Origin of the sequence: Streptomyces viridochromogenes DSM 40736 (assembly GCF_000158955.1) — a bacterium.
GTDB classification, from domain to species: Bacteria; Actinomycetota; Actinomycetes; order Streptomycetales; family Streptomycetaceae; genus Streptomyces; species Streptomyces venetus.
Genome location: NZ_GG657757.1, coordinates 6,255,705 through 6,346,165, shown reverse-complemented (window position 1 = coordinate 6,346,165; position 90,461 = coordinate 6,255,705). Strand labels below are relative to the sequence as shown.

Genomic DNA, 90,461 nt, shown 5'->3' with positions numbered 1-90,461 from the left:
GATGCCGATGGCCGGTGACGCACCGACCCCGGGCCGGCTCCCCTGGTGGCGACGGTTCGGCCCCTTCGGCAGCAAGGAGGCGCCCTGGGCGGGCGACCGCCCGGCGCTGCGCCGCGCCTTCGACCGCGTCCTGTCCTGGCTGACCGCCGCGATCGTCCTGACCCTGCTGATCGTCCTGGCGTTCAACATCCCCAAGGGCGTCCAGGCCACCCGCGACCACTTCGCCAAGCGCGCCCCGGTCTCCCCGGACCGCTACACGTCCTCCCGCCACTACCCCGGCCACAAGCCGGACCTGGCGTTCGACAAGCTCAACGACACCTGGTGGGGCCCGGGCGTGGCCGAGTCGGGCCAGGGCCAGTGGATAGAGGCCCGCTTCGACCAGCCGGCCCGCCTGCTGGACCTGATCATCACGCCGGGCATCTCCACCCGCGCCGAGGACCTGCGCAAGTCGGCGCTCCCGCACCGTGTCACGGCCACCATCACGGGCGCCGACGGCAAGACGACCACTCGTCAGCTCACCCTCGACCAGGGCGCCGGCCCGCAGCGCCGTGCCTTCCGCGTGGGCGAGGTGTCCGCCGTCCGCTTCACCATCGACTCGGCCTACGGCACCTCGGCGAAGAAGCAGGTGTCCATCGCCGAGATCGAGTTCTTCGGCCCGTCGAGCGCGAACAGCGGCTGAGCGCATCCCCGGAACAACACCGCGGCCCCGGACGGAGACCGACCGTCCGGGGCCGCGAGCAGTCCGCGCGGGCGCTTACGCGTCCAGCGACGTCATCACGTGCTTGATCCGCGTGTAGTCGTCGAAGCCGTAGCCCGAGAGGTCCTTGCCGTAGCCGGACTTCTTGAAGCCGCCGTGCGGCATCTCGGCGACCAGGGGGATGTGCGTGTTGATCCAGACACAGCCGAAGTCGAGCTTCTTGGACATCCGCATGGCCCGGCCGTGGTCCTTGGTCCACACGGAGGACGCGAGGGCGTACTCGACGCCGTTGGCCCACTCCACCGCCTGGTCCTCGTCCGTGAAGGACTGCACGGTGATGACCGGGCCGAAGACCTCCTTCTGGATGATCTCGTCGTCCTGCTTCAGACCCGAGACGACGGTCGGCGCGTAGAAGTAGCCCTTGTCGCCGACCCGCTTGCCGCCGGTCTCCACGCGCGCGTGCGCGGGCAGGCTGTTGATGAAGCCCTCGACCTGCGCGAGCTGGTTGGGGTTGTTGAGGGGCCCGAACAGCACGTCCTCGTCGTCCGGCTGCCCCGTCTTCGTCTCGGACGCGGCCTTCGCCAGCGCGGAGACGAACTCGTCGTGGATGGACTCGTGGACGAGCACGCGCGTGGCGGCCGTACAGTCCTGCCCGGCGTTGAAGTAGCCCGCGACGGAGATGTCCTCGACGGCCTTGGCGATGTCGGTGTCCTCGAAGACCACGACCGGCGCCTTGCCGCCGAGCTCCAGGTGGACACGCTTGACGTCCTTGGCGGCGGACTCGGCGACCTGGATGCCGGCCCGCACGGAGCCGGTGATGGAGGCCATCGCCGGGGTGTCGTGCTCGACCATCAGACGGCCGGTCTCGCGGTCGCCGCAGATGACGTTGAAGACGCCCTTGGGGACGATCGAGCCGATGATCTCTGCGATGAGGACCGTCGAGGCCGGGGTGGTGTCGGACGGCTTCAGCACGACGGTGTTGCCCGCCGCGAGCGCCGGGGCGAACTTCCACACGGCCATCATCATCGGGTAGTTCCACGGCGCGACCTGCGCGCAGACGCCGACCGGCTCACGGCGGACGATGGAGGTCAGGCCCTCCATGTACTCGCCGGCCGAACGGCCTTCCAGCATCCGCGCGGCGCCCGCGAAGAAGCGGATCTGGTCCACCATCGGCGGGATCTCCTCGGAGCGGGTCAGCCCGATGGGCTTGCCCGTGTTCTCCACCTCGGCCGCGATCAGCTCCTCGGCGCGCTCCTCGAAGGCGTCCGCGATCTTCAGCAGGGCCTTCTGACGCTCGGCGGGCGTGGTGTCGCGCCAGCCGGGAAAGGCCTCGGCGGCCGCCGCCATCGCGGCGTCCACGTCCGCCTGCCCGGACAGCGGAGCGGTCGCGTACGCCTCACCCGTCGCGGGATTGACCACCTCGGTGGTCCGTCCGTCGGCGGCGTCCCGGAACTCACCGCCGATGTAGTTGCGCAGACGACGAAGCTCGGTGCTCACTGCCGGCCCTCCAGTTCGGATGTCCAGTACTTGAGACACCCACCCTAGTCGGCGGGACCACGTTTTCAACACCCCCTCCCCCGTCGTACATGCGGAATCCGCAGTTGCAGGGGATGCAAACAACGGATTTCATCGATCACACCTTGCGGAAGTATCGAGACCTCGTGCACAGTGACCCCGTGGCCAGTCGAAGCGCAGACCAGAGGGACTCCCGCGAGTCCAGGAACGGCGGTCCCCAGCTGGACGCCGTCTCCCTCGCCATCATCGAACAGCTCCAGGAGGACGGCCGCCGGCCGTACGCCGCGATCGGCAAGGCCGTCGGCCTCTCCGAGGCGGCCGTGCGCCAGCGCGTCCAGAAGCTGCTCGACCAGGGCGTGATGCAGATCGTCGCCGTCACGGACCCGCTCACCGTGGGCTTCCGCAGACAGGCGATGGTCGGCGTCAACGTCGAGGGCGACGTGGAGTCGGTGGCGGACGCTCTGACGGCCATGTCCGAATGCGAGTACGTGGTGATGACCGCAGGCTCCTTCGACCTGATGGTGGAGATCGTCTGCGAGGACGACGACCACCTCCTGGACGTCATCAACAAACGCATCCGGGCCGTCCCCGGAGTGCGCTCCACCGAGAGCTTCGTCTACCTGAAGCTCAAGAAGCAGACCTACATGTGGGGAACCCGATAACCGTGAGGACCCGATAGCCGTGAGCAAGGACCTCTCCCAGACCGCGTACGACCACCTGTGGATGCACTTCACACGCATGTCGTCGTACGAGAAGGCCCCCGTCCCCACCATCGTCCGGGGCGAGGGCACGTACATCTACGACGACCAGGGCAAGCGCTACCTCGACGGTCTCGCCGGCCTGTTCGTGGTGCAGGCCGGTCACGGCCGGGTCGAGCTCGCCGAGACCGCCTTCAAGCAGGCGCAGGAGCTGGCGTTCTTCCCGGTGTGGTCCTACGCCCACCCCAAGGCCGTCGAGCTGGCCGAGCGCCTCGCGCACCACGCCCCGGGCGACCTGAACAAGGTCTTCTTCACCACCGGCGGCGGCGAGGCCGTCGAGACCGCCTGGAAGCTCGCCAAGCAGTACTTCAAGCTGGTCGGCAAGCCCGCCAAGCACAAGGTCATCTCCCGCGCGGTCGCCTACCACGGCACCCCCCAGGGCGCCCTGTCGATCACCGGCCTGCCGGGCCTGAAGGCCCCCTTCGAGCCGCTGGTCCCGGGCGCGCACAAGGTCCCGAACACCAACATCTACCGCGCCCCGCTCTTCGGTGACGACCCCGAGGCCTTCGGCCGCTGGGCCGCCGACCAGATCGAGCAGCAGATCCTCTTCGAGGGCCCGGACACCGTCGCCGCGGTCTTCCTGGAGCCGGTGCAGAACGCCGGCGGCTGCTTCCCGCCCCCGCCCGGCTACTTCCAGCGGGTCCGCGAGATCTGCGACCGGCACGACGTGCTGCTCGTCTCCGACGAGGTCATCTGCGCCTTCGGCCGGCTGGGCACGATCTTCGCCTGCGACAAGTTCGACTACGTCCCGGACATGATCACCTGCGCGAAGGGCATGACCTCGGGCTACTCCCCGATCGGCGCGTGCATCGTCTCCGACCGCCTCGCCGAGCCGTTCTACAAGGGCGACAACACCTTCCTGCACGGCTACACCTTCGGCGGCCACCCGGTCTCCGCGGCCGTGGGTCTCGCCAACCTCGACCTGTTCGAGCGCGAGAACCTCACCCAGCACGTCCTGGACAACGAGGGCGCGTTCCGCTCCACGCTGGAGAAGCTCCACGACCTGCCGATCGTCGGCGACGTCCGCGGCAACGGCTTCTTCTACGGCATCGAGCTGGTCAAGGACAAGACGACCAAGGAGTCCTTCGACGCGGACGAGACCGAGCGGATCCTGTACGGCTTCCTCTCCAAGAAGCTGTACGAGAACGGCCTGTACTGCCGTGCCGACGACCGCGGCGACCCGGTCGTCCAGCTCGCCCCGCCGCTGATCTCCGACCAGTCGACGTTCGACGAGATCGAGCAGATCCTGCGCGCCACGCTCTCGGAGGCGTGGACGAAGCTCTGACCGCCGTCGCTCCGATCGTCTGCATGGATGATCAACACCAGCCCCGGTGCCGCCCGTTCGAGTGAGAAACGGCGGCCCGGGGCCGCGTGCTGTCCGGCGTCCCGCCGCCTTCTGCCTAGCGTGCCAAGTGACTGATCGGCCCTGCCTTCGTTCCCCCGGACGGGGGAATACACGGGAACTACGGATCTGAACCGAGGTGTACGCACATGGAGGCCCCGCCGGACAACGACGTGCTCTGGGCACGCGCGCTGCACTTCCAGCACGAGGACGGCTCCCCCGCGCTCAGCGGTGTCTCGCTCGGCGTCCGGGAGGCCGAGATCCTCGCCGTCAGCGGCGCGCGCGGCAGCGGCAAGACGACCCTGCTGCGGTGCCTCTGCGGCCTGCTGCCCGTCCGGCGGGGCGAGGTCTGGTTCAACAGCGTGCCCGTGCACACCATGGGCCCCCTCACCCGGGAGCGCCTGCGCCGCGACCGCTTCGGCTGGATCGACCCGGCCCCCACGCTGGTCCCGGAGCTCAACGCCTGGGAGAACACCGCCCTGCCGCTGATGCTGCGCGGCACCAGCCGGCGCCGTGCCAAGAAGGCGGCCCTGGAGTGGCTGGAGCGCCTGGACATCGGCGAGAGCGCCCGCAAGCGACCGCACCAGCTGGTGCAGGCCGAGCGGCAGCGCGTGTGCATCGCCCGCGCCCTCGCCCCCGCCCCGTCGGTCCTGTTCGCCGACGAGCCGACGGCACCCCTGCACCGCGCCGACCGCGCCCACGTGCTGCGCACCCTCACCACGGCGGCCCGTTCCCACGGCATCACGGTCGTCCTGGCCACCCACGACCCGGAGACCGCGGCGCTCGCCGACCGCACGCTGTCCCTGATCGACGGGCGGTGCGTCCAGACGGTGCACCTGCCCCCGGTCCCCGAGACCGCCGAGCCGAAAGGCCGGGCGGCGTGCTCGCTCTCCGTCTGACCCGCGACGCCCACCCCGCCGTCCAACTGCGCCGTCTCCTGGTCACGGCCGCCTCGGCGGGCACGGCGTTCCTGCTGCTCTGCGCCCTGGGCTACGCCATGGGCCACCCCGGCTCCCCGGGCAGCGGCCTGCTGCGCCTGGCCTGGTGCGCCCCTCCGCTGGCCGCCACGGTGTACTTCGCGGTCGCGGTGGCCCGCACCGACCCCGGCACCAAACCCCGCCCCGGCCTCTCCGCGATCGGCCTGGGCCCGCTGCGCCTGATGGCCGTCTCGGCGACGACGACGGCCCTGTCCGGCACGCTGGGCTCGATGCTCGCCCTGCTGTTCTTCCTGCATCTGCGCGGCGACCTGACGGGCATGCCCTTCGACGGCGCCGCCGCCGACTACCTCGCCGCGGGCCGGCCGCTGCCCCTGCCCGGGGCCCTGACCCTGCTCGCGGTCGTGCCCCTGGGCGCGTCGATCGCGGTCGCCCTGACGCTGCGGCCGAGGGAGGCGGGTCCGGCCCCGGCCCCCTCGGGCCCGACGTACGGCCGCTTCGGGGCGTACCGGCGCACCAGCGCGCCCGAGACGTTCGGGACGTACGGCCGCTTCGGACGGCAGATCGTCCGGCCGACGGACAACGGCGGCGGCGAGCCGGCCGGGCCGGCCGGGTCCGAGGGGACGAACGGCGCGCCCGCGTCGGCCCGGACGGGTGAGACCGTCCCGGCGACGGCCACGGCCGTGCGGAGCGCCGGGGCCGCGGTGAGCGTGGCCGACGAGCCCGCCACGCACCGGGAGGCCCCGGACGCCGTGGCACCGGACACCACCGCCCCTCCCGCCGTTTCGGACGCGGCCCTGCTCGACGCCCCCACCGCCGCCCCCTCCGGTCTCCCCTGGGGCATCGCCGTCGTGACCGCGGGTCTCGCGGTGGAGACCTACACGAGCCGCACCGCGCCCACGCCCCCCGACCTCACCTTCTCCGGCGCGGCCCCCGGCGTCCTGCTGGGCTGGGCGCTGGCCGCCGTGGGCCTGGCCCTGGCCGGTCCGGGCCTGACCCACCTGTGCGGGCGGCTTCTCCAGGCGGCCCGCCCCGGCGCCCTCCGCCTGCTGGCCGGCCGGGTCCTCATGGCGGAGGCCACCCGGCTCGGCCGCCCCCTGGGCGTGGTCTGCGCGGTGCTGGCGGCCGCGTACGCCATGGCGTCGCTGCACGGCCGGGACGGACTGTCGCTCGGTCCGCTCACCACCCTCGGCGTGGTCCTCGTGACCGGCTGCACCGTGGCGACACTCCTCACGGCCGCCGTCGAGGCCCGGCAGACGCGCACCGACACCACCGCCGCCCTGGTGCGGCTCGGCGCCCCCGCGACGATGCTGCGCGGCGCCGCCCTCCTGCGCGCGGGCGCGCTGCTCGCCCTGTTCGGTCCGCTCACCCTGACGGTCGCCGAACTGGCGGCGCTGCCCCTGGCGCACTGAGCACCCGTACGAAAAAAGTCCCCGGACGGCGATGAGTTCCGCGCCGGGCCCCGGTCTGTACCCGCGTAACGACACGGACCCGTTGGGAGAGACCTCACATGTACCAGCAGATGATCTTCGTGAACCTGTGCGTCACCGACCTCGACGCCTCCAGGAAGTTCTTCACCGAGCTCGGCTACGCGATCAACGAGCAGTTCAGCGACGCCACCACCGCCTCCGTCGTGATCAGCGAGACCATCGTGGTGATGGTGCACACCGGTGAGAAGTACGCCCAGTTCACGAAGAAGGAGATCGCGGACTCGAAGAGGACCAGCGAGGTGCTGATCGCGCTGAGCGCCGAGAGCCGGGAGAAGGTCGACGAGCTGGTCGAGAAGGCGGTCGCGGCGGGCGGCTCCGTCAGCGGCGAGACCCAGGACCACGGTTTCATGTACGGCCGTGCCTTCGACGACCCGGACGGCCACACCTTCGAGGTCGTGTGGATGGACCCGTCGGCCGTCGAGGGCTGAGGACACCGCGCTCAGAAGGGCCCCTAGCATGGGCGGGTGCAGACGATGCCCGCCCACGCGGCCCACCATGACGACCGTGAGATAGAAACGCTCGAGGAGTTCGACGCGACCGTCTCGGCGCGCGGGACGCTCGCCGGTCACCGCGTGCAGGCCGTCGACCTGACGGACCGTACGCGCGAACTGCTCGGCACGGACACGACGGGCGCGGTCTTCCTCGGCTGCGCGATGCGCGAGGAGGCCGCCGCGAAGGTCCGCGCGGAGGGCGCCCTGGTCTTCCCGCCGGTCCCGGACCTGCCCTTCGACCCGTACCGCGGCCTGGTCTACTCCCCGGACGAACTCTTCACGTCACTGGCCGACGGCTACGAGGCCACACCCGACGCCCGCGCGTACGCCTGGTTCCAGCGGACCAAGGCGGACGGGGACATCTACGCGTCCATGCTGCGCGCGGTCCACGACGACTCCGTCTCGGACGCGCTCGACGAACTCCTCACCGGCGCCCGGGTCGTGGGCGTGATGGGCGGCCACGCGATGGCCCGCGGCACCGAGGAGTACGCGGGGGCCGCACGGCTCGGCCGGGAGCTGGCCCGCGCCGGATTCACCGTCGCGACCGGCGGCGGCCCGGGCGCGATGGAGGCGGCGAACCTCGGCGCGTACGCAGCCCCGTTCGGCGACGAGATGCTCACCGAGTCGCTCGAACTGCTCGCCAAGGCGCCGCACTTCACGCCGTCGATCACCCAGTGGGCGTCCGCCGCCTTCGAGATCCGCGCCCGCTGGCCGCAGGGCGGCCGCTCCGTCGGCATCCCGACCTGGTTCTACGGCCACGAGCCGCCGAACGCGTTCGCCTCGCACATCGCCAAGTACTTCGCCAACGCCACCCGTGAGGACGGCCTGCTGGCCCGGTCCACCGCGGGCGTGGTGTTCCTGCCGGGCGCCGCCGGGACCGTGCAGGAGATCTTCGACAACGCGACGCCGAACTACTACGAGTCGCGCGGCGAGCCGACGCCGATGGTGCTGGTCGACCGGACGCACTGGACGGAGAGGCTGCCGGCCTGGCCGCTGCTCCGGTCGCTGGCCAGGGAGCGCTCGATGGAGGCGCGGATCGCGCTGGTGGAGCGGATCGAGGAGGCGCCGGAGGCGTTGAAACGTCTCGGCGGTTAATAAGAAGGCAAAGCAAGTGCTTGCAAGCTGCATATGCGTTGACACTACTTATGCAGCGCTTATAGACCTGTGAGCCTCCCGGTAGTGCTGATGCTCAGTCAACACTGCCTCAGCCCCCCGCATTTCACATCCTGTAAAGGACAAACGTGGCAGTTCTGTCCGTATCCCACCGCGCACGTGCCGTGCGCATCCTCGGTGTCGTCTCCGCCTCGGCCGCGCTCGCGCTCGGTGCCTCCGGCACCGCGCTCGCCTGCAACATCAGCGAGTTCTCGGCCGAGGCGAAGTGCGATGGCGACAAGGGCGTCATCACCGTCACCGACGTGGACCCCGCCGGTGTCCCGGCAACGGTCACCGTGTACCTGGAGAACAACGGCGCCGACGTGAAGAAGGTCGGCGAGCAGGTGGTCAAGGGCTCCCGCGAGGGCACCACCATCACCTTCACCGAGAACTGGAAGCCGAGCGCGGAGTACCGCATCCACGTGAAGGCCACTCCGTACGTCGACGAGGACATCAAGGAGAACCTCGTCACCCCGGCCACGGCCTGCAAGAAGGCGGAGGAGCCCCCGGCTTCGACTCCCCCGGCCTCGACTCCCCCGGCCACGCCGACCCCGTCGGCCTCCGCCTCGAAGCCCGCCGAGGAGACGGACACCCCGGCTCCGGAGCCTTCGGAGAGCGAGAGCACCACGCCGGCGGGCAACGCGCCCGGCCCGGCCGGTGACTCCAACCTCGCCGAGACCGGCGCCAACTCCAACACCGGGATCATCGCCGGTGTCGCGGCGGCCCTGGTCGTCGTCGGTGGCGGTGCGGTGTTCTTCGGCATGCGCCGTCGCGGGGCGAACAGCGACAGCTGACGCCTGCGGCACACCATGACGTGGCCCGTCCCCTGTCACAGGGGCCGGGCCACGTCCCGTCTCGTCCGCACGTCCCCGGACGCGGGGCGGTCAGCCCAGCACCGCGATCTCGGCCGCGTCGAACTCCACCCCGACCTCGTCCCCGACATCCGGGGCCACCCGCAGCGCGCACGCCGCCTCCAGACGCGGCGCGTCCTTCGGCTGGAGGTGGACGGAGACATGGGTGCCCTTGAAGGTGCGGGCGGTCACCGTGCAGCGCAGGCCCGCGTCGGCGGGCACCAGGCGTACGCCGGTAGGCCGGACGAGGAGGGTCCGGCCGCCCTGCGGGGCGCCCTCCGGCACCGGCACCTTGCCCCACGGCGTGTCCGCGGCCTCCGCCCCGACCGTCGCCTCGACGACGTTCTCGAAGCCGAGGAACCGGGCCACGAACGCGTCGGCGGGCCGCTGCCACACCTCAAGGGGCGTGCCGGACTGGGCGATCCGTCCGTCGCGCATCACCACGACCCGGTCGGCCAGCGCGAAGGCCTCCCCCTGGTCGTGCGTGACGGCCAGCACGGTCGTGCCCAACCGGCCAAAAAGTTCCTTCAGTTCGACGACCAGCCGCTCCCTGAGCGAGCGGTCGAGCTGGCCCAGCGGCTCGTCCAGCATCAGCAGCCTCGGGCTCGGCGCGAGGGCCCGGGCCAGCGCCACCCGCTGCTGCTCCCCGCCGGACAGCGCCGCGACGGCCCGGCGGTCCGCGCCCGGCAGCCCGACCAGCTCCAGCAACTCCTCTACTCGCTCAGCCTGTTGCCGCTTGTGCGCCCCGTGCATCCGCAACCCGAAGGCGACGTTGCCGCCGACGTCCCGCTGCGGGAACAGCTGGTGGTCCTGGAACATCAGCCCGACGCCCCGCCGGTGCGCGGGCATGCCCGCCTGGTCGCGTCCGTCGAGCACCACGCGCCCGGAGTCCAGTGGCTGCAGCCCGGCCACCGCCCGCAGCAGGGTCGACTTGCCGCTGCCGCTGGGCCCGAGCACGCACACGATCTCGTGCTCGGCGACCTCCAGGTCGACGGCGTCCAGCACGGCCCGCCCGCCGAAACGGACCGTCGCGCCCTCCAGGCTCAGCAGCATCTAGAACTCCCCGGTCCGGTCCGTCCGCAGCTTCTCCAGCACGAGCAGCGCCACGGCGCACACCACCATCAGAATCGTCGAGAGGGCCATCGCCTGGCCGTAGTTCAGCTCACCGGGCCGGCCCAGCAGCCGCGCCACGGCCACCGGCAGCGTCGGCCGGTCCGGCCGCGCGATGAACACCGTCGCCCCGAACTCGCCGAGCGAGACCGCGAAGGCGAACCCGGCCGCGACCAGCAGCGCCCGCCGCACCATCGGCAGGTCCACCTCCCGCCACACCCGCCAAGGCGAGGCCCCCAGCACCGCGGCCGCCTCCCGCAACCGCACGTCCACCGCCCGCAGCACGGGCAGCATGGTCCGCACGACGAACGGCACCCCGACCAGCGCCTGCGCGAGCGGCACCAGGATCCACGACGACCTCAGGTCCAGCGGTGGCTCGTCGAGGGCGATCAGGAACCCGAAGCCGACGGTCACCGCGGACACCCCGAGCGGCAGCATCAGCAGCGCGTCGAAGCCGCGCACGAACCGCCCGGCGTCCCGGCGGGTGAGCGCGACAGCGGCGAGAGCGCCGATCACCACGGCGATGAGGGTGGCGGCGACGGCGTAGGACAGGGAGTTGCCGATCGCCTCGATGGGCGGGACCAGGAACACTCCCCCGTCGTTCCTGGTCAACGCCCGGTAGTAGCCGAAGCCGGCCGCGCCCACGGACCGCTGCACCAGCACGGCGAGCGGCAGCAGAAGCAGCACGAGGACGGTGACCAGCGCCCCGCCCAGCAGCGCCCACTGCCCGGCGCCGCGCGGGCGGCGTGCGGTCACGGAGGCATCCACCAGCCGCAGCGCGGTCTCCCGCCGCCGTACGGTCCAGGCGTGCAGGGCGAGGATCGCGCCCACCGCGACGAACTGGATCAGCGTCAGGACGGCCGCCGTGGACAGGTCGAAGATCTCCGACGTCTGCCGGTAGATCTCCACCTCCAGGGTGGAGAAGGTGGGCCCGCCGAGGATCTGCACGACACCGAAGGAGGTGAAGGTGAACAGGAAGACCATGAGCGCGGCGGCGGCCACGGCGGGAGCCAGCGCCGGGAGCGTGACCCGCCGCCAGGCCTTCAGGGGCGAGGTGCCGAGCATCCGCGCGGCCTCCTCCTGCCGCGGGTCGAGCTGCGCCCAGAGTCCGCCGACGGTCCGTACGACGACCGCGTAGTTGAAGAAGACGTGCGCGAGCAGGATCGCCCACACGGTGGTGTCCAGCCGCACGCCCCACAGCTCGTCGAGCAGCCCGCCCCGCCCGACCAGTGCCAGGAACGCCGTGCCGACGACGACCGTCGGCAGCACGAACGGCACGGTCACGACGGCCCGCAGGACCTGCTTGCCCGGGAAGTCCAGGCGCGCGAAGACGTAGGCGCCGGGAAGTGCGACGAGCAGGGTGAGCGCGGTCGAGACGAGCGCCTGCCAGGTGGTGAACCACAGGACGTGCCGGACGTCGGACTGCGCGAGCACCTCGCCGATCCGCCCGAGCCGCCAGGCCCCGTCGGCCTTCAGACCGCGCGCGACGATCGCGGCGACGGGGTAGGCGAAGAAGACCGCGAAGAACGCGACGGGCACGGCGAGGAGACCGAGCCGCGCGGCGTTCCCGCGTGTCCTGCGTGCTACTTCAGTACGAGTGAGGTCCACGACTTGACCCACTGGTCACGGTTGTCGGCGATCTTCGCCGGGTCCATGGTCTCGGGATCCTTCGCCTGCGGCCCGTACTTCACGAACTCCGGCGGCACCTGGGCGCCCTCGCGCACGGGGTAGACGAACATGTTGAGCGGCATGTCCTCCTGGAACCTCTTGGTGAGCAGGAAGTCGAGGAGCGCCTTGCCGCCCTTGGTGTTCTTCGCGTTGCTGAGCAGCCCGGCGTACTCGACCTGCCGGAAGCAGGTGCCCTCGGCGACGCCGGTCGGCGCGGTGCTCGGCTTCGGGTCCGCGAAGACGACCTCGGCGGGCGGCGAGGAGGCGTACGACACGACGAGCGGCCGGTCGCCCTTGGCCTTCTTCCCGCCGGCCGAGCCGGAGAACTCCTCGTTGTAGGCCTGCTCCCAGCCGTCGACGACCTTCACACCGTTGGCCTTGAGCTTCTTCCAGTAGCCCTCCCAGCCCCCGTCGCCGTACTTCGCGGCGGTGCCGAGCAGGAAGCCGAGGCCGGGCGAGGAGGCGGAGGCGTTCTCGGTCACGAGCAGGTTCTTGTACTGCGGCTTAACCAGGTCGTCGAGGCTCCGCGGCGGGTCCAGCTCGTGATCGGCGAAGTACTTCTTGTCGTAGTTGACGCAGATGTCGCCGGTGTCGACGGGCGTGACCCGGTGCTTGTCCTGGTCGACGCGGTACTCGGCCTTGACCTGGTCGGAGCCCTTCGCCTCGTACGGCTGGAAGAGCCCGTTGTCGAGGGCGCGGGACAGCAGGGTGTTGTCGACGCCGAAGAAGACGTCGCCCTGCGGGTTGTCCTTGGTCAGGATCGCCTTGTTCACGGCCTGCCCGGCGTCGCCGTCCTTCAGGACGTTCACCTTGTAGCCGGACTGCTTCTCGAAGGCCGCGATGACGTCCTTGGACACGGCCCACGAGTCGTGGCTGACGAGGGTCACGGTCTTGGAGTCGCCGGATCCCTGGGAGCCGCCGGACGACCCGCAGGCGGCGAGCGTGCCGGCCATGCCGAGTCCGACGACCACCGCCGTCAGCCGCTTTTTCTTGTTGCTCACTGGATTCCTCCTGGAGGACCAGGAGAAGACGCGGCCCTGCCCGGGACTTCAAGGGGTCCCGGGCAGGGCGCAACAGCTCGAGTGGTGACCGATCTCCCTACCCAGAATGACCTGGGCCAGGTTCGGAGGGTCTGCGGCCGTGTGCCGCACTCTCAGCGCTGTGGCGCTCCCCTGTCGGAATATGCAGGTGTCGGATATGCAGATGTTCTTACGCCGGTCAGACTACCGTTCGGTGGCCGCGAGCTGACCACACGCCCCGTCGATCTCCTGACCCCGGGTGTCCCGGATCGTCACCGGCACACCATGCGCGGCGATGGCCTCCACGAACGCCTTCTCGTCCTCGGGCCGCGAGGCGGTCCACTTGGAGCCAGGCGTCGGGTTCAGCGGGATCAGGTTCACGTGCACGGGCCTGCCCTTGAGCATCCGGCCGAGCCGGTCACCGCGCCAGGCCTGGTCGTTGATGTCCCGGATCAGCGCGTACTCGATGGACAGCCGCCGCCCGGACTTGGCGCTGTACTCGAAACCGGCGTCCAGCACCTCGCGCACCTTCCACCGCGTGTTCACGGGGACGAGGGTGTCGCGCAGCTCGTCGTCGGGGGCGTGCAGCGAGATGGCCAGCCGGCACTTGAAGCCCTCGTCGGCGAACCGGTGGATGGCCGGGACGAGCCCCACCGTCGAGACGGTGATCCCGCGCTGCGAGAGCCCCACTCCGTCGGGCTCGGGGTCGGTCAGCCGCCGGATGGACCCGATGACCCGGTTGTAGTTGGCGAGCGGCTCGCCCATGCCCATGAACACGATGTTGCTGAGCCGCGCCGGACCACCGGGGACCTCACCGTCCCGCAGCGCCCGCATGCCGTCCACGATCTGGTGCACGATCTCGGCGGTGGACAGGTTCCGGTCCAGCCCCGCCTGCCCGGTCGCACAGAACGGGCAGTTCATCCCGCACCCGGCCTGCGAGCTGATGCACATGGTCACCCGGTCCGGGTACCGCATCAGCACCGACTCGACGAGCGTCCCGTCGAAGAGCCGCCACAGCGTCTTGCGCGTGGTGCCCTGGTCGGTCGACAGATGCCGCACGACCGTCATCAGCTCCGGCAGCAAGGCCTCCTGGAGCCGGCCGCGGGCACCGGCCGGGATGTCGGTCCACTGCTCCGGATCGTGCGCGTACCGCGCGAAGTAGTGCTGCGAGAGCTGCTTGGCACGAAACGGCTTCTCCCCGACCGCGGCAACGGCCTCCTTGCGCTCGGCAGGAGTGAGATCGGCGAGATGCCGCGGCGGCTTCTTGGCTCCGCGGGGGGCGACGAATGTGAGTTCTCCGGGCTTAGGCATGGCTCAACCAGTGTGGCAGATCCATTCGGGTGCCCCGGGGCCGGTGCGGTCCGCCCCTCAGCCCGGACTAAAATCGAATGTGTGAACGATTCTCCGCCGTCCCGTCTGGACCTGCTGCTCTTCGCGCGCCGTGTCGTGGTGCAGCAGGCGAGGGCCGCGCTGGCCCAGCTGGACCGGTGGATCACCGATGAGCAGCGCCGGGAGGCGGAGCACCGACGCGGTGAGGACAGGCGTCCGCCCCCGCCCGAGTGGCTGATCGAGCGGGGGCTGGACAAGAGGAACCTGGTCGCCGTGCACACCGGCGACTGCTGGAAGGTGACGAAGAGCGGCAGGTGCGTCGGCGCCTCACGGGCCCAGGCACTCGACGCCCTTCGTCAGCAGGTACCGGCGTGCACGTACTGCCGCCCTGACACGGCACTCGGTTTCCTGGAGTAGAACGCCGGAACCGGCGCCTACTCGCCCGTGTGCTCCAGATGATCCTTGAGGAGCTGCTCGTTGCGCGGCAGTTCCTTGCGGACCTGGGGGCGTACGACGAGCGGCACCAGCATCTTGCCGACGCCGTGGCCCTCGAAGTCGACGTCGATCGTCACACGGGAGCGCCGGCCGTCGTCGAAGGGCTCGACCTCGCCGTGCACCCGGGCCCGGACCGGACCGTCGACACCGCGCATGGCCCAGCTGTGCGGCGGGTCGTACTCGGTGACCTCCATGGTCATCGGCATGACGCGGCGGCCTACGTGCCGGGTGACGCGGACCCGGTTGCCGACGCCGACGGGGCCCTCGTCGAGGCGCTCGGCGGAGACGGCGCTCAGCTGCCACTCCGGCATGTGCCGGGCGTCCATGACGTAGTCGTAGACGTCCTCGGGACGGCGGTCGACATCGATGGTCTCTCGGATGATGGACATGATGACCCCCTTTGCGAGGTACATCTGAATCGTCCCACTTCACTCCCCGGCGCGTCTCCCCGAGACGTCTCCCCTGGACGACAAAGAGCTCCCGCCCGGCCGGACGGGAGCTCGTTGACGAAGCAGGCAGGTTCAGCCGGACCCGACGAAGAGCACGAGGAGCAGCCAGACCACCGGAGCCGTCGGCAGCAACGAGTCCAGCCGGTCCATGATGCCGCCGTGCCCCGGCAGCAGGGTGCCCATGTCCTTGATGCCGAGGTCCCTCTTGATCATGGACTCGCCGAGGTCGCCGAGCGTGGCGCTGACCGCGACCGCGAGGCCGAGCAGCAGGCCCTGCCACCAGGCGCCGTCGTCGATCAGGAACTCCATGCACAGCGCGCCCGCGACCATGGCGAAGGTGACCGCGCCGACCAGGCCCTCGCGGGTCTTGCCGGGGCTGATGCGCGGGGCGAGCTTCGTCCTGCCGAAACGCCATCCGACGGCGTAGGCGCCGGTGTCGCTGACGACCGTCAGGAGCAGGAAGGTGAGCACCCGCTGCGGCCCGTCGTCCGCCGTCAGCATCATCGCCACGAACGTCGCCAGGAACGGCACGTAGAACGCCGCGAAGACGCCCGCCGTGACGTCTCTGAGGTAGTTCTCGGGCGGTTCCGTCATCCGCCACACGAGCACGGCCAGGGCCGTGAGCGCCATGGCGACCCAGGCGCCCTCGGCGCCCCGGACGTACCCCGCGACGACCATGGCGGCACCGCCGAGCGCGAGCGGCACGAGGGGTGCCCGGATGCCCTTGCGTTCGTCGAGCCGCTTGGTCAGCTCCCACAGACCCACCACGACGGCGACCGCGACGACGCCGACGAACACGGCCTTGACGATGAACAGCGACGCGACGATCACCGCGCCGAGCCCGACGCCGACCCCTATCGCGGCGCTGAGATCGCGCCCCGCGCTCTTCTTCTGCGGCTTGGGGGCCGGCTGTGCGGCGTCGGGCATGGGCTCCGGATTCGTCTCGTGTCGGACCGGGGCGCCGCTCAGCCGACCCACGCCCCGGTCGTCATCCTGGTGACCGCCGAACTCGGCTACGTCGGGCACGATGGGCATGGGGCGAGTCTGAGGCGCTTCATGCGCATCGTATGCGGGACCCGCCTGAGCGGCTCCCTGGACGTACGCCTGGCCAGGGCTGTGGACATGCCCGTGGCCGGGCCCTTGGTCGGTGGGCCCCCAGTACCCGGCCTGTGGCGGCGCCCCCCAGGAAGAGTCGTTCATCAGACCTCGAGCAGCTCCGCTTCCTTGTGCTTCAGGAGCTCGTCCACCTGCGTGACGTACTTCGCGGTGGTGTCGTCGAGCTCCTTCTCCGCACGGCGGCCCTCGTCCTCGCCGACCTCGCCGTCCTTGATCAGCTTGTCGATGGCTTCCTTGGCCTTGCGGCGCACGGAGCGGATCGAGATCTTCGCGTCCTCGCCCTTGCCCTTGGCGACCTTGATGTACTCGCGGCGGCGTTCCTCGGTCAGCTCGGGGAACACCACACGGATGATGTTGCCGTCGTTGCTCGGGTTGACGCCCAGGTCGGAGTCGCGGATCGCCTGTTCGATGTTGCGCAGCGCGCTCTTGTCGAAGGGGGTCACCACGGCCATGCGCGGCTCGGGCACCGAGAACGAGGCCAGCTGGTTGATCGGGGTCGGCGCACCGTAGTAGTCGGCCACGATCTTGTTGAACATCGCCGGGTGCGCACGCCCGGTGCGGATCGCGGCGAAGTCCTCCTTGGCGACCACGACGGCCTTCTCCATCTTCTCCTCGGCCTCGAGGAGGGTCTCTTCGATCACCACTTGCTCCTGCGTGTCTTGAGTAGGCCCGGCTGCGGTTCCATGTGGGGCGGCGGCCGGCTGCGTCGCGTCTTCTTCCTGCACGGTTCCCGACCGGCGGGACATTGTCCATCCCCCGGCCCGGCTCCGTCCCGTCCGTCCCCCGGACGGGGTTGTTCTCGGGGACTCAGTCCCGGCTGCCGGGGTCCCCCACCAGCGTGCCGATCTTCTCACCCTTGACGGCACGCGCGATGTTGCCCTCCGCCAGCAGCTCGAAGACCACGATCGGGAGCTTGTTGTCGCGGCACAGCGTCACGGCGGTGGCGTCGGCGACCTTCAGGTCGCGCGTGATGACCTCGCCGTAGCCGAGGTGGTCGAACTTCACCGCGTCCGGGTTGGTCTTCGGGTCGGAGTCGTAGACCCCGTCCACGCCGTTCTTGCCCATCAGCAGCGCCTCGGCGTCGATCTCCAGGGCGCGCTGCGCGGCGGTGGTGTCGGTGGAGAAGTACGGCATGCCCATCCCGGCGCCGAAGATCACCACACGGCCCTTCTCCAGGTGCCGCACGGCCCGCAGCGGGATGTACGGCTCGGCGACCTGGCCCATGGTGATGGCGGTCTGCACCCGGCAGTCCACGCCGACCTTCTCCAGGAAGTCCTGCAGGGCGAGGCAGTTCATGACGGTGCCGAGCATGCCCATGTAGTCGGAGCGGGCCCGGTCCATGCCGCGCTGCTGGAGTTCGGCACCGCGGAAGAAGTTGCCGCCGCCGATGACGACCGCGATCTGCGCGCCGTCGCGCACGACGGCCGCGATCTCACGGGCGATCTTGTGCACCACGTCGGGGTCGACGCCCAGGCCCCCACCGCCGGAGAAAGCCTCTCCGGACAGCTTCAGCAGAAACCGGCCGCGCACTTTGCCGTCGTCGCTCTTCTGGGCCTTGGTGGTCATGGGGGATCCCGCCTCTTTCACGTGTTGCACATACGAAGAAGGCCATTGCCGGTGGGGCGTGGTTCGCATCCCATACGGCAATGGCCTCCTCGTCAGATCTGCTGTCGTCCGCCACCCATGTGACGGCGTACACGGACGACTGCTGCCGACCCTATCGGGGTCGGGCGTCGATCGCGGTACGGACTCAGATGCCGACCTTGATGCGCGCGAAGCGCTTCAGGGTGACACCGGCCTCGTCCAGGACCTTCTGGACGGACTTCTTGTTGTCGAGCGCGTAGGGCTGGCCGAGCAGCGTGGCGTCCTTGAAGAAGCCGTTGAGGCGACCCTCGACGATCTTCGGCAGGGCGGCCTCGGGCTTGCCCTCGGCGCGGGTGGTCTCCTCGGCGACGCGGCGCTCGGACTCGACGACCTCGGCCGGGACGTCCTCCTTGGAGAGGTACTTCGGCGCGAAGGCGGCGATGTGCTGGGCGACGCCCTTGGCGATCTCCGCGTTCGGCTTGTCCAGCTCGACGAGGACACCGATCTGCGGGGGCAGGTCGGGCATCGTGCGGTGCATGTACGCCGTCACGTAGCCGTCGCCGAACTGCGCGAAGCGGTCCAGGACGATCTTCTCGCCGAGGTTGGCGTTGGCCTCGTCCACGAACGCCTGGACGGTCTTGCCGGCCTCGATCTCGGAGGCGAGCAGGGCCTCGATGTCGGCGGGGGCGGTCTTGGCGACGTGCTCGGCGATGGTGTTGGCCACCGCCTGGAACTTGTCACCCTTGGCGACGAAGTCCGTCTCGCACTTCAGCTCGACGATGACACCGGAGGAGTTGTCGTCGGCGATGATCGAGACGACGGCACCGTTCTCGGCGGAGCGGCCCTCGCGCTTGGCGACGCCCTTCTGGCCCTTGATGCGGAGCGCCTCGACGGCCTTCTCGACGTTGCCCTCGGCCTCGTCCAGCGCCTTCTTGCAGTCCATCATGCCGGCGCCCGTGAGCTCACGGAGCTTCTTGACGTCGGCGGCGGTGTAGTTCGCCATGAGTCTGTGAATCTCTCTCGAAGTCTGGAAGATCGAAGATCTGCGGATGCGCTCCATGGAGCCGGGGGGCGCTGTCCATCCGCTGACCTACGGGTGAACGGCGGGAGCGGACTTCATGTCGCGCGCTCCCGCCGTCACCTCGGACTGACGGGTCAGGCCTGCTCGGCCTCGGCGGCCTTCTCGCCCTCGGCCGGCTTCTCGGCCTCGGCCGGCTTCTCGGCCTCAGCCTCGGCGGCGGGGGCGGCCTCGGCGGCCGGAGCAGCCTCGGCGGCCGGCGCGGCCTCAGCGGCGGGGGCAGCCTCGTCGGCCTTCTTCTCGCCCTCGAGCAGGTCGCGCTCCCACTCGGCCAGCGGCTCGCCGGCGGCCTTCTCGCCCTTGCCCTCGGTGGCGACACCGGAGCGGGAGATGAGGCCCTCGGCGACCGCGTCCGCGATCACACGGGTGAGCAGCGTGACGGAGCGGATCGCGTCGTCGTTGCCCGGGATCTTGTAGTCGACCTCGTCGGGGTCGCAGTTGGTGTCGAGGATCGCGACGACCGGAATGTTCAGCTTCCGGGCCTCACCAACGGCGATGTGCTCCTTCTTGGTGTCCACGATCCAGACGGCGCTGGGCACCTTCTGCATCTCGCGGATACCACCGAGGGTCTTCTCCAGCTTGGCCTTCTCGCGCGAGAGCACGAGAAGCTCCTTCTTGGTCAGACCGGACGCGGCGACGTCCTCGAAGTCGATCTGCTCGAGCTCCTTGAGGCGCTGCAGACGCTTGTAGACGGTCGAGAAGTTGGTGAGCATGCCGCCCAGCCAGCGCTGGTTGACGTAGGGCATGCCGACGCGGGTGGCCTGCTCGGCGATGGCCTCCTGCGCCTGCTTCTTCGTGCCGACGAACATGACCGTGCCGCCGTGGGCGACGGTCTCCTTGACGAACTCGTAGGCGCGGTCGATGTACGACAGCGACTGGAGCAGGTCGATGATGTAGATGCCGTTGCGCTCCGTGAAGATGAAGCGCTTCATCTTCGGGTTCCAACGACGGGTCTGGTGACCGAAGTGGACGCCGCTTTCCAGCAGCTCCCGCATCGTGACGACGGCCATGGCCGTATCTCCTTGATTTTCTCGGTTGTGCCGCGGATGCCGGACGGCTTCCGCGCCTGACGCCCACTGCGCGCCGTGCCACGAGGGACCGAGGGGCGCTGATACGGCCCATTGCCGGGGTACGTATCGAGGCGTGCGAAGTCGACCCGGTGACCCGGATCGCCACCAGAATTGTACGGGACCCGCGGGGCACCCGGTGACGCCGTTGTCCACAACCGGTGGATGACCCACAGCCTGGGGCTCTGACGAGCGCTGCTCCGGGACGCTTTCCCCATGCGAGTGAACCGATGTGTCCGCGTGTGTACGCGGCTGATCCTGCTGCTGCTCCTCACGGCGTGGGCCTTGCTGGCCCCACCACCACGGCTGCTCGCGGCGGGCTCCCCCGTCGGAGATGCCGCCGTGCCGGCGGTCGGCCGCGCGTGGCCCGTCGGCTCACGCCCCCCGGTCCTGCGCGGCTGGGAACCCCCGGCGACGGTCTACGGCCGGGGCCACCGAGGCGTGGACCTGGCGGCGGCACCCGGAACGCCGGTGCGGGCCGTGGCCGCGGGCCGGGTCTCCTTCGCGGGCCGGGTGGCCGGCAAGGGAGTGGTCTCGGTGGAACTGACGGGGACCGGCGACCCGCCCCTGCGCACGACCTACGAACCGGTGACGGCGTCGGTGGAACAGGGCGACGAGGTGGACCCGGGCGAACTGATCGGCACGGTGGACCCGACGGGCTCGCACTGCACGGCTACGTGCGTGCACTGGCCGACTGCGCCGCGGCGACACCATCTTGAACCCACTGAATCCTGCCACCGTGGATCCGAGCGAGGACACGTCTCGCTCCTGCCGGTCTTACGGGACCACCTAGCTGCGGGCAGTCGACCGCTGGGGCGGCACGGGTGGGCGCAGCGGCACCCGCACCGCCGGGTTGCACGCCCACCCGCCCCGGGCGCAGACAGGTCTCAGCCCCGCACACCCCCGCAGCACATCCCCACAGCCGCATCCGCAACGACCGCCGGCTCCTCCGCAGCCCCCAGCTCGATCCTCCGCACGGCCGCGTCCACAACCCCCTGCACCAGCATCGCCGCGAGCCGGGGCTGCTCATGCCCCATCTCCCCCAGCGCCTCGACGATCATCGCGACAAGCCCCCCGTGCGCCGCCCGGATCTTCTCCCGCGCCCCCGCGTCCAGCTCACTCGCGGAGATCGCGACCACGGCCCGGTGCCGCCGGTCCCCGACCAGCTCCAGCTGCTGCCGCACATACGCCTCGACCTTGGCCTCGGGCTCCCCGGCCCGCTCCATCGCCGCCGACACGTCCGCCGCCCAGACGGGAAAGTCGACCTCGCACAGCTCCTCGACCACGGCCGCCCTGGACCGGAAGTACTCGTAGACGGAGGATCGCGCGAGGCCCGTCCGCTCGGCGAGGGCCGGGAAGGTCAGCGCCTCCGTACCGCCCTCGGACAACAAGGAACGAGCCGCGTCCAGCAGGGCGGCTCGCTGCATCGACCGGTGCTCGGCCACGGAGGCCGCTCGAATCCTTGGCACGTCAACCACTTTACGGACGCGCCCGGCCCGGCGGGAGTGGCTCCTGCCGACCCGCCGTCATCGGGCCAGGTCAGCGGCCGAAGCTCGCCAGTTTCGCTCTCAGCTGGAGCACCGACTTGGTGTGGATCTGACTGACCCGGCTCTCCGTCACGCCCAGCACGTTGCCGATCTCGGCGAGGGTGAGGCCCTCGTAGTAGTACAGCGTGACCACGGTCTTCTCCCGCTCGGGCAGCGTGTTGATGGCCCGCGCCAGGAGTCTTCGCAGCTCCCGGTCCTCGGCGACCTCCACGGGGTTGTCGGCGGCGGTGTCCTCCAGCGTGTCCATGACGCTCAGGCCGTCGCCGCCCTCGCCCCCGGCGTGCAGCAGCTCCTCCAGGGCCACCACATTGGCCAGCGACAGCTGGCTGAACACGGCGTGGAGCTCCTCCACCCCGATGCCCATCTCGGCGGCGACCTCGCCCTCCGTCGGTGTCCGCCGCAGCCGCGCCTCCAGGGTGGCGTACGCCCTCTCCACGTTCCGCGCCTTCTGCCGCACGGACCGCGGGATCCAGTCCAGCGCCCTGAGCTCGTCGATCATCGCGCCACGGATCCGCGTGATCGCGTACGTCTCGAACTTGATCTCCCGGTCGATGTCGAACTTCTCGATCGCGTCGATCAGCCCGAACACCCCGGACGAGACGAAGTCGGCCTGCTCGACGTTGGACGGCAGGCCCACGCTGACCCGTCCGGCGACGTACTTCACGAGCGGCGAGTAGTGCAGGATCAGCTGCTCCCGCAGCCGCTCGTCGCCCGTCGCCTTGTACGACCGCCACAGCTCGTCGAGCGTCGAGGGAGCGGGCGGCCGCACGCTGCCACCGTCACGGGCGGCTGGGGGGATCGCCGCCCGGTCGGACCCGGAGGTGTGCTGGGGCATTCGTCGCCTTGTGCCGTTCTGCTGCGGAGTGGTGCTGCTGGGGTGGGCTGTCTGTCTGATGTCGAGTTGCCTGTCCGTGTCGGGATCCTCGTGAGCGTAGCGTGACTGCGGTGTCGCGGTGCGCGAAGGGCGGAGGCCGAGGCGGGCGCAGATATGTTCCGGAAGGCCTTCCGCCGGGTTGCCGCGGCCGCTCGGTGTGATCACCGGAGAACCCCAACTGGGCGAATTTCCAAGGGGTGTCGGGGTTCCCCCGGACGGCCGAACGGGTCGGGTCACGGTGGTGCGGCAGCGCCGCGGACCGACGTCATCGCCTGGCGTGTCAACTTCCAGCCGTCGTCGTGTCGTTCGACGTAACCGAGTGCCCGTAGTTCGTACAGCCTCGCGATCGCGTCGTCCTGCGTGGTCTGAGCACCGCGGGCGATCTCGTCCGGGCGGGCCGCCCGCCGGGCCGGCAGCGCGGCGAGCACCTGCCGGGTGGCCGGCTCCAGCAGGTCGCGGGGCAGGACGGGGCCACGCCGGTCGGGAGCCAGCTGTCCGATGTCCCCGACCAGTTCGACGATGTCCGCGGCGTCGGTGACCAGGGTCGCCTCGCCCCGCAGCAGTTCGTGCACGCCGGCGGACAGGCCGCTGGTGACGGGGCCCGGCACACCCATCGTGAGCCGGCCGAGGCGCTGGGCCGCCCGCGCCGTGACCAGGGAACCGCTGCGGTGGGCGGCCTCGACGACCACGGTGCCGCGGGTGAGGGCGGCGATCACCCGGTTCCGCAGGATGAACCTGCTCGGCGTCGGATGGTCCCCGGGAGGCAACTCCCCCACGACAAGCCCCTGGTCGGCGATCCTGGTGATCAGCTGGGCGTGTCCGCGCGGGTAGGGGCGGTCGACGCCGCAGGCGAGGACGGCAACGGTGGCGCCGCCCGCGCCGAGGGCACCGCGGTGCGCGGCGCCGTCGACCCCGTAGGCCCCGCCGGACACCACGACCCAGCCCTGTTCGGCGAGGCCGGTGGCGAGGGTGGCCGCCATGTGGGCCCCGTACTCGGTACAGGCCCGGGCCCCCACGACGGCGACGGACCGCAGCGCCCACATCCGCAGACCGGCCCGCCCCCGCACCCACAGGCCCAGCGGCCGGGCATCCCCGAGATCGTCGAGCTGTCCCGGCCACTCCACCCCGCCGGGGCAGACGAACCGCACCCCGGCGTCCTGGGCGACGGCGAGATCCTCACGCGGCCGCGCCGCCCCGGCCCTGGCCAGCAGCCCGGCCCACCGCTTGCCGCTCACCCCGGGCAGCGGCAGGCCGCGCTCCATCAGCCGCCGGGCCACCTCCCGCACCCCGAACTCACGCACCCACCGCCCGCCGACCTCGTCGCCGGGCTCGATGACACGGGTGAGGAAGACCCGGGCGAGCAGTTCGTCGTCCGGTGGGCCGGTGAGGCTCACGTCAGGGCTCCGATGGCCATGGGGACGCCCCTGGGCACTCCGGTGCGCAGCTGGAGCGCGAGCGCGACGTCCGTCGCGTCGGGCCGGTCGTGGCCGACGAGATCGGCGACGGTCCAGGCCACGCGCAGGACGCGATCGAGGCCGCGGGCGGTCAGGACGCCCCGCTCCAGGCTCCGCTCGGCCTCGTCCATCGCTCCCGACGCGGCGTACCAGCGGCTGCGCAGCTCACGGCCGGGTACCTCGCTGTTGGTGTGCCACGGGGTGCCGGCGAGGCGCTCCGCGGCCCGCTCCCGGGCCGCCCGCACCCGGCCTGCGACCGTCGCGGTGGACTCGCCCCGTGCCCCGCAGGCGGTCAGCTCGGTGCGGGTGACGCGGTCCACCTCGACGCGCAGGTCGACCCGGTCCAGCAGCGGACCGGAGAGCCTGGCCTGGTAGCGGCGGATCGCCGACGGCGGGCACTCGCACAGATCGTCCCGCTGGGAGAAACGGCCACAGGGGCAGGGGTTGGCCGCCAACACCATGAGGAACTTCGACGGGAAGCGTACGACTCCCGCGCTGCGGGCGATCACGACGTGCCCCGCCTCCAGCGGCTGGCGCAGGGCGTCCAGGGCCCGGCTGCTGAACTCGGGCGTCTCGTCCAGGAACAGGACACCCCGATGGGACATCGACACCGCGCCGGGCCGTGCGATGCCCGGGCCGCCGCCGACGAGCGCCTGCATCGTGGCCGAGTGGTGCGGCGCGCAGTAGGGGGCGGCGTCGATCAGGGGCTTGCCCGGGGGCAGCAGGCCCGCCACGGAGTGCACGGCGGTGACCTCCAGGGACTCCTGCCGGCCCAGTCGGGGCAGGATGGCGGGCAGTCGCTCCGCGAGCATCGTCTTGCCGGCGCCGGGAGGCCCTTCCAGGAACAGGTGGTGTCCGCCGGCCGCGGCCACCTCCACCGCCGTGCGCGCGGAGATCTGACCGACGACGTCCTCCAGGTCGTGGCCGTGGTCGTGCTGGGCCGCGCCCACGCTGTGCATGCCGGTGGCCGCGCCCGTGCCCGGCATGCGCAGGCCGGCGAGGAGCGGATCCGGGCGGCCCGGTCCGTCCGCTTCCTCGTCGGGTACGGGTTCGTCGGCCAGGACGGCGATCAGCTGGCGCAGGCTGCGCACGCCCAGCACGGAGACCTCGGGCACGAGGGACGCCTCGGCGGCGGCACTCTCCGGCACCACCACCTGCTCGTACCCCGCGTCAGCCGCCGCCAGCACCGCCGGCAGCACCCCTCGCACCGGCCGCACCCGCCCGTCCAGCCCCAGCTCCCCGATCATCACGATGTCGGCGAGGACCCGTGGGTCGATGCGCTCCGCCGCGCCCAGGACCGCCGCCGCGACGGCCAGGTCGAAGCCGCTGCCCGATTTCGGCACCGAGGCCGGGCTCAGGCCGACCGTGAGTTTCTTCTGGGGCCAGGCCGCGCCCGAGTTGACGACGGCGGCGCGCACCCGGTCCCGGCTCTCCGTGAGGCTCTTGTCGGGCAGTCCCACCAGTGTGAACGCCGCGACGCCCGGTTCGAGGTCGGCCTGCACCTCGACGACCACGCCCTCGACACCGACCAGCGCCACCGAACACGTACGGGCGAATCCCATCAGGCCACCCCTCGCACGTGCTCGACCACGGCCGCGCCGCGGGCCGGCAGCAGGACCCCGACCACGTCGATGCGGACCCCGCCGGGCGGCGCGCCCCCGTGGGTCTGGATCCACCGCTCGGCGAGGTCCCGCAGGCGCTCCGCCTTCCGCGGGGTCACGGCCGCCATGGGATGCCCGAAGGGACCTGCCCTGCGGGTTTTCACCTCGCAGACGACCAGGACGTCCCCGTCCCTGGCCACGATGTCGATCTCACCGGTCCGGCCGGAGCGCCAGTTGCGCTCCAGCACCGTCAGACCGGCCTCGGCCAGCCGCCGTGCGGCCAGGCTCTCGCCGTACTTGCCCATGGCGCTGCGCGCCCGCTGTGCGTTCATGTCGGCACCACCTCCGGCGCCAACGATCACGCACCCGTCCCCACGAAGTGGATCTTGGTGGACGGCTCAGCGATTGTGGATAACCCCGTCACCCACCCGGTCTGCCACCCCGTCACCCACTCGGCAGCTCGAGATCGCTCTTGTTCAGCTCCTCGATGTTCACATCCTTGAACGTGAGGACCCGGACCTGCTTCACGAACCGCGCCGGCCGGTACATGTCCCACACCCAGGCGTCCGCCATGGACACCTCGAAGAACACCTCACCCTGGACCGAGTGCACCTGCATCTCGTAGTCGTTGGTCAGGTAGAAGCGCCGCTCGGTCTCGATCACGTATTTGAACAGACCGACGACATCGCGGTACTCCCGGTAGAGCTTCAGCTCCATCTCGGTCTCGTACTTCTCGAGGTCCTCGGCGCTCATGGCATGTTCCCCTTCAGCCGTGCGATCCCACCATTGTGCGCCAGTACCGTGAGCCCTCAGACGATTTCCGGGTCAAGGATCACGGGCCTGGCCGGGGGACCTTCGTCGAGCAGCGTGCGCAGCAGCCCGGCGAGTCTGGTCGGATACACCGTCTCATGTGCCCGGGTCAGTTCCGGACACGTCCACCAGCGCGCTCCGGCGACACTGCGCCGTTCCAGCTCGGTCAGCCCCGCGGCCTGGATCTCCGTGCGGTCCGTTCGAGCCAGGTAGTACCACTCGTCCTGGTCCCAGCGGCGGCCCGCGAACGGGAACGAGCACATCCGCCGCCACAGCACCGGGCCGAGCTCGACCTCGGTGATGCCCGTCTCCTCGGCGAGTTCCCTCAGTGCGGCTTCTTCACGGGTCTCGTCGCCCTCGACGCCGCCACCGGGGGTGAACCACCAGTCGTCGGCCGGATCGTCGGGCTCGTGCCCGTGCAACAGCAGGATGCGGTCCTGCGGGTCGAGCAGCACCACCCGGGCGACCTTGCGCGGCCCGCCCGTGTGGGTGTCCTCGCCGGGCCCCACGGCCTCAGCGGACACCTGCGGGCTCCGCGCTCGCCCGCCGGGCCCGGGCGGCGCCCGTGCGCTTGGCGATGGGCCCGTAGGCACCCCCGCCGAGGACGAGCACCGCGCCGCCGATCACCAGGGCGATGATCGTCCGCAGCGGTCCGGGCGAGGACAGAGCGCCGAGCGCCTCGAAGCCGGTGGGGCGGGGCAGCATGCCGTTCATGGGATAGACGACGGCGTCCACGCGCGCGTCGACGGCGGAGCGCGCCACCGTGCCGCCTGCGGCGTCGGTCAGATGGGCGGTGGAGTCCAGGGAGCTGCCGCGCTCGTCACCGAGCAGGAACAGCCGGCCCTCGGGAACGGTCACGGTCGGGAAACCGGTGATCTCGGCCGGCTCGCCCTTGGTCAGATAGGGCTCGTCGATCTCCTTGCCGTTGACCTTCAGCTTGCCGTCCTGGCAGCAGGAGACCGTGTCGCCGCCGACGGCGACCACGCGCTTGACCATCGGCGCGTTGGCCCAGGTCGCGTCCTTGAAGACGACGACGTCGCCACGGCGCACCTCGGCGCCGTCGACGCGCTGCGCGAGGATCCGGTCGCCCGCGGCGATCGTCGGGGTCATCGAACCGGTGGGCACGGTGTACGGACGGTAGACCACCGCTCCCCAGGCGAATCCCCCGAGGAACAGCACGAGGCCCAGCGCGACGGCCAGTCCGGACAAGCGCTGTCCGGTCCGGCTGCCCACCGGGCCCGTGTCTGAGCCACCGCTGCGCGGGGCCGTGTGCGTCATGCTCTCGCCACCCATGGGTCCGCACCCTACCCGGGGGTACCGACCAGGGTCAGCCCGCCGGCGGAATCACTGCTTCCTGCGGCGCCACCACACCACCGGCACCACACCGGCGAGCGCGAGCCCCTGCGGCGCCGCCGGCAGACCGGCCGCGGCCGGCTGCGCGTTCAGACCGCTCTGGTCGAAGGTGTCAGGCACCGGCAGGTTGTCCCAGCGGTTGACCGGCCAGGCGATGACGACGGCACGGCCGACGACGTCCTTCACCGGCACCATGCCGTGGTGCGCGTCCGCCTGGTTGTAGCGGGAGTCCCGGGAATTCTGCCGGTGGTCTCCCATGACCCAGATGTAGCCCTTGGGAACCTTTACCTTGAACTGACCGCCTTGGTCGTCGACGCTGCACGGCGTGTTGCCGGCGTAGACGTACGACTTCTCGTCCAGCGCCTTGCCGTTGACCGTCAACGGGCCGGTGTTCTTGCACTCGATCGTGTCGCCGCCGACGCCGATGACGCGCTTGATGAGGTCCTTCTCCTCCGCCGACGGCATGAGGCCGATCCAGCTGAGGAACGTCTGGAGCGCGTTCGGCTCAGTCGTCGGCTCGCCCGCCAGCCAGTTGTCGGGGTCGTGGAAGACGACGACCTCGCCCCGCTCGGGCTCGGAGCCGAACCAGGGGGTGAACTTGTCGACCAGCACACGGTCGCCCTGCTGGAGCGTGTTCTGCATCGAGTCGGAGGGGATGGAGAACGCCTGCACCAGGAAGGTCTTGATCAGCAGCGCGAGCACCAGCGCGATGCCGATCAGGATGGGCAGCTCCTTCCAGAAGGAGCGTGGCTTCTTCGCTGTGCGGGCCGTACCGCCCGGCCCCTGTCCCTCGGCTGTCCTGTGCTCGCCCGTCACCCTGTCGCCCTCGGCTGCCCCGGAGTCATTCCCGGAGGTCACGGCGCTGTCCGCGGCCGGGACGGTGGATTCCGCGGGGCTCCCGCGGTGCTCCTCGCCGTCGTGTCCGGACCGTGCGCCAACCGCCACATCCCCCACGCCAACTCCTCACTCTGTGCCGCCGCCTGCCCCATACGCGGCGCAGGCCCACCACTCCCATAACGAGCGGGAGTTCCGCAGGGGTCGGGAGCTGGATCGTTCCGTTCGAATCGTCGGAAGCAACCCTATGCGACAGCGGGGGCGCAGCGGTCGACCCGGTCCAGTCCGACACGGAGGCGTAGGTCTGTGGTTCGTCGAGCATGTTCCAGTGCCCGAAGGGCCAGGCGATGACCATGGCGCGGCCCACCACCTCGTCCTCGGAGACCGTGCCGCCGTAGTCGCGGTCCTGGTGGGCGCGGGAGTCGGCGGAGTTGTTCCGGTGGTCGCCCATCACCCACAGCCGGCCCTGGGGGACGGTGACCTGGAACGGCGTGTCGGACGGGGCGGCGCCGGGGTACAGGTAGTCCTCGTTCAGCGGGATGCCGTTGACGGTCACGCGCCCTTGGCCGTCGCAGCACTTGACGCGGTCACCGCCGACCCCGACGACCCGCTTGATGAGGTCCTTCTCGTTGTCGGACGGCAGCAGACCGATGAAGGTGAGCCCTTCCTTGACCTGCTTGACGACGACGGGGTCGTCCTTCGGGGTCGTCGTCTGCTCGTCCTGGAGCCAGCCGCCGGGGTCCTTGAAGACGACGACGTCCCCGCGCTGCGGCTTGGAGCCGAACCACGGGGTGAGCTTGTCGACCAGCACGCGGTCGCCGATCTGGATCGTCTGCTCCATGGAGCCGGACGGGATGACGAACGCCTGGACGAGGAACGTCTTCAGCACGAGCGCTATGAGGACGGCGACGCCGACGAGGAGAGGGATCTCCTTGACGGCGCCGCGCCTGCGGCGCCGCTTGACCTTGCGCTGGAGTTTGCGGCGCTCGGCGCGCGTACGGCCGCTGCCGGACGGGCGGAGGTGCGCCGCGCGCCGGTGGGCAGCAGGTTCTCCGCGGCGTTGCTGACGACGCCGCGCGGTTTGCCGCGGTTACCCATGGGCGCCCGCCCTTCCGGCGGCGGGGGCGGGCACGCGCGCGTAGGCGTCGGGGCGGTGCAGGCGGACGGCGTGGCCGGCGGGCCAGACGATCCAGTCGGCCCGGCCGATCACCTCGGCGACCGGCACCATGCCGCCGCCCGGCGAGCCGAGGTGGTCGCGGGAGTCGCTGGACCGGCTGCGATGGTCACCGAGGACGAAGAGGGTGCCGCCGGGCACGACGACGTCGAAGGACACCGTGGACGGGCTGTCGCCGGGGTACAGGAAGCGCGACTCGTCGACCGGCCGGCCGTTCACCTGGATCCTCCCGTCCTTGTCACAGCAGACCACGTGGTCTCCCCCCACGCCTACAACGCGCTTGATGTAGTCCGCGTGCCCGAAGTACCCGGTCCCGTCGAACACGACGATGTCTCCCCGCTGCGGCGCGGCACCGAAACGGTACGCGAACTTATTTACGAGAACCCGGTCTCCGATCCTCAATGCCTTTTCCATGGATCCGCTGGGAATCTGGAACGGCCGCAGCACGAACGTAGTGAGCAAGAGCAGGAACAGCAGGCAGGCCAGCAGCGTCAGAGTGATCCGGCCGCCGGGCAGCCACTCAGCGACACGTGACACCAATGCGAAACGCGACCGTTCCTCCGGCCCTCCGGGGTCCGAGGTCTCCTCGGAGTCGGAAGGGCGGGAGGAGCGGTCGCGCTCCGTCGACTGTTCTTCGGTGTCCATCGGAGCCAGATGCTATCCGGCCCCGACGCGAACCCCGGAGAGCGCTCAGCTCTCGCGCTTTTCCTTGATCTTCGCGGCCTTGCCGCGCAGCTCGCGGAGGTAGTACAGCTTGGCGCGGCGGACGTCACCCTTGGTGACGAGCTCGATCTTCTCCACGATCGGGGTGTGCACCGGGAAGGTGCGCTCGACGCCGACGGAGAAGGAGACCTTGCGGACCGTGAAGGTCTCGCGCACGCCCGAACCCTGGCGACGGATCACGACGCCCTTGAACTGCTGCACACGGGAGCGGTTGCCCTCGATGACGCGGACGTGCACGTTGACCGTGTCGCCCGGGCGGAAGGCGGGGACGTCGCTGCGCAGCGACGCGGAGTCGACGGTGTCGAGCAGGTGAGACATTTCGTCTGCTTTCTTCGCTGATGCCACAGGTCATCAACGGAAACTAGGTGTTCTGGATCAGAGCTGTGCGCGTCGGGACGGGCGTCGTCTCCCCCTGTGGCAGGGGCGCGCGCCGGACGGACGCACAACAGCGACCTATTCTGCCAGGCCCTCGGTCCTGCGCCAAAATCGGCCGTACGGCTCGCCCTCGGGGTCCGGTGCCCAGCCCAGGATGGAGAGCATCTCGCGGTCCTTCTTGTCGAAGGCCTTGGGGTCGCACCGCTCGATCAGGTCGGGCCGGTGCGCCGTCGTGCGCTTCAGGGCCTCGTCACGGCGCCAGCGGGCGATCTTGCCGTGGTGGCCGCTGAGCAGCACCTCGGGGATGTCCCGGCCGCGCCACTCGGGCGGCTTGGTGTAGACGGGGCCTTCCAGGAGGCTCGCCATGGCGCCGGGCGCGAAGGAGTCGTCCCGGTGGGACTCGGCGTTGCCGAGGACGCCCGGCAGCAGCCGTGCCACGGCCTCCGTGACGACCAGGACGGCCGCCTCGCCGCCGGCGAGGACGTAGTCGCCGATGGACACCTCGTAGACCGGCATCCGCGTCGCGTACTCGTCGACGACCCGCCGGTCGATGCCCTCGTAGCGGGCCGGCGTGAAGATCAGCCAGGGGCGCTCGGAGAGGTGGACGGCGAGTTCCTGGGTGAAGGGGCGCCCGCTGGGTGTGGGCACGATCAGGGCGGGTGCCCCGGAGCCCGACTCGTAGCCGTCGGCGAGGACGGAGTCGAGCGCGTCACCCCAGGGCCCGGTCTTCATGACCATGCCGGGGCCGCCGCCGTAGGGCGTGTCGTCGACGGTGTTGTGACGGTCGTAGGTCCAGGAACGCAGGTCGTGCACATGGACGTTCAGCTGCCCACGCGCGCGTGCCTTGCCGACCAGGGAGACGTTCAGCGGTTCCAGGTACTCGGGAAAGATCGTGACGACGTCGAGGCGCATTACGACTCTTCCCGGCTGGACGCGATCTCGGCCCGGTCGTCGATCAGGCCCGGCGGCGGGGTGATGACGGCCTTCTGCTCCTCGAGGTCGATCTCGGCGACGATCTCCTCCACGAAGGGGATCAGCACCTCGCTGCCGTCGGGGCGCTCCACGATGAACAGGTCCTGGGTGGGCAGGTGCGAGATCTCCGTGATGCGCCCGACCTCGGTGCCGTCCGCGGTGACCACGTCGAGGTCGATGAGCTGGTGGTCGTAGTACTCGTCCTCGCCCTCGGGCAGCTCGTCCGGGTCGATCTCGGCGATCAGGAGGGTGTTGCGCAGGGCCTCGGCGCCGGTGCGGTCGCTGACGCCCTCGAAGCGCAGGAGGAGACGGCCGCTGTGCACGCGGCCCGTCTCGATGGTGAGCGGTCCCGTGGCGGCGGGATCCGTGGTGAGTACGGCGCCGGGCGCGAGCCTGAGTTCCGGCTCGTCGGTGCGTACCTCGACGGTGACCTCACCCTTGATGCCATGGGCACGGCCGATCCGTGCGACTACCAGCTGCACGTGTCCAATCTCCTGTCATACGACTGCGGGCCGGGGACGGCCCAGTGGCCCTCCCCGGCCCGAGCCGGTTGCGTTGAAGCGTCAGCGGACGTGGTCCACGTCGACAAGGTCGACGCGGACGCCGCGACCGCCGATGGCGCCCACGACGGTACGCAGGGCGCGCGCGGTGCGGCCGTTGCGGCCGATCACCTTGCCGAGGTCGTCCGGGTGGACCCGGACCTCGAGCACGCGGCCGCGGCGCAGGTTGCGCGAGGCGACCTGCACATCGTCAGGGTTGTCGACGATGCCCTTCACGAGGTGCTCGAGAGCCTCCTCGAGCATGCTCAGGCCTCGGTCGACGCGGACTCGGCGGCCGCCTCGTCCTTCTTCTCAGCCTTCTTCTTCTGGGTGATCGCCTCACCCTTGCCCTCGTCCTCGCCGGCCAGGGCCTCGAACGACGGACGCGCCGCCTTCTCGGCCTGCGTCAGCAGCGGAGCCGGGGCGGGCTCGCCCTTGTACTTCTGCCAGTCGCCGGTCTTCTTGAGGATGGCGAGCACGGGCTCGGTCGGCTGGGCGCCGACACCGAGCCAGTACGCCACGCGATCGGCGTCGACCTCGATCACCGACGGGTTGTACGTCGGGTGGTACTTGCCGATCTCCTCGATGGCCCGGCCGTCACGGCGGGTACGGGAGTCGGCGACGACGATGCGGTAGTGAGGCGAACGGATCTTGCCCAGACGCTTCAGCTTGATCTTGACTGCCACGGGAGTGGGTTCTCCTGGATTTGACGTGGTTGGGCACGGCGAGAGAAGCCGCGTGGGGTTGCGGTACCCGAGTGCCCGATGGACGCGTCAGCCGGAGGAGAGAGGGGTCCTGTGCGGCTGTCGAGTACAGCTAGCCATTGTGCCATACCCTGCGGGCCGCTCTCGGCCGGGGTGCGACCTGCCGTGCGGGCAGGCCGGAGCGGCACCCGACGTGGAGGTGGGGTACGCCGGGTGCGCGGACTCCCGTCCAGACCGGCAGCCACGAGATGCCGGTGCGGACGTCAGCTCGCCACCGCTCCCGCTCCCACCACGTCCGGGATGCGGAACGGCTTGCCGCAGCCGCCGCAGACGATGGGGGCCTGGGCGAGGACCGACGGTACGACGCGGACGTTGCGGCCGCAGTCGCAGACCGCCTTGACGCGCACACCGCCGCCGGAGGAACCGTGGCGGGCCGCCGGGCCCCGGAAGGTGCGGGAGGTGTCGGAGGAGGTCGCCGCCGTGTGCGCCTTCAGGGCCCGCTGGAGGCGTTCCATCGTCGGGCGGTAGCGGCGCTTCGCCTCGGGGGTGAGCGTGACCAGGGAGAATCCGCTGCTGGGATGCGGTTCCTCGGGGTGGTCCAGGCCCATCTCCTCGGCGATCGCGAGGAATCTGCGGTTGTGGTAGCGGCCGGCGCGGGAGGTGTCGCGGACACCGCGCGCGGCGGCGACGCCGTGGACTGCCTCATGGAGCAGTCGCTCGAAGGAGAGCTCGTGACCGCACGCGGACGACGACTCCCCGATCAGGGACTCTGGCGCGGCAAGGTCGGGCAGCTCGGGGTGGTACCGCTGAATGTCGGCCCACGCCTGTGCCAGCTCTGCGGCGAGAACAGGTGGTGTCTGTGTCGTGCTCACGTAATGACAACGAGCCTGGGTGCCTCAGTGTTCCGATTCCGGGGCATCCCAAATATTTTGCACGTACCCGTCAGTTGCCTCTGATGCGTCCCGACGAGGGCGGGTGCGCTGATCTGTGGAGAAGCCTCGCAGCTCACCACAAGGTGGTGCGTAGCCCCGTGTACGCCCCGGCGTGTAGACCATGTCCGCGCGCGGGGGTCTCAGAGGTCCGCGGGAACGCAAGAGGCGTTTCGGCCGCCCCGCGCCCCACTCAGTAAGCGCGTGCCACGACCGCGACGTTACCGGGTGCGTCGTCGGTCTCCGGCACCGACCCGTCCTCGGCGACCAGACACCGTACGGTCACCGCGTGATCGGCCAGCTTGGCCTCGCCCTCCTCACCGAGCGCGGCCCACGGGATGCGCGCCCAGCCGCCGGCGGTGGCGGCCTCGACGGCCTCCTCGAAGGTCGACACCTCGGCCGTCCGTGACGCGCGGCGCTCGCGGGACTGCTTCAGCAGCAGGGCCTGGTCCTTTTCGAGGACCTCCGGCAGCAGCGACACCAGTGCGTCCAGGGACACCGGCTCCTTGCCGCCGGGGATGCGGCGCGCCAGCATCGCGGTGCCGTTCTCCAGATCGCGCGGGCCGACCTCGATACGCACGGGGACGCCCTTGAGCTCCCAGTCGACGGCACGACGGCCGAAGGGGATGTCGGTGCGGTCGTCGACATGGACGCGGACTCCGGCCGCCTTCAGCCGGTCGCCGAGCTCGCGGACCTTGGCCAGAACCGCCTCGTCGCCCTTGATCGCGAGGACCACGGCCTGGATCTGGGCCAGTCGCGGCGGGACCCGCAGGCCGCCGTCGTCGCCGTGCATCATCACCAGGGCGCCGATCATGCGGGTGGTGGAGCCCCAGGAGGTCTGCCAGACCAGTTCCTGCCGGCCGTCCTTGGACAGGTACCGGGTGTTGAAGGCCTTGGCGAAGTTCTGGCCCAGTTCGTGGCTGGTGGCCATCTGGAGGGCCTTGCCGTCGCCCATCATGCCTTCGAGGGTGAGGGTGTTGATCGCCCCGGCGAACCGCTCCTTGACGGTCTTGCGGCCGGGGACGACGTCCATCGCGAGGACGTTCAGCATGAAGTCCTCGTAGACCCGCCGGTGGATGTGCGAGGCGAAGTCGCGCGCCTCCTCGTACGTGGCGTGCGCGGTGTGGCCCTCCTGCCAGAGGAACTCGGACGTGCGCAGGAAGAGCCGCGGCCGCAGTTCCCAGCGCACGACATTCGCCCACTGGTTGATGAGCAGCGGCAGGTCGCGGTAGCTCTGCACCCACTTCGAGAAGGAGGCGTTGATGATCATTTCGGAGGTGGGCCGGACCACGGCGGGCTCTTCGAGTTCCTTGCCGCCGCCGTGCGTGACCACGGCGAGTTCGGGCGCGAAGCCCTCGACGTGGTCCGCCTCCCTGGTCAGGTAGGACTCGGGGATCAGCAGCGGGAAGTACGCGTTCTGGGCGCCCGTCTCCTTGATGCGGGCGTCCATCTCCGCCTGCATCCGCTCCCACAGCCCGTAGCCGTACGGCCGGATGATCATGGTGCCGCGCACCGGCCCGTTGTCGGCGAGCTCCGCTTTGGTGATCAAGTCCTGGTACCAGCGCGGGAAATCGTCCGCCTGAGGGGTGAGTACGGGTGCCTTGGCCATGGCGAGATGGTACGGGCCCGCGTTACCGGAATGTGAAATCTCGCCATAGGCACATGACAACTCATAAGCCCTGCCGCATTCCACTGGACGACAGGTCGAGGGGGGAGTTTCCTGGCATACGGGGGTAGTGCGAGCGCACTGTCACGGGGGCCATGTAATCGGGCAAGAGGCAACTCTCGGCGGATTGGGGCGCTTACTTATGACACCTACGCTCGTGCGGCAGCACCTGCCCCGCGCGGGGGCCGCACCCCGCGTGGACCTGCGTGCACGCGCGCGTGACTGGTCCGAGATCCAGGAGCGGATACTCGTACCGCTCTACGAGGCCGTCTACGAGCGACTGGACGTGGGTTCCGCCACGCGGCTGCTCGGCCTCGGCTGCGGTTCCGGACTCGCCCTGCTGATGGCCGCCGCCCGGGGAGCGGCGGTCACCGGTGTCGACGCTTCCCCCGAAAGAATGACCCTCGCACGGGAGCGGCTGCTGCCCGAGGCGTGGGGGACGCGTGAGCACGGGGACACCCGGCTGGTGGACGGCTCGCCCCGGGACAGCGCGGAGCAGGGCACTGCCGCGTACACCCTGGTCACCGCCTTCGAGCCGATCGGGTGCCTCGCGGGCGACTCGGAGGGACTGGGCGGGCTGCTCACGGAGGCGACACCGCTGGCCGTGCGCGGAGCGGCCGTGGTGCTGGTCGGCTGGGGCCCACCGGAGCGGTGCGCCACGGCGTCGGTGCTGCGGGTCGCCACCAAGCTGGCGGAGCCGCTGCGCAACACGGGCAGCTGGCGGCCGTCCCTCCGCGACGACCTGGAGGACGTCGCCCAGCGGGCCGGGCTGAGGCCGGACGGGTCCGGCCGGGTGGCGTGCCCGTTCGGGTACGCCGACGTGGACAGCGCGGTGCGCGGGCTCAGGTCGACGGGTCTGTTCGACGCGGCGATCGCGGCGACGGACCAGGTGCAGGTGGACAAGGAGCTGGCCGAGGCCCTGCACCCGCACCAGCGCCAGGACGGCACCGTGTGGATGCCGAACGTCTTCCGGTACCTGATCGCCCGGACGCCGTGACGCCCGGCGCCTGACAGAACGGCCGAAAGAGCGCCCCTTCGCGGAAGGGGCGCCCTCGGTGTCGTGCGGGGACGGGCTCTCAGCCCATGAACTTCTTGAACTCGTCGGGGAGTTCGAAGTCCTTGCCGCCCTGCTGCGGCAGCCCGAAGGCGCCTTGGCCCTCGGCGGCGGCCGCGCGGCGGGCGGCCTCCTCCTGCTCCTGCTGCTTGCGCTTCATCGGGTTGCCGGAGCGCTGCTTGCCCTTGGCCTGCTTCTGCTTCTTCTTGGTCCGGCCGGGGCCACCGCCCATGCCCGGCATCCCCGGCATCCCGGGCATCCCGCCGCCCTGGGCCATGCGGGACATCATCTTGCGGGCCTCGAAGAACCGCTCGACCAGGTTCTTGACCGCGCTGACATCGACGCCGGAGCCCCTGGCGATACGGGCGCGGCGCGAGCCGTTGATGATCGTCGGCTCCTGGCGCTCGGCCGGGGTCATCGACTTGATGATGGCGGCCGTGCGGTCGACGTCCCGCTCGTCGAGGTTGTTGATCTGGTCCTTCATCTGGCCCATGCCGGGGAGCATGCCGAGCAGCTTGGAGATGGAGCCCATCTTCCGGACCTGCTCCATCTGGGCGAGGAAGTCGTCGAGGGTGAAGTCCTGGCCCTTCTTGGAGGCCAGCTTCTCCGCCATCTTCTGGGCTTCGGCCTGGTCGAAGGTCTTCTCCGCCTGCTCGATCAGGGTGAGCAGGTCACCCATGTCGAGGATGCGGGAGGCCATCCGGTCCGGGTGGAAGGCGTCGAAGTCGTCGAGCTTCTCGCCGTTCGACGCGAACATGATCGGCTTGCCGGTGATCTGCCGGATCGACAGGGCCGCACCACCGCGGGCGTCACCGTCGAGCTTGGAGAGCACCACGCCGTCGAAGCCGACGCCGTCGCGGAAGGCCTCGGCGGTGTTGACGGCGTCCTGGCCGATCATCGCGTCGACGACGAACAGGATCTCGTCCGGGGAGACGGCGTCGCGGATGTCCGCGGCCTGCTGCATCATCTCCTGGTCGATGCCGAGGCGGCCGGCGGTGTCCACGATCACGATGTCGTGGACCTTGGTCCTCGCGTGCTCGATGGAGTCCTTGGCGACCTTGACCGGGTCACCGACGCCGTTGCCCGGCTCGGGCGCGTAGACCGCGACACCGGCCCGCTCGGCGACGACGCTGAGCTGGTTGACGGCGTTGGGGCGCTGAAGGTCGGCGGCGACCAGGAGCGGCGAGTGGCCCTGCTCCTTCAGCCAGCGGCCGAGCTTGCCCGCGAGGGTGGTCTTACCGGCACCCTGCAGACCCGCCAGCATGATCACGGTGGGCGGCTGCTTGGCGAAGCGCAGGCGGCGGGTCTCGCCGCCGAGGATGGTGACCAGTTCCTCGTTGACGATCTTCAGGACCTGCTGGGCCGGGTTCAGCGCCCTGCTGACCTCGGCTCCGAGGGCACGCTCCTTGAGGTTCTTGATGAACGTGCGAACGACCGGCAGCGCCACGTCGGCCTCGAGAAGCGCGATCCGGATCTCGCGCGCCGTGGCGTCGATGTCCGCCTCGGAGAGCCGTCCCTTGCCGCGCAGGTTCTTGAAGGTCGCTGAGAGGCGATCGGAAAGAGTATCGAACACGGCGCTCGCGGTCCTCGGGGTCGGAGACAGACTGGGGAATCGCCCTCCAGGGTATCCCGGCGTGACAAGTCGCCGGGTCGGCCTCACCCACGCAGTGTCTCCTCCAGCTTCCGCGCCACCGACTCGGCCTCGTCCCCGGGCAGGGGGGCGCCCTCCGGGCCGGTCACGTAGAAGGCGTCCACGGCGTTGGCGCCGAGGGTCGAGACGTGCGCGCTGCGCACCCGTACGTTCGCGTCCTCCAGGGCGCGGCCGATGCGGAAGAGCAGCCCCGGGGCGTCCTGGGAACGGACCTCGATGACGGTGGCCAGCCGGGAGGCGGCCGGGTGGACCGACACCCTGGGTGGCGGGGCGATGACGCCCCGGCGGCGCGGATAGGCCGCGTCCCGCTCGGCGAGGCGGCCGGCGATGTCCAGGGAGCCGTCCAGGGCCCGTACGAGGTCCGCGCGCAGGCGGGCGGCCTGCGGCAGGGAGCCGTACTCGGCGGCGACCCGCCAGTCCAGCAGCAGCACGGAGCCGTCGACGCCGTCGGGGAGGTAGAGGGACCGCAGCTCGGCCGTCCGTACGGTCAGCCGGTGCATGGCGAGGACGCCGGCCACCGCGGGCAGCACACCCGGCTGGTCGGGGACGGCGATGAGCAGCTCCACGCCGAGCGGCTCGGGGGCGCCGGAGGGCTCCTGCCCGGCGGGCTGCTCGGTCTGGGCCCGCAGGGCGAGGACCGGGCTGCCCGTCGCGACGGCCTCGAGGGCGAGCCGCTCCTGCTCGGCGGTGGGCGCGGCCTCCTCGGGGTCGTCGGGGGCATCCCCGGCGAGCACCGCCGAGACCCGCTGGACCAGGTCGGCGACGAGCGAGCCGCGCCAGGCCGACCAGGCGGCCGGGCCGGTGGCCAGGGCGTCGGCCTCGGTGAGGGCGTGCAGCAGTTCCAGGGTGCTCTGGGAGCCGACGGCCTCGGCGACCGAACGCAGAGTGGCCGGGTCCTCCAGGTCACGCCGGGTGGCCGTGTCGACGAGCAGCAGGTGGTGGCGTACGAGGGTGGCGACGACCGCCACGTCCTGGCGGTCGAAGCCGATGCGGGCGGTCACGTCCTTGGCGATGATCTCGCCTGCCACGCAGTGGTCGCCGGGCCAGCCCTTGCCGATGTCGTGCAGCAGCGCGGCGACCAGCAGCAGGTCGGGGCGGCTGACCCGGCGGGTGAACTCGGAGGCGCGTACGGCGGTCTCGATGAGGTGCCGGTCGACGGTCCACAGGTGCACGGCGTTGCGCTGCGGGCGGCAGCGCACCCGCTCCCAGTCGGGCAGCAGCCGGGTGATCAGCCCCTCGGCCTCCAGCGCCTCCCAGACCTCGACGGTCGGGCGGCCGGAGCCCAGCAGGGTGACGAGCTGTTCGCGTGCCTCGGCGGGCCAGGGCGTGGGCACCGGGCGCACGGTGGCCGCGAGGCGCCGCACGGCGTGCAGGGAGAGCGGGAGTCCGGCCTGTGCGGCGGCGGCCGCGGCACGCAGCGGCAGCACGGGGTCGCGCTCGGGGCGCGCGGCACGGGCGAGCACCACCTCGCCGTCCTGCTCCACCACGCCTTCGGCCAGCGGAGAGCGCTCGGCGGTCGGCTTCCCGCCGCCCAGCATGGCGCGCAGCCGGGGCCGCACGGCGCGTGACCGCAGTACGCGTCCCACCTCGCGCCAGGTGACGTCACTGGCGTACGAGATCACCCGCGCCGCTTCGTACACCTGCCTCAGCAGCGTGTCCGCGTCGAGCAGGCCGAGTTCGGCGGCCACCTGGTCCTGCTCCTGGAGGGCGAGCCGGTCGGTCGCGCGCCCGGTGGCGAGGTGCAGTGCGTCCCGTACGTCGAGGAGCCGGCGCCGGGCGTCGGCGAGGCCCTCGCGCGGGGCGTCGGCGAGCCAGGAGGCGGCGACGGCGCGCAGCGCGGTGGCGTCGCGCAGTCCGCCGCGGGCCTCCTTCAGATCCGGTTCCAGCAGGTACTGCAACTCGCCCTGGCGTTCGCCGCGTTCGGCGCACAGTTCCTGGAGTTCGGGGAGGCGTTTGGGAGCCTGGTTGCGCCAGTCGGCCAGGACGGCCGTGCGCAGCCCGGCGGTGAGGCCGAGGTCGCCGGCGATGTGCCGGGCGTCCAGCAGACCGAGCTGCACCTTGAGGTCCTCGCCGGCGGTCTTGCGGGCCTCGGCGGGTGTGCGGACGGAGTGGTCGAGGGCCAGGCCCAGGTCCCAGACCGGGTACCAGAGCCGGTCGGCGAGGGCGGCGACGGCCTTGGGGTCGCTGCCGTCGTGCAGCAGGAGCAGGTCGAGGTCGCTGCGCGGGGAGAGTTCACCGCGCCCGTAGCCGCCGACCGCGACCAGGGAGGCACCGCGCAGTCCTTCCGCACCCGAGGCGAACAGGCGGGTGAGCCAGTCGTCCGTGAGTTCCGCCAGGGCCGCACGGCGCGGCGGCCCGGACCGCGTCTCCTCGGTGAGGAGCCGCAGCCGGGCCGCCGCGTAGCCGCTGGGTCCCGAGTCTTCTGCTTCTTTCCGCACGTCCGTACCCGTCACCCGGCGACTCCTGTTCTGTCTGCCTGCCTCAGAGGTCCTTGCAAGGACCCTCAGAGCGCGTCGGGGCCGCGCTCGCCGGTCCGGACCCGGACGGCCGTGTCGACCGGGATGGACCAGACCTTGCCGTCACCGATCTTGCCGGTGCGGGCGGCCTTGACCACGACGTCGATCAGCTGCTCGGCGTCGTCGTCCTCGACCAGGACCTCGATGCGGATCTTGGGGACCAGGTCGACGGTGTACTCGGCACCGCGGTAGACCTCGGTGTGGCCCCTCTGACGACCGTAGCCGCTGGCCTCGGTGACCGTCAGGCCGTGTACCCCGAAGGCCTGGAGGGCCTCCTTGATCTCGTCGAGCCGGTGCGGCTTCACGACGGCGGTGATGAGCTTCATGCGTCCACCTTCTTGCTCGCGACGGCGGCGACCGGGGCCGTGACGGCGGTCTTGGCGGCACCGCCACCGGCGCCGCTGAAGTCGTATGCGGTCTCGGCGTGCTCGGCCTGGTCGATGCCGGCGACCTCGTCGTCCTCGGGGACCCGCATGCCGATGGTCTTGTCGAGGGCGAAGGCGAGGATCGCGGAGACGATCAGCGAGTAGGCGAGCACACCGCCGACACCGGCGAGCTGCTTCCACAGCTGGTCGAAGCTGTGGTTCCCGTAGAACACGCCCGTGGCCTCGGACTGGCCCTTGCCGCTGGCGAAGAAGCCGATGAGCAGGGAGCCGGCGATGCCGCCGACGAGGTGGACGCCGACGACGTCGAGCGAGTCGTCGTAGCCGAACTTGTACTTCAGGCCGACGGCCATGGCGCACAGGACACCGGCGATGGCGCCGACGGCGATCGCGCCCATCGGGGTGACCGAGCCACCGGCCGGGGTGATGGCGACCAGACCGGCGACCGCGCCGGAGGCGGCGCCCAGCGTGGTGAACGCGCCGTGGCGGATCTTCTCGTAGGCGAGCCAGGCCAGCATGGCGGCGGCGGTGGCGACCTGCGTGTTGACGAACATCAGGGTGCCGACGCCGTCGTCGTTGCCGAGCCACGATCCGGCGTTGAAGCCGAACCAGCCGAACCACAGCAGACCGGCGCCGAGCATGACCAGCGGGAGGCTGTGCGGACGCATCGGGTCCCGCTTGAAGCCGACCCGCTTGCCGATGACGAGGATCACGCCGAGCGCCGCGGCACCGGCGTTGATGTGGACCGCCGTACCACCGGCGAAGTCGATCACGCCCAGGTCGAAGGCCCAGCCGCCCTCACCCCAGACCCAGTGGGCGACGGGGAAGTAGACGATCGTGGCCCACAGTGTGATGAACAGCGCCCAGGCGGAGAACTTCACACGGTCCGCGAGGGCACCGCTGATCAGGGCGGGCGTGATGATCGCGAACATCAGCTGGAAGACCATGAAGGCCAGGAGCGGGATGTTGTACGTACCCCACAGCTCCCCCTTGTCGACCCCGGTGAGGCCGACCCAGTCCGAGTTCCAGCCGATGAAGCTGCCGGAGTCGGTGCCGAAGGCCATGGAGAAGCCGAACATCACCCACAGGATGGTGACGATCCCGAGGCTGATGAAGCTCATCATCAGCATGTTCAGGGTGCTCTTGACGCGGACCATGCCTCCGTAGAAGAAGGCCAGGCCCGGGGTCATGAGCATCACCAGGGCGGAACAGATGAGCATGAACCCTGTGTTGGCGGCAGACAGCTTGGGTGCTTCTGCGGCAAGGGTGATGGCTGGTGCCATCGGCGTCTCCTCGTCGTTGGTACGGCCCCGTGCGGGCGAAGCCTCATCGAGCGGATTGAGGGATGGGCCGGTTATGCGCCACGAGATTGGCGCAGCGCGGTTTCGATCGACGCCCCTCGCTGTTTCGCCGCCGTGACGAAGGCGCCCGCTGTGTTACGCGTCGATGAACTGCCGGATTGCGGGTGCGCCGATCGTTATCGTGGCGCAACCTTGGCTCGCGCGCCCCTCGGGCAGGCACAGGCCGACCGCGGCCGGCCTTCCGATGACCTGGCATGGGGGAGCCGAGTCGGGCAGTTCGGGAGGGCCGGCCGCGGCCGGGGTTCAGGGGTGCGGGCGGGTCTCAGGCGGTGGGTCAGACCGCCTCTGCGGTCTCGGGCAGCTCGGCGGCGAGCCGCTCGGTGAGGTCGACGACTTCGCCTAGGTCGCCGAAGTCGCGCGCGGCGGTGTCGACGGTCTTTCGGATACGGGTGTTGACCCGCTCGGAGCGGACCTTCTTGGCGACCTGCATGGCGTCGGTGGCGAAGACCGTGCTCTGCTCGGGCTCGCGCTGGAGGAGGTGCACGGTGGCCATGCCGATCAGGTTCAGCGCGTAGGACCGCTGGTGCTCGCCGTCCTCGGCGAAGAGCTTCACGGCCCGCTTCATCAGGGGCTCGGCCAGCGAGGCGTAGGTGGGGCTGCGGCCGGCGACGTAGGCCAGGTCGCGGTACGAGTGCGAGTTCTCGCCGTACAGCTCGGCCTCGGAGAAGAAGCGGATCCAGTCGGGGTCCGGCTCGTCCCATTCGTCGGCGTCGGAGAAGGTGTCCTCGGCCATCCGGACCGCCCGCTTGCACTTGCCGGGCTGGCCCATGTTGGCGTAGGCGCGGGCCTCCATCGCATACAGCATCGACTGGGTGCGCGGGCTCGCGCAGTCCCGGCTGCCGTACTGCGCGAGGTGGATCAGCTCCAGCGCGTCGTCGGGGCGGCCGAGGTGGATCATCTGGCGGCTCATGCTGGAGAGCACGTAGGAGCCGAGGGGCCGGTCGCCGGCCTCCTTGGCGGCGTGCAGCGCGAGGACGAAGTACTTCTGGGCCGTCGGCTGGAGCCCGACGTCGTACGACATCCAGCCGGCCAGCTCGGCGAGTTCGGCGGCGACCTTGAACAGCCTTCGGGTGGTGGCCTCGGGCTGGGGCTCCTGGAGCAGGTCCGTCACCTCGTGCAACTGGCCGACGACCGCCTTGCGGCGCAGGCCGCCGCCGCACTGTGCGTCCCACTGCCGGAACATCACCGTCGTGGACTCCAGGAGGTCCAGCTCCGGCTTGGAGAGCCGGCCGCGGGCGCGCCCGGAGGAGCCGGCCGCGGGCTCGGGCTCCGGCCGCGGGGCCGACGGGGAGGGCACGAGCCAGCGCTGCATGGGCTCGATGAGGGCCGGGCCCGCGGACAGGGCCAGCGAGCTCCCGAGGAAGCCGCGCCGCGCCAGCATCAGGTCGCTGCGCGAGAACTCGCTGAGGTGGGCCACGGTCTGCGGGCCCGTCCACGGCAGGTCGACGCCGGTCGCGGAGGGTGACTGGCGTGCGCTGCGCAGCCCCAGGTCCTCGACGGAGACGACGACGCCGAAGCGCTCCGAGAACAACTCGGAAAGGATCTTGGGGATCGGCTCGCGGGGGTTCTCGCCGTCGAGCCAGCGGCGCACGCGCGAGGTGTCCGTGGAGATGTGGTTGGCGCCCAGCTGGCGGGCCCGGCGGTTCACCTGGCGGGCGAGCTCGCCCTTGGACCATCCACTGCGTACGAACCAGGAGGTGAGCAGCTCGTTGGGGCGCTTGTCAGCGTGCGTCGCGTGTGCAGCGTTCGTCCCGCTTCCGCCGTTGCCGCTCACTGGAACGCCCCCATCCCTGAGACCACTTGCCGCCGAGTGCGCCAAGCCCTATCAGCATGCCGGTTCGCACTGCCGTCCGTCCGGTCCTTGTCACCCTTCGAACGGAATACCGACTTGCCTCCGGCATACCCATGAGCGCATGTGCCCCCAGGACTCGTGCACACAAAGTAATCCTACGATCACCCGTCCAGCCACGGCTCACACGGAAACGCCACCATTCGCCACCCCTTCGAATGAACTCATGTACGGCTCCGCACGATTCACTTGACACAGAACAACCAGGGGCGGGTGCAGCGATGCAGTCCGGGGCGCGTGTCGCCGGGCGCACCACCCTGGGAACTTCCGGGCGCTGAGTGAACCGACCACCGCTGGGAAGGCGGAAACAGAGAGTCACGCATCGCGTCCGCTGCGTAACCGCCGGTGCGTGGGACCCGTTGGAGGGGGCATGGGCTTCACGATCGGCATCAGCCGGGGCATGCGCGACATCCGGACCGGCTCGCGCCGTCGCGGCCGCACGTCGGACGGCACCGCCGTGGCCGAGTACACCGGCCTGTGGGGCTGGGACGTGGTGCCGGGCGCCCGGGCCTCGGGGGGCGCCTGTTCCTGCGGCCACCGCGACTGCCCGGCGCCGGGCGCGCATCCGCTGGACTTCGCGCCGGTAATCCGTGCCGGGGCGATGCTGGACGACGTGACCGAGGCCTGGGGCGAGTACCCCGGCGCCTCGGTGATGCTGCCGGTCGGGCGGGCGTTCGACGTCATCGAGGTGGCCGAGCCCGCCGGGTGCCGCGCCCTGGCCCGGCTTGAGCGCATGGGCCTGCCGGTCGGCCCGGTCGCCGCGACCCCGGACGGCCGAGCCCACTTCTTCGTCGCCCCCGGCGCCGCCGCCGACCTGCCCGGTCTGCTCTACCGCATGGGCTGGGACGACCCGGCCGCCCTCGACCTGCGCGGCCTCGGCCCCGGCACGCACATCACGGCACCGCCCTCGGACCGGGGCGGCCTCGGCCCGGTGCGCTGGCTGCGCTCCCCCGCCCTGGACTCGGCGTCCAGGCCACCGGAGGCCCGTCTGGTGCTGGGCACGCTGGCGTACGTCGCACACCGGTCCCGGGCCTAGCCGGGAGGCGTTCGTACACAGCGAAGTGCCCGCCCCGAGCAGGTCTCGGGGCGGGCACCGGCATGTCCGGATGTGCGGGGGTGGTACAGCGGCGGTCTCCGGAGCTCACTCCCCGATAAGGGCGTCAACGAACGCCTCCGGCTCGAACGGCGCCAGGTCGTCCGCGCCCTCGCCGAGCCCGACCAGCTTGACCGGCACGCCCAGCTCGCGCTGGACCGCGACCACGATGCCGCCCTTGGCCGTGCCGTCCAGCTTGGTGAGCACGATGCCGGTGATGTCCACGACCTCGGCGAAGACCCGCGCCTGGACCAGGCCGTTCTGGCCGGTGGTGGCGTCGAGGACGAGCAGCACCTCGTCCACCGGGGCCTGCTTCTCCACGACCCGCTTGACCTTGCCGAGCTCGTCCATGAGACCGGTCTTGGTGTGCAGGCGGCCGGCGGTGTCGATGAGCACGACGTTCGCGCCCGTCTCCTTGCCCTCCTTGACCGCGTCGAAGGCGACCGAGGCCGGGTCGCCGGCCTCCGGTCCGCGCACGGTGTGGGCGCCGACCCGCTCGCCCCAGGTCTGGAGCTGGTCTGCGGCGGCGGCCCGGAAGGTGTCGGCCGCGCCGAGGACCACGCTCTGGCCGTCGGCCACCAGGACGCGGGCCAGCTTGCCGGTGGTGGTGGTCTTGCCGGTGCCGTTGACGCCGACGACCATGACAATGCCGGGCCCCCGGCCCTCCGGCTCGGTCTTGACCGTACGGTCCATGTCCCGGCCGACCAGCGTGACGAGCTCCTCGCGCAGCAGGGTGCGCAGCTCCTCGGGGGTGCGGGTGCCGAGTACCTTCACCCGCTCGCGCAGGCGCTCGACCAGTTCCTGGGTGGGCTGCACGCCGACGTCGGCGGTGAGCAGCGTGTCCTCGATCTCCTCCCAGGTGTCCTCGTCGAGGTGCTCGCGCGACAGCAGCGTGAGCAGGCCCTTGCCGAGGGCGTTCTGCGAGCGGGAGAGCCGGGCACGCAGCCGGACCAGGCGGCCCTCGGTGGGTTCCGGGATCTCGATCTCGGGAGCTTCGGTGGGCGGTTCCTCGACGGTGACGGGAGCCGAGCCGCCCGGGAGATCCACCTCCTCTATCGTGCGCCGCGGTTCCTCCCGCGGCGTCTCGGCCTCGTCGCCGACGTGCGGCTCGGCCGGTGGGGCGGTGATGTCGGGCGTCGTGGGCGGGGGCGGCGGCGGCTGCTTCCTGCGCCGGCTGCCGACGATGAGCCCGCCGAGCGCTCCGAGCACGACCACGGCGATGACTACAGCAAGGATGACGATGTCCATAACGCGTCCAGTATCAGCCATGAGGCCCCGGGTCACCCTGCTTGTGCCGTCCTCCAGGGACAAGGGCCGTCGGATCTCCACGCCCCTGGATGTCTGACGCGTCGTCAGCTAACGTCCCCCGGACACCCGCCCGGCGAAGGGAGACGTCCCATGCCCGTCACGGTCGCCCGCTTCAACCTCGTCGCTCCCGGGGCCGGCCCCGCCGAGCTCGCCGCCCGCTACCGGACGGCCCTGGAGATGGCCGCGTACGCCGACGACCGGGGCGTCGGCACCGTGCAGACGGAGGAGCACCACGGGGCCGGCAACAACTGGCTGCCGTCGCCGTTCGTCTTCGCGGGGGCCGTCTTCGGCGCGACCCGGCGTGTCGCGGTCACCGTCTCGGCGGTCATCGGCCCGCTGCACGACCCGCTGCGGCTCGCCGAGGAGATCGCCGTGCTGGACCTGCTGAGCGGCGGCCGGCTGGTGACGGTCGCCGGCATCGGGTACCGGCCCGAGGAGTACGACCTGTTCGGTGTGGACTTCGCCCGGCGCGGGCGGCTCCAGGACGAGCTGCTGGAGACCCTGCTGCGGGCGTGGACGGGCGAGCCCTTCTCCTACCGGGGCCGCACGGTCCGCATCACCCCGCGCCCGTACAGCGACCCGCATCCGCTACTCCTGGTCGGCGGCTCGTCGAAGGCCGCCGCACGCCGGGCCGCCCGGCTGGGACTGCCCTTCTTCCCCAGCGCGCACCTGCCGGAGCTGGAGGCGTACTACAAGGAGCGGCTCGCCGAGTACGGCACCGAGGGCTGGGTGATGATGCCCGCCGCCGAGACACCGCTGCTGCACGTGTCCGAGGACCCGGACCGTACCTGGGCGGAGTACGGGCAGCACTTCCTGCACGAGGCGCGGACGTACGCCTCCTGGCAGTCGGGCGGGGTGCGGTCGGCGGTGAAGTCGGCCGCGACGACGGTGGAGGAGCTGCGGGCGGAGGGCGTGTACCGGATCCTCACGCCGGAGCAGTGCGTGGAGCTGGGGCTGGACAGCCTCGTCCTGCATCCGCTGGCGGGCGGGATGCCGCTGGACGAGGGGTGGCGGAGTCTGCACCTGTTCTGCGAGCGGGTGCTGCCCCGGCTGGCCGGGGGGTGAGACGACAGACCGCCGCCCCGGCTCGGGCAGTGGCCGAACCGGGGCGGCGGCGGGTTACGGGGAGAGGGGCAGCGGGGACTTTGGCCCTTCCCCCCGAGTCTGCGGGACGGGCTCAGCCCATCTCCTCCAGGGCCTTGCCCTTCGTCTCCTTGACGAACTTCAGGACGAACGGGATGGAGAGCGCGGCGAACGCCGTGTAGATCACGTAGGTCACGGAGAGGTTCCAGTCGGCCAGCGACGGGAAGCTCGCGGTGATGGCCCAGTTGGCGATCCACTGCGCGGCGGCGGCCACGCCCAGGGCGGCGGCGCGGATCCGGTTGGGGAACATCTCGCCGAGCATGACCCAGACCACCACGCCCCAGGACAGGGCGAAGAAGAGGACGAAGACGTGCGCGGCGACCAGGGCGATCCAGCCCTGCGCGGCCGGCAGCGTGCCGTCGACCAGGGGGTGGGAGAAGGCCCAGGCCTCCAGGGCCAGGCCGACGACCATGCCGACCGAGCCGATGATCGCGAGCGGCCGGCGTCCGACGCGGTCGACGAAGATCATCGCGATGACGGTGCCGAGGATGTTGATGATCGACGTGGTGAAGGAGTAGAAGAACGAGTCCGTCGGGTCGACGCCGACCGACTGCCACAGCGTCGAGGAGTAGTAGAACGCGACGTTGATGCCGACGAACTGCTGGAAGACCGACAGGCCGATGCCGACCCAGACGATCGGCTTGAAGAAGAAGCTCCCGCCGAGCAGGTCCTTGAAGCTCGACCTGTGCTCGCTCTTCATGGCGCCCTCGATCTCGGCGACGCGGGCGTCCAGGTCGACCTTCTTGCCCTCGACCTCGGTGAGGATCTCACGGGCGCGCTCGTGCTTGCCGACGGAGATGAGGAAGCGCGGGGACTCGGGGATCGCGAAGGAGAGCAGGCCGTACAGCACGGCCGGGACGACCATGACGCCGAGCATGACCTGCCAGGCCTCAAGGCCCATCAGCTTGCCGCGCTGGTCGCCGTCGGCGGCGTTCAGCAGACCCCAGTTGACCAGCTGCGACACAGCGATGCCGATGACGATCGCGGCCTGCTGGAAGGAGCCGAGCCGGCCGCGGTAGGCGGGCGGGGCGACCTCGGCGATGTAGGCCGGGCCGATCACCGAGGCCATGCCGATGGCGAAGCCGCCGACGACACGCCAGAAGGCGAGGTCCCACAGGGCGAAGGGGAGCGCGGAGCCGACGGCGCTGATGGTGAACAGGACCGCGGCGATCTGCATGCACCGGATGCGGCCGATGCGGTCGGCTATCCGGCCGGCGGTGGCTGCGCCGACGGCGCAGCCGATGAGGGCGATGGCGATGACCTGGGCGAGGGCCGCGGAGCCGACGTCGTAGCGGTCACGGATGGCCTCGACGGCGCCGTTGATCACGGAACTGTCGTAGCCGAAGAGGAAACCGCCCATCGCGGCCGCCGCCGCGATGAAGATGACGTGCCCGAGATGCTCGGGGTGAGCCGTCCTGGCTCCTGAACTGGGTGCCTGCGCTGTGCTGGTCACGTGTACTCCTCGGGCCACCGGCAACGCTGCCGGAGGGGGTCAGCCCTTCGAGGTCCACCTGAAGGTACCTGAAGGTAAAAGGAACGTTGCAGAGACTATGCCTTCAAGTTTCGAAGTCAATAGGTCCGTCACTGTGAATCTGCGGCAGGAGTGTGTCAGTGATGTGTTCAAGAATTGAAGTCACTGAGCAGCGCAGGTGAGACCGGTGTAGACCACACGCTTCTAGCGGAGGCGCTGGCTGATGACCTTCGACACACCGTCGCCCTGCATGGAGACGCCGTACAGCGCGTCGGCGACCTCCATGGTGCGCTTCTGGTGGGTGATCACGATCAGCTGGGAGGCTTCCTGGAGCTCCTGCATGATCCGGATGAGCCGCTGGAGGTTGGTGTCGTCGAGGGCGGCCTCGACCTCGTCCATGACGTAGAACGGGCTGGGCCGTGCCTTGAAGATCGACACGAGCAGCGCCACGGCGGTCAGTGACCGCTCCCCGCCGGAGAGCAGCGACAGCCGCTTGACCTTCTTGCCCGGCGGGCGGGCCTCGACGTCCACGCCCGTGGTGAGCATGTTGTCGGGATCGGTCAGGATCAGCCGCCCGTCACCCCCCGGGAACAGGCGCGAGAACACGCCCTCGAACTCCCGGGCCGTGTCCCGGTAGGCCTCGGTGAAGACCTGCTCGACCCGCTCGTCGACCTCCTTCACCACCTGGAGGAGGTCCGCCCGCGTCTTCTTGAGGTCCTCGAGCTGCTCGCTGAGGAACTGGTGGCGTTCCTCCAGCGCCGCGAACTCCTCCAGGGCGAGCGGGTTGACCTTGCCGAGCTGCTGGTAGGCACGCTCGGCGGCCTTCAGGCGCTTCTCCTGCTCGGACCGGAGATACGGCTTCGGCCTGTTGCGCGGATGCTCGGGGTCCTCCGGCAGCTCCTCGCCCTCGGCGGGGGGCGAGGGCGGCACAAGCTGATGCGGCCCGTACTCCGCCACCAGCCCTGCCGGTTCGACACCCAGTTCCTCCAGCGCCTTGGTCTCCAGCTGCTCGATCCGCAGCCGCTTCTCGGCGCCGAGTACCTCGCCACGGTGGACCGAATCCGTCAACTTGTCGAGCTCGGCCTTGAGATCGCGTCCCTCGGTGCGGGCGCGGGCGAGTTCCTGCTCACGGCGGGCCTTGGCGGCGTCGGCCGCTGTGCGCTCCTCGTCGGCGCGGGCCAGGGAGACCTCGACGTGCGCGAGCAGCTGCCGGGCGCCCGAGCCGACGGCCTCGGCGACGGCGGCCTCGTGCCGCAACCGGGCCCGCCGCTGCTCGGCACGCGCGCGTGCCTCGCGTTCCGCACGGGCGGCCCGGTCCAGGGAGTCGGCCCGTCCGGCCAGGCCCTTGACCCGCTCCTCGTGCGTACGGGCCTGGAGGCGGGCCTCCATCTCGGTCTGGCGGGCGTTGGCGCCGTCGGCGGCGAGCCGGTCGCGCACGGCGGTGTCGGGCTCCTCCTCGATCGGCATCTCCTCGGCGACGGCGAGCCGCTCGGCGAGTTCCTCGGCCTCCGCCAGGGCCTTGTCGAGGGCTTCCTGCGCCCGGGCCGCGGCGGCCGTGGACCGCTCGGCCTCTCCCGCTGCGCCCCGTGCCTGCCCGGCGAGCCGGCCGAGCTGCTGGGCGACGGACGACTTCTCCCGGTCGGCGGCCCGGCGCCGCTCCCCCACGTCCTCGACCAGTGCGGCGGTCTCCTTGCGCCGCTCGACGGCGGCGTGCTGGGCCTCGGTCAGCTCCTCGCAGAGGACGGCGAGCTCTTCCAGCTCGGCGGCAGCCTCGTCGACGGAGGCCTGGACTTCGAGGAGGCTGGGGGCGCCGGCGGAGCCGCCGTGGGCCAGGTGCGCCCCGAGCAGGTCGCCTTCTGCGGTGACGGCGGTGAGGTCGGGGTGGGTGAGGACGAGGTCCTCAGCGTCTTCCAGGGTGCTGACGACGACGATGCCGTGCAGGACGCGGCGGACTGCGGGCATGAGGTCGCCGGGGCCGCGGACCAGGTCTGCCGCGAAGGTGTGTCGTGCGTCTGCGGGCTCGTCGTGGCTGGTCGCGCCCACGCGGCGGCAGCCGCATGTCGAACTCGGCCCCTCGCCCCCGGGGGCGGCAGCCCCTGCCATGAGCAGAGTCGCCCTGCCCCCGTCCTGCTTGCGAAGAAGTCGGATCGCGTCCGCTGCAGAGGCCGGGGTCGTGACCGCGATCGCGTCCGCCGCCGCTCCGAAGGCCGCTGCGAGGGCGATCTCATGTCCGGGGGTCACCGTCAGGAGTTCCGCCGCCGGGCCGAGCAGGCCGGAGAGACGGTCCTTCGCCGCGAGCAGTATGCCGGTGCCGTCCTTGCGGCGCAGGCCGAGCGCGAGGGCTTCGTGCCGAGCCTGAGTGGCGGCCCGCTTGCGTTCCGCAGCCGTGGCCTCCTCGCGGGCTGCCGTGAGGGCGGCCTCGGCATCGGCGAGCTGCTGTTTCGCGGCCTCGTGCTGTTCGGCGAGTTCGAAGTCGCCGGCGTCGAGGCCGTCGACCTCGGCCTTGAGGGCCTCGTACTCCTCCTGCGCGGCGACGGCCCGCTCCTGGGCCTCGTCGCGGGCGGCGGCCAGGCGTTCGATCTCGGCCTGGGCGGATGCGGCACGCGAGCGGGCCGCGTTGACCTGGCCGTTCAGCCGGGCGAGGCCCTCACGCCGGTCGGCGATGGCGCGGGCGACGTCCTTCAGGCGCCGCTCCTCCTCGGCGAGCGCGCGTTCCAGCTCGGCGCGGTGCGCGACCGTGTCCTCCAGGGCCCGTTCGGCCGCCTCCAGGGCCGCCTCCAGCTCGGCCTCCTGCTCGCGGATGCGGGCGGCCTCGCGCTCCATGTCCTCGGGGTCGCGTCCGCGCCGCTCCTCGGGGGGCGCGGAGGTGGCGCTCTTCACCCGGGCGTCGGCCAGCGAGATCGTGCCGCGCACCCGTTCGGCGAGTTGGGAGAGCTCGTACCAGGTCTGCTGGGCGCGCTGGAGCCGCGGCGTGAGCTGCCGGACCTCGTCCTCCAGGAGGGCCTCGCGCTGTTGTGCCTTGCGCAGCTCCTGCTCGGCGGACTCCTTGCGCTCCTTCAGCGCGGCCTCGTCGGCGACCTCGGCCTTGAGCGCGTCCCGCAGCCGTACGAGGTCGTCGGCCAGGAGGCGCAGGCGGGCGTCGCGCAGGTCGGCCTGGATGACGGCGGCCCGGCGGGCGACGGCGGCCTGGCGGCCGAGGGGCTTGAGCTGGCGTCTGAGCTCGTCGGTCAGGTCCTGCACGCGCGCGAGGTTGGCCTGCATCGCGTCCAGCTTGCGCAGCGCCTTCTCCTTGCGCTTGCGGTGCTTGAGGACGCCGGCCGCCTCCTCGATGAAGGCGCGGCGGCCCATGGGATCGGCGTGCAGGACGGAGTCGAGCTGGCCCTGCCCGACGATGACGTGCATCTCGCGGCCGATGCCGGAGTCGGAGAGGAGCTCCTGGATGTCGAGGAGGCGGCAGGTGTCGCCGTTGATCTGGTACTCGCTGCCGCCGTTGCGGAACATGATCCGCGTGATGGTGACCTCGGCGTACTCGATGGGCAGGGCGCCGTCGGAGTTGTCGATCGTCAGGGACACCTCGGCACGGCCCAGCGGCGGACGGCCGGTGGTGCCGGCGAAGATGACGTCCTCCATCTTGCCGCCGCGCAGCGACTTGGCGCCCTGCTCGCCCATGACCCAGCTGAGCGCGTCGACGACGTTGGACTTGCCCGAGCCGTTCGGTCCGACGACGCACGTGATCCCCGGTTCGAACCGGAGTGTGGTCGCCGAGGCGAACGACTTGAACCCACGGAGAGTCAGGGCCTTGAGGTGCACGCCGCCGGACTCTACCGCCCGGGTTCGTCTCACTCCATGAACCCACGGTTTCGCCGCTGAACGCGCAGGGCACACCAGACGTTAAAGAAGGTGAAAGGATGCGGGGGCAAGAAAGAAGGGACGCCGATGGCGTCCCTTGCACTTCTGACTTAGCGGTTGTGACGGGCGGCCCAACCACTGCTGGTGCTTTTGTGGAGCGTGCAGTGATCAGGTGAGCGCAGGCTCCGCCTGGTGTGCGTCAACGCTCTCCATGATCCTGTCGTGAGAAGCGGCAGCCGTCAGCGCCTCGTTCTCAGCCTGGATCCGTACGAGCTCGGATTCCAGGTCCTGGACGCGCTGCTGGAGCCGTCGCATCTCGGCGAGGAGTCGAGGGTCGGAGCCGCCGACGTAACCGAGAAGCGCCTTTGCCATGATGGATGGTCCTCCACAATGAGTGACCGACCGATGCGGTGTGGGTCGTGAGGGATTCGCACCCGCGATGCTTGGCAGGCCTGGAGTTGTACTGCCGTTCAGCCATGCCAAACAGCTAAGGTGCGCGGGGCTTTCAGCGTCTCACCAAAAAGTTTGACGGTCAACACGATCACGCCCCGTATTGGGGGCAACCCGGGCGCAAGCGGCCTGGAACGGCGGCGCTGCGGCTTCTGCGGGGCCCTCGGGGCGTGTCGATCATCCTTGCGTGTGCAGCCCGCCAGAGCAAGCGTTTCTTGGCAATCACCAGCAAGTTTCCGTCCGGGGAGGCCGCCCGGGGCCGGTCCGCGGGCGGCTGCGGGAGTCGCCCGGCGGTGCGGGGTCAGCGGATGGCGAAGCCCTCGTAGCCGCCGCGAGGTGTGTCCCAGATCTCGGTGACACCGTCCACGCGGCCGGGCGTGTCGTGACCCTGGAGCCACTCCAGCAAACCTTCACAGCCCTCTCGCGCGCCCTCCGCGACGACCTGGACCCGTCCGTCGCCCAAATTGAGAGCAAAACCACTCAGGCCGCCGATCTCCAGGGCCTTGGCCCGTGTGAACCAGCGGAAACCCACACCTTGGACGCGTCCCCGCACCCAGGCGACCAGTCGCACATCCTCGCTCATGACTGCAACCTAACCGCCCAAACTCTGTCCGGGCACTTCCTCCACTTGCGCCATGCGGTACCGTCCCCACCCAACGAATCTCATATGAAACTCACACGATCGAGTGAGTTTGGTGTTGATCTCGAGGACGAGTCGACCGCCAGGACGAGGAAGGCCAGGACATGGGACGCCACCGACGCTCCGCCGCCGGCCGCGCCGCCACGGGCATCACGCAGGCCGACGGCTACGCGGAGGGCCACGACCCGCAGTTCTCCACCGCTGAGGACGACGGGGCGACGCTGGGCATCGCGCCCTACCTGAACCCGGAGGCGTACGCCGGCACCTACGCGAAGAGCGAGGCCTACCTGTTCGGGGAGGGCTCCTCGGCGGGTGACGACGTGTACGCCTCCTCTGTGCTCCGCCCCCGGACCGACGACACGGCCGTCTTCGCCAGTGACGGGTTCGAGCCCGACGGCGGTGTCCGGCGCGGCGGCTCGCACCGCCGCCGCAAGAAGGCCGCGAAGCCGATGCGCACCGGACTGCTCGGCGTGTCCGCCGCGGTCGCCCTCGGCACGGTCGCGGTGGCCACGGGCGCGGTGCCCGGCCTCGACAACTACAAGCTCGGCGGCGACAACGGCGGCGACAAGGTGCAGGCCGCGGACACGCCGACGAACTCGCCGAGCGAGCTGGGCGGCACCTCGGGCGGCGCTGACGACCGGGGCGGCACACCCACGAGCCGGGACGCCGAGCGCTCCCTGTCGCCGTCGCCGTCCGCCTCGAAGTCGTCGGCCGCGCCGACGAAGACCCCGGAGAAGCCGGAGAAGACGCAGGAGAAGACCCCGGAGAAGACCCCGGAGAAGAAGGCGCCGGCGGCCACTCCCAGCGAGAAGCCGGAGAACACGCCCTCCCGGACGGCCACCGAGGCGCCGGAGCGGTCCAGCGCCCCCGCGGCCCTCTCCGAGGAGTCCGCCGCGGCGGCCCAGGTGCTGAAGCTCGTGAACGAGGAGCGGGCCAAGGTGGGCTGCAGCCCGGTCGCCGCGAACAGCGCGCTGACCGACCTGGCGCAGAACTTCAGCGAGGACATGGCCAAGCGGGGCTTCTTCGACCACACCGACCCGGACGGCGCCACACCGTGGGACCGGGCCGGGAAGGCCGGGATATCCAACCTCGGCGGGGAGAACATAGCCCGGGGGCAGGCCGACGCCGCCGCCGTGATGGACGCCTGGATGAACAGCCCCGGCCACCGCGCCAACATCCTGAACTGCGACTTCAAGACGCTGGGCGTCGGTGTCGAGCTCGGGTCGGGCGGCCCCTGGTGGACCCAGGACTTCGGTTACTAGACCTCGGCGGCAGACCCCTCCCTCACTAACCACCAGTTAGCGCAACCTGTCGGTTAGCGCTGTGCTGGCGTATTCTGTGTGCATGACCACCACCCAGGAGCTCACGGAGGGGCTGGACGACCTCCCGTACAACGTGTTCGCCAAGGCATGCCCGTCGCGTGGCACGCTCGAGCACGTCACGGGCCGCTGGGGCGGGCTCATCCTGTGCGCGCTGTTCGAGGGCTCCCTGCGCTTCAACGAGCTGCGCCGCCGTGTCGACGGGGTGAGCGAGAAGATGCTGTCCCAGACGCTGCACGCGCTGGAGCGTGACGGCTTGGTGCACCGTGAGGCCCAGCCGACCAACCCGCCCCGCGTGGACTACGAACTGACACCGCTGGGACGCGGCGTGGCCGAGCGGCTGCACGGCCTGATCCACTTCGTGGAGGACAGCATGGACGAGGTGCTGGCCGCGCGAGAGCGGTACGACTCCGCTAGGGCGTGACCCGCGGCGGACGCTGGCACTTCGGGCAGTAGTAGCTGGACCGGTTCATCCAGGGTCGTCGGCGCATGGGTGTGCCGCAGCGGCGGCAGGGCAACCCCTCGCGGCCGTACGCGTCGAGGGACCGGTCGAAGTATCCGGACTCGCCGTTGACGTTGACGTAGAGGCTGTCGAAGCTGGTGCCGCCCACCGCGAGGGCCGCGTTCATCACGTCCCGCACATGGCCCAGGAGCGACAGGGTGCGCGGGCGGGTGAGGGTCGCGGTCGGGCGCTCGTAGTGAAGGCGGGCGCGCCACAGGGCCTCGTCCGCGTAGATGTTGCCGACGCCGCTGATCAGCGACTGGTCGAGCAGGGCCCGCTTGATCGTGGACCGCTTGCGGCGCAGCGCACGGTGGAAGGCCTCGTCGTCGAAGAACTCGTCGAGCGGGTCGCGGGCGATGTGCGCGATGACGTCGGGCAGGCCGTCGGGGGTGTTGTCGTGCAGCGACAGGCCGCCGAAGGTGCGCTGGTCGACGAAGCGGAGTTCGGTGTCCAGGGCGTCGGTGAAGCGGACGCGGATGCGCAGGTGCTTCTCGTCCGGGGCCGTGTGCGGCTGGACCAGGAGCTGGCCGCTCATGCCGAGGTGGGCCAGGATCGACTGGTCCGTGTCCTCCAGGGGCAGCCACAGGTACTTGCCGCGACGGCTCGGGGTGCCGATGCGGTGGCCCTTCAGGCGGTGCGCGAAGTCGTCGGCGCCCGCGAGGTGGCGGCGCACGGCGCGCGGGTGCAGCACCTCGGTCTCGGCGACGGTGCGGTGGGCGACCCACCGCTGAAGTCCGCGCCGTACGACCTCGACCTCGGGCAACTCGGGCATGGGGTCCCCCGTCACAAACCTGTGGACGACCCGAGCGCCCGCCCCCGGGCAGGGGCGGGCGCTCGGGTGCGCTGTGCGGTGCCGTCCGGCCGGTACGCCGGGCGGCGGCTGTCAGCCGTCGACGCTGCCGTCGACGGTCGTCTGGGCGGTCTGGACCGCCGCCGACTGCGTCGCCTCGGCGTCCTTGGCCGCCTTGGCGCGTTCGTCCGCGGCGGCCCGAATGGACCGCCAGGCGGACTCGGCGGCCTGCTGCTCCGCCTCCTTCTTGCTGCGGCCGGTGCCGGTGCCGTACGAGACGCCTCCGACGCGGGCGGCAGCAGTGAAGGTCTTCTCGTGGTCGGGGCCGGTCTCCGTGACCAGGTACTCGGGCACGCCGAGCCCCTCGGTCGCGGTGAGCTCCTGGAGACTGGTCTTCCAGTCCAGGCCGGCTCCGAGGTTCGAGGACTTCTCGATCAGGGGGTCGAACAGGCGGTGCACCAGCTCCGCCGCGGAGTCCAGTCCCTGGTCGAGGTAGACCGCACCGATCACCGCTTCGAGGGTGTCGGCGAGGATGGATGCCTTGTCCCGGCCGCCCGTGCCCTCTTCACCGCGGCCGAGCCGGATGAAGGAGCCAAGGTCGAGCCCACGGCCCACCTCCGCGAGCGCACGCGAGTTCACCACCGCGGCCCGGAGCTTGGCCAGCTGGCCCTCGGGCAGATCGGGGTGGGTTCGGTACAGCGTGTCCGTGACGACGAGGCCGAGCACGGAGTCCCCGAGGAACTCCAGACGCTCGTTCGTCGGCAGACCGCCGTTCTCGTACGCGTACGAACGGTGGGTCAGCGCTCGCACCAGAAGGGCGGACTCGACCTTGTAGCCGAGCCGCCCTTCCAGAAGCGTGTGGGACGAGGCCTGGTTGTCCGCTGAGGTCTTCTTCGGCGTGGACACAGTGCCTCTCACCAGCCGCTCAGACCTCGAGGACCTGGCGCTTGTTGTAGGTGCCGCACGACGGGCACGCGATGTGCTGCTGCTTGGGCTCGTGGCAGCGCTCGCACGCAACCAGGGTGGGGACCGCAGCCTTCCACTGCGACCGGCGGTGGCGCGTGTTGCTGCGCGACATCTTCCGCTTCGGAACAGCCACGGCTACTTCTCCTGCTTCTCGTCGACGCCCGGTTCGGCGCCGCTCATCTCGTCCTTCTCGCCGTCCTTCATGGTGCCGGCGAGTCCCTGCAAAGCCGCCCAACGAATGTCGACGGCGTCGTGGTGGTGGTCCGGGTCGTCCGCCAGCCGCGCGCCGCACTCGGCGCACAGACCAGGGCAGTCGTCCTGGCACACCGGCTGCATCGGCAGTGCGAGCACCACCGCATCACGCAGCACGGGCTCGAGGTCGAACAGGCCGTCCTCGAGGAAGAGCCTGTCCTCGTCGTCCTCGGCGTCGTCGCCCGGTTCCGCGATCACGCGGCCCCGGTCGTCGGCGTCAGGGTACGAGAACATCTCCTGGAATTCCGCTTCGACGTCGAGCTGAAGCGGCTCCAGACACCTTACGCACTCCCCCTCGGCCTCGGCACGGGCGGTGCCTGTGACGAGCACCCCTTCCATGACCGACTCCAGGCGGAGTTCGAGCTCCACCGGGGCGCCTTCCGGCACTCCGATGACTCCCTTGATACCGAAGTCCGTGGGAGCGTCGACCGTGCGGGTCAGGCGCTGCAGCGCACCGGGCCGCCGGCCCAGCTCGTGCGTATCGAACACGAGGGGGTTGCGGTGGTCGAGGCGGGCGTTCAGAGCCATTCCTGCTTTCGATCTTGCGAGCTCAGAGGGTCGCTGCCCTTCGGTGTTCCGGGCAGCGTTGATCGCGGACGTACACGCGACCGAAGAGCCAGGATACTGGACCATTCGCTGTCGGCCCAATCCGGTGCTCAGCCGTTGCCGCGGCCCTGCTCGTAGGCCCGGAGCTGCTCGGCGCTGATCATGCCGGTGTCGAAGAGACTGGTCTCGTCGAGGGCGTACCCCTGATGCCCCTGGTGGGTCTGGTGGCCCTGATGCCCCTGCTGGGCCTGCTGGGCCTGCTGGGCCTGCTGGGCCTGCTGGGCCTGCTGGGCCTGCTGGGCCTGCTGGGCCTGATTCGGGTCGTACGCGGCCTGCTGGGCGTCGTAGCCCTGGTAGGCGTAGGGATCCGCCTGCTGGTAGCCGTACGGGTCCTGCTGGGCCGCGTAGGCCTGCTGCGGGAAGCCGCCGTAGGGGTCGGGCTGCTGCCGGCCGGGGGCGTCTCCCGCCGGGTCGTAGCCGGCGACCGGGGCGTACGCCGGCTGCGGCGGGCCGTAGTCCTGCTGCCGGGCGGGCTGTTCGGCCGGCGGCCGCTGCTCCGCGAGGGAGGCCAGGTCGGCCAGGTAGTCGGCGTCGCTGGAGTGCTGGAGGGTCCCGGTGTCGTCGGCCAGGGCGCCGAGGTCGTCGGTGGCGATCCGGCCGTGCAGCTTCTGCCGGCCGCGGCCGACGGCCTCCAGGGTCTTGGCCAGGACCGCCTCGAACGCGCCCAGCTTGACGTGGACGTACTCGTCGGCGCTGCGGCGCTGCGTCTCCGGGTCGTGGCTGCGCTCGGGGGCGTCCTCGTCCTCGTAGCCCTGTTCGTCCGTGCCGGGGCCGGTGCCGAGGAGCTTCTCGCGGCCGCGGCCGACGGAGCCGAGGGTCTTGGTGAGGACGACCTCGAAGTTGGCGAGCTTGGAGTCGACGTAGTCGTCGGCCTCGGCGCGGACCTCCTCGGCCTCCTGGCGGGCCTCGGCGAGGATCCGGTCGGCCTCGGCCTGGGAGCGGCGGGCGACCTCGGTGTCGGAGATCAGGGAACCGCGTTCGGCGTGCGCCTGGCCGATGATCCGCTCGGCCTCCTGGCGGGCCTGCTCGACCATCTGCTCGCGGCCGCCGATCAGCTCCTGCGCCTGGGCGAGGGAGTCGGGCAGCGCCGCGCGGACCTCCTCCAGCATGGAGAGCAGTTCGGCGCGGTTGACCACGCACGAGGCCGACATGGGCATGGACCGGGCGCCGGAGATCGCGGAGACGATCTCGTCGAGCTTCTTCTGCACGTCCACCGTGTGCTCGCCACTCTCTACAGATGCGTTGGAGACGGACGGGACGACTGTAGTCCCATCAGTCCTTACGCAGACGCTCGTTGAGGACCTGGAGAACCTCCGCCGGCACCAGGTGGGACACGTCGCCGCCCCAGGTCGCGACCTCCTTGACCAGGGAGGACGACAGGAAGCTGTAGGTGGGGTTGGTGGGGATGAAGAGGGTCTCGACGCCCGAGAGGCCGTTGTTCATCTGGGCCATCTGGAGCTCGTAGTCGAAGTCGCTGACGGCGCGCAGGCCCTTGACGATGGCGGGGATCTCGCGCTGCTTGCAGAAGTCGACGAGCAGGCCGTGGAAGGCCTCGACGCGGACGTTGCCGTACTCGGCGGTGACCCGGCGGATCAGGTCGATCCGCTCCTCGATCTCGAACAGGCCCTTCTTGGCCTGGTTGATCATCACCGCGACGTAGACCTCGTCGTACAGCCTGGAGGCGCGGGAGATGATGTCGAGGTGTCCGTTGGTGATCGGGTCGAACGACCCGGGACAGACGGCGCGGCGCACTTGTGATCCCTCGCTCTCCGGTCCGGTCATCGTGCGTCTTCGCACGTTGAGGCGGCGCGACCGTACCAAAACGTTCCCTCGCCGTAGCGACGGGCCCGGAGGGCTTCGAAGCCCTCGGGCCACCGGAATTCACCGCCTCTGGTGCTGCGCTCCACGGTGACGAGGGCTTCTTCTGCGAGCCAGCCTTCCGAGCGGAGTGTGAGCAGGATCTCGCGAAGATCGTCGTCCGTGACGGCGTACGGGGGGTCGAGGAAGACGAGGTCGTACGGGTCGCCGGGGGGTGGTGTGCGGATGATCTGTTCCGCTTTGCCTGATCTGACCTCGGCGCCGGGGAGTCCGAGGGACTTCACGTTGTCGCGGACCGTGCGGGTCGCTCGGGGGTCGGCCTCGACGAGGAGGGTGTGGCTCGCGCCTCGGGAGAGGGCCTCCAGGCCGACGGCTCCTGATCCCGCGTAGAGGTCGAGGACGCGTTCGCCTTCCAGGGGGCCTCCCAGGAGGGATTGCCAGGTGGAGAAGAGACCTTCGCGTGCGCGGTCGGAGGTGGGGCGGGTGCCGGTGCCTGGTGGTACGGCCAGGCGACGTCCGCCGGCTGCGCCGGCGATCACGCGGGTCATCTGTGGTCCTTGGTTGTGGGCGGCTTCCGGTACCAGTGTGGCTGGTCGCGCCCGCGCGGCGGTAGCCGCATACGAGTTACGGCCCCGCGCCCCTTGAAGGCCAACACCTGTCACCCCTTGTCCAAGTACTGCTCCCTTTCCTCGTCCAACAGGGCCTCCAGTGCCGTCCGTAGTGCCGGGAGGTTCGTCAGCTCCGGGTCGGCGGCCACTACCGCCGCCGCCTCTTCCCGGGCCTCCGCGATGATCTCCTCGTCCTCGATGACCGCGAGCATCCGCAGGCTGGTGCGGGCGCCCGACTGGGCCTGGCCGAGGACATCGCCCTCGCGGCGCTGTTCCAGGTCGATGCGGGAGAGCTCGAAGCCGTCGAGGGTGGAGGCGACGGCGCCCAGGCGCTGGCGGGCGGCGCTCGCCTCGGCCATCTCGGTGACCAGGAGGCAGAGGCCGGGGGCCGAGCCACGGCCGACGCGGCCGCGGAGCTGGTGCAGCTGGGAGACACCGAAGCGGTCGGCGTCCATGATCACCATGGCGGTGGCGTTGGGCACGTTGACGCCGACCTCGATGACCGTCGTGGCGACCAGGACGCCGGTCTCCCCGGCGGCGAAGCGGCGCATGACGGCGTCCTTGTCGTCGGGGTGCATCCTGCCGTGCAGGACCTCCACCGTGAGGCCGCTCAGCGGCCCCTTGGACAGCTGGTCCGCCACGTCGAGGACCGCGAGCGGCGGGCGCTTCTCCGCCTCGTCCTCCGGGGACTTCTTCTTGCCGGCCTTCTTCGGGTCGTCCTCCTCGTCCCCGATGCGGGGGCAGACCACGTACGCCTGGTGGCCGTTGCCCACTTCCTCGCGGACCCTTTCCCACGCGCGGGCCAGGAAGTGGGGCTTGTCGGCGGCCGGGACCACATGGCTGGCGATCGGCGAACGGCCGGCGGGAAGCTGGTCGAGGACGGAGGTCTCCAGGTCGCCGAAGACCGTCATGGCGACCGTGCGCGGGATGGGCGTGGCCGTCATGACGAGCAGGTGCGGGGGCTGTTTGCCCTTGCCGCGCAGGGCGTCGCGCTGTTCGACGCCGAACCGGTGCTGTTCGTCGACGACGACCAGGCCTAGGTCGTGGAACTGCACCTTGTCCTCGATCAGCGCGTGTGTGCCGATGACGATGCCGGCCTCGCCGGTGGTGAGGTCCAGCAGGGCGTGACGTCGGGCCGCCGCGCCCATGGAGCCGGTGAGCAGCACCACCTTGGTGGCCTGCTCGGCTCCGCCCAGCATGCCGCCCTCGGCCAGCTCGCCCATCATCTCGACGATCGACCGGTGGTGCTGCTGGGCGAGCACTTCGGTGGGCGCGAGCATGGCGGCCTGCCCGCCCGCGTCGACCACGGCGAGCATGGCGCGCAGGGCCACCATCGTCTTGCCCGAACCCACCTCTCCCTGGAGCAGCCGGTGCATCGGGTGGTCGGTCGCCAGGTCGTCGAAGATCTCGCGGGAGACCCGCTGCTGGCCGTCGGTGAGGGTGAACGGGAGGCGTGCGTCGAAGGCGGAGAGGAGGCCGTCGGGGGTGGGTCTGCGGGGGACCGCGGGGAGCTGGGTCTCCGCGTGGCGGCGGCGGGCGAGGGCGACCTGGAGGACGAAGGCCTCGTCCCACTTGAGGCGGGCGCGGGCGTCCTCGATGTCCGCCTTGGTGTGCGGGCGGTGGATCTTCAGGAGGGCCTCGGGGAGGGGGACCAGGCCACGTCCCTGGCGCAGGGAGTCGGGCAGCGGGTCGACGGCCTCCTGGGCGGTGGGCAGGACCGTCTGGAGCGCCTTGCCGATCTTCCAGGACTCCAGTTTGGCCGTGGCCGGGTAGATCGGGATGAGGGTGCCGGCCCAGGCCTCCACGGCCTCGTCGGGTTCGTCGGGGTTGCCGCGCAGCAACTCGTAGGCGGGATGCGCGAGTTGGAGGCGACGGTTGAAGACGGAGACCTTGCCCGCGAACATCGCGCGCGTGCCCGGCAGGAGCTCCTTGTGGGGCTTGTGAACGCCGTTGCCGAAGAAGACCAGTTGGAGCCGGCCGCTGCCGTCCGTGATGGTGACTTCGAGGCGCTGGCCCTTGCCCCGTGGCGCCTTGGCGGAGGCGAAGGTGTGCAGGCGGGCGTCGGCGACCTGGGCGACCACCGTGACGTGCTCGTCCATGGGGAGGTCGGCGAGGTGGGTGAGCTGGCCGCGCTCCTCGTACCGGCGCGGGTAGTGGTGGAGGAGGTCTCCGACGGTGAGCAGGCCGAGGTGCTCGGCCATCACCTTCGCGGTGGCGGGGCCGAGCACCGACTTCAGGGGTTGTTGCAGCGGTTCTTCCAGTGCGGGCACGAGATCCATTGCACACCACGCCACTGACATCGTCGTAGAGGCCGGGGCCCGTATCGCCGTAAAGTTCCCGGAAACCCCTGGTCAGGCGGTTGGTCAGAGCCCTAGGATGACGCGCTCCCGGCCCTCCTCGCGGTCACCGCCTCACCGGGACCGCCCGACCCCGCGCCGTCGCGAGTCTCCCCACCGGCGCCGTGATGATGGACTCCCAGACCTCACAGGCATCCCAGTCACCTCATTCGCCCCAGCCACCTCATACGTTCCAGGTCGACCTGCGTGGTCTGGTGGACCTGCTCTCCCACCACCTCTACTCCAGTCCCAGGGTGTACCTGCGCGAGCTGTTGCAGAACGCCGTGGACGCCATCACCGCCAGACGCACGACGCAGCCCGGCGCTCCGGCCCGGGTGCGGCTGTACGCGGAGGGCGGCGCGCTGCGGGTCGAGGACACCGGCGTGGGGCTCACCGAGGCCGACCTGCACGATCTGCTCGCCACGATCGGGCGCAGTTCCAAGCGCGCCGAGGACGTGCAGGAGGCACGGTCCGGCTTTCTCGGGCAGTTCGGCATCGGGCTGCTGGCCTGTTTCGTCGTCGCCGAGCGGATCCGGGTGGTCAGCCGCAGTGCCCGTACACCTGAGGCTTCGCCGGTGGAGTGGACGGCGTGCGACGACGGTTCGTACACCGTGCGGACCCTGCCGGACACCGAGCGTCCCGAACCGGGTACGACGGTGCATCTGACCGCGCGGGCGGGGGCCGCCGAGTGGCTCGCGCCGGACCGGGTCCGCTCCCTCGCCCGGGACTTCGGGTCGCTGCTGCCGTACGACGTCCGGGTGGACGACGAGGCGGTCACCGACCTCCCGGCCCCCTGGGACCGGTCGTATCCGAGCCCGGCCGCCCGCCGCGTGGCCCTCGCCCGGCACTGCCACGACCTGTTCGGCTTCACCCCGCTGGACACGATCGACCTGGCCGTGCCGCTGGCCGGCGTCCGCGGGGTGGCGTACGTGCTGCCGGCCGCGGTCAGCCCGGCCCAGCGCGCGGGGCACCGCGTGCACCTCAAGGGAATGCTGCTGACCGAGCGGGCCGATCAGCTGCTGCCCGACTGGGCGTTCTTCGTGCGCTGTGTGCTCGACACGGACAGCCTGCGGCCCACGGCGTCCCGCGAGGCGCTGTACGAGGACGAGACGCTGGCGGCTGTCCGGGAGGCGCTGGGCGAGCGGATCCGGACCTGGCTGACCGGTCTGGCGGCCGGTGATCCGGAGCGGCTGGCCGCGTTCCTGTCGGTGCACCACCTGGGTGTGAAGTCCCTGGCCCGGCACGACCGCGAGATGCTGCGCACGATGCTGCCGTGGCTGCCGTTCGAGACGACCGGCGGGCGGCTGTCCCTGGAGGAGTTCGCGCAGCGGCACCCGGTGGTGCACTTCACGCGGACCGTCGAGGAGTACCGGCAGGTCGCGCCGATCGCGTCCGCGCAGGGCATCGGCGTGATCAACGGCGGCTACACGTACGACAGTGAGCTGGTGGAGGCGCTGCCGTCGGTACGGCCGGGCACGGTGGTCGCCGAGTTGGACGCCGACACGGTGACCGCGCATCTGGACGCGGTCGACCCGGCGGAGGAACTGGCCCTGTCCGGCTTCCTGGCTGCGGCACGGGCCCGGCTCGACCCGCTGGGCTGCGACGTGGTGCTCCGGGCCTTCCACCCGCTCTCCCTGCCCGCGCTGCACCTCGACGACCGGGACGCCCGGCACGAACAGGCCCGGGCCGACGCCGAGGAGCGGGCCGACGACCTGTGGGCGGGCATCCTCGGTTCCCTGCGCGGGAGCGCCCCACGCGCGCGTCTGGTGCTCAACCACCTCAACCCGCTGGTCCGGCGGATCAGCGCGCTGCCCGACCCGGAGCTGATCGGCACGGCCACCGAGTCGCTGTACGGGCAGGCCCTGCTGATGGCGCAGCGCCCGCTCAGGCCCGCCGACTCGGCGCTGCTCAACCGCGCGTTCATGGGGCTCCTGGAGTGGGCCACGCACAGCGAGGACGGTCAGGCATGAGCGACATCACGAACTTCGACGCGCTGCGCGGGGCGATGGCGGAGAACTCCGAGCAGCCCGAGGGCCCGGCCCGCAACGCGCGCGCCGAGGAACTGCTGGCCGCCGCCGAGAAGCTGAACATCCCGCTCGCCGTGATCGAGGCGCTCGGCCACCAGCTGAAGGTCTACAACTACAGCTCCGAGAAGGGGAAGATGTTCGTCCCCTTCGCCCGCCTGCTGCGCATGTGGGACGAACGGCCCGAGGACTTCGACGAGTACGAGACGCACTCACTGCACTGGGTCTTCAAGTGGGTGTCGGCCGGCATGCTCGACCAGCCGCACATCCCGCTCGCGTCGATCGAGAAGTGGCTCGGCGAGATGGAGCACCGCTACCGGCTCGCCGGGCACTCGGAACGGGCCGTGCGGAGCGCCGAGCACAGTGTGGCCGCGCATGTCGGGGACGTGGCCCGGGCCGAGCGGGCGTACGCCGCGTGGCTGGCCGCCGACCGGGACACCATGGCCGACTGCCACGCGTGCGAGCTGCACGGGCAGGGCTGGTGGCAGGCGGAGCGGGGCCGGGACGAGGAGGCGCTCCGGCTGTGGCGGCCGGTGCTGGAGGGCGAGTACACCTGCGCCCACGAGCCGCACACGGCCCTGGCGTCCTCCCTGCTGCCTCTGCTGCGGCTGGGCCGCACGGACGAGGCGCGCGCCCACCACCTGCGGGGCTTCCGGCTCGTGAGGGCCATGGAGAGCATGCGCGGGGCGTACGCGGAGCACGTGGAGTTCTGCGCGCTGACCGGCAACGAGGCGCGCGGTCTCGAACTGCTCGCGGAGCGGCCCGCGTACTTCACGGACGACGGGCATCCGCAGAGCAGGCTGGACTTCATGAGCGTGGTGGCTCTGCTCATGGACCGCCTGACCGGCCTCGGGCTCGGCGACCGGCAGGTGCCCGGCCCGGCCGGCCGGGAGTGGACCGCCCTCGAACTCGCCGCACACGCGCGTACGGAGGCCCTCGCGCTGGCGGCACGCTTCGACGAGCGCAACGGCACGACACACGTCAGCGAGCGGGCACGCGCGCGTATGGCGCGAGAACCGCTGGCGGAGCGGCTGCCGCTGGGGGTGCGGTCGTCGGCCCGAGCGGTCCCTCCGCCCGCTCCCCCGGCGGTCCCGCCCGGTGGCTCCGGACGGCCGGATCTGCCCGCCCTGCTGGCCGAGGCACGGCGACGGTCGGACCACCTGCGGCCGCACGCCGTGGAGGCGTGGGCGGCGGTCGCCGAGGCCGCGGAGGGCGTCGAGCTGGACCCGCGCGACCAGGCCGAGATCGCCGACCACCGGGCGATGGACCTCGGCCCCGAGGGCATCGCGCTCTTCGAGCGGGCCGCGGAGCTGTACGCGGCGGCGGGCGACCCCGGGGAGGCTCTGGCGGCACACGCGCGTGCGGCGTACGTGCGCGCGCTCGCCGGAGACGTGGACGGGGCGTTCGCGGCCGTGTCCGGCCCGTACGACGAGGTCCTCGCGCTCCACGCCGCCGGAGAAACGGGGATACGCCAGACGGCGTCCGTCCTGATGGGGCGGGCCCGGATCCTGATGCGGCGGGCGCACGAGGCCGAGGGCCCTGGGGCGGAGGCGGTGCGCACCGAGGCCGGGGCCGCCGTGCGGGAGGTCCTGGCGCTCGTCGAGGGGCGGACCGGGCAGGACGTACGGCTGGCCGCGCGGGTCGCCGAGGCGCAGGCGATGCTCGCCGAGCTGGCGGGGCTGGGCGGGGACCTGGAGACGGCCGCGGGGCTCTTCGCGCGGGGCGCGGCGGCGTTCGTCGCGGCGGGCCTGCCCTGGTTCGCGGTGGAGTACGAGGCCCGGCTGGCCTCGCTCGCCCACCACCTCGGCGACATGGCGGAGGCGGAACGGGCGCTGCGAGCCGCCCTGGAGCACGGTGGGGCCCATCTGGAGGCGCCCGGAAGGGCCCAGCTGCACCTCCAGCTCGCCGAGGTCGTCGGCGGCCGTGGTGAGGCCGTGGAGGCCGCCCGGCACGCCCTGGAGGCCGCGCACTGGGCCGACGAGGCGGGGGAGGGCGTCACGCTGGGCGCCTGGGCGCGGCAGCAGCTCGGCGGGTTCCTGCTGCGGCAGGGCCGGTGGGCCGAGGCCGCTGAGGTACTGGAGTCGGCGTTGCCCGATCTGAGCGCCGAGACGCACGGCGACGGGGCGATCGTGCAGACGCAGTGGTGGCTCGGCGACTGTCTGAGCGAACTCGGCGAACACCGCGCCGCCGCCGAACGGCGCCTCCAGGCCGCCGAGATCGCCCGGCACTGGCCCGAGCAGCACGACCACGCGACCCTCGCCCACCTGGCCGGGGAGTCCCTCGGGCAGGCCGGGCTGCCCGCCGAGGCGGACCGGGCCTACGCACGCGCGGGCGACCTGTGGCGCGAACTCGGCAACGTCCAGGGCCTGGTGCGCTCCCTGCGTGCCCGCGCCTGGATCGCGCTGCGGGCACCGGGCGGCCTGGCGGAGGCCCGGGACCTGATGGCGGACGCGTTCCGGGAGTGCGAGGCGGCGCGGGACACGGCGGCCGACGTCGAGGCGCGGCAGCAGTACGTCGCCGAACTCGGCAACACCCACCGGCAGTTCGGAGACCTGCTCGCCCGATCCGTCTCCGGGAGCCCTGACGACGACTGCGTCCGGGCCGTGTTCGAGGAGGCCCTGTCCCAACTGCTGCGGTCCGCGGAGGTGTTCGCCTCACTCGGGGAGGAAGCCCTGCACAGCCGCACGGATGCCGAACTCACCGCCGGCCTGCTGGAGATCGAGATGGGCCGCCCCGCCGACGCGAGGGCACGCGCGCGTGCGGTGCTGGCGGCCTACGACGGCCATGACGCCACCGAGGACGACGGGGGCCGCTCGGTCGTGGGGGCCCGGCGTGCGGAGGCGGAGCACATGCTCCGCCTCGCGGCGGACGACTGATCGCCGGGCCCGCTCACTCCACGCCGATGAGCAGCAGGGACCCCTGCCGTCCGCCCCGGTACACCACCGTGTCGACGGCGAGGTACCCCTCGCGGACCCGTCCCTCAAGGTGCTCGGCGACGGCGTCGGGCGCCTCGTCGCCGAGCACCAGGGTGACCATCTCGCCCCCGGCCGCGAGCATGCGGTCCAGGACGGTCTCGGCGGTGGCGGTGACGTCCGAGCCGATCACGGCCACGTCGCCGTCGATCAGGCCCAGCACATCCCCGGCCTGGCAGATCCCGGCCATCGTCCAGGACTGGTGTTCGGCGACGGTGACCTCGGCGTAGCGGGTCGCTCCGGCCGCCGAGGTCATCGACACGACGTCCTCGTCGAAGCGGCGCTCCGGCTCGTGCACGGCCAGCGCGGCGATGCCCTGGACCGCCGAGCGGGTCGGGATGAGGGCCACGCGGATGCCCTCGGTACGGGCCTGCTCGGCAGCCGCCGCGGCGGTGTGCCGCAACTCGGCGTCGTTGGGCAGCAGCACGACCTCGCGCGCGTGGGCCCGCCGTACGGCCTGCACGAGCTCGCCGCTCGCGGGCGGCTCCCCGGGGCGGGCGAGCACGGTGGTCGCGCCGGCCTCCCCGTACAGCCCGGCCAGGCCCTCGCCGGGTACGACGGCCACGACGGCACGCTGGGCGCGCTCGCGGGGAGGGCGCTCCGCCCCGGTGGTGTGCACGTCACCGGCGCCGAAGTGCGTGATGCGGATCCGGTGCGGCCGCCCGGCCTCGATACCGGCCTCGACGGCGGCGCCCGCGTCGTCGACATGGACATGGACGTTCCACAGCCCGTCGCCGCCGACCACCACGAGTGAGTCCCCGAGCGCGTCCAGCCGCTCCCGCAGCCGTGTCACGGCCGCGTCCTCGGCCTCCAGAAGGTAGATCACCTCGAAGGCCGGGCCGTCGGGGCCCGGCGCGGCGGGGCCGTCGGCGCACTCGCCCGGCCCGGTGTGCGCACCCGGCGCCGTCCCGTCCGCCTGGCCGGGCACCAGGTGTGCGTGTGACTCCACCGAGCCCTGCGCCCCTGCCGCCACCGGGCTCTGCGTCCCTGCCGCCACCGGCGCTGACGCCCTCGCACCCGGCACGCCCGCCGCCCCCGCGCTCAGCCGTACCGCGCTCGCCGCCGTCGCCGTCCCTCGCGGCCGCTCCCCCGTGAACGTCTCCACCAGGGCCCCGAGCACCGCCACCAGCCCCCGTCCGCCGGCATCGACCACCCCGGCGCGTTCCAGGACGGGCAGCTGCCCCGGGGTCCGGGCGAGCGCCGACAGCGCACCCTCGTAGGCGGCCCTGGCCACCGTCCCGCAGTCGCCCTCGGCACCGCAGGCGGCGTCCGCGGCGGCCGCGGCGACCGTGAGGACGGTGCCCTCGACGGGGTGGGCCACGGCCTGGCGGGCCGAGTCGGCCGCGTGCCGCAGCGCGAGCCTCAGCCCGTGGCCGTCGGCCCCGGCCGTGTCACCGCCGGCCAGCACCTGGGCCATGCCGCGCAGCAGCTGGGCGAGGATCGTCCCGGAGTTCCCACGGGCGCCGATGAGCGCCCCGTGCGCCATCGCCCCGGCGGCGTCGGCGAGCGTCGGCCCCTCGGGGCCGGACCCCGCCGCGTGCCCCGCGAACACGGCCTCGACCGCCCCGACGGCGGACTCGACGGTCAGATAGAGATTCGTGCCGGTGTCGCCGTCCGCCACGGGATAGACATTGATCGCGTCGATTTCCTCACGCGCCCGCCCCAGGGTCTCGAGAGCGAGACCGCACCAGGTGCGCACCGCGAGAGCATCGAGGAATGTCTGCGGCACCTGCGCCACCGTGCCTCCCTCAGCTGCTGGACGTGGCAGGCAGCGTAGACCCCGGGGCGGCGCTCACCGGAAGCGGGCCAGGTGAGGGCACGGACCGACCATGGTAGTTTCGTCCTCCTGGGGCAGTCGTTGTATGCTGCTCCGGTTGCCCGATCCAAATCGGGCCATTCCCCCGGCAACGCCACTCAGATCCTCGATCCTGATCCCGGCCTGCCGGGATCAACCGTAAGTGCATCTGAAGTCTTTGGAGTGACCGGTGGCTGCCAACTGCGACGTCTGCGGCAAGGGGCCGGGCTTCGGCAACAACATCTCGCACTCGCACCGCCGTACGTCCCGTCGCTGGAACCCGAACATCCAGCGCGTGCGTACCGTGGTCGGCGGGACGCCGAAGCGCGTGAACGCTTGCACCTCGTGCATCAAGGCCGGCAAGGTCTCGCGCTGACGCTCAGCTAGCGCGCGGCCACTGCTGGTTCGCTGCAGAGCCGGTCCACCTCTGGTGGGCCGGCTCTTTGCCATGCCCGAGACACTGTGCCCGAGCGGCTAAGCGTCCCCGCGGAACCGCCAGCCGTGATCCACCGGCCCGATCCCCTCACCGAGCGCGAACCCGGCCGCCACGGCCCCGGTGACGTACTCCTTCGCCGCCGCCACCGCCTCCGGCACCGCCCGGCCCTTGGCGAGCTGTGCGGCGATCGCGGAGGCCAGGGTGCAGCCCGTGCCGTGCGTGTGCCGGTTGTCGTGACGCGGCGCCCGCAGCCAGTGCTCCTCGGAGCCGTCGGTGAGCAGGTCCACGGCGTCCCCGGGCAGATGGCCGCCCTTGATCAGCACCCACCGCGGCCCGTACGCGAGCACGGCCGCGGCGGCCCTCCGCAGCCCCTCCTCCGACTCGACCCGCACGCCCGTGAGCTGAGCCACCTCGTCGAGGTTCGGGGTGGCGACCGTCGCCACCGGCAGCAGCTTCGTGCGGACGGAGTCCAGCGCGGACGCGGCGAGCAGGGGGTCGCCGTGTTTGGAGACGCCCACCGGGTCGACGACCGCCGGAGCGTCCGTGCCCGCGAGCAACTCGGCCACCGTCTCCACGAGTTCGGCGGAGGCGAGCATCCCGGTCTTGACCGCCTGGACGCCGATGTCGTCGACGACACTGCGGTACTGGGCCCGTACGGCCTCCACCGGCAGCTCCCAGGCCCCCTGCACGCCGAGGGAGTTCTGGGCGGTCACCGCCGTGATGACGCTCATGCCGTGCACACCGAGGGCGAGCATCGTCTTCAGGTCGGCCTGGATGCCCGCGCCGCCACCCGAATCGGAGCCCGCCACCGTCAGGACGCCCGGGATCATGTCTCTATGTCTCCGAAGTGGTCCCAGCCGCCCTTGCTGGTCCACGGCGCCCCGTCGACCGTCACCTGGGGCAGGGCCGAGGGGTTGAGGACCTCGCCGATGACCTTCCAGCGGGCGGGCAGCTTCACGTCCGACGGAAAGGTCGCCACGATCGCGTGGTCCTCTCCCCCGGTCAGCACCCACTGCATCGGATCGACGCCCACGGCCTGCCCGATGTCGTTCATCTGGGACGGGATGTCGACCGCCCCGGAGCGGATGTCGATCCGCACCTTGCTGGCCTCGGCGATGTGCCCCAGGTCGGCGATCAGCCCGTCGCTCACGTCGCACATCGCGGTCGCCCCGAGCCCGGCGGCGGCCGGACCCGCGTGGTACGGCGGCTCGGGCCGCCGGTGGGCCTCCACGAACGCGCGCGGCGAACGGAAACCGCGGGACAGCACCGCGTACCCGGCCGCCGACCAGCCCAGCCAGCCGGTCACCGCGACGAGGTCGCCGGGCTGCGCGCCCGCCCGCGTCACCGGCTCCTGGTTGCGCAGATCGCCGAGCGCGGTGATCGACACCATGATCGAGTCGCCGCGTACGACGTCCCCGCCGACGACGGCGGCACCGGCCACCTGGCACTCGTCGCGCAGGCCGTCCATCAGCTCGCTCGGCCACGTCACCGGCAGTTCGGCCGGGACGACCAGACCGAGCAGCAGCGCGGTCGGTACGGCGCCCATGGCGGCGATGTCGGCGAGGTTCTGCGCGGCCGCCTTGCGGCCCACGTCGTACGCCGTCGACCAGTCCCGGCGGAAGTGCCGGCCCTCCACCAGGATGTCCGTACTGGCCACGACCCTGCGGTCGGGCGCGGCCACCACGGCGGCGTCGTCGCCGGGGCCGACCCGGACCGCCGGGGTGGTGGTCAGACGGGAGGTGAGCTCCCTGATGAGCCCGAACTCACCGAGCTCACCAACAGTGCCCTTCATTGCCCGTTCTCCCCTTCTGTCCCTGTCCATACCCGCTCGCGAGGCCTCGCGGTCCTCGCTACGGTCGTTGTGACCGTCACGTTCTGCCGGACCCGCGCCCCGGCGCGCAAGACCCGGTCACCGCGGGTCTCCCCGTGGCGAGCGGCGACGCGATACCGTGGCGTTCCTTTTCCCCACATGATCCTCGTGGCCGCCCTGGAGGTTCCGTGGTACAGGCGTACATCCTGATCCAGACGGAGGTCGGCAAAGCGTCGACCGTCGCCGAGACGATCAGCAAGATCCCTGGGGTCCTCCAGGCCGAGGACGTCACAGGACCGTACGACGTGATCGTCCGGGCCCAGGCCGACACCGTCGACGACCTCGGCCGCATGGTGGTCGCCAAGGTCCAGCAAGTGGACGGCATCACCCGCACCCTGACCTGCCCGGTCGTACATCTGTAGCCCCCGTCTACCCTGTGCCGGTGAACTCTTTCCGTCACCGGCACCGTTCTGTTCTCCGCGTTGTCCGCCTGCCCGCTCTCGCGCTGTTGATCACTGCGACGGGCTGCTCATCGGCAGACGACAGCGCGTCGGCGGCGGTTCCCAGTCCGGGCGCGAAGGTCACGGAACTGTGCCGGAACCTGGACAAGGTACTGCCCGGGAAGGTGGACGGTGAGCGTCGCGAGGATCCCGAGCCCGCGTCGGCACTGACGGCGGGCTGGGGCAGCCCGGCGATCATACTTCGCTGCGGTGTGCCTCAGCCGCCCAAGATGGTCGATCCCGGGGTCGCCGGAGGCCATGATCCGGATGCGGTGGCCGGGGGTGTGAACGGCGTCGACTGGCTGATGGAGAAGCAGAATGACGGGGGGTACCGGTTCACCACGGCCAATCGTGAGGTGTACGTGGAGGTCGGGGTGCCGAAGGGTGTGGACAGCTCGGGTGTGCTGATCGATCTGGCCTCGGCTGTGAAAAAGGCGATCCCCGAGGGGATCGCCTCCTGAGCGCCGTGCGGCTCCGAGTCGGTCAGCGCAGGCCCGTCGACCGGTGAAGAGCCGCCTGGACGAGGCGGTCCACCAGCTCTGGGTAGCTGACGCCGCTCGCCTGCCACATCTGCGGGTACATCGAGATGGGCGTGAAGCCGGGCATCGTGTTGATCTCGTTGATCACGAACTCGCCGTCCTCGGTGAGGAAGAAGTCCGCGCGGACCAGGCCCTCGCAGGACGCCGCCTCGAAGGCCTCCACCGCCAGGCGCTGGACCTCGGCGGTCTCCTCCGGCGTCAGCGGGGCGGGGACGATGCCGGGCGTCGAGTCGATGTACTTGGCCTCGAAGTCGTAGTACGCGTGCGCGTCCGGCGGCGGGATCTCGGCCGGGACCGAGGCACGCGGGCCGTCCTCGAACTCCAGGACGCCGCACTCGATCTCACGGCCGCGCAGCGCGGCCTCGACGAGGATCTTCGGGTCGTGCCGCTGGGCCTCGGCGATCGCCTCGTCGAGGCCGGCGAGGTCGTCGACCTTGGTGATGCCGATCGACGAACCCGCGCGGGCGGGCTTCACGAACAGCGGCCAGCCGTGGTCGCCGGCGAAGTCGACGATGCGCTTGCGGGCGGCCTGCTCGTCCTGCCGCCACTCGCGCGGCCGGACCACCAGGTAGGGGCCCACCTTCAGCCCGAACGAGGTGAACACCCGCTTCATGTAGTCCTTGTCCTGGCCCACGGCCGAGGCGAGCACGCCCGACCCCACGTACGGGACGCCGGAGAGCTCCAGGAGGCCCTGCAGGGTGCCGTCCTCGCCGTACGGGCCGTGCAGCACCGGGAAGACCACGTCGACCTCGCCGAGCGCCTTGGGCACCGATCCCGGCTCGCTGTAGACGACTTCGCGGTTGGACGGGTCGACGGGGAGGATCACGCCGCCCTCGTCGGACTCGGCGAGCACGTCCACGCTCGGCTGCCGCCGGTCGATGATCGCCATCCGCTCCGGTGCGTCCGCCGTGAGCGCCCAACGGCCGTCCTTGGTGATGCCGATCGGCAGGACGTCGTACTTGGTCCGGTCGATGGCCTTGAGGACGGCGCCGGCGGTGACCACGGAGATCCCGTGTTCGGAACTGCGCCCGCCGAACACGACGGCCACACGCGGCTTGCGAGGCGGCTGCTCAGGGCTCTGGGGGAGGTTCTCGGTGCTCATATCGGCTTGAGAGTACCCGTTGGTAGGGCCCGGAGTCAGCGCCCGCCGCCTCGCGTCGCTCAGCGTCGTTCGGGCTTCGCGCTGCGCGACATCAGCTCCTTGAGAGCGACCACCGGGGGCTTGCCCTCGTGCACGATGCCGACGACCGTCTCCGTGATCGGCATGTCGACGCCGTGCCGGCGGGCCAGATCCAGCACCGACTCGCAGGACTTGACGCCCTCGGCGGTCTGCTTGGTGACCGCGATGGTCTCCTGGAGGGTCATGCCCTTGCCGAGGTTGGTGCCGAACGTGTGGTTGCGGGACAGCGGCGAGGAGCAGGTGGCCACCAGGTCGCCCAGGCCCGCGAGTCCGGAGAAGGTCAGCGGGTCGGCGCCGAGCGCCATGCCGAGCCGGGTGGTCTCGGCGAGGCCGCGGGTGATGAGCGAGCCCTTGGCGTTGTCGCCGAGGCCCATGCCGTCCGCGATGCCGACGGCCAGCCCGATGACGTTCTTCACGGCTCCGCCCAGTTCGCAACCCACCACGTCCGTGTTGGTGTACGGGCGGAAGTACGGCGTGTGGCAGGCGGCCTGAAGCCGCTGGGCGACGGCCTCGTCGGTGCAGGCGACCACGGCGGCGGCCGGCATCCGCGCGGCGATCTCACGGGCCAGGTTGGGCCCGGTGACCACGGCGATCCGGTCCGGGCCGACCTTGGCCACGTCGTCGATGACCTCGCTCATCCGCATCGCGGAGCCGAGTTCGACGCCCTTCATCAGCGACACGAGGACCGTGTCGGGCGCGAGCAGCGGCGACCACTCGGCGAGATTGCCGCGCAGGGTCTGCGAGGGCACCGAGAGGACCGTGAAATCGGCGTCCGCGGCGGCTTCCGCGGGATCCGTGGTGGCCCGCACGTTCTCCGGGAGCTCGACGCCCGGGAAGTAGTCGGGATTGGTCCGGGTGGAGTTGATCGCCTCCACGAGTTCCGGGCGGCGCCCCCACAGGGTGACCTCGCACCCGGCGTCGGCGAGCACCATGCCGAAGGCCGTGCCCCACGAACCGGCGCTCAGCACCGCTGCCTTGACCGGCTTGCTCACTTGCCCAGCCCCTCTTCCTGCACGGTCTGCCCGGACTTCTGATGTGTCTGCGCCTGGGTGCGGCGCCGCTGTTCGATCCGCTCCCGGCGCGGGTCGTAGGGCGTCTCGGGCGCCTTCTCGCCGCGGATCTCCTCCAGCTGGTGGGTCACCGCGGCCATGATGACCTCGGTGGCCTCCTTCAGGAGCTCCGCGGTCATCTCCCGGTCGTAGAACCGCGTGAGATCCACGGGCGGCCCGGCGAGCACCCGGTGCGTCTTGCGCGGCAGCAGGTTCGGCTTCTTCGCGTACGGCGGCAGCAGCTCGTTGCAGCCCCACTGGGCGACGGGGATGACCGGGCACTTGGTCTGCAGGGCGACGCGCGCGGCACCGGTCTTGCCGGTCATGGGCCAGCCCTCCGGGTCGCGGGTGAGGGTGCCCTCGGGGTAGAAGGCGACGCATTCACCGCGGTCCACGGCGTCGATCGCGGCCCGGAAGGCGCTGAGCGCGTCCGTGCTCTCGCGGTAGACGGGGATCTGCCCGGTGCCGCGCATCGCGGCGCCGACGAATCCCTTCTTGAAAAGCCCGCTCTTCGCGAGGAATCGCGGGACGCGCCCGGTGTTGTACTGAAAGTGCGCGTAAGCGAAGGGATCGATGTGCGAATTGTGGTTCACCGCGGTGATGAATCCACCCTCGGCCGGAATGTGCTCGATTCCGCGCCAGTCCCGCCTGAGCAGAACCACCAGCGGCGGTTTGCAGATCACCGCGGCCAAGCGGTACCAGAAGCCGATTCTGCGGCGGGGCACGCGGACACCTTCCTCTAGGGCCTGAAAGCGGGGGCCACCGGGGGCCGCACAAGTGTCGCCCCAGGCCGCCGGTCTGTCGAGAACACCGTACGCCCCGACACGCCGCCCGCCCGAGGCCCCGGGTGACAATGACCGCGACAAGAGAGGGACGGAACATCTGTGCAGTGGACCTTGGTCGTACCCCTGAAGCCCCTGGCCCAGGCCAAGAGCAGGCTCGCTGACACCGCGGACGACGGGCTGCGGCCGGACCTGGCCCTCGCCTTCGCCCAGGACACGGTGGCGGCGGCGCTGGGCTGCCCCGCGGTGCGGGATGTGGCAGTCGTCACGGACGACGCCCGGGCGGCGCGTGAGCTGACCGCGCTGGGCGCCGCGATCGTCCCGGACGAGCCGGGCGGCGGCCTCAACGCCGCCCTCGCGCACGCGACGGGGGTCGTTCGGTCGGCCCGCCCCGGAAGTCCGGTGGCGGCACTGAACGCCGATCTTCCTGCGCTGCGCCCCGCGGAATTGTCCCGGGTACTCGAAGCCGCCGCGGAATTCCCGCGCGCATTTCTCCCGGACGCGGCCGGAATCGGTACGACCTTGCTGGCGGCTGCCCCCGGGCGGCCATTGTTCCCGGCGTTCGGCACCGATTCCCGGGCCCGGCACCGGGCCTTTGGCGCCGTGGAACTGTCCCTCACCGCCGTGGACTCGGTCCGCCAGGACGTGGACACCGGCGACGACCTGCGCAGTGCGCTGGCCCTGGGGGTCGGCCCTCATACGGCCGCGGCCGCCGCGCGGTTGCTGATACCCGGGCAGTAGGCTGCGGCCATGCAGGCCACCGCGTACACGTACGACCCCGAAAGCCGCAGCGGGCAGGTACTCCTGGACGACGGCACCCCGGTCCCCTTCGACGCGGCCGCGTTCGACGCGGGGGGCCTCAGGCTGCTGCGCGTGGGGCAGCGGGTGCGGATCGAGGTGGAGGGCCCCGAGAACGCCCCCAGGATCACTCTGGTGACCCTGCAGACCCTCTGACCACTCCCTGAACACACCGCGGGCCGGACTCCGTGCGGGAGTCCGGCCCGGCGCGTGAGTACCCCGGTGCCGCTACTTCTTGCGGGCGGTGGTCTTCTTCGCGGTGGTCTTGCGCGCCGTCGACTTCTTGGCGGGCGCCTTCTTCGCGGTGGCCTTCTTCGCCGGGGCCTTCTTGGCCGTGGTCTTCTTCGCGGCGGTGGTCTTGGCGGCGCCCGTGGTCTTCTTCGCGGGTGCCTTCTTCGCCGTGGTCTTCTTCGCGGCCGCCGTCTTGGTGGCGGCCTTCTTCGCCGTCGTCTTCTTGGCGGTGGTCTTCTTCGCGGCGGCGGCCTTCTTGGTGGTCGCCTTCTTCGCGGCGGCCTTCTTGACCGTGGCGCCGGCGCCGCCGGTCAGGCTGCCCTTGGGCGCCTTCTTGACGGAGACCTCGCCGCCACGCGGCAGCTTCTTCGAGCCGCTGACCAGGTCCTTGAAGCCTTGGCCCGCGCGGAAGCGCGGCACGGAGGTCTTCTTGACCCGAACCCGCTCGCCCGTCTGGGGGTTACGGGCGTAGCGCGCCGGACGGTCGACCTTCTCGAACGAACCGAAGCCGGTGACCGAGACCCGCTCCCCCGAGACGACCGAGCGGACGATGGCGTCCAGTACGTGGTCGACAGCATCGGCGGCCTGCTGGCGGCCGCCCATCTTGTCGGCAATCGCTTCTACGAGCTGCGCCTTGTTCACGTCTTCCCCTTCGGAGACATCGCCAGAACGAAAGTGTTCAAGCTTTTTCGCACGTTAGGCAGATATATACCGCAAATCAAACACGAAACGGGCTTCTCACCCTTGTGCCGCAACGAACTCGGCGGTGTCGTCAGGTTCAGCGTTCCTCGTCGGGGATTCGTCCCTCGTCGAGGTCCGCGGTGAACCGCTCCAGCCGCCTTGCCGCGTCGGCGAGATCGTGCTTGGCCGCGGCCGTAATGACCAGCAGCTTCCGGGTCAGCGCCATCCGTACGCCCTCCGGGACTTGCAGTGCGCGCACCCTTGCATGCGCTTCCTTGAGTTGGCCCGCGACTGCCGCATAGAGCTCGAGTTGGCCGTCGTGTTCCATGCACAGATTGTGCCATCTGGGGCGAGTTGTCGCCTGCGCAGGGGACAACTGCCGCCCCAAACGGCCTTCCAGGCACACGCGGAAGTCGCGGCTGTACATCTCGCGTACCCCAACAACCACCGGCGTAACGCGGGAAGTTGACAGCCGGGCCGGGCTCGGGCAGGGCCGTTCGGGTGCAGACACGGCTGTACCCCCGATCGGGCTGATCGGGGGTACAGAGGGGGTGTTGCGGTGGCCGAAAGTCGCCTTGTCCAGGCGCGGCCGGCCGTGCTCCGGATCAGATCTGGAGCGTCTGCGGCTTGAAGGCGGGGCGCTTCGCCTCGTACGCGGCGATGTCCGCCTCGTTCTGGAGGGTGATCGAGATGTCGTCGAGGCCGTTCAGCAGCCGCCAGCGGGAGTTCTCGTCCAGCTCGAAGGAGGCGGTGATGCCCTCGGCGCGCACCTCGCGGCTCTCCAGGTCGACGGTGATCTCGGCCTGCGGGTCCTTCTCGGTGAGCTCCCACAGCGCGTCCACGGTCTTCTGCTCCAGGACGACCGTGAGCAGGCCGTTCTTGAGCGAGTTGCCGCGGAAGATGTCGGCGAAGCGGGACGAGATCACGGCCTTGAAGCCGTAGTTCTGCAGCGCCCAGACGGCGTGCTCACGGGAGGAGCCGGTGCCGAAGTCGGGGCCGGCGACCAGGACGGTCGCGCCCTCCCGCTCGGGCTGGTTGAGCACGAACGAAGCATCCTTGCGCCAGGCCTCGAACAGCCCGTCCTCGAACCCGTCCCGCGTGACCTTCTTGAGCCAGTGGGCGGGGATGATCTGGTCGGTGTCCACGTTGCTGCGGCGCAGCGGGACGGCCCGGCCGGTGTGGGTGGTGAAGGCTTCCATGATTCTCAGACTCCAGCGGGCGTACGGGTGTCGGCGGCGGACAGGTCGGCCGGGGAGGCCAGGTGCCCCAGGACGGCGGTGGCGGCCGCGACCTGCGGGGACACCAGGTGCGTACGACCGCCCTTGCCCTGCCGGCCCTCGAAGTTGCGGTTGGAGGTGGACGCGGAGCGCTCCCCCGGGGCCAGCTGGTCGGGGTTCATGCCCAGACACATCGAGCAGCCCGCGTGCCGCCATTCGGCGCCGGCGTCCTTGAAGACGACGTCCAGACCCTCGGAGACGGCCTGCAGACCGACCCGCGCGGAACCCGGGACGACCAGCATCCGTACGCCGTCGGCGACTTTGCGGCCCTGCAGCAGCTCGGCGGCGGCGCGGAGGTCCTCGATGCGGCCGTTGGTGCACGAGCCTACGAAGACGGTGTCCACCTTGATGGACCGCAGCGGCTGCCCGGCCTCCAACCCCATGTACTCCAGGGCCTTTTCGGCGGCGTAGCGCTCCGATGCGTCTTCGTACGAAGCGGGGTCGGGGACGGACGCCGAAAGCGGTGCGCCCTGGCCCGGGTTGGTGCCCCAGGTGACGAACGGGGACAGTTCGGCGGCGTCGATGACGACCTCGGCGTCGAACTCGGCGTCCGCGTCCGTCCTGAGCGTCTTCCAGTACTCGACGGCGGCGTCCCAGTCCGCGCCCTCGGGGGCGTGCGGGCGGCCCTTGAGGTACGCGAAGGTGGTCTCGTCCGGGGCGATCATGCCCGCGCGGGCACCGGCCTCGATCGACATGTTGCAGATGGTCATGCGGGCCTCCATCGAGAGCTTCTCGATGGCCTCGCCGCGGTACTCCAGCACGTAGCCCTGGCCGCCGCCGGTGCCGATCTTCGCGATGATCGCGAGGATCAGGTCCTTGGCCGTGACGCCCTCGGGCAGTTCGCCGTTGACCGTGATCGCCATGGTCTTCGGGCGGGACATCGGCAGCGTCTGGGTGGCCAGCACGTGCTCCACCTGGGACGTTCCGATGCCGAACGCCAGCGCGCCGAAGGCACCGTGCGTGGAGGTGTGCGAGTCGCCGCAGACGACGGTGGTGCCCGGCTGGGTCAGGCCGAGCTGCGGGCCGACGACGTGCACGACGCCCTGCTCGACGTCGCCCAGCGGGTGCAGCCGCACGCCGAAGTCGGCGGCGTTCTTGCGCAGCGTCTCCAGCTGGACCCGGGAGACCGGGTCGGCGATGGGCTTGTCGATGTCGAGGGTGGGGGTGTTGTGGTCCTCGGTGGCGATGGTGAGGTCGAGGCGCCGGACCGTGCGGCCGCTCTTGCGCAGACCGTCGAAGGCCTGCGGGCTGGTCACCTCGTGCAGCAGGTGCAGATCGATGAAGAGAAGGTCGGGCTCGCCCTCCGCGCGCCGGACGACATGGTCGTCCCAGACTTTCTCCGCGAGTGTCCTACCCATCGCTGTTCCCTCCGGCCGACGACGATCCGCCGGCCCAACTAGAGATCTTGAGGAGGCGGGCCCCTGCCCCGGATTCCGGGCATCCGCCGCCAGGCCCGTACGTCACGGGCCGTTGTGACTTCGTGTCTTCCAGAGTGGCGGGTTCCACGGAAAATTGAACTTGCGTTTCACAGAGTGAGACGCGAGTATCGTTTCATGGACAACAGTAGCGGCGTCGGCGTTCTGGACAAGGCGGCCCTCGTCCTGAGCGCTCTGGAGTCCGGTCCGGCCACCCTCGCGGGCTTGGTCGGCGCCACCGGACTGGCACGACCCACGGCCCACCGCCTGGCCGTGGCGCTGGAACACCACCGCATGGTGGCGCGTGACATGCAGGGCCGTTTCATTCTCGGCCCCCGTCTCGCGGAACTGGCCGCGGCCGCTGGTGAGGACCGCCTCCTCGCCACCGCCGGCCCGGTGCTCACCCACCTCCGTGACATCACGGGCGAGAGCGCGCAGCTCTATCGCCGCCAGGGCGACATGCGCATCTGCGTCGCCGCGGCGGAGCGCCTGTCCGGACTCCGGGACACGGTCCCGGTCGGTTCGACGCTCACCATGAAGGCCGGTTCCTCGGCGCAGATCCTCATGGCCTGGGAGGAGCCGGAGCGGCTGCACCGCGGTCTGCAGGGCGCCCGCTTCACGGCGACGGCCCTGTCGGGTGTACGACGCCGTGGGTGGGCCCAGTCGATCGGTGAGCGTGAGCCGGGCGTCGCGTCCGTCTCCGCGCCGGTGCGGGGGCCGTCGAACCGTGTGGTGGCCGCCGTGTCGGTGTCCGGGCCGATCGAGCGGTTGACGCGTCACCCGGGGCGGATGCACGCGCAGGCTGTGATCGACGCCGCCGGGCGTCTCTCCGAGGCGTTGCGGCGCACCGGCTGAAGCAGCGAGGCGTTCTCGGGGAAGGCCGGCCTCAACGCCGCGGCAGGCTTTCCCCGACTCAGCGCCATGGCAGGGGCGGTTTCGTCGTCGCGTGCGGGCCGTCAGTGGTTGTTCGCGCGGTTCCCCGCGCCCCCAAAAGCCAAGGAGTCCCTCCACCGAAGTGGAGGGACTCCTTGTAGGTGTACCCCCGACCGGATTCGAACCGGCGCTACCGCCTTGAGAGGGCGGCGTGCTAGGCCGCTACACAACGGGGGCGTGGACACTGCGTTTCCGCAGGTCCGAGCTGGTCTACCTGGACTCGAACCAAGACTAACTGAACCAGAATCAGTCGTGCTGCCAATTACACCATAGACCAATGTGGTTTAGACCAGTCAGTACCCCCGACCGGATTCGAACCGGCGCTACCGCCTTGAGAGGGCGGCGTGCTAGGCCGCTACACAACGGGGGCCCTAGCAGTTCCGAGATGATCGTCGACCCTTCGGAACCAGTACCCCCGACCGGATTCGAACCGGCGCTACCGCCTTGAGAGGGCGGCGTGCTAGGCCGCTACACAACGGGGGCCTTGCAGATAAGCTCTGCGAGCTGGCCTACCTGGACTCGAACCAAGACTAACTGAACCAGAATCAGTCGTGCTGCCAATTACACCATAGGCCACTGGAACGCAAGCCCCTGAGGGGGTCCTTGTTCTAGTTGTGCGCCTGGGGGTTTCTGCCTTTCGGCCCGCTCCCCGCGGCGCAGGAAGAACATTACCTGAAGGTGGACGGGGCTCCAAAACGACTATCCGTGCCGAGCAATGAGGGCAGTTCGGCGAGGGAGGCGATGCGGTGCGGCCCGATGGGCGGCTCGATCGTGGCGTGCGCACCACCGCGGTCGATCCAGACCGACAGCAACCCCGCGTCCGCCGCACCGCGTCCGTCGATCTCCGGGTGGTCGCCGACGTAGGCGACCTGGTGCGGAGCGAGGCCGATTGCCTCGCAGACGGCGTGGAAGGCGCGGGCCTCCGGCTTGGAGACGCCGAGCTCGGCCGCGCACAGGATGGCCTCGAAGCGGTCGTGGACGCCGAGGACGCGCAGCTTGCGGTCCTGGACGTGGAGGCTGGAGTTGGACAGCACGGCGTGCCGGTGGCTGGCGGCGAGGGCGTCGAGGACGGGCAGGACGTCCGGGAAGAGGGTCCAGACCTCCTCGTAGTGGGCGCGGTAGCGCCGGAACCACGCATCGGCCTCGTCGTCGGTCAGCTCCTGGCCCAGGAACACCCGTACGCGGTCGCGCCGCTGGGCCTCGAAGGTGGCCTCCCCGGCCGCGAAGCGCGCCCACTGCAGGTCGGTGATCTCCCGCCAGCGGGCGAGAGCCTGCTCGACGGTGTCGTAGTCGTCGAGCAGGCCCTCGGTCGTCAGGTGGGCGCGCATTCCGAGGCGGTCGGCGGTGGTGTAGTCGAAGAGGGTGTCGTCGACGTCCCAGACCACGGCTTGGATGCTCATGGTCCGACCGTACCCACCGCGGCCCGCGCTCAGCCCAGGGTCATCGTGCCGGAGAGCGCGAGGTCCGGCCCCCTGTCCGTCGCGGGAGTGGGCGGTGAGCCTCCAGGTGTAGCCGCCGGACGGAGCCGGAGGTGGGGGTGATCCGATGGATGGTCCGGTCGAGGCTGGAGGGGCCCGCGGTGGCCGGGGCGCCGCCGTCCAGGGTCGGGCCGATCCCGCCGAACGACGAGGTGAGCACGGTGCTCGTGGCGCCGGTGACGAGGGAGCGGGCAAGCAGCGCGGGGTCGGTACCGCCGGTGACGAAGCTCGGGTCGCCGAGCAGGAGTTGATCGCCCACGACGGCTTCGAGCCGGGCGTCGGACCTGGTGAGGGCGGTGGGTTCGGTGCCGGGCTCGGCGTCGACCCGGATCGCCTGCCGGTCGGCGACCAGCCGGCGGTCGCTGAAGGCGGGCTGCGGGGCCGCGGTGTCACCGGTGACCTACGTGCGGAAGGCCCCGTCCGCGAAGTCGACCAGGCCCACGGACGTCTTTCCGTCCAGCGCGTGGACGATCGCGAGGCGGCGGACCGAGCCGCCGTCGAGGTAGGCGGTGGGCCGGGCGCCCGCGGGGAAGCCGGTGACCGGGGTGTCCTCGGTGAGGCCGTCGGCGACGGCGCGCAGCACGTGCAGGGTGCCGGTGCCGTCCATGGTCGGCACGCTCCAGCCGACGGCGTCCCGGAAGGCCTGGCCGGAGGGGATCGTGACGGTGGCGGTGACGCCCGTGGAGCGGTGCTTCTGTGTGACCGTCCGGCCGCTGCGGGTGGTCACGACGTCGGTGCCGGTGGCCAGGTCGTCCGGGCCGGCGTGCGCGGGCGGGACGACGTCGGGGTAGTCCACCGTGGTGACGGTGCCGCCCGTGGCCGCGCGGTACTGGAAGCCGGACGCGCCCGCCCACGGGTGGTCGCCCGACAGGCGCTGCTCCGTGACGAGCCGCACGGTGCCCACCGGGTCGTCGACGGCCGGTGCCGCCTGCGCGGGTGCGGTGAGTGCGGTGCAGGACAGGGCCGGCACCCCACCGATGGCCGCGTGGACACGTCTTCGTGAACGGCTCATGGCCTCTCCCCCGGCACCAGGGTGCACACGCGCACCGTGTGCACAGGGGGATCCAACGTCTCCTCCGGAGACGGGGGTTGGCCGGAGGGGTGAATACCGGGTGACGGCTGGGCGGACACGGCGAGGGCGGCGCCCGGACCGGACGCCGCCCTCGTGGTGTGTGCTCTGTCTCGTTACGCGGCCAGCTTCGCCAGGGCCGCGTCGATCCGGGCCAGGGTCGTCTCCTTGCCCAGGACCTCCAGGGACTCGAACAGCGGCAGGCCGACCGTGCGGCCGGTGACGGCGACCCGGACGGGCGCCTGCGCCTTGCCGAGCTTGAGGCCGTGTGCCTCGCCGGCGGCCAGGACGGCCTCCTTGAGCGACTCGGCGGAGGTCCAGTCGGCGGCCTCCAGCTTCTCGCGGGCCGTGCGCAGCAGGGCGTCCGAGCCCTCCTTCATCGCCTTGGCCCAGGACGCCTCGTCCTCGACCGGCTCCGGCAGGAACAGGAAGTCGACGTTCTCGGTGATCTCGGAGAGCACCTTGAGGCGGGTCTGCGCGTGCGGGGCGATCGCCTGCCACTTGGCCTCGTCGAAGGCCTCCGGGGCCCAGGGGGCGAACGGGGCCTGGAGCCACGGGCGGCAGCGCTCGGTGAAGTCCTTCACATCGAGCAGGCGGATGTGGTCGGCGTTGATGGCCTCGCACTTCTTCAGGTCGAAGCGGGCCGGGTTGGGGTTCACGTCGGAGATCTCGAACGCCGCGACCATCTCGTCGATCGTGAACACGTCCTGGTCGGCCGAGAGGGACCAGCCGAGCAGGGAGAGGTAGTTGAGCAGGCCCTCGGGGAGGAAGCCGCGCTCCCGGTAGAGGTTGAGGGAGGCCTGCGGGTCGCGCTTGGAGAGCTTCTTGTTGCCCTCGCCCATCACGTACGGCAGGTGGCCGAAGGACGGGATCTGCTGGGCGATGCCCAGCTCGAGCAGCGCCTTGTACAGGGCGATCTGGCGGGGGGTGGAGGAGAGCAGGTCCTCGCCACGCAGGACGTGGGTGATCTCCATGAGGGCGTCGTCGACCGGGTTGACCAGCGTGTACAGCGGGGCGCCGTTGGCGCGGACGATGCCGTAGTCCGGGACGTTCTCCGGAGTGAAGGTCAGCTCGCCGCGGACCAGGTCGGTGAAGGTGATCGTCTCGTCGGGCATGCGGAAGCGGACGATCGGCTTCCGACCCTGGGCCTCGTACTCCTCGACCTGGGCGTCGGTCAGGTCGCGGCAGTGGCCGTCGTAGCCGGAGGGCTTGCCGGCGGCGCGGGCGGCCTCGCGGCGGGTGTCCAGCTCGTCCTGGGAGCAGTAGCAGCGGTAGGCGTGGCCGGCGTCCAGGAGCTTGGCGGCGACGTCCTTGTAGAGGTCCATGCGCTGCGACTGGCGGTACGGCGCGTGCGGGCCGCCGACCTCGGGGCCCTCGTCCCAGTCGAAGCCCAGCCAGCGCATCGAGTCGAGCAGCTGGGTGTAGGACTCCTCGGAGTCGCGGGCCGCGTCGGTGTCCTCGATGCGGAAGACGAGCGTGCCCTGGTGGTGCTTGGCGAAGGCCCAGTTGAACAGGGCGGTGCGCACCAGGCCCACATGGGGGTTACCGGTGGGCGACGGACAGAAACGGACGCGTACGGGGGAGCCGGGTGCGCTAGCCACGCTTGACAACCTTGTTGGTGAGAGTGCCGATGCCTTCGATGGTGACGGCGACCTCGTCGCCGACGTTGAGGGGGCCGACCCCAGCCGGGGTGCCCGTGAGGATCACGTCGCCGGGGAGCAGCGTCATGGCCTCGGAGATGTTGACGATCAGGTCCTCGACGGAGTGGATCATCTCGCTGGTGCGGCCCAGCTGGCGCTGCCGGCCGTTGACCGTGAGCTGGATGGTCAGGTCACCGGCGTCCAGGTCCGTCTCCACCCAGGGGCCGAGCGGGCAGGAGGTGTCGAAGCCCTTGGCCCGGGCCCACTGCTTCTCGCGCTTCTGGACGTCGCGGGCGGTGATGTCGTTGGCGCAGGTGTAGCCGAAGATCACGTCCTTCACGCGCTCGCGCGGGACCTCACGGCACATCCGGCCGATGACCACGGCCAGCTCGGCCTCGTGGTGCAGTTCCTCGGAGAAGGACGGGTACTGGATCTCGTCACCGGGGCCGATCACCGAGGTGGACGGCTTGAAGAAGGCGAACGGGGTGTCGGGCACCTCGTTGCCCAGCTCGCGCGCGTGCTCGCCGTAGTTGCGGCCGAAGGCCACGACCTTGTTGGGGAGCACCGGCGGCAGGAGCCTGACCTTGCTCAGCGGTACCTTCGTGCCGGAGAGCTCGAAGTCCGCGAACGGGATGCCCTTGATGATGTCCAGGACGAGTTCGTCCTGCTTCTCGCCCTCGATGGCGCCGAAGGCGACGTTCCCGTCGATGGAGAACCTGGCGATGCGCACGGGATGCTTGGCCCCTTGACTGAAGCGGCTGGAGTCTGACGCTCCAGGCTAACGCGGGGAGGTGTCCCCGCCGCGCGCACAAGGAAGGGGCGTCCCCCGCCTGCGGGGGGGCGCCCCTCGATCTTCGTGTCCCGCCGCCCTGAGTATCCGGCGGCCGGTGCGCGTACTACCTGGTGTCACTCCGCGGCCGCGGCGGCCGCGACGGGGACGTCATCGAGGACGGTGCGCTTGGGGTTGGCGGTCTGGGTGGGGAGTTCGACGCGGTGCTCCGGCTGGTCCGGCGTCTGCAGTTCACCGGCGTCGTCGAGGTGCGCCAGCGTCGTGCGTCGCGGGTTGGCGATCTTGTGGAACATCGTCGTCGTCTTCACTGTTTACTTGACCCTGTTCTGTGACGGGCACCGGGAGGGCGCGTAGGAACCCTCGGACGGGTGCGGGTTGTCGGTTTTGCCAACTCTGTAAAGCGTCAGGCTAAACATGGGATTCCCGGCGCAATCGCGAGGAGAGCATGATCGGCATGTGAGTTTTCTCACGAATCAGGGGGCGAATCGGTCAATTCGGGCCGGCCTGCCACCCCACCGAAACGGACATTGACCCACTGAAGCCATCATTCCGCTCCTGATCATGGCGACTGGGACACCCGTCACGGCTCGACGACTCGCGGGCATACGCCCGAAATGGGCGAACTCACTTTCTACGCCCGGTGATCCGGCGCTCACGTGGTGTCACCTATGTCACGGCCTGGCCTACGGGCCTTGTTGGAGATCCTGTGCTGTGCTGGAATCTCACGGACCGCCGCAGGGATCGAGCCGGCGCACAGGGGGCGCACAGACGCGCCGAGTGGCGGCAAGAAGGGGGAGCCAGCGCCGGTTACCCACGACCACCACGGGGGCGTACTCAGGGCGTCCCCAGAACGCCGACACCGTGCCCCGCCGTTCATCCGACGGGGTGCCTGGTCCAGAGGTTGCGACGCTAGTGCAGGGACGTTTCAAGAGGGATGGCAACGCTTCGGCGGAGCCGGAGCCGCACGGCGGGACTGGCCCCATGAATGGCGGCCCCTCGCCCCAGCACGCCCAGAACCCGGGCCCGGCCGGTGACAGCGGTGAGCGCTCCGGGCGCCCCGGCGCGTCGGCCCCTCCGGGGCCCGCGAGCCCGGCTCCGCCCCTGAAGCCGCCGACGGGTCCGGTAGGCCCCGGACCGCGAATAGCCCTGCGCAACTGGCGCATCTCCACCCGTCTGGTGTCGCTGCTCGCGCTGCCGGTGGTCGCGGCCACCTCGCTGGGCGCGCTGCGTATCAACTCGTCCATGGACGACATCCAGCAGCTCGACAACATGAAGCTGCTGACGGACATGACGAAGCAGGCCACCGAGCTGTCCGCCGCCCTCCAGGAGGAGCGCGACCAGTCGGCCGGCCCCCTCGCGCACGGCGGCAAGGCGACCGACTTCACGGTCAAGGGTCTGCGCGAGAAGACCGACCGTGCGATGAAGAACTTCCTCGACAGTTCCGAGCAGATCGACGGCGCCAGCAAGGACGGAAACCTCAAGGGCGTCCGCGAGTACCTCGTCCAGCTCGCCGGCGAGCTGGGCGACCTGGAGCAGATCCGCAAGAGCGCCTACGCCTCCGAGGGCAACTCCACGCAGACCGTCGAGGCGTACCACCGTCTGATCGAGAACCTGATCGACCTCTCCCAGGACATGGCGGAGGCGACCAGCAACCCGGACATGATCCAGCGCACCCGTGCGCTGGCGGCCTTCTCCGCGGCCAAGGAGTACTCCTCGATCCAGCGCGCGGCCCTCGCGGCGGCGCTGCCCGCGAGCAACACCACGACCGGCAAGCTCTCGCCGAACGACCGGCTGTACGCCGAGTCGGCCCTGGAGAGCCAGAAGTCCGAGATCCGCAGCTTCAAGAGCATCTACGGCGAGGACTCCGCCGCCGAGCTGCTGAAGCCCATCGAGGACGGCGGCAACTCCACGATCAAGGCCACCGACACCTACGCGGGCCGCGCCCTGGTCTCCGCGAGCGGCCTGGCACAGCAGGACAAGCGCTCCTACCGCGACTGGCTGGACGACAGCTCCACCAAGATCCAGCAGATGAAGAACATCGAGCACACGCTGCTCGAGGAGATGGAACAGAAGGCCCGCGAGCTGCGCAGCGCCACCGAGCGCGACGCGATCATCTCCGGTGCGCTGATCCTGATCGTGCTCGGCGTGTCGCTGGTCGGCGCGTTCGTCGTGGCCCGCTCCATGATCCGCTCGCTGCGCCGCCTGGAGGAGACCGCGACGAAGGTCGCCTCCGACCGTCTGCCCGAGCTGGTCAAGCAGCTGTCCGAGTCCGACCCGCAGGACGTCGACACGTCCGTGGAGTCGGTCGGTGTGCACTCCCGGGACGAGATCGGCCGGGTGGCCGCGGCCTTCGACGACGTGCACCGCGAGGCGGTCCGCCTCGCCGCCGAGCAGGCCCTGCTGCGGGGCAACGTCAACGCGATGTTCACCAACCTCTCGCGCCGCTCCCAGGGTCTGATCCAGCGCCAGCTGTCGCTCATCTCCGAACTGGAGTCCCGCGAGGCCGATCCGGACCAGCTGTCCTCCCTGTTCAAGCTCGACCACCTCGCGACGCGTATGCGCCGTAACGGTGAGAACCTCCTCGTCCTCGCGGGTGAGGAGCCCGGCCGTCGCTGGACCCGCCCGGTCCCGCTGGTCGACGTGCTCCGTGCCGCCGCGTCCGAGGTGGAGCAGTACGAGCGCATCGAGCTCGCCTCCGTGCCGACCACCGAGGTGGCCGGCCGGGTCGTCAACGACCTCGTCCACCTGCTCGCAGAGCTGCTGGAGAACGCGACCTCGTTCTCCTCTCCGCAGACCAAGGTCAAGGTCACCGGTCACGCCCTGCCCGACGGCCGGGTGCTGATCGAGATCCACGACACCGGTATCGGTCTGTCGCCGGAGGACCTCGCGGCGATCAACGAGCGGCTCGCCTCTCCCCCGACGGTGGACGTCTCCGTCTCCCGCCGCATGGGTCTGTTCGTGGTCGGCCGGCTGTCGCAGCGCCACGGCATCCGCATCCAGCTGCGCCCGTCCGACTCCGGCGGTACGACCGCGCTGGTCATGCTGCCCGTCGACGTCGCCCAGGGCGGCAGGAAGCCGCAGCCCAAGCAGCCCGGCCAGCCGCCGCTCGGCGGTGGCGGTCCGGCCGCCGCGCAGGCAGCGGCCGGTGCGGCCGCGGCCCGGCGTGCGGCCGGTGCCGGCCAGGGCGCCGGCGCCCTCGGTGCCGGTCCGTCCGGTGGCGGGTTCGGCGGCGGCGCGCCGTCCGGCGGCGGCCGGCTGAGTGCCGGTCAGGGCCCGCGGGCCGCGCTGCCCGGGCGGGACGGGGACGGTGGCCGTCCGGGTGCGCCGGGCGGTGCGCGTGGACCGCAGGGTCCCGAGAAGTCCCCCTCGCTGTTCGAGCAGAGTGCTCCCGCCGCG

85 protein-coding genes, 5 tRNA genes, 2 pseudogenes and 1 riboswitch are annotated in these 90,461 nt (G+C 71.0%); of the genes and pseudogenes, 24 read left to right on the top strand and 68 right to left on the bottom strand.

What is annotated here, in order from left to right; all coding sequences use genetic code 11:
* Window positions 1-679, top strand: a 679-nt coding sequence (locus SSQG_RS28135; protein ID WP_003993294.1) for an NADase-type glycan-binding domain-containing protein, incomplete at its 5' end; no start/stop codon positions are given.
* A gap of 75 nt (window positions 680-754) precedes the next feature.
* On the opposite strand, the gene SSQG_RS28130 is transcribed toward SSQG_RS28135, so the two are convergent.
* Window positions 755-2,194 (bottom strand): gamma-aminobutyraldehyde dehydrogenase, encoded by a 1,440-nt coding sequence (locus SSQG_RS28130; protein ID WP_003993293.1) that lies wholly within the window; start codon window positions 2,192-2,194, stop codon window positions 755-757.
* 164 nt (window positions 2,195-2,358) lie between these two features.
* On the opposite strand from SSQG_RS28130, the gene SSQG_RS28125 reads away from it, so the two are divergent.
* The 7 genes from SSQG_RS28125 to SSQG_RS28095 all read left to right on the top strand — a co-directional run bounded on the left by SSQG_RS28125 (window position 2,359) and on the right by SSQG_RS28095 (window position 9,174).
* A complete protein-coding gene (locus tag SSQG_RS28125; protein WP_039933764.1) occupies window positions 2,359-2,874 on the top strand; it encodes an Lrp/AsnC family transcriptional regulator in 516 nt (171 codons plus the stop codon).
* Window positions 2,875-2,887: 13 nt separating this feature from the next.
* Window positions 2,888-4,255: an aspartate aminotransferase family protein gene (locus SSQG_RS28120; RefSeq protein ID WP_039933763.1), complete on the top strand. Its 1,368-nt coding sequence runs from the start codon at window positions 2,888-2,890 to the stop codon at window positions 4,253-4,255.
* Window positions 4,256-4,461: 206 nt separating this feature from the next.
* Window positions 4,462-5,211: an ABC transporter ATP-binding protein gene (locus SSQG_RS28115; protein ID WP_003993290.1), complete on the top strand. Its 750-nt coding sequence runs from the start codon at window positions 4,462-4,464 to the stop codon at window positions 5,209-5,211.
* Window positions 5,193-6,659 (top strand): hypothetical protein, encoded by a 1,467-nt coding sequence (locus tag SSQG_RS28110; protein ID WP_003993289.1) that lies wholly within the window; start codon window positions 5,193-5,195, stop codon window positions 6,657-6,659. The genes SSQG_RS28115 and SSQG_RS28110 overlap by 19 nt, the downstream gene beginning before the upstream one ends.
* Before the next feature lie 98 nt (window positions 6,660-6,757).
* Window positions 6,758-7,165 (top strand): VOC family protein, encoded by a 408-nt coding sequence (locus SSQG_RS28105; RefSeq protein WP_003993288.1) that lies wholly within the window; start codon window positions 6,758-6,760, stop codon window positions 7,163-7,165.
* A gap of 36 nt (window positions 7,166-7,201) precedes the next feature.
* Entirely contained in the window at window positions 7,202-8,323 is a 1,122-nt protein-coding gene (locus tag SSQG_RS28100; protein WP_003993287.1) for an LOG family protein, read from the top strand.
* Between the two features lie 146 nt (window positions 8,324-8,469).
* Complete coding sequence (locus SSQG_RS28095; RefSeq protein WP_052310352.1) at window positions 8,470-9,174, top strand: LAETG motif-containing sortase-dependent surface protein; 705 nt, start codon at window positions 8,470-8,472, stop codon at window positions 9,172-9,174.
* Window positions 9,175-9,264: 90 nt separating this feature from the next.
* Here SSQG_RS28095 and SSQG_RS28090 read toward each other — a convergent pair whose 3' ends face one another.
* The 4 genes from SSQG_RS28090 to rlmN all read right to left on the bottom strand — a co-directional run bounded on the left by SSQG_RS28090 (window position 9,265) and on the right by rlmN (window position 14,339).
* Window positions 9,265-10,284: an ABC transporter ATP-binding protein gene (locus SSQG_RS28090; RefSeq protein ID WP_003993285.1), complete on the bottom strand. Its 1,020-nt coding sequence runs from the start codon at window positions 10,282-10,284 to the stop codon at window positions 9,265-9,267.
* Window positions 10,285-11,949, bottom strand: a complete 1,665-nt coding sequence (locus SSQG_RS28085; RefSeq protein ID WP_078506932.1) for an ABC transporter permease — start codon at window positions 11,947-11,949, stop codon at window positions 10,285-10,287.
* Complete coding sequence (locus SSQG_RS28080; protein ID WP_052310483.1) at window positions 11,925-12,962, bottom strand: thiamine ABC transporter substrate-binding protein; 1,038 nt, start codon at window positions 12,960-12,962, stop codon at window positions 11,925-11,927. The genes SSQG_RS28085 and SSQG_RS28080 overlap by 25 nt, the downstream gene beginning before the upstream one ends.
* A gap of 124 nt (window positions 12,963-13,086) precedes the next feature.
* Window positions 13,087-13,193: riboswitch (TPP riboswitch) on the bottom strand.
* A 39-nt stretch (window positions 13,194-13,232) separates the two neighbouring features.
* Window positions 13,233-14,339 carry a 23S rRNA (adenine(2503)-C(2))-methyltransferase RlmN gene (gene rlmN / locus SSQG_RS28075; RefSeq protein WP_003993282.1) on the bottom strand — a complete coding sequence of 369 codons (1,107 nt, stop codon included), beginning with the start codon at window positions 14,337-14,339 and terminating at the stop codon, window positions 13,233-13,235.
* Window positions 14,340-14,420: 81 nt separating this feature from the next.
* Here rlmN and SSQG_RS28070 point away from each other — a divergent pair, with 81 nt between their 5' ends.
* Window positions 14,421-14,774, top strand: a complete 354-nt coding sequence (locus SSQG_RS28070) for a DUF6233 domain-containing protein (RefSeq protein ID WP_003993281.1) — start codon at window positions 14,421-14,423, stop codon at window positions 14,772-14,774.
* A 17-nt stretch (window positions 14,775-14,791) separates the two neighbouring features.
* Here the strand turns inward: SSQG_RS28070 and SSQG_RS28065 are convergent, their stop codons facing one another.
* The 6 genes from SSQG_RS28065 to rpsB form a co-directional block, all read right to left on the bottom strand.
* Window positions 14,792-15,241 (bottom strand): SRPBCC family protein, encoded by a 450-nt coding sequence (locus tag SSQG_RS28065; RefSeq protein WP_003993280.1) that lies wholly within the window; start codon window positions 15,239-15,241, stop codon window positions 14,792-14,794.
* A 132-nt stretch (window positions 15,242-15,373) separates the two neighbouring features.
* Window positions 15,374-16,501: a phosphatidate cytidylyltransferase gene (locus tag SSQG_RS28060; protein WP_003993279.1), complete on the bottom strand. Its 1,128-nt coding sequence runs from the start codon at window positions 16,499-16,501 to the stop codon at window positions 15,374-15,376.
* A complete protein-coding gene (gene frr, locus SSQG_RS28055) occupies window positions 16,501-17,058 on the bottom strand; it encodes a ribosome recycling factor (protein ID WP_003993278.1) in 558 nt (185 codons plus the stop codon). The genes SSQG_RS28060 and frr overlap by 1 nt, the downstream gene beginning before the upstream one ends.
* A gap of 166 nt (window positions 17,059-17,224) precedes the next feature.
* The gene (pyrH, locus tag SSQG_RS28050; protein ID WP_003993277.1) at window positions 17,225-17,983 is read right to left on the bottom strand and encodes a UMP kinase; all 759 of its coding nucleotides are present in this window, start codon (window positions 17,981-17,983) and stop codon (window positions 17,225-17,227) included.
* Window positions 17,984-18,167: 184 nt separating this feature from the next.
* Window positions 18,168-19,004 carry a translation elongation factor Ts gene (tsf, locus tag SSQG_RS28045; protein WP_003993276.1) on the bottom strand — a complete coding sequence of 279 codons (837 nt, stop codon included), beginning with the start codon at window positions 19,002-19,004 and terminating at the stop codon, window positions 18,168-18,170.
* A gap of 152 nt (window positions 19,005-19,156) precedes the next feature.
* Window positions 19,157-20,089 (bottom strand): 30S ribosomal protein S2, encoded by a 933-nt coding sequence (gene rpsB, locus SSQG_RS28040; RefSeq protein ID WP_003993275.1) that lies wholly within the window; start codon window positions 20,087-20,089, stop codon window positions 19,157-19,159.
* Between the two features lie 273 nt (window positions 20,090-20,362).
* Between rpsB and SSQG_RS39725 the strand changes: the two are divergent.
* Window positions 20,363-20,916: pseudogene (locus SSQG_RS39725) on the top strand (murein hydrolase activator EnvC family protein); the annotation flags it as partial.
* 117 nt (window positions 20,917-21,033) lie between these two features.
* Here the strand turns inward: SSQG_RS39725 and SSQG_RS28035 are convergent.
* The 18 genes and pseudogenes from SSQG_RS28035 to proS form a co-directional block, all read right to left on the bottom strand.
* Complete coding sequence (locus SSQG_RS28035; RefSeq protein ID WP_039933760.1) at window positions 21,034-21,591, bottom strand: TetR/AcrR family transcriptional regulator; 558 nt, start codon at window positions 21,589-21,591, stop codon at window positions 21,034-21,036.
* 94 nt (window positions 21,592-21,685) lie between these two features.
* Window positions 21,686-22,528, bottom strand: coding sequence for an RNA polymerase sigma factor WhiG (gene whiG / locus SSQG_RS28030; RefSeq protein ID WP_003993272.1), 843 nt, complete (start codon window positions 22,526-22,528; stop codon window positions 21,686-21,688).
* A 272-nt stretch (window positions 22,529-22,800) separates the two neighbouring features.
* Window positions 22,801-23,961 carry a DNA-processing protein DprA gene (gene dprA, locus SSQG_RS28025; protein WP_003993271.1) on the bottom strand — a complete coding sequence of 387 codons (1,161 nt, stop codon included), beginning with the start codon at window positions 23,959-23,961 and terminating at the stop codon, window positions 22,801-22,803.
* Window positions 23,958-25,583: a YifB family Mg chelatase-like AAA ATPase gene (locus SSQG_RS28020; RefSeq protein WP_039933759.1), complete on the bottom strand. Its 1,626-nt coding sequence runs from the start codon at window positions 25,581-25,583 to the stop codon at window positions 23,958-23,960. The genes dprA and SSQG_RS28020 overlap by 4 nt, the downstream gene beginning before the upstream one ends.
* On the bottom strand, window positions 25,583-25,984 hold the full coding sequence (locus tag SSQG_RS28015; RefSeq protein ID WP_003993269.1) for a YraN family protein: 402 nt from the start codon (window positions 25,982-25,984) through the stop codon (window positions 25,583-25,585). The genes SSQG_RS28020 and SSQG_RS28015 overlap by 1 nt, the downstream gene beginning before the upstream one ends.
* 82 nt (window positions 25,985-26,066) lie before the next feature.
* Complete coding sequence (locus SSQG_RS28010; protein WP_003993268.1) at window positions 26,067-26,375, bottom strand: DUF2469 domain-containing protein; 309 nt, start codon at window positions 26,373-26,375, stop codon at window positions 26,067-26,069.
* A gap of 56 nt (window positions 26,376-26,431) precedes the next feature.
* A complete protein-coding gene (locus tag SSQG_RS28005; RefSeq protein ID WP_003993267.1) occupies window positions 26,432-26,956 on the bottom strand; it encodes an NUDIX hydrolase in 525 nt (174 codons plus the stop codon).
* Window positions 26,946-27,725 carry a signal peptidase I gene (gene lepB, locus SSQG_RS28000; protein WP_003993266.1) on the bottom strand — a complete coding sequence of 260 codons (780 nt, stop codon included), beginning with the start codon at window positions 27,723-27,725 and terminating at the stop codon, window positions 26,946-26,948. The genes SSQG_RS28005 and lepB (SSQG_RS28000) overlap by 11 nt, the downstream gene beginning before the upstream one ends.
* A gap of 51 nt (window positions 27,726-27,776) precedes the next feature.
* The gene (lepB, locus tag SSQG_RS27995) at window positions 27,777-28,739 is read right to left on the bottom strand and encodes a signal peptidase I (protein WP_003993265.1); all 963 of its coding nucleotides are present in this window, start codon (window positions 28,737-28,739) and stop codon (window positions 27,777-27,779) included.
* Window positions 28,627-29,717: pseudogene (gene lepB / locus SSQG_RS27990) on the bottom strand (signal peptidase I). Before lepB (SSQG_RS27990) ends, lepB (SSQG_RS27995) begins: the two are co-directional and overlap by 113 nt.
* On the bottom strand, window positions 29,710-30,438 hold the full coding sequence (gene lepB, locus SSQG_RS27985) for a signal peptidase I (protein WP_039933757.1): 729 nt from the start codon (window positions 30,436-30,438) through the stop codon (window positions 29,710-29,712). The pseudogene lepB (SSQG_RS27990) and the gene lepB (SSQG_RS27985) overlap by 8 nt, the downstream one beginning before the upstream one ends.
* Window positions 30,439-30,483: 45 nt before the next feature.
* Complete coding sequence (gene rplS, locus SSQG_RS27980) at window positions 30,484-30,834, bottom strand: 50S ribosomal protein L19 (protein WP_003993262.1); 351 nt, start codon at window positions 30,832-30,834, stop codon at window positions 30,484-30,486.
* A gap of 135 nt (window positions 30,835-30,969) precedes the next feature.
* Window positions 30,970-31,803: a tRNA (guanosine(37)-N1)-methyltransferase TrmD gene (gene trmD / locus SSQG_RS27975; RefSeq protein ID WP_003993261.1), complete on the bottom strand. Its 834-nt coding sequence runs from the start codon at window positions 31,801-31,803 to the stop codon at window positions 30,970-30,972.
* On the bottom strand, window positions 31,803-32,345 hold the full coding sequence (gene rimM / locus SSQG_RS27970) for a ribosome maturation factor RimM (RefSeq protein ID WP_003993260.1): 543 nt from the start codon (window positions 32,343-32,345) through the stop codon (window positions 31,803-31,805). Before rimM ends, trmD begins: the two co-directional genes overlap by 1 nt.
* Window positions 32,346-32,426: 81 nt before the next feature.
* Window positions 32,427-32,666, bottom strand: coding sequence for an RNA-binding protein (locus SSQG_RS27965; RefSeq protein ID WP_003973401.1), 240 nt, complete (start codon window positions 32,664-32,666; stop codon window positions 32,427-32,429).
* 2 nt (window positions 32,667-32,668) lie between these two features.
* Window positions 32,669-33,088, bottom strand: a complete 420-nt coding sequence (gene rpsP, locus SSQG_RS27960; RefSeq protein WP_003993259.1) for a 30S ribosomal protein S16 — start codon at window positions 33,086-33,088, stop codon at window positions 32,669-32,671.
* A gap of 281 nt (window positions 33,089-33,369) precedes the next feature.
* Window positions 33,370-33,978 (bottom strand): hypothetical protein, encoded by a 609-nt coding sequence (locus tag SSQG_RS27955; protein WP_003993258.1) that lies wholly within the window; start codon window positions 33,976-33,978, stop codon window positions 33,370-33,372.
* Window positions 33,979-34,228: 250 nt separating this feature from the next.
* On the bottom strand, window positions 34,229-35,644 hold the full coding sequence (gene proS, locus SSQG_RS27950; protein ID WP_003993257.1) for a proline--tRNA ligase: 1,416 nt from the start codon (window positions 35,642-35,644) through the stop codon (window positions 34,229-34,231).
* A 199-nt stretch (window positions 35,645-35,843) separates the two neighbouring features.
* Between proS and SSQG_RS27945 the strand changes: the two genes are divergently transcribed.
* Window positions 35,844-36,698 (top strand): methyltransferase domain-containing protein, encoded by an 855-nt coding sequence (locus SSQG_RS27945; protein ID WP_039933755.1) that lies wholly within the window; start codon window positions 35,844-35,846, stop codon window positions 36,696-36,698.
* Between the two features lie 79 nt (window positions 36,699-36,777).
* Here SSQG_RS27945 and ffh read toward each other — a convergent pair whose 3' ends face one another.
* The 5 genes from ffh to SSQG_RS27920 all read right to left on the bottom strand — a co-directional run bounded on the left by ffh (window position 36,778) and on the right by SSQG_RS27920 (window position 44,440).
* Window positions 36,778-38,328 carry a signal recognition particle protein gene (gene ffh, locus SSQG_RS27940; protein WP_039933754.1) on the bottom strand — a complete coding sequence of 517 codons (1,551 nt, stop codon included), beginning with the start codon at window positions 38,326-38,328 and terminating at the stop codon, window positions 36,778-36,780.
* 83 nt (window positions 38,329-38,411) lie between these two features.
* Window positions 38,412-40,859, bottom strand: coding sequence for a [protein-PII] uridylyltransferase (locus tag SSQG_RS27935; protein WP_039933752.1), 2,448 nt, complete (start codon window positions 40,857-40,859; stop codon window positions 38,412-38,414).
* A gap of 50 nt (window positions 40,860-40,909) precedes the next feature.
* On the bottom strand, window positions 40,910-41,248 hold the full coding sequence (locus SSQG_RS27930) for a P-II family nitrogen regulator (protein ID WP_003993253.1): 339 nt from the start codon (window positions 41,246-41,248) through the stop codon (window positions 40,910-40,912).
* Complete coding sequence (locus SSQG_RS27925) at window positions 41,245-42,588, bottom strand: ammonium transporter (RefSeq protein ID WP_003993252.1); 1,344 nt, start codon at window positions 42,586-42,588, stop codon at window positions 41,245-41,247. The genes SSQG_RS27930 and SSQG_RS27925 overlap by 4 nt, the downstream gene beginning before the upstream one ends.
* 352 nt (window positions 42,589-42,940) lie before the next feature.
* Window positions 42,941-44,440 (bottom strand): hypothetical protein, encoded by a 1,500-nt coding sequence (locus SSQG_RS27920; protein WP_003993251.1) that lies wholly within the window; start codon window positions 44,438-44,440, stop codon window positions 42,941-42,943.
* 445 nt (window positions 44,441-44,885) lie between these two features.
* On the opposite strand from SSQG_RS27920, the gene SSQG_RS27915 reads away from it, so the two are divergent.
* Window positions 44,886-45,551 carry a bifunctional DNA primase/polymerase gene (locus SSQG_RS27915; RefSeq protein WP_003993250.1) on the top strand — a complete coding sequence of 222 codons (666 nt, stop codon included), beginning with the start codon at window positions 44,886-44,888 and terminating at the stop codon, window positions 45,549-45,551.
* 105 nt (window positions 45,552-45,656) lie between these two features.
* On the opposite strand, the gene ftsY is transcribed toward SSQG_RS27915, so the two are convergent.
* Window positions 45,657-46,856 carry a signal recognition particle-docking protein FtsY gene (gene ftsY / locus SSQG_RS27910; protein WP_039933749.1) on the bottom strand — a complete coding sequence of 400 codons (1,200 nt, stop codon included), beginning with the start codon at window positions 46,854-46,856 and terminating at the stop codon, window positions 45,657-45,659.
* 150 nt (window positions 46,857-47,006) lie between these two features.
* Between ftsY and SSQG_RS27905 the strand changes: the two genes are divergently transcribed.
* Window positions 47,007-47,981 (top strand): LLM class flavin-dependent oxidoreductase, encoded by a 975-nt coding sequence (locus SSQG_RS27905; protein ID WP_003993248.1) that lies wholly within the window; start codon window positions 47,007-47,009, stop codon window positions 47,979-47,981.
* Window positions 47,982-48,093: 112 nt separating this feature from the next.
* Here the strand turns inward: SSQG_RS27905 and SSQG_RS27900 are convergent, their stop codons facing one another.
* The 4 genes from SSQG_RS27900 to SSQG_RS27885 all read right to left on the bottom strand — a co-directional run bounded on the left by SSQG_RS27900 (window position 48,094) and on the right by SSQG_RS27885 (window position 54,412).
* Window positions 48,094-49,512, bottom strand: a complete 1,419-nt coding sequence (locus SSQG_RS27900) for a sugar porter family MFS transporter (protein WP_003993247.1) — start codon at window positions 49,510-49,512, stop codon at window positions 48,094-48,096.
* A gap of 222 nt (window positions 49,513-49,734) precedes the next feature.
* The gene (smc, locus tag SSQG_RS27895; RefSeq protein WP_003993246.1) at window positions 49,735-53,340 is read right to left on the bottom strand and encodes a chromosome segregation protein SMC; all 3,606 of its coding nucleotides are present in this window, start codon (window positions 53,338-53,340) and stop codon (window positions 49,735-49,737) included.
* A 207-nt stretch (window positions 53,341-53,547) separates the two neighbouring features.
* Window positions 53,548-53,751, bottom strand: coding sequence for a hypothetical protein (locus SSQG_RS27890; RefSeq protein WP_003993245.1), 204 nt, complete (start codon window positions 53,749-53,751; stop codon window positions 53,548-53,550).
* 379 nt (window positions 53,752-54,130) lie between these two features.
* Window positions 54,131-54,412, bottom strand: a complete 282-nt coding sequence (locus SSQG_RS27885; protein ID WP_003993244.1) for an acylphosphatase — start codon at window positions 54,410-54,412, stop codon at window positions 54,131-54,133.
* A gap of 161 nt (window positions 54,413-54,573) precedes the next feature.
* On the opposite strand from SSQG_RS27885, the gene SSQG_RS27880 reads away from it, so the two are divergent.
* Complete coding sequence (locus SSQG_RS27880; protein WP_003993243.1) at window positions 54,574-55,731, top strand: CAP domain-containing protein; 1,158 nt, start codon at window positions 54,574-54,576, stop codon at window positions 55,729-55,731.
* Between the two features lie 82 nt (window positions 55,732-55,813).
* Entirely contained in the window at window positions 55,814-56,212 is a 399-nt protein-coding gene (locus tag SSQG_RS27875; protein ID WP_039933747.1) for a winged helix-turn-helix transcriptional regulator, read from the top strand.
* On the opposite strand, the gene mutM is transcribed toward SSQG_RS27875, so the two are convergent.
* From mutM to recG, 8 genes are all read right to left on the bottom strand, one after another.
* A complete protein-coding gene (mutM, locus tag SSQG_RS27870) occupies window positions 56,202-57,062 on the bottom strand; it encodes a bifunctional DNA-formamidopyrimidine glycosylase/DNA-(apurinic or apyrimidinic site) lyase (protein ID WP_003993240.1) in 861 nt (286 codons plus the stop codon). The genes SSQG_RS27875 and mutM overlap by 11 nt on opposite strands.
* A gap of 111 nt (window positions 57,063-57,173) precedes the next feature.
* Window positions 57,174-57,986 carry a ribonuclease III gene (rnc, locus tag SSQG_RS27865; protein ID WP_039933745.1) on the bottom strand — a complete coding sequence of 271 codons (813 nt, stop codon included), beginning with the start codon at window positions 57,984-57,986 and terminating at the stop codon, window positions 57,174-57,176.
* Window positions 57,987-58,005: 19 nt separating this feature from the next.
* Complete coding sequence (rpmF, locus tag SSQG_RS27860; RefSeq protein WP_003951102.1) at window positions 58,006-58,179, bottom strand: 50S ribosomal protein L32; 174 nt, start codon at window positions 58,177-58,179, stop codon at window positions 58,006-58,008.
* Window positions 58,180-58,181: 2 nt separating this feature from the next.
* Complete coding sequence (locus SSQG_RS27855; protein WP_003993238.1) at window positions 58,182-58,826, bottom strand: YceD family protein; 645 nt, start codon at window positions 58,824-58,826, stop codon at window positions 58,182-58,184.
* Window positions 58,827-58,954: 128 nt separating this feature from the next.
* Window positions 58,955-60,118, bottom strand: coding sequence for an ATP synthase F0 subunit B (locus SSQG_RS27850; protein WP_003993237.1), 1,164 nt, complete (start codon window positions 60,116-60,118; stop codon window positions 58,955-58,957).
* A 58-nt stretch (window positions 60,119-60,176) separates the two neighbouring features.
* A complete protein-coding gene (coaD, locus tag SSQG_RS27845) occupies window positions 60,177-60,656 on the bottom strand; it encodes a pantetheine-phosphate adenylyltransferase (RefSeq protein WP_003993236.1) in 480 nt (159 codons plus the stop codon).
* A gap of 26 nt (window positions 60,657-60,682) precedes the next feature.
* Window positions 60,683-61,270 (bottom strand): 16S rRNA (guanine(966)-N(2))-methyltransferase RsmD, encoded by a 588-nt coding sequence (rsmD, locus tag SSQG_RS27840; protein ID WP_003993235.1) that lies wholly within the window; start codon window positions 61,268-61,270, stop codon window positions 60,683-60,685.
* Between the two features lie 110 nt (window positions 61,271-61,380).
* The gene (recG, locus tag SSQG_RS27835) at window positions 61,381-63,609 is read right to left on the bottom strand and encodes an ATP-dependent DNA helicase RecG (RefSeq protein ID WP_003993234.1); all 2,229 of its coding nucleotides are present in this window, start codon (window positions 63,607-63,609) and stop codon (window positions 61,381-61,383) included.
* A 188-nt stretch (window positions 63,610-63,797) separates the two neighbouring features.
* Between recG and SSQG_RS27830 the strand changes: the two genes are divergently transcribed.
* Together SSQG_RS27830 and SSQG_RS27825 are read left to right on the top strand one after the other, a co-directional pair.
* Entirely contained in the window at window positions 63,798-65,636 is a 1,839-nt protein-coding gene (locus SSQG_RS27830; protein WP_003993233.1) for an HSP90 family protein, read from the top strand.
* Window positions 65,633-68,566: a tetratricopeptide repeat protein gene (locus SSQG_RS27825; RefSeq protein WP_039933741.1), complete on the top strand. Its 2,934-nt coding sequence runs from the start codon at window positions 65,633-65,635 to the stop codon at window positions 68,564-68,566. Before SSQG_RS27830 ends, SSQG_RS27825 begins: the two co-directional genes overlap by 4 nt.
* A gap of 13 nt (window positions 68,567-68,579) precedes the next feature.
* Here the strand turns inward: SSQG_RS27825 and SSQG_RS27820 are convergent, their stop codons facing one another.
* Window positions 68,580-70,400 (bottom strand): DAK2 domain-containing protein, encoded by a 1,821-nt coding sequence (locus SSQG_RS27820; RefSeq protein WP_039933739.1) that lies wholly within the window; start codon window positions 70,398-70,400, stop codon window positions 68,580-68,582.
* Between the two features lie 247 nt (window positions 70,401-70,647).
* Here SSQG_RS27820 and rpmB point away from each other — a divergent pair, with 247 nt between their 5' ends.
* Window positions 70,648-70,833 carry a 50S ribosomal protein L28 gene (rpmB, locus tag SSQG_RS27815; protein ID WP_003993230.1) on the top strand — a complete coding sequence of 62 codons (186 nt, stop codon included), beginning with the start codon at window positions 70,648-70,650 and terminating at the stop codon, window positions 70,831-70,833.
* Window positions 70,834-70,931: 98 nt separating this feature from the next.
* On the opposite strand, the gene thiD is transcribed toward rpmB, so the two are convergent.
* Window positions 70,932-71,723, bottom strand: a complete 792-nt coding sequence (gene thiD / locus SSQG_RS27810; RefSeq protein ID WP_003993229.1) for a bifunctional hydroxymethylpyrimidine kinase/phosphomethylpyrimidine kinase — start codon at window positions 71,721-71,723, stop codon at window positions 70,932-70,934.
* The gene (locus tag SSQG_RS27805) at window positions 71,720-72,685 is read right to left on the bottom strand and encodes a thiamine-phosphate kinase (protein WP_003993228.1); all 966 of its coding nucleotides are present in this window, start codon (window positions 72,683-72,685) and stop codon (window positions 71,720-71,722) included. Before SSQG_RS27805 ends, thiD begins: the two co-directional genes overlap by 4 nt.
* 206 nt (window positions 72,686-72,891) lie before the next feature.
* Here SSQG_RS27805 and SSQG_RS27800 point away from each other — a divergent pair, with 206 nt between their 5' ends.
* Together SSQG_RS27800 and SSQG_RS27795 are read left to right on the top strand one after the other, a co-directional pair.
* Entirely contained in the window at window positions 72,892-73,125 is a 234-nt protein-coding gene (locus SSQG_RS27800) for an Lrp/AsnC family transcriptional regulator (RefSeq protein WP_003993216.1), read from the top strand.
* A 20-nt stretch (window positions 73,126-73,145) separates the two neighbouring features.
* Complete coding sequence (locus SSQG_RS27795) at window positions 73,146-73,664, top strand: DUF3515 domain-containing protein (RefSeq protein WP_039935470.1); 519 nt, start codon at window positions 73,146-73,148, stop codon at window positions 73,662-73,664.
* A gap of 22 nt (window positions 73,665-73,686) precedes the next feature.
* On the opposite strand, the gene SSQG_RS27790 is transcribed toward SSQG_RS27795, so the two are convergent.
* The 3 genes from SSQG_RS27790 to SSQG_RS27780 are packed head-to-tail and all read right to left on the bottom strand — an operon-like array spanning window position 73,687 to window position 76,696.
* Window positions 73,687-74,844 carry a D-alanine--D-alanine ligase family protein gene (locus tag SSQG_RS27790; protein WP_003993212.1) on the bottom strand — a complete coding sequence of 386 codons (1,158 nt, stop codon included), beginning with the start codon at window positions 74,842-74,844 and terminating at the stop codon, window positions 73,687-73,689.
* A gap of 59 nt (window positions 74,845-74,903) precedes the next feature.
* Window positions 74,904-75,914 carry an NAD(P)H-dependent glycerol-3-phosphate dehydrogenase gene (locus tag SSQG_RS27785; RefSeq protein WP_003993211.1) on the bottom strand — a complete coding sequence of 337 codons (1,011 nt, stop codon included), beginning with the start codon at window positions 75,912-75,914 and terminating at the stop codon, window positions 74,904-74,906.
* Window positions 75,911-76,696, bottom strand: a complete 786-nt coding sequence (locus SSQG_RS27780; protein ID WP_003993210.1) for a lysophospholipid acyltransferase family protein — start codon at window positions 76,694-76,696, stop codon at window positions 75,911-75,913. The genes SSQG_RS27785 and SSQG_RS27780 overlap by 4 nt, the downstream gene beginning before the upstream one ends.
* 159 nt (window positions 76,697-76,855) lie before the next feature.
* Here SSQG_RS27780 and cofC point away from each other — a divergent pair, with 159 nt between their 5' ends.
* Both cofC and SSQG_RS27770 read left to right on the top strand, forming a co-directional pair.
* Complete coding sequence (gene cofC / locus SSQG_RS27775; RefSeq protein WP_003993209.1) at window positions 76,856-77,494, top strand: 2-phospho-L-lactate guanylyltransferase; 639 nt, start codon at window positions 76,856-76,858, stop codon at window positions 77,492-77,494.
* A 9-nt stretch (window positions 77,495-77,503) separates the two neighbouring features.
* A complete protein-coding gene (locus SSQG_RS27770) occupies window positions 77,504-77,707 on the top strand; it encodes a hypothetical protein (RefSeq protein WP_003993208.1) in 204 nt (67 codons plus the stop codon).
* Between the two features lie 72 nt (window positions 77,708-77,779).
* Here the strand turns inward: SSQG_RS27770 and SSQG_RS27765 are convergent, their stop codons facing one another.
* The 4 genes from SSQG_RS27765 to leuC all read right to left on the bottom strand — a co-directional run bounded on the left by SSQG_RS27765 (window position 77,780) and on the right by leuC (window position 81,098).
* Complete coding sequence (locus SSQG_RS27765) at window positions 77,780-78,424, bottom strand: HU family DNA-binding protein (protein ID WP_003993207.1); 645 nt, start codon at window positions 78,422-78,424, stop codon at window positions 77,780-77,782.
* 136 nt (window positions 78,425-78,560) lie between these two features.
* A complete protein-coding gene (locus SSQG_RS27760) occupies window positions 78,561-78,791 on the bottom strand; it encodes a hypothetical protein (RefSeq protein ID WP_003993206.1) in 231 nt (76 codons plus the stop codon).
* Window positions 78,792-79,068: 277 nt separating this feature from the next.
* Complete coding sequence (gene leuD, locus SSQG_RS27755) at window positions 79,069-79,662, bottom strand: 3-isopropylmalate dehydratase small subunit (protein WP_003993205.1); 594 nt, start codon at window positions 79,660-79,662, stop codon at window positions 79,069-79,071.
* Window positions 79,663-79,667: 5 nt separating this feature from the next.
* Complete coding sequence (gene leuC / locus SSQG_RS27750) at window positions 79,668-81,098, bottom strand: 3-isopropylmalate dehydratase large subunit (protein WP_003993204.1); 1,431 nt, start codon at window positions 81,096-81,098, stop codon at window positions 79,668-79,670.
* A 195-nt stretch (window positions 81,099-81,293) separates the two neighbouring features.
* Here leuC and ndgR point away from each other — a divergent pair, with 195 nt between their 5' ends.
* Entirely contained in the window at window positions 81,294-82,010 is a 717-nt protein-coding gene (gene ndgR, locus SSQG_RS27745) for an IclR family transcriptional regulator NdgR (RefSeq protein WP_003993203.1), read from the top strand.
* Between the two features lie 182 nt (window positions 82,011-82,192).
* On the opposite strand, the gene SSQG_RS27740 is transcribed toward ndgR, so the two are convergent.
* The 11 genes from SSQG_RS27740 to SSQG_RS41510 form a co-directional block, all read right to left on the bottom strand.
* Window positions 82,193-82,265: transfer RNA gene (locus tag SSQG_RS27740), tRNA-Glu, on the bottom strand.
* A gap of 28 nt (window positions 82,266-82,293) precedes the next feature.
* Window positions 82,294-82,365: transfer RNA gene (locus SSQG_RS27735), tRNA-Gln, on the bottom strand.
* A gap of 20 nt (window positions 82,366-82,385) precedes the next feature.
* Window positions 82,386-82,458 (bottom strand) — tRNA-Glu (locus SSQG_RS27730).
* 40 nt (window positions 82,459-82,498) lie between these two features.
* Window positions 82,499-82,571, bottom strand: a tRNA-Glu gene (locus SSQG_RS27725).
* Between the two features lie 21 nt (window positions 82,572-82,592).
* Window positions 82,593-82,664 (bottom strand) — tRNA-Gln (locus SSQG_RS27720).
* A 92-nt stretch (window positions 82,665-82,756) separates the two neighbouring features.
* Complete coding sequence (locus tag SSQG_RS27715) at window positions 82,757-83,488, bottom strand: HAD family hydrolase (RefSeq protein WP_039933733.1); 732 nt, start codon at window positions 83,486-83,488, stop codon at window positions 82,757-82,759.
* A gap of 40 nt (window positions 83,489-83,528) precedes the next feature.
* Window positions 83,529-83,825, bottom strand: a complete 297-nt coding sequence (locus tag SSQG_RS27710; protein ID WP_039933731.1) for a hypothetical protein — start codon at window positions 83,823-83,825, stop codon at window positions 83,529-83,531.
* 141 nt (window positions 83,826-83,966) lie between these two features.
* Entirely contained in the window at window positions 83,967-84,578 is a 612-nt protein-coding gene (locus tag SSQG_RS27705) for a hypothetical protein (RefSeq protein WP_158681117.1), read from the bottom strand.
* A 173-nt stretch (window positions 84,579-84,751) separates the two neighbouring features.
* Window positions 84,752-86,236 (bottom strand): glutamate--tRNA ligase, encoded by a 1,485-nt coding sequence (gene gltX, locus SSQG_RS27700; protein WP_003993200.1) that lies wholly within the window; start codon window positions 86,234-86,236, stop codon window positions 84,752-84,754.
* Window positions 86,229-87,005, bottom strand: coding sequence for a fumarylacetoacetate hydrolase family protein (locus SSQG_RS27695; protein ID WP_003993198.1), 777 nt, complete (start codon window positions 87,003-87,005; stop codon window positions 86,229-86,231). The genes gltX and SSQG_RS27695 overlap by 8 nt, the downstream gene beginning before the upstream one ends.
* Before the next feature lie 176 nt (window positions 87,006-87,181).
* Window positions 87,182-87,373 carry a hypothetical protein gene (locus tag SSQG_RS41510; protein ID WP_158681115.1) on the bottom strand — a complete coding sequence of 64 codons (192 nt, stop codon included), beginning with the start codon at window positions 87,371-87,373 and terminating at the stop codon, window positions 87,182-87,184.
* A 604-nt stretch (window positions 87,374-87,977) separates the two neighbouring features.
* Here SSQG_RS41510 and SSQG_RS27690 point away from each other — a divergent pair.
* The coding region (locus tag SSQG_RS27690) for a sensor histidine kinase (protein WP_158681113.1) at window positions 87,978-90,461 on the top strand (2,484 nt) is incomplete at its 3' end.

What these genes read in the sequence shown, in the direction of transcription:
- SSQG_RS28115 (WP_003993290.1), top strand. Translation starts at nt 4,462, where the DNA reads ATGGAGGCCCCGCCGGACAACGACGTGCTCTGGGCACGCGCGCTGCAC.
- SSQG_RS28105 (WP_003993288.1), top strand. Translation starts at nt 6,758, where the DNA reads ATGTACCAGCAGATGATCTTCGTGAACCTGTGCGTCACCGACCTCGAC.
- SSQG_RS28090 (WP_003993285.1), bottom strand. Translation starts at nt 10,284, where the DNA reads ATGCTGCTGAGCCTGGAGGGCGCGACGGTCCGTTTCGGCGGGCGGGCC.
- SSQG_RS28080 (WP_052310483.1), bottom strand. Translation starts at nt 12,962, where the DNA reads ATGGCCGGCACGCTCGCCGCCTGCGGGTCGTCCGGCGGCTCCCAGGGA.
- rlmN (WP_003993282.1), bottom strand. Translation starts at nt 14,339, where the DNA reads ATGCCTAAGCCCGGAGAACTCACATTCGTCGCCCCCCGCGGAGCCAAG.
- SSQG_RS28065 (WP_003993280.1), bottom strand. Translation starts at nt 15,241, where the DNA reads ATGTCCATCATCCGAGAGACCATCGATGTCGACCGCCGTCCCGAGGAC.
- SSQG_RS28060 (WP_003993279.1), bottom strand. Translation starts at nt 16,501, where the DNA reads ATGAACGACTCTTCCTGGGGGGCGCCGCCACAGGCCGGGTACTGGGGG.
- pyrH (WP_003993277.1), bottom strand. Translation starts at nt 17,983, where the DNA reads ATGACCACCAAGGCCCAGAAGAGCGACGACGGCAAAGTGCGCGGCCGG.
- tsf (WP_003993276.1), bottom strand. Translation starts at nt 19,004, where the DNA reads ATGGCGAACTACACCGCCGCCGACGTCAAGAAGCTCCGTGAGCTCACG.
- rpsB (WP_003993275.1), bottom strand. Translation starts at nt 20,089, where the DNA reads ATGGCCGTCGTCACGATGCGGGAGCTGCTGGAAAGCGGCGTCCACTTC.
- whiG (WP_003993272.1), bottom strand. Translation starts at nt 22,528, where the DNA reads ATGCCCCAGCACACCTCCGGGTCCGACCGGGCGGCGATCCCCCCAGCC.
- SSQG_RS28020 (WP_039933759.1), bottom strand. Translation starts at nt 25,583, where the DNA reads ATGGGATTCGCCCGTACGTGTTCGGTGGCGCTGGTCGGTGTCGAGGGC.
- SSQG_RS28010 (WP_003993268.1), bottom strand. Translation starts at nt 26,375, where the DNA reads ATGAGCGCCGAGGACCTCGAGAAGTACGAGACCGAGATGGAGCTGAAG.
- lepB (WP_003993266.1), bottom strand. Translation starts at nt 27,725, where the DNA reads ATGGGTGGCGAGAGCATGACGCACACGGCCCCGCGCAGCGGTGGCTCA.
- lepB (WP_039933757.1), bottom strand. Translation starts at nt 30,438, where the DNA reads ATGGACACCGAAGAACAGTCGACGGAGCGCGACCGCTCCTCCCGCCCT.
- rplS (WP_003993262.1), bottom strand. Translation starts at nt 30,834, where the DNA reads ATGTCTCACCTGCTCGACACCGTCGACTCCGCGTCGCTGCGCAGCGAC.
- trmD (WP_003993261.1), bottom strand. Translation starts at nt 31,803, where the DNA reads ATGCGCCTCGACGTCGTCACGATCTTTCCCGAGTACCTGGAACCGCTG.
- SSQG_RS27965 (WP_003973401.1), bottom strand. Translation starts at nt 32,666, where the DNA reads ATGCTCGAGGAGGCTCTCGAGCACCTCGTGAAGGGCATCGTCGACAAC.
- proS (WP_003993257.1), bottom strand. Translation starts at nt 35,644, where the DNA reads ATGGCCAAGGCACCCGTACTCACCCCTCAGGCGGACGATTTCCCGCGC.
- SSQG_RS27945 (WP_039933755.1), top strand. Translation starts at nt 35,844, where the DNA reads ATGACACCTACGCTCGTGCGGCAGCACCTGCCCCGCGCGGGGGCCGCA.
- SSQG_RS27930 (WP_003993253.1), bottom strand. Translation starts at nt 41,248, where the DNA reads ATGAAGCTCATCACCGCCGTCGTGAAGCCGCACCGGCTCGACGAGATC.
- SSQG_RS27925 (WP_003993252.1), bottom strand. Translation starts at nt 42,588, where the DNA reads ATGGCACCAGCCATCACCCTTGCCGCAGAAGCACCCAAGCTGTCTGCC.
- SSQG_RS27915 (WP_003993250.1), top strand. Translation starts at nt 44,886, where the DNA reads ATGGGCTTCACGATCGGCATCAGCCGGGGCATGCGCGACATCCGGACC.
- ftsY (WP_039933749.1), bottom strand. Translation starts at nt 46,856, where the DNA reads ATGGACATCGTCATCCTTGCTGTAGTCATCGCCGTGGTCGTGCTCGGA.
- SSQG_RS27905 (WP_003993248.1), top strand. Translation starts at nt 47,007, where the DNA reads ATGCCCGTCACGGTCGCCCGCTTCAACCTCGTCGCTCCCGGGGCCGGC.
- SSQG_RS27890 (WP_003993245.1), bottom strand. Translation starts at nt 53,751, where the DNA reads ATGGCAAAGGCGCTTCTCGGTTACGTCGGCGGCTCCGACCCTCGACTC.
- SSQG_RS27885 (WP_003993244.1), bottom strand. Translation starts at nt 54,412, where the DNA reads ATGAGCGAGGATGTGCGACTGGTCGCCTGGGTGCGGGGACGCGTCCAA.
- SSQG_RS27880 (WP_003993243.1), top strand. Translation starts at nt 54,574, where the DNA reads ATGGGACGCCACCGACGCTCCGCCGCCGGCCGCGCCGCCACGGGCATC.
- SSQG_RS27875 (WP_039933747.1), top strand. Translation starts at nt 55,814, where the DNA reads ATGACCACCACCCAGGAGCTCACGGAGGGGCTGGACGACCTCCCGTAC.
- mutM (WP_003993240.1), bottom strand. Translation starts at nt 57,062, where the DNA reads ATGCCCGAGTTGCCCGAGGTCGAGGTCGTACGGCGCGGACTTCAGCGG.
- SSQG_RS27855 (WP_003993238.1), bottom strand. Translation starts at nt 58,826, where the DNA reads ATGGCTCTGAACGCCCGCCTCGACCACCGCAACCCCCTCGTGTTCGAT.
- rsmD (WP_003993235.1), bottom strand. Translation starts at nt 61,270, where the DNA reads ATGACCCGCGTGATCGCCGGCGCAGCCGGCGGACGTCGCCTGGCCGTA.
- recG (WP_003993234.1), bottom strand. Translation starts at nt 63,609, where the DNA reads ATGGATCTCGTGCCCGCACTGGAAGAACCGCTGCAACAACCCCTGAAG.
- SSQG_RS27830 (WP_003993233.1), top strand. Translation starts at nt 63,798, where the DNA reads ATGGACTCCCAGACCTCACAGGCATCCCAGTCACCTCATTCGCCCCAG.
- SSQG_RS27825 (WP_039933741.1), top strand. Translation starts at nt 65,633, where the DNA reads ATGAGCGACATCACGAACTTCGACGCGCTGCGCGGGGCGATGGCGGAG.
- thiD (WP_003993229.1), bottom strand. Translation starts at nt 71,723, where the DNA reads ATGATCCCGGGCGTCCTGACGGTGGCGGGCTCCGATTCGGGTGGCGGC.
- SSQG_RS27805 (WP_003993228.1), bottom strand. Translation starts at nt 72,685, where the DNA reads ATGAAGGGCACTGTTGGTGAGCTCGGTGAGTTCGGGCTCATCAGGGAG.
- SSQG_RS27790 (WP_003993212.1), bottom strand. Translation starts at nt 74,844, where the DNA reads ATGAGCACCGAGAACCTCCCCCAGAGCCCTGAGCAGCCGCCTCGCAAG.
- SSQG_RS27770 (WP_003993208.1), top strand. Translation starts at nt 77,504, where the DNA reads ATGCAGGCCACCGCGTACACGTACGACCCCGAAAGCCGCAGCGGGCAG.
- SSQG_RS27760 (WP_003993206.1), bottom strand. Translation starts at nt 78,791, where the DNA reads ATGGAACACGACGGCCAACTCGAGCTCTATGCGGCAGTCGCGGGCCAA.
- leuD (WP_003993205.1), bottom strand. Translation starts at nt 79,662, where the DNA reads ATGGAAGCCTTCACCACCCACACCGGCCGGGCCGTCCCGCTGCGCCGC.
- leuC (WP_003993204.1), bottom strand. Translation starts at nt 81,098, where the DNA reads ATGGGTAGGACACTCGCGGAGAAAGTCTGGGACGACCATGTCGTCCGG.
- ndgR (WP_003993203.1), top strand. Translation starts at nt 81,294, where the DNA reads ATGGACAACAGTAGCGGCGTCGGCGTTCTGGACAAGGCGGCCCTCGTC.
- SSQG_RS27715 (WP_039933733.1), bottom strand. Translation starts at nt 83,488, where the DNA reads ATGAGCATCCAAGCCGTGGTCTGGGACGTCGACGACACCCTCTTCGAC.
- SSQG_RS27705 (WP_158681117.1), bottom strand. Translation starts at nt 84,578, where the DNA reads ATGAGCCGTTCACGAAGACGTGTCCACGCGGCCATCGGTGGGGTGCCG.